Source organism: Sphingomonas sp. CFBP 13706 (assembly GCF_014842355.1).
Taxonomy (GTDB): Bacteria; Pseudomonadota; Alphaproteobacteria; order Sphingomonadales; family Sphingomonadaceae; genus Sphingomonas; species Sphingomonas aerolata.
On sequence record NZ_JACYVM010000006.1, the window covers coordinates 113,122 to 228,464 of the forward strand.

The 115,343-nt window shown below is 66.7% G+C and carries 99 protein-coding genes, 2 tRNA genes and 3 pseudogenes (2 of these 104 only partly in view); 37 read left to right on the forward strand and 67 right to left on the reverse strand.

Translation table 11 applies throughout. The features are described from left to right. From IFS44_RS13005 to IFS44_RS13035, 7 genes are all read right to left on the reverse strand, one after another. Positions 1 to 2,525: the 5' portion of a glycoside hydrolase family 3 C-terminal domain-containing protein gene (locus IFS44_RS13005; protein ID WP_244650289.1), read on the reverse strand. Its footprint begins 148 nt before the window's first position; only the first 2,525 of its 2,673 coding nucleotides appear in the window; the start codon lies at positions 2,523 to 2,525; its stop codon lies beyond the left edge, outside the window. A gap of 41 nt (positions 2,526 to 2,566) precedes the next feature. Further along, entirely contained in the window at positions 2,567 to 4,510 is a 1,944-nt protein-coding gene (locus IFS44_RS13010; protein WP_192098735.1) for a sialate O-acetylesterase, read from the reverse strand. Between the two features lie 23 nt (positions 4,511 to 4,533). Beyond that, complete coding sequence (locus IFS44_RS13015) at positions 4,534 to 4,866, reverse strand: hypothetical protein (protein WP_107931635.1); 333 nt, start codon at positions 4,864 to 4,866, stop codon at positions 4,534 to 4,536. Positions 4,867 to 5,522: 656 nt separating this feature from the next. Next, positions 5,523 to 6,182 carry a hypothetical protein gene (locus tag IFS44_RS13020; RefSeq protein WP_192098736.1) on the reverse strand — a complete coding sequence of 220 codons (660 nt, stop codon included), beginning with the start codon at positions 6,180 to 6,182 and terminating at the stop codon, positions 5,523 to 5,525. A gap of 346 nt (positions 6,183 to 6,528) precedes the next feature. Then, positions 6,529 to 7,083 carry a hypothetical protein gene (locus IFS44_RS13025; RefSeq protein WP_192098737.1) on the reverse strand — a complete coding sequence of 185 codons (555 nt, stop codon included), beginning with the start codon at positions 7,081 to 7,083 and terminating at the stop codon, positions 6,529 to 6,531. Continuing rightward, complete coding sequence (locus IFS44_RS13030; RefSeq protein WP_192098738.1) at positions 7,080 to 7,910, reverse strand: hypothetical protein; 831 nt, start codon at positions 7,908 to 7,910, stop codon at positions 7,080 to 7,082. Before IFS44_RS13030 ends, IFS44_RS13025 begins: the two co-directional genes overlap by 4 nt. 54 nt (positions 7,911 to 7,964) lie before the next feature. Continuing rightward, positions 7,965 to 9,311 (reverse strand): hypothetical protein, encoded by a 1,347-nt coding sequence (locus IFS44_RS13035; RefSeq protein WP_206757838.1) that lies wholly within the window; start codon positions 9,309 to 9,311, stop codon positions 7,965 to 7,967. A 188-nt stretch (positions 9,312 to 9,499) separates the two neighbouring features. Here IFS44_RS13035 and IFS44_RS13040 point away from each other — a divergent pair, with 188 nt between their 5' ends. The 3 genes from IFS44_RS13040 (at position 9,500) to IFS44_RS13050 (ending at position 10,847) form a co-directional block, all read left to right on the forward strand. Continuing rightward, positions 9,500 to 9,781: a hypothetical protein gene (locus IFS44_RS13040; RefSeq protein WP_192098740.1), complete on the forward strand. Its 282-nt coding sequence runs from the start codon at positions 9,500 to 9,502 to the stop codon at positions 9,779 to 9,781. Between the two features lie 320 nt (positions 9,782 to 10,101). Beyond that, the gene (locus tag IFS44_RS13045) at positions 10,102 to 10,335 is read left to right on the forward strand and encodes a hypothetical protein (protein ID WP_192098741.1); all 234 of its coding nucleotides are present in this window, start codon (positions 10,102 to 10,104) and stop codon (positions 10,333 to 10,335) included. A 29-nt stretch (positions 10,336 to 10,364) separates the two neighbouring features. Beyond that, positions 10,365 to 10,847, forward strand: coding sequence for a hypothetical protein (locus IFS44_RS13050; protein WP_206757839.1), 483 nt, complete (start codon positions 10,365 to 10,367; stop codon positions 10,845 to 10,847). Between the two features lie 162 nt (positions 10,848 to 11,009). Here IFS44_RS13050 and IFS44_RS13055 read toward each other — a convergent pair whose 3' ends face one another. After that, positions 11,010 to 12,863 carry a hypothetical protein gene (locus IFS44_RS13055; RefSeq protein ID WP_192098743.1) on the reverse strand — a complete coding sequence of 618 codons (1,854 nt, stop codon included), beginning with the start codon at positions 12,861 to 12,863 and terminating at the stop codon, positions 11,010 to 11,012. Positions 12,864 to 13,188: 325 nt separating this feature from the next. Beyond that, positions 13,189 to 13,674, reverse strand: a complete 486-nt coding sequence (locus tag IFS44_RS13060) for a hypothetical protein (protein WP_206757840.1) — start codon at positions 13,672 to 13,674, stop codon at positions 13,189 to 13,191. Between the two features lie 552 nt (positions 13,675 to 14,226). Between IFS44_RS13060 and IFS44_RS13065 the strand changes: the two genes are divergently transcribed. The 5 genes from IFS44_RS13065 to IFS44_RS13085 all read left to right on the forward strand — a co-directional run bounded on the left by IFS44_RS13065 (position 14,227) and on the right by IFS44_RS13085 (position 21,111). Continuing rightward, positions 14,227 to 15,882: a hypothetical protein gene (locus tag IFS44_RS13065; RefSeq protein WP_192098745.1), complete on the forward strand. Its 1,656-nt coding sequence runs from the start codon at positions 14,227 to 14,229 to the stop codon at positions 15,880 to 15,882. A gap of 370 nt (positions 15,883 to 16,252) precedes the next feature. Beyond that, positions 16,253 to 17,161 carry an ATP-binding protein gene (locus IFS44_RS13070; RefSeq protein ID WP_206757841.1) on the forward strand — a complete coding sequence of 303 codons (909 nt, stop codon included), beginning with the start codon at positions 16,253 to 16,255 and terminating at the stop codon, positions 17,159 to 17,161. Then, the gene (locus IFS44_RS13075; protein ID WP_192098747.1) at positions 17,154 to 19,745 is read left to right on the forward strand and encodes a DEAD/DEAH box helicase; all 2,592 of its coding nucleotides are present in this window, start codon (positions 17,154 to 17,156) and stop codon (positions 19,743 to 19,745) included. Before IFS44_RS13070 ends, IFS44_RS13075 begins: the two co-directional genes overlap by 8 nt. A gap of 213 nt (positions 19,746 to 19,958) precedes the next feature. Next, entirely contained in the window at positions 19,959 to 20,360 is a 402-nt protein-coding gene (locus tag IFS44_RS13080) for a hypothetical protein (protein WP_192098748.1), read from the forward strand. Further along, entirely contained in the window at positions 20,347 to 21,111 is a 765-nt protein-coding gene (locus tag IFS44_RS13085) for a hypothetical protein (protein ID WP_192098749.1), read from the forward strand. The genes IFS44_RS13080 and IFS44_RS13085 overlap by 14 nt, the downstream gene beginning before the upstream one ends. On the opposite strand, the gene IFS44_RS13090 is transcribed toward IFS44_RS13085, so the two are convergent. The 4 genes from IFS44_RS13090 to IFS44_RS13105 form a co-directional block, all read right to left on the reverse strand. Beyond that, positions 21,102 to 21,680 carry a hypothetical protein gene (locus IFS44_RS13090; RefSeq protein WP_192098750.1) on the reverse strand — a complete coding sequence of 193 codons (579 nt, stop codon included), beginning with the start codon at positions 21,678 to 21,680 and terminating at the stop codon, positions 21,102 to 21,104. The genes IFS44_RS13085 and IFS44_RS13090 overlap by 10 nt on opposite strands. A gap of 107 nt (positions 21,681 to 21,787) precedes the next feature. Continuing rightward, complete coding sequence (locus tag IFS44_RS13095; RefSeq protein ID WP_192098751.1) at positions 21,788 to 22,609, reverse strand: hypothetical protein; 822 nt, start codon at positions 22,607 to 22,609, stop codon at positions 21,788 to 21,790. Positions 22,610 to 22,614: 5 nt separating this feature from the next. After that, positions 22,615 to 23,340, reverse strand: coding sequence for a hypothetical protein (locus IFS44_RS13100; protein ID WP_192098752.1), 726 nt, complete (start codon positions 23,338 to 23,340; stop codon positions 22,615 to 22,617). 587 nt (positions 23,341 to 23,927) lie between these two features. Continuing rightward, positions 23,928 to 24,164, reverse strand: coding sequence for a hypothetical protein (locus tag IFS44_RS13105; RefSeq protein ID WP_192098753.1), 237 nt, complete (start codon positions 24,162 to 24,164; stop codon positions 23,928 to 23,930). A gap of 164 nt (positions 24,165 to 24,328) precedes the next feature. Between IFS44_RS13105 and IFS44_RS13110 the strand changes: the two genes are divergently transcribed. Next, the gene (locus IFS44_RS13110) at positions 24,329 to 24,820 is read left to right on the forward strand and encodes an NADAR family protein (protein WP_192098754.1); all 492 of its coding nucleotides are present in this window, start codon (positions 24,329 to 24,331) and stop codon (positions 24,818 to 24,820) included. A 51-nt stretch (positions 24,821 to 24,871) separates the two neighbouring features. Here IFS44_RS13110 and IFS44_RS13115 read toward each other — a convergent pair whose 3' ends face one another. The 12 genes from IFS44_RS13115 to IFS44_RS13170 form a co-directional block, all read right to left on the reverse strand. Beyond that, a complete protein-coding gene (locus IFS44_RS13115; protein WP_244650300.1) occupies positions 24,872 to 25,795 on the reverse strand; it encodes a PfkB family carbohydrate kinase in 924 nt (307 codons plus the stop codon). 15 nt (positions 25,796 to 25,810) lie between these two features. Continuing rightward, complete coding sequence (locus IFS44_RS13120; protein ID WP_192098756.1) at positions 25,811 to 27,745, reverse strand: HAD hydrolase family protein; 1,935 nt, start codon at positions 27,743 to 27,745, stop codon at positions 25,811 to 25,813. Next, positions 27,742 to 28,890 (reverse strand): hypothetical protein, encoded by a 1,149-nt coding sequence (locus IFS44_RS13125; protein ID WP_192098757.1) that lies wholly within the window; start codon positions 28,888 to 28,890, stop codon positions 27,742 to 27,744. The genes IFS44_RS13120 and IFS44_RS13125 overlap by 4 nt, the downstream gene beginning before the upstream one ends. Positions 28,891 to 28,936: 46 nt before the next feature. Continuing rightward, entirely contained in the window at positions 28,937 to 30,841 is a 1,905-nt protein-coding gene (locus IFS44_RS13130; RefSeq protein WP_192098758.1) for a hypothetical protein, read from the reverse strand. 3 nt (positions 30,842 to 30,844) lie between these two features. Beyond that, entirely contained in the window at positions 30,845 to 31,966 is a 1,122-nt protein-coding gene (locus IFS44_RS13135) for a phosphoribosyltransferase-like protein (protein WP_192098759.1), read from the reverse strand. A 304-nt stretch (positions 31,967 to 32,270) separates the two neighbouring features. Then, positions 32,271 to 34,076: a hypothetical protein gene (locus IFS44_RS13140; RefSeq protein ID WP_192098760.1), complete on the reverse strand. Its 1,806-nt coding sequence runs from the start codon at positions 34,074 to 34,076 to the stop codon at positions 32,271 to 32,273. Between the two features lie 59 nt (positions 34,077 to 34,135). After that, the gene (locus IFS44_RS13145; RefSeq protein ID WP_192098761.1) at positions 34,136 to 35,095 is read right to left on the reverse strand and encodes an ATP-binding protein; all 960 of its coding nucleotides are present in this window, start codon (positions 35,093 to 35,095) and stop codon (positions 34,136 to 34,138) included. Then, positions 35,095 to 37,281, reverse strand: coding sequence for an integrase (locus IFS44_RS13150; protein WP_192098762.1), 2,187 nt, complete (start codon positions 37,279 to 37,281; stop codon positions 35,095 to 35,097). The genes IFS44_RS13145 and IFS44_RS13150 overlap by 1 nt, the downstream gene beginning before the upstream one ends. 344 nt (positions 37,282 to 37,625) lie before the next feature. Next, positions 37,626 to 38,153 (reverse strand): hypothetical protein, encoded by a 528-nt coding sequence (locus IFS44_RS13155; protein ID WP_192098763.1) that lies wholly within the window; start codon positions 38,151 to 38,153, stop codon positions 37,626 to 37,628. A 264-nt stretch (positions 38,154 to 38,417) separates the two neighbouring features. Continuing rightward, complete coding sequence (locus IFS44_RS13160; protein WP_192098764.1) at positions 38,418 to 39,251, reverse strand: hypothetical protein; 834 nt, start codon at positions 39,249 to 39,251, stop codon at positions 38,418 to 38,420. A gap of 284 nt (positions 39,252 to 39,535) precedes the next feature. Next, positions 39,536 to 39,862, reverse strand: a complete 327-nt coding sequence (locus IFS44_RS13165) for a hypothetical protein (RefSeq protein ID WP_192098765.1) — start codon at positions 39,860 to 39,862, stop codon at positions 39,536 to 39,538. Between the two features lie 319 nt (positions 39,863 to 40,181). Next, positions 40,182 to 40,739: a hypothetical protein gene (locus IFS44_RS13170; protein WP_192098766.1), complete on the reverse strand. Its 558-nt coding sequence runs from the start codon at positions 40,737 to 40,739 to the stop codon at positions 40,182 to 40,184. Positions 40,740 to 41,268: 529 nt separating this feature from the next. Between IFS44_RS13170 and IFS44_RS13175 the strand changes: the two genes are divergently transcribed. Further along, on the forward strand, positions 41,269 to 42,324 hold the full coding sequence (locus tag IFS44_RS13175; RefSeq protein WP_192098767.1) for a hypothetical protein: 1,056 nt from the start codon (positions 41,269 to 41,271) through the stop codon (positions 42,322 to 42,324). Positions 42,325 to 42,331: 7 nt separating this feature from the next. Here the strand turns inward: IFS44_RS13175 and IFS44_RS13180 are convergent, their stop codons facing one another. Further along, positions 42,332 to 43,339 (reverse strand): hypothetical protein, encoded by a 1,008-nt coding sequence (locus IFS44_RS13180; protein ID WP_192098768.1) that lies wholly within the window; start codon positions 43,337 to 43,339, stop codon positions 42,332 to 42,334. A 996-nt stretch (positions 43,340 to 44,335) separates the two neighbouring features. Here IFS44_RS13180 and IFS44_RS13185 point away from each other — a divergent pair. The 4 genes from IFS44_RS13185 (at position 44,336) to IFS44_RS13200 (ending at position 48,666) form a co-directional block, all read left to right on the forward strand. Next, the gene (locus IFS44_RS13185) at positions 44,336 to 45,016 is read left to right on the forward strand and encodes a vWA domain-containing protein (RefSeq protein WP_192098769.1); all 681 of its coding nucleotides are present in this window, start codon (positions 44,336 to 44,338) and stop codon (positions 45,014 to 45,016) included. Position 45,017: 1 nt separating this feature from the next. Further along, positions 45,018 to 45,773: a protein phosphatase 2C domain-containing protein gene (locus IFS44_RS13190; RefSeq protein WP_192098770.1), complete on the forward strand. Its 756-nt coding sequence runs from the start codon at positions 45,018 to 45,020 to the stop codon at positions 45,771 to 45,773. Between the two features lie 32 nt (positions 45,774 to 45,805). Next, positions 45,806 to 47,932 (forward strand): topoisomerase DNA-binding C4 zinc finger domain-containing protein, encoded by a 2,127-nt coding sequence (locus IFS44_RS13195; RefSeq protein ID WP_192098771.1) that lies wholly within the window; start codon positions 45,806 to 45,808, stop codon positions 47,930 to 47,932. A 167-nt stretch (positions 47,933 to 48,099) separates the two neighbouring features. Further along, positions 48,100 to 48,666, forward strand: a complete 567-nt coding sequence (locus tag IFS44_RS13200) for a hypothetical protein (RefSeq protein WP_192098772.1) — start codon at positions 48,100 to 48,102, stop codon at positions 48,664 to 48,666. A 149-nt stretch (positions 48,667 to 48,815) separates the two neighbouring features. Here the strand turns inward: IFS44_RS13200 and IFS44_RS13205 are convergent, their stop codons facing one another. Further along, positions 48,816 to 49,151, reverse strand: coding sequence for a hypothetical protein (locus IFS44_RS13205; RefSeq protein ID WP_192098773.1), 336 nt, complete (start codon positions 49,149 to 49,151; stop codon positions 48,816 to 48,818). Continuing rightward, positions 49,148 to 49,399, reverse strand: a complete 252-nt coding sequence (locus IFS44_RS13210; RefSeq protein WP_192098774.1) for a hypothetical protein — start codon at positions 49,397 to 49,399, stop codon at positions 49,148 to 49,150. The genes IFS44_RS13205 and IFS44_RS13210 overlap by 4 nt, the downstream gene beginning before the upstream one ends. A gap of 343 nt (positions 49,400 to 49,742) precedes the next feature. Between IFS44_RS13210 and IFS44_RS13215 the strand changes: the two genes are divergently transcribed. Continuing rightward, positions 49,743 to 50,201, forward strand: coding sequence for a hypothetical protein (locus IFS44_RS13215; RefSeq protein ID WP_192098775.1), 459 nt, complete (start codon positions 49,743 to 49,745; stop codon positions 50,199 to 50,201). A gap of 422 nt (positions 50,202 to 50,623) precedes the next feature. Beyond that, positions 50,624 to 56,593, forward strand: coding sequence for a hypothetical protein (locus IFS44_RS13220; RefSeq protein ID WP_192098776.1), 5,970 nt, complete (start codon positions 50,624 to 50,626; stop codon positions 56,591 to 56,593). A 611-nt stretch (positions 56,594 to 57,204) separates the two neighbouring features. Here the strand turns inward: IFS44_RS13220 and IFS44_RS13225 are convergent. The 3 genes from IFS44_RS13225 to IFS44_RS13235 form a co-directional block, all read right to left on the reverse strand. Then, entirely contained in the window at positions 57,205 to 57,882 is a 678-nt protein-coding gene (locus IFS44_RS13225; RefSeq protein ID WP_192098777.1) for a hypothetical protein, read from the reverse strand. Between the two features lie 70 nt (positions 57,883 to 57,952). Then, complete coding sequence (locus tag IFS44_RS13230; protein ID WP_192098778.1) at positions 57,953 to 58,852, reverse strand: DNA polymerase III subunit epsilon; 900 nt, start codon at positions 58,850 to 58,852, stop codon at positions 57,953 to 57,955. Continuing rightward, complete coding sequence (locus IFS44_RS13235; RefSeq protein ID WP_192098779.1) at positions 58,849 to 59,604, reverse strand: hypothetical protein; 756 nt, start codon at positions 59,602 to 59,604, stop codon at positions 58,849 to 58,851. Before IFS44_RS13235 ends, IFS44_RS13230 begins: the two co-directional genes overlap by 4 nt. Positions 59,605 to 59,704: 100 nt before the next feature. Between IFS44_RS13235 and IFS44_RS13240 the strand changes: the two genes are divergently transcribed. Beyond that, positions 59,705 to 60,094, forward strand: coding sequence for an ArsR/SmtB family transcription factor (locus IFS44_RS13240; RefSeq protein ID WP_192098780.1), 390 nt, complete (start codon positions 59,705 to 59,707; stop codon positions 60,092 to 60,094). Positions 60,095 to 60,185: 91 nt separating this feature from the next. On the opposite strand, the gene IFS44_RS13245 is transcribed toward IFS44_RS13240, so the two are convergent. Together IFS44_RS13245 and IFS44_RS13250 are read right to left on the reverse strand one after the other, a co-directional pair. After that, entirely contained in the window at positions 60,186 to 60,575 is a 390-nt protein-coding gene (locus IFS44_RS13245; RefSeq protein ID WP_192098781.1) for a PPC domain-containing DNA-binding protein, read from the reverse strand. A 55-nt stretch (positions 60,576 to 60,630) separates the two neighbouring features. Beyond that, positions 60,631 to 61,398 carry an SDR family NAD(P)-dependent oxidoreductase gene (locus tag IFS44_RS13250; RefSeq protein ID WP_192098840.1) on the reverse strand — a complete coding sequence of 256 codons (768 nt, stop codon included), beginning with the start codon at positions 61,396 to 61,398 and terminating at the stop codon, positions 60,631 to 60,633. Between the two features lie 106 nt (positions 61,399 to 61,504). Between IFS44_RS13250 and IFS44_RS13255 the strand changes: the two genes are divergently transcribed. Continuing rightward, positions 61,505 to 61,690: a hypothetical protein gene (locus IFS44_RS13255; protein WP_192098782.1), complete on the forward strand. Its 186-nt coding sequence runs from the start codon at positions 61,505 to 61,507 to the stop codon at positions 61,688 to 61,690. 4 nt (positions 61,691 to 61,694) lie between these two features. Here IFS44_RS13255 and IFS44_RS13260 read toward each other — a convergent pair whose 3' ends face one another. The 3 genes from IFS44_RS13260 to IFS44_RS13270 form a co-directional block, all read right to left on the reverse strand. After that, positions 61,695 to 62,039 carry a hypothetical protein gene (locus tag IFS44_RS13260; protein ID WP_192098783.1) on the reverse strand — a complete coding sequence of 115 codons (345 nt, stop codon included), beginning with the start codon at positions 62,037 to 62,039 and terminating at the stop codon, positions 61,695 to 61,697. Between the two features lie 41 nt (positions 62,040 to 62,080). Further along, positions 62,081 to 62,203 carry a DUF4113 domain-containing protein gene (locus IFS44_RS22910; RefSeq protein ID WP_192098784.1) on the reverse strand — a complete coding sequence of 41 codons (123 nt, stop codon included), beginning with the start codon at positions 62,201 to 62,203 and terminating at the stop codon, positions 62,081 to 62,083. A 201-nt stretch (positions 62,204 to 62,404) separates the two neighbouring features. Continuing rightward, the gene (locus IFS44_RS13270; protein ID WP_192098785.1) at positions 62,405 to 63,508 is read right to left on the reverse strand and encodes an HNH endonuclease; all 1,104 of its coding nucleotides are present in this window, start codon (positions 63,506 to 63,508) and stop codon (positions 62,405 to 62,407) included. A gap of 202 nt (positions 63,509 to 63,710) precedes the next feature. Between IFS44_RS13270 and IFS44_RS13275 the strand changes: the two genes are divergently transcribed. From IFS44_RS13275 to IFS44_RS13285, 3 genes are all read left to right on the forward strand, one after another. Then, entirely contained in the window at positions 63,711 to 64,247 is a 537-nt protein-coding gene (locus tag IFS44_RS13275) for a response regulator transcription factor (RefSeq protein WP_192098786.1), read from the forward strand. A 122-nt stretch (positions 64,248 to 64,369) separates the two neighbouring features. Next, positions 64,370 to 64,630, forward strand: coding sequence for a hypothetical protein (locus tag IFS44_RS13280; RefSeq protein ID WP_206757842.1), 261 nt, complete (start codon positions 64,370 to 64,372; stop codon positions 64,628 to 64,630). Between the two features lie 483 nt (positions 64,631 to 65,113). Further along, a complete protein-coding gene (locus IFS44_RS13285) occupies positions 65,114 to 65,497 on the forward strand; it encodes a hypothetical protein (RefSeq protein WP_192098788.1) in 384 nt (127 codons plus the stop codon). A gap of 596 nt (positions 65,498 to 66,093) precedes the next feature. Here IFS44_RS13285 and IFS44_RS13290 read toward each other — a convergent pair. From IFS44_RS13290 to IFS44_RS13370, 17 genes are all read right to left on the reverse strand, one after another. Continuing rightward, positions 66,094 to 66,169, reverse strand: a tRNA-Phe gene (locus IFS44_RS13290). Positions 66,170 to 66,222: 53 nt separating this feature from the next. Next, a complete protein-coding gene (locus tag IFS44_RS13295; RefSeq protein ID WP_192098789.1) occupies positions 66,223 to 66,396 on the reverse strand; it encodes a DNA gyrase inhibitor YacG in 174 nt (57 codons plus the stop codon). After that, a complete protein-coding gene (locus IFS44_RS13300) occupies positions 66,396 to 67,352 on the reverse strand; it encodes a ribonuclease (protein ID WP_192098790.1) in 957 nt (318 codons plus the stop codon). Before IFS44_RS13300 ends, IFS44_RS13295 begins: the two co-directional genes overlap by 1 nt. After that, positions 67,345 to 67,914 (reverse strand): Maf family protein, encoded by a 570-nt coding sequence (locus tag IFS44_RS13305; RefSeq protein ID WP_166747194.1) that lies wholly within the window; start codon positions 67,912 to 67,914, stop codon positions 67,345 to 67,347. Before IFS44_RS13305 ends, IFS44_RS13300 begins: the two co-directional genes overlap by 8 nt. A 45-nt stretch (positions 67,915 to 67,959) precedes the next feature. Continuing rightward, positions 67,960 to 68,178, reverse strand: coding sequence for a translation initiation factor IF-1 (infA, locus tag IFS44_RS13310; protein ID WP_031441079.1), 219 nt, complete (start codon positions 68,176 to 68,178; stop codon positions 67,960 to 67,962). Between the two features lie 156 nt (positions 68,179 to 68,334). Next, on the reverse strand, positions 68,335 to 69,792 hold the full coding sequence (locus IFS44_RS13315; RefSeq protein ID WP_192098791.1) for a DNA-methyltransferase: 1,458 nt from the start codon (positions 69,790 to 69,792) through the stop codon (positions 68,335 to 68,337). A gap of 175 nt (positions 69,793 to 69,967) precedes the next feature. Next, a complete protein-coding gene (locus tag IFS44_RS13320) occupies positions 69,968 to 72,124 on the reverse strand; it encodes a sodium-translocating pyrophosphatase (RefSeq protein WP_192098792.1) in 2,157 nt (718 codons plus the stop codon). A gap of 96 nt (positions 72,125 to 72,220) precedes the next feature. Beyond that, complete coding sequence (gene thiL, locus IFS44_RS13325) at positions 72,221 to 73,108, reverse strand: thiamine-phosphate kinase (RefSeq protein ID WP_166747070.1); 888 nt, start codon at positions 73,106 to 73,108, stop codon at positions 72,221 to 72,223. Between the two features lie 108 nt (positions 73,109 to 73,216). After that, positions 73,217 to 73,672: a transcription antitermination factor NusB gene (gene nusB / locus IFS44_RS13330; RefSeq protein ID WP_031396492.1), complete on the reverse strand. Its 456-nt coding sequence runs from the start codon at positions 73,670 to 73,672 to the stop codon at positions 73,217 to 73,219. A 212-nt stretch (positions 73,673 to 73,884) separates the two neighbouring features. Continuing rightward, positions 73,885 to 75,180 carry a histidinol dehydrogenase gene (gene hisD, locus IFS44_RS13335; RefSeq protein WP_192098793.1) on the reverse strand — a complete coding sequence of 432 codons (1,296 nt, stop codon included), beginning with the start codon at positions 75,178 to 75,180 and terminating at the stop codon, positions 73,885 to 73,887. After that, positions 75,177 to 75,842 (reverse strand): ATP phosphoribosyltransferase, encoded by a 666-nt coding sequence (hisG, locus tag IFS44_RS13340; RefSeq protein WP_166747068.1) that lies wholly within the window; start codon positions 75,840 to 75,842, stop codon positions 75,177 to 75,179. Before hisG ends, hisD begins: the two co-directional genes overlap by 4 nt. Positions 75,843 to 75,940: 98 nt before the next feature. Continuing rightward, complete coding sequence (locus IFS44_RS13345) at positions 75,941 to 76,420, reverse strand: RcnB family protein (protein WP_192098794.1); 480 nt, start codon at positions 76,418 to 76,420, stop codon at positions 75,941 to 75,943. Positions 76,421 to 76,568: 148 nt separating this feature from the next. Next, a complete protein-coding gene (locus IFS44_RS13350) occupies positions 76,569 to 77,444 on the reverse strand; it encodes an alpha/beta fold hydrolase (protein WP_192098795.1) in 876 nt (291 codons plus the stop codon). Positions 77,445 to 77,591: 147 nt separating this feature from the next. Continuing rightward, positions 77,592 to 78,491: a pirin family protein gene (locus IFS44_RS13355; protein WP_192098796.1), complete on the reverse strand. Its 900-nt coding sequence runs from the start codon at positions 78,489 to 78,491 to the stop codon at positions 77,592 to 77,594. Beyond that, the gene (locus IFS44_RS13360; protein ID WP_244650304.1) at positions 78,481 to 78,867 is read right to left on the reverse strand and encodes an NUDIX hydrolase; all 387 of its coding nucleotides are present in this window, start codon (positions 78,865 to 78,867) and stop codon (positions 78,481 to 78,483) included. The genes IFS44_RS13355 and IFS44_RS13360 overlap by 11 nt, the downstream gene beginning before the upstream one ends. Before the next feature lie 202 nt (positions 78,868 to 79,069). Then, on the reverse strand, positions 79,070 to 79,777 hold the full coding sequence (locus IFS44_RS13365; RefSeq protein WP_192098798.1) for a glutathione S-transferase: 708 nt from the start codon (positions 79,775 to 79,777) through the stop codon (positions 79,070 to 79,072). Continuing rightward, positions 79,777 to 80,064, reverse strand: a complete 288-nt coding sequence (locus IFS44_RS13370; protein ID WP_031396501.1) for a BolA family protein — start codon at positions 80,062 to 80,064, stop codon at positions 79,777 to 79,779. Before IFS44_RS13370 ends, IFS44_RS13365 begins: the two co-directional genes overlap by 1 nt. A 122-nt stretch (positions 80,065 to 80,186) precedes the next feature. Between IFS44_RS13370 and IFS44_RS13375 the strand changes: the two genes are divergently transcribed. After that, positions 80,187 to 80,711, forward strand: coding sequence for a J domain-containing protein (locus tag IFS44_RS13375; protein WP_081877806.1), 525 nt, complete (start codon positions 80,187 to 80,189; stop codon positions 80,709 to 80,711). A 127-nt stretch (positions 80,712 to 80,838) separates the two neighbouring features. On the opposite strand, the pseudogene IFS44_RS22915 reads toward IFS44_RS13375, so the two are convergent. From IFS44_RS22915 to IFS44_RS13420, 9 genes and pseudogenes are all read right to left on the reverse strand, one after another. Next, positions 80,839 to 81,243: pseudogene (locus tag IFS44_RS22915) on the reverse strand (DUF922 domain-containing protein); the annotation flags it as partial. Further along, on the reverse strand, positions 81,236 to 81,919 hold the full coding sequence (locus tag IFS44_RS22270) for a Fe2+-dependent dioxygenase (protein WP_192098800.1): 684 nt from the start codon (positions 81,917 to 81,919) through the stop codon (positions 81,236 to 81,238). The pseudogene IFS44_RS22915 and the gene IFS44_RS22270, both read right to left, overlap by 8 nt. Further along, complete coding sequence (locus tag IFS44_RS22275) at positions 81,913 to 82,659, reverse strand: SEL1-like repeat protein (RefSeq protein WP_192098801.1); 747 nt, start codon at positions 82,657 to 82,659, stop codon at positions 81,913 to 81,915. Before IFS44_RS22275 ends, IFS44_RS22270 begins: the two co-directional genes overlap by 7 nt. Before the next feature lie 8 nt (positions 82,660 to 82,667). Beyond that, entirely contained in the window at positions 82,668 to 85,175 is a 2,508-nt protein-coding gene (locus IFS44_RS13395; protein ID WP_192098802.1) for a TonB-dependent receptor, read from the reverse strand. 74 nt (positions 85,176 to 85,249) lie between these two features. Next, on the reverse strand, positions 85,250 to 85,492 hold the full coding sequence (locus tag IFS44_RS13400; protein ID WP_192098803.1) for a ribbon-helix-helix domain-containing protein: 243 nt from the start codon (positions 85,490 to 85,492) through the stop codon (positions 85,250 to 85,252). A 22-nt stretch (positions 85,493 to 85,514) separates the two neighbouring features. Beyond that, positions 85,515 to 87,338 (reverse strand): cobaltochelatase subunit CobT, encoded by a 1,824-nt coding sequence (gene cobT / locus IFS44_RS13405; RefSeq protein WP_192098804.1) that lies wholly within the window; start codon positions 87,336 to 87,338, stop codon positions 85,515 to 85,517. Between the two features lie 4 nt (positions 87,339 to 87,342). Further along, entirely contained in the window at positions 87,343 to 88,347 is a 1,005-nt protein-coding gene (cobS, locus tag IFS44_RS13410) for a cobaltochelatase subunit CobS (RefSeq protein WP_031393922.1), read from the reverse strand. A gap of 153 nt (positions 88,348 to 88,500) precedes the next feature. Continuing rightward, complete coding sequence (locus tag IFS44_RS13415) at positions 88,501 to 93,165, reverse strand: NAD-glutamate dehydrogenase domain-containing protein (RefSeq protein ID WP_192098805.1); 4,665 nt, start codon at positions 93,163 to 93,165, stop codon at positions 88,501 to 88,503. A 292-nt stretch (positions 93,166 to 93,457) separates the two neighbouring features. Next, positions 93,458 to 94,264: pseudogene (locus IFS44_RS13420) on the reverse strand (PAS domain-containing protein); the annotation flags it as partial. Positions 94,265 to 94,406: 142 nt separating this feature from the next. Between IFS44_RS13420 and IFS44_RS13425 the strand changes: the two are divergent. The 5 genes from IFS44_RS13425 to IFS44_RS13445 all read left to right on the forward strand — a co-directional run bounded on the left by IFS44_RS13425 (position 94,407) and on the right by IFS44_RS13445 (position 99,746). Beyond that, a tRNA-Thr gene (locus tag IFS44_RS13425) sits at positions 94,407 to 94,482 on the forward strand. 641 nt (positions 94,483 to 95,123) lie between these two features. Then, positions 95,124 to 95,702: a hypothetical protein gene (locus IFS44_RS13430; RefSeq protein WP_192098806.1), complete on the forward strand. Its 579-nt coding sequence runs from the start codon at positions 95,124 to 95,126 to the stop codon at positions 95,700 to 95,702. Continuing rightward, positions 95,699 to 96,043 carry a hypothetical protein gene (locus IFS44_RS13435; protein ID WP_192098807.1) on the forward strand — a complete coding sequence of 115 codons (345 nt, stop codon included), beginning with the start codon at positions 95,699 to 95,701 and terminating at the stop codon, positions 96,041 to 96,043. Before IFS44_RS13430 ends, IFS44_RS13435 begins: the two co-directional genes overlap by 4 nt. Positions 96,044 to 96,464: 421 nt before the next feature. After that, a complete protein-coding gene (locus tag IFS44_RS13440; RefSeq protein WP_342366423.1) occupies positions 96,465 to 98,558 on the forward strand; it encodes a TonB-dependent siderophore receptor in 2,094 nt (697 codons plus the stop codon). A gap of 9 nt (positions 98,559 to 98,567) precedes the next feature. Then, complete coding sequence (locus tag IFS44_RS13445) at positions 98,568 to 99,746, forward strand: heparan-alpha-glucosaminide N-acetyltransferase domain-containing protein (RefSeq protein ID WP_192098842.1); 1,179 nt, start codon at positions 98,568 to 98,570, stop codon at positions 99,744 to 99,746. A 63-nt stretch (positions 99,747 to 99,809) separates the two neighbouring features. Here the strand turns inward: IFS44_RS13445 and IFS44_RS13450 are convergent, their stop codons facing one another. Both IFS44_RS13450 and IFS44_RS13455 read right to left on the reverse strand, forming a co-directional pair. Then, positions 99,810 to 100,151, reverse strand: a complete 342-nt coding sequence (locus IFS44_RS13450; RefSeq protein ID WP_031395616.1) for a PilZ domain-containing protein — start codon at positions 100,149 to 100,151, stop codon at positions 99,810 to 99,812. A gap of 54 nt (positions 100,152 to 100,205) precedes the next feature. Then, positions 100,206 to 102,059: pseudogene (locus IFS44_RS13455) on the reverse strand (methyl-accepting chemotaxis protein). Positions 102,060 to 102,268: 209 nt separating this feature from the next. On the opposite strand from IFS44_RS13455, the gene IFS44_RS13460 reads away from it, so the two are divergent. After that, the gene (locus IFS44_RS13460) at positions 102,269 to 103,381 is read left to right on the forward strand and encodes a carbohydrate porin (RefSeq protein ID WP_342366424.1); all 1,113 of its coding nucleotides are present in this window, start codon (positions 102,269 to 102,271) and stop codon (positions 103,379 to 103,381) included. Between the two features lie 88 nt (positions 103,382 to 103,469). Here the strand turns inward: IFS44_RS13460 and IFS44_RS13465 are convergent, their stop codons facing one another. Together IFS44_RS13465 and IFS44_RS13470 are read right to left on the reverse strand one after the other, a co-directional pair. Then, on the reverse strand, positions 103,470 to 105,359 hold the full coding sequence (locus IFS44_RS13465; protein WP_192098808.1) for an EAL domain-containing protein: 1,890 nt from the start codon (positions 105,357 to 105,359) through the stop codon (positions 103,470 to 103,472). Then, entirely contained in the window at positions 105,356 to 106,486 is a 1,131-nt protein-coding gene (locus tag IFS44_RS13470; protein ID WP_192098809.1) for an FIST signal transduction protein, read from the reverse strand. The genes IFS44_RS13465 and IFS44_RS13470 overlap by 4 nt, the downstream gene beginning before the upstream one ends. A gap of 211 nt (positions 106,487 to 106,697) precedes the next feature. Here IFS44_RS13470 and IFS44_RS13475 point away from each other — a divergent pair, with 211 nt between their 5' ends. The 3 genes from IFS44_RS13475 to IFS44_RS13485 are packed head-to-tail and all read left to right on the forward strand — an operon-like array spanning position 106,698 to position 107,697. Then, the gene (locus IFS44_RS13475; protein ID WP_192098810.1) at positions 106,698 to 106,934 is read left to right on the forward strand and encodes a hypothetical protein; all 237 of its coding nucleotides are present in this window, start codon (positions 106,698 to 106,700) and stop codon (positions 106,932 to 106,934) included. Beyond that, a complete protein-coding gene (locus IFS44_RS13480) occupies positions 106,934 to 107,188 on the forward strand; it encodes a hypothetical protein (protein WP_056679266.1) in 255 nt (84 codons plus the stop codon). The genes IFS44_RS13475 and IFS44_RS13480 overlap by 1 nt, the downstream gene beginning before the upstream one ends. 32 nt (positions 107,189 to 107,220) lie before the next feature. Then, positions 107,221 to 107,697: a hypothetical protein gene (locus tag IFS44_RS13485; RefSeq protein WP_192098811.1), complete on the forward strand. Its 477-nt coding sequence runs from the start codon at positions 107,221 to 107,223 to the stop codon at positions 107,695 to 107,697. Between the two features lie 390 nt (positions 107,698 to 108,087). On the opposite strand, the gene IFS44_RS13490 is transcribed toward IFS44_RS13485, so the two are convergent. After that, positions 108,088 to 108,567 (reverse strand): SRPBCC domain-containing protein, encoded by a 480-nt coding sequence (locus IFS44_RS13490; RefSeq protein ID WP_192098812.1) that lies wholly within the window; start codon positions 108,565 to 108,567, stop codon positions 108,088 to 108,090. A gap of 297 nt (positions 108,568 to 108,864) precedes the next feature. On the opposite strand from IFS44_RS13490, the gene IFS44_RS13495 reads away from it, so the two are divergent. The 6 genes from IFS44_RS13495 to IFS44_RS13520 form a co-directional block, all read left to right on the forward strand. After that, positions 108,865 to 109,743 carry a TorF family putative porin gene (locus IFS44_RS13495; RefSeq protein WP_107931755.1) on the forward strand — a complete coding sequence of 293 codons (879 nt, stop codon included), beginning with the start codon at positions 108,865 to 108,867 and terminating at the stop codon, positions 109,741 to 109,743. A gap of 106 nt (positions 109,744 to 109,849) precedes the next feature. Further along, entirely contained in the window at positions 109,850 to 109,939 is a 90-nt protein-coding gene (gene kdpF / locus IFS44_RS13500; protein ID WP_022685962.1) for a K(+)-transporting ATPase subunit F, read from the forward strand. Between the two features lie 14 nt (positions 109,940 to 109,953). After that, positions 109,954 to 111,657, forward strand: a complete 1,704-nt coding sequence (gene kdpA / locus IFS44_RS13505) for a potassium-transporting ATPase subunit KdpA (RefSeq protein WP_192098813.1) — start codon at positions 109,954 to 109,956, stop codon at positions 111,655 to 111,657. 12 nt (positions 111,658 to 111,669) lie between these two features. Then, complete coding sequence (gene kdpB, locus IFS44_RS13510) at positions 111,670 to 113,706, forward strand: potassium-transporting ATPase subunit KdpB (protein WP_192098814.1); 2,037 nt, start codon at positions 111,670 to 111,672, stop codon at positions 113,704 to 113,706. Between the two features lie 12 nt (positions 113,707 to 113,718). Then, the gene (kdpC, locus tag IFS44_RS13515) at positions 113,719 to 114,309 is read left to right on the forward strand and encodes a potassium-transporting ATPase subunit KdpC (protein ID WP_192098815.1); all 591 of its coding nucleotides are present in this window, start codon (positions 113,719 to 113,721) and stop codon (positions 114,307 to 114,309) included. Further along, positions 114,309 to 115,343 carry the start of a sensor histidine kinase gene (locus IFS44_RS13520; RefSeq protein WP_192098816.1) on the forward strand. Its footprint extends 1,641 nt past the window's final position, so only the first 1,035 of its 2,676 coding nucleotides appear in the window; the start codon lies at positions 114,309 to 114,311; its stop codon lies beyond the right edge, outside the window. The genes kdpC and IFS44_RS13520 overlap by 1 nt, the downstream gene beginning before the upstream one ends.

Below are 115,343 nucleotides of genomic sequence, written 5' to 3' on the forward strand. Positions count from 1 at the left end.
CGCGGCGACAGGTCGAAGCTGAGCATGCGGGTTTCTCCGGGGGTGAGGTCGACGCGGCGAAATCCGCGTAGCGCGATCCGCGGCGTGCCGGGCCGGTCGGGAAAATCGAGGTAGAGCTGCGCGACTTCGGCGCCCGCGCGCTTGCCGATATTGCGGAGCCGCGCGGTGACGCGGACGCCGGTCTCCGCCCCGCCCGGCGCGGGTTCGACCCGGACCGAGTCATAGGCGAAGCGCGTGTAGCTGAGCCCCGCCCCGAACGGATAGACGGGCGTTCCGGTGAAATAGCGATAGGTGCGTCCGGCCATCGCATAGTCGCCGAACGGCGGCAGATCGGCGACGCTGCGGTAGAAAGTCAGCGGCAGCCGGCCCGACGGATTGGTCCGGCCGGTCAGGATATTGGCCGCGGCGAGCCCGCCCTGTTCGCCCGGGTACCAGGCCTCTAGGATGGCGGCGGCGTGATCCTTGGCCCAGGCGAGGTTGATCGGGCTGCCGTTCATCGCGACCAGCACGATCGGCTTGCCTGCGGCGCGCGCCTGTTCGAGCATCGCGATCTGGTCGGCGGGAAGGTCGAGCGTGGTCTTGTCGCCGCCGGCAAAGCCCGGGACGCTGACGCCGGTTTCCTCGGCTTCGAGATCGGAGGTGAGGCCGACGACCGCGACGACGATGTCGGCCGCCGCGGCGGCGCGTTTCAGCGCGGCGGCGGGATCGTCCGATACGCGTTTCCAGACGAGATCGCCGCCGCCGCCGTCGACCTCGATGCGGTAGCGTCGCCCGGCGGTGAGCGTGAGCGTCTTCATCCCGGGCAGATCGTTCCAGCGCGCCTTGCGACGGTCCGACACGACCACCCCGTCGACCGCCAGCACGCCGCCCGCCCCCGACAGGCCGAGGCGATAGGTGCCGGTTTCGGGGGGAATGAGAAATCCGGTGCGGATCGTCCGGTGCACGTCCGCGACCCCGGCCAGCGCGAGCTGACGGTCGCCGACATCGGGCTCGATCCGGGTCACGACGGGGGTGTCCCGATACCGCACCGCCGCGACGATCGCGTCGCGCGTGCCGGGGGCAAAAGCGGTCGGCAGCGGGGCGACCGGGTTGTAATAGCGTGCGAGCACGCCCGGCTTGCCATCGGGGGTCTGCAGCGCGGTGGTCGGAACGCGGTCGCCGTCGGTCACCGATTCACCGAACGGGACCAGCGTGATTCTGTCAGTGCCCAGCGTCGTGCGCAGACCCTCGACGATCGAGACGGGGGGGCCCGACAAGGGCGATGCGTAGTTGCCGCGCAACACGCGCGTGGCGTCGCCCAGCGGCCCGATCACCGCGACCTTCGTCCCGGCGCGCAGCGGCAGGACGCCGTTATTCTTCAGCAACACCATCGACCGTTCGGCGGCGGTCAGCGCGAGCCGGCGATGCTCGGCGGCACCGACCGCGTCGACCGACACCGCCGCGGGCGCGCCGGCCAGACCGGGCAGATCGCCGGTGCGGTAGCGCGCCGCGAACAGGCGGACGAGGCTGCGATCGATATCGGCCTGGGTGACGAGGTCGCGCTGCAACGCGGTGCGATAGCGGGCGTCGAGCCCCGCCGTGTCGCTGAGCGTATCCCCGCTGCATTCATTGTCGACTCCCGAGCGCAGTGCCGCGGCGACCGCGGCCGCGCCATCGGGGGCATATTTGTGGTTGTCGGCAATGTCCTTCACCGCGTCGCAATCGGACACGACATAGCCCGAAAACCCCCAGGCGCCGCGTAGATGCGTCTTGAGCAGCGGGTCACTGGCACAGGCGGGCTGGCCGTTGATGCGGTTATACGCGCACATGACCGACCCCGCCTGTCCGTCGACGATTGCTGCGCGGAACGCCGGCAGGAACGTATCCTCAAGGTCGTGCGCGGAGACATAGACATTGGCCTGGTGCCGCGTGGCTTCCGGCCCGCTGTGGACGGCGAAATGCTTCGGCGTGGCGATGACCTGCGGGTGCTCGGGATCGGGGCCCTGCAGGCCACGGACGAAGGCGACGCCCATCGCCGCGGTCAGGACGGGATCCTCGCCATAGGTTTCCTGGCCGCGTCCCCAGCGCGGATCGCGGAAGATGTTGATGTTGGGGGACCAGCTGTCGAGCCCGGTGCCGATATGCCCGACCCGCCCGGTTTCGCGCGCCAGCGTGTGAAGCCCGCGGACCTCCGTGCTGATCGCGCCGGCCACCGCCTGGACGAGCGGCGCATCGAAGCTGGCGGCCAGACCGATCGGCTCGGGGAAATTGGTCGTCGCGATCGGCCCCATCGCGCCGTGGAGCGATTCGGTCCACCAGTTATAGGCCGGAATGTCGAGCCGCGGGATGGCGGGCGCTACGTTGAGCAGTTGCGGCAGCTTCTCGTCCGCGCGCAGCTGCGAGACGAGCGCGGTGGCCATGACCGTGGCCTGGTCGGGCGCGGCCGGGCTGGTCTGCGCAGCGATGGGGGCCGCGACGAGCGCCATCGCAAGCGCGAGCGACGGGCCAATCGCCGCGCGCCGGGTGGGCATCATACTCTCGCGCATCATCGTCTCCCCCATGCTCGCCGGACGTCGCCGCCGGCGCGTCACGATAGCGGCGTTTCGAACGGGCCGACGGGCAGCCCTGCATCATCGACCAGATTGATCGCGGGCGCGTCCGACCAGGCATAGCGGACCCGCGTGACGGGCTGGCCGTCGCCGGGCAGCGTCACCTGCGTGCCGACGACCGTGCCGGATGCGTAGCGACAGCTTGCGGCGGCGGCACCGCACAGCTCGAACCCGATCGCCTCGCGTGCGCTCTTTGCGTGCAGCGCGCCGGTCACGCCGGAAAAGTCGAGCGCGACGCCACCACCGGCGGCACGCTGCGCACGGGCGAGGGCCGGGCCCGAGGGTGCGATCCGTTCGCCATAGACCGTCGCCCGCATGACCTGGGCAAGGCGTTGCCCCACCGCATGTTTTTCACCCGGATGGATGTCGAGTGCATCGCCGATGTCGAGCGTGACCGCGACGCCGGCGTGGCGATCCGCGGCGGCGACGCGACGTTGCGCATCGCGCACGGTGGCCCAGCCGCTCTCGCCCGGCGCAAAGGACGGTGCGCCGTAGCCGGCGAGCTGGGCGATGGCGAAGCCGGCCTGCGGGCTGCCGAGACGCGTGCGCCAGTCGGCGATCAGCGCGGTGAGACGCTGATCATAGCCCGGAATGCCGGTGTCGGACTCGCCCTGATACCAGGCGATCCCGGCGACGCGCGTCCGGCCAAGCGGTGCGATCATCGCATTGTAGAGCGTCCCGGCGCCGTTGATGTCGTCCCACGGCACCCGGGGGGCGGAACCCGCGATCCGCCGCGCCTTCGCATAGCGCCAGCCGTCGCCGAGCGGCACGCTGCTGCCGTCCGCAAAGGTGATCCGCATCGTGTCCGCAGGACCGGTCATCCCGCCATAGGCATAGACGTCGTCGTCATTGACGGTGACGACGTTGCGCCCGGCCTTCAGCGTGCCGACGGGCAGCGCATAGACGCGCGACTGGGCGGCGAGGCTGCTGCCGCCGACACCGATTCCGTTGACCCAGGTCCGGTCGGCATCGTCGATCGTCCCCAGCACGAGCGTGGCGGGACCGCGCGCCTGTTCGGCGGTGATCTCGACGCTGCGCTGATACCACAGCATGCCGTTGTAGCTGGCGAGGTCGGCGATGCCCCAGGTCTCGAAATTGGTCATCGCGGGCACCGCCTGCCAGTCGAGCGCGGCGCCGGGTTGCCACGGCTCGCGGCCGACCGCGTCGCCCGATCCGGTCCGCCACCATGTCTCCCACAGCGTCATCGCACGCCGGTTCGCCGCCCCGGGATCGCGGGCATAGAGCGCCAGCAGATCCGCTTGGTCGCCGAGCCCCGCCTGCCGCAGCGCGGGATCGCTCATCCACGCGCTGATCCGCGACCCGCCCCAGCTCGCATGGATCGCACCGATCGGCACGGCCGCGCTCCGCCGGAGCGCCTGCGCCATGTAGAAGCAGGCCGCGGAGAAGGCGGGCTGGCTCTTGGGGCCGGCGACGGTCCAGCGCACCGCATCGTCGAGCCGCGCGGCCGGCGTCGCCGCGGCGCGCTTCGGGATGGTCAGCAGGCGCAGGCCGGCGTCGACGGGTGCATGCGCGTCGGGGATCAGGTCCTGCGCCTCGCTGACCGCCAGTTCCATGTTGCTCTGGCCCGAGCAGAGATAGACATCGCCGATCAGTACATCGTGCAGCACCGCCGCGCCGCTCTGCGCCGCGATCGTCAGATCATAGGGACCGCCGGCGTCGAGCGCGGGCAGCTCCGCAACGAAGCGGCCTGCTCGGTCCGCCTTTGCCGTGACCGAACGCCCCGCGAGCGTAATCATCACCGTCTCCCCCGCCGCGGCGTCGCCGGACAGCGCGATCGGCTGACCCCGCTGGATCACCGCGTGATCGGTCAGCACGCCGTCGAGGCGCGGGGCGGCCAGCGCGGCGGACGCGCTGCTGGCGAGAAGGACGGCGAAGGCGAGACGCACGGGCAGGCGTTGCATGATTCGATGGGTCCTCTGGCAGGTCAGACGGGCTGGAGCCCGGAGCGAACGAAACGGTGGATACGATCGCGGTGGTGAGGCGGGCTGGCCACCAGACGGTGTGTCGGGGCGTCGTTTTCGATGGAGCCGGGCATCACCGCCGTGCGTGCGCGGAGGCTGACGACTATGTCGTTACCAGCCCCGTCTATTGCGGGCAGGGGTAGCGTGTTGCTCTGAATGGCAATGTCTTGCGCGAAGGCGGGCAGCGCGCAGGTAAGCGCGGCAACGCTGATCACGTGCGCGACTGCAGGGCCACGGCGGGCGAGCGTCGGGTTTTGGGCCGCAACGGTGGAAGCAGCAGACGTCGTCGAGCCCATCCTGACCTCCCCTCATGGGTCGCATTGCCTCATCGTGCGTGAGGCATGGGCGACCGAATTGCATGTCTCCGACTTCAGAAGGAGATGTGCAATTTAGCATTTGCGATAGCGCTCACACTAACCCGGATGTCGGGCTTTGCAAGTATTTGTCGGAGTGAATCCAAAACAGCTCTCAAATGCCAGAGCGCCATGCGATGTGGAGCACAATTGACAAGACTATGGGCTGGATGGCCGCCCGGGCGAGGCTGGACCATGAACGGCATGATGCGGCGGCTGAACGCGCTTGGACGCCTGCCGCAGAGTACGGTTCGACGTTGCTATATCTGTTGGCGTATTCTTGAACTGCCCGTCCCTCTAAGGCGTTCGCACAAAATGTAAGCTAACCCATGTAAGCGAAAATGCCCTTTTGCGATCGGGACCGCAACCGCCTTTGCAAACGATCGATCGATGTAGACCGCGAGGTTGAAGCACTGGAGCAGCATGATGAAGGTTGAACGGCATCCGCCTCCGTACCTCAAGCCCGGTGGCCGATGTTCAACGACATGCCCTGCGCCAAAATAGTGAGAGGTCTCTTGGGCACTGGTGTCGGGCGAAGGAAGAGGACAGCGCCGCCCTCTGCGCCTTCGCATCCAACATCGAAGCCATGCGGGTCCAGACTATCGCGGCCAACCTCCGCACCATCTCGTGATTTCATCCTCGCTCGCCCATGGGGGCGGTACTGGCGGTACTCCGATGGACATGGACCAATCGGAACACCGTCGCGCCGATTCAGCTACGAGCGGCCGAGCAGCGGCGCGCTGGTCCTCGTCCATGTCGTTCCAGAGAAGATGGGCGATGACGATGCGGTTCCCAGGAGCGAGCTTCTCCCAAGGCGGCGGGACGGGCATCCACAAGCTCTCATCGACCGATCGATCGGAGACCTGCAAGCGCGCACCGGACGCCACTCGGCACGCGAAGGGCACAATCAACGTAAAGCGCCGCTGTCCTTTCGCCGTGTAGCTGGACACGATCGGTCCGACAGGCGCGAAGACCGGATCCTGCAGTTGTTCCCTGGTCAAGCCGGCCTCCCGGTGGACGCGGTCGAACAAGGAGGCGCGCAGAAGATACTCCGGCGCAGTGCTCTGGCCATCGGACGACCCGCGCGTGCGCGTCATTCCTCCCGGCAGCGCGTGCAGACCTTCGAATTCATAGGCGCTCTGCTTCCCTGGCGCCTTTCGCACCACTGCAAAGACGTCCGCGCGGCGAGCGAAGAGCACGGCTCCCAGCCTCCACGACGTCGATTTCGACAAGGAGAGGAAGCCGTCCGGCTGCACCATGCAGCGTCCGATCATGGCGGACAGAGCTGTATCTCCGCGCATCTCGAAAATGCCTTTCCATGGCCGCCCGGCGGCGCCGTCGAGGACCGGTCCAACGGTATCCCGTCGGCATCCCGGTCCTGACGGTACTGGGCAGCGCTCGTCGTGCGGGTCTCGTCGGGAGAAGAGCTCAAACCGGGCGTCTGCTGCATCGATCGCTAGACGAGCTCCGCAGCCGCGGCTGCCTGCGGTACATGAGGCGCTCGACCGAAGTCGCCTTCCTAGGACGGAGGCTCCGTTCTCGATCACCTGATCAGGGAGTCTTCCGGACACGATTCCTCGTTCGGCTTCATGCGGACGGTTCGTACTATGCGCTCTCCTCGTCTTCGTCGGGTTCCTCCAGCAGGTCCTCCATCTGATCGGCTGCGCTGGAGAGGTGCTTTGAGGCCAGCCTCAGCATGCGAGCGGCGTAGCGGGTCCGCTCATCCACCGGAGAGACGCCCGCCTTCGACTGAGTGGCGAGCAGTCGCACGGCATCACGCGTGTCGTACGAGAGATCCTGTAGGAGGAATGCGAGATTGTCCAATGAGAGCATCGTCGAACTGAGCAGGGGACCCTTGTCCTCGGCCTTAGGTTCGACGCCGGCGGACATGAGGTGGCCGTAGGTCTGCCAGTCGACCAGTGGCACCAGGACATCGCGACCGTCGGACAGCTCACCGAAGGTCAGCACGAGACGGACGCTGGACGCGCGGATCATGGTGAGTCCGCCATGAAGATCCCCGTACAGGGATACGGTCTTATCCTCCTCATCATCCGGTCCCTCCTCGACGGAGCCCGTCCTGGTGGCGGGCTTGTCGGACCCGATCGTCGTGCGGCTGGAAGGTTTGACGATCTTGGCCCGGCCTCGAGCTGGCGTCTTCACTGGACGAGCTCCCTTATCCGTAGGGGCGGCGACCTTCGGGATCCGAACGCGCTGGGCCCTCGCATGATCTTCGGCGGCCTGTAGGTCGGCTCGTGGTCTACGGGCCCGGTGACGTCGCGGTCTCCCGCACCATCGCCGCCGAAGTACTTCACCACGGTCAGGGGCTCGAAGTGTGCCCTTTTCCCTCGATCGAGATCAGGCATCGGTGGATGCGGCATCTCCACCCTTGCACGCTCCCGCTCCTTCGGATCGGGGGCGGTCACCAACGCCAGACCGTGTTGGGTCGCGCGGAACGATGCCACTTTGCCGAGAGGTAGACGCTCGACGAGGCTGTTCGCCGTCATCAGCGTGAGCACCCTCGACAGATTCGCATCCTCCAGACCGACGGCCTTCTTTATCTGCTCGCGCTCCACGTGTTCGCCGACCCGCTCGGTGAGGAAGCGCAGTATCTCGAGTACGTGCGCCCGCTTTCCGAGCTCCGTCGGGATCGATGCGGCCGCGGCGTCGATGGAAAGCCGTACCATGTCGGCGAGCGCACGAAGCCGCTCGGCCGCGGCGGCGGGCTCCAATCGTGAACGCGCACGGGTACGCGGGGTCGCAGCCGGTGCGGCTCCGGCGAGTTTGCCCGCTGCGTCTAACAGCAGTCGGTGCCAGGAGCGAAGGTCGTCGTCGAGGCGCCGTTCCACCATCGCGCGCCACGTCCAGCGGCAGAGCGCCGAGTATGCCTCGCGAAAGCCGACCTGACTATCCAAGGCGGTCCAGACCACGTCTCGAGCGGCGGCGGCATCCACCTGGTCGTATGCCAGTGCCTCCATAGTCTCTTCCATGTCTTTTCCCCTCATCAAGGATGATACACCTGCCACAATTCGATTTACAACACTTTACGCTTTCGGGGTGCTGAACCGATCCGGCTTCTGCTCACACTGAAATGTAGTAAAGCCGCTACTCCCGGCCAAGGCCTTCAGTTCCGTCTCACGCGGTTCCGCAAGACCTCGCAGTAGATACCCGACCGCATCCGTCCCCTTAAGCGGGTAGGTCTGCTGGGCAACGATCGCCCTGGAGCCGAAGCCGACCTTCATGTCGTCGGCGGCGTCTCGGTGCGCGGTCATCGTATTGGGCCTTCCCATCGAAGGGACGAGCACGAGGTCGACGTCGAGCTTGGTCACCGGCGTCGGTATGGAGTTGGCCTTGTCGCAGAAGTCCTTGCAAATCGCGAAGGCGATGAGCTCCTGATCCGTCACGAGTACATGGATGCGTCCGTAGGGTTCGATGGCCTCGGACCGGCCTTCGAAGACGAAGACCCTGCTCTTGCCGAACGGCTCCAGATCGCCGCCGCGACCATCGAGGACGGGCGACATGTTCCGGTAGGTGCCGTCCTCACTCACGTGCCAAGACCCAGCGACCACGATCGGCGCCAGCGCAGTGCGGAGGGGAGAATCGCTCAGCTTCCGGCGCAGTTGATCGACCCTGTCGGGTGGGATCGTCAGTTCGGGCCAGATGAGAACGTCGCAGTCCGCCTCCTTGGCTTGCGCGCAATGACGATCCAGCGCCGGTGCCATGCCTCCGTCGCAATCGACCGAGGTGACGATGAAGCGATCCTCGCCCATCTTGTCGTAGCCCAGCGTGAAGCCCTCGAAGATTCCGCATCCTATCGTGCGTCGGATGTCTGCACCGAGAGGTTCCGACACATCGGGATGCAGATCGACGACGATGTCGACGTCGTCGACGCGTCTCGGAATCACCCGATGCCTGAGCAGACCGCGCCGCTCGAACGCCTGCCGCCTTCGTGGGCCGCCTTCACGCATGACGGGTCGGGGCGTCGGAATCACGTAGTGCTCGCCATCTGAGGTGAGCCAGCATTCCGGAGCATCGTCGGCGATGTGCTCGTCGCCCTCGAGAAGGAGCTCGTCGAGCGCGCGCAGCATGACGCCGCAACGCATGAGAGCCTCCTCCGCCGGCGTGGCGACCGAGCACTTCTCCCTGGCACCCATATGACACATGATGTGGCGGGCGCGACGCTCGAGCTCGGCTTCGTCGAAGTCGTCGAACTTCTGAAGCAGATTGCCCGGGGTGGTTTGCATCAGGACGTAGAGATCCCGGAGGAGCGTCCTGCGAGATGCCCTCTGCTTCCACCCTTTCCAGCTTGTCGCCGCCTCGAAGGCCTCTACCGTCGCCAACCACTCGGATCGTGCTTTCTCGGCGGCCGTCATTCGATCATCGTCTTCCATCCACAGAGTTCGCGCGCCATCTGACGCCGAACCGTATCGGGAGCAAGTCGAAGGAGAGCGTGCGGCATGGATCGTCACCAAGCGACGAGCAGGACCAATCTGGTTGTTGTTCGGGTTGCGGGAAAGCGCGAAAGCTGAAAGTTGGTTGATGCAGTGTTAACCTGGAAGAGCCAGAAGGATCAGCCGTAATGCCGTCGTATCAAGTCGCGCACCTTCGTGAACAGGGGCAGGACATGCTGTTGTTCCCGCTGGACGACCGTTTCGGGCAGATGTCGTCGAATGATCAGAACGATCTGCTTCAGGAACTGGAGATGCGGGCGAACGAAGCTGGACTGGCCGGTGGCGCAGCGGTGTTCTGGCGTCATGGCCGACACGAACATTTCATGGGTCCACAGCCGTGGCACCCGTTTCTGCGAAGCGTGGGGATGGACTTCGTCCAGCGCAACTTGAACCAGGAGATATCCTGGTAAAGCCAAGGGCATGGCAATTGGACCAGCGCATCTTGGAGCAGCGTCGGGGATGCTGGCCGCAATCGGATGCTCCGGCGTACATCCGGCGGTGCACCTGGCGTAGAGTGCTGGCGCGGGCATCGAGTTGCCTTTCGGCGCATGTCACGGAACGAATACCGCCTTCGATGACGCCGGACTCGGTAACTATCGCTATCACGAGGGCTTGGTCGGCCACGAGCAGCTGCAAATATTCAAGGCCTACCGACCAGTTCATCGTGGTTCGTGATACGGGTCGCACGAGCATCACATCTCCATTCAACAGAAACTGCTAGGAATAAGACATGGCGAGCATCTCGCATTCTCTGATGATCAAATACGGCCTGCCCTCAGGCCCGTCTCAAACGCAGTCGGACCAATGGGTTCAACTGGTCGATGCCCTGGTCCGTCAGGGGTTCAGCGCCGAGGACGCCGGCCGAAGAGCGGCCAGTCAGATATTCACCGGCTTTGAAACACGCGTCTACGCCTCGGAAGCAGATACCATCATGTCCCTTCTCGGACGAGCTAAGGATAAGTAGTGGCGGTAGTGAGCCCCGCGACTCTGACGATGGTCAAGGACTTCGCTCCGATCATCACCTTCGTACTCGGGTTCCTGACGTCCCGGCTCTTCATGACCCGCAAGGAGCGGGCTGACGTGTCGCAGAAATGGTTCGAAAACTCGCGCAGCCTCATGGAGCGGCAGGAGGAGACGTTTCAAAAGTACATCGCTGCGATCACATCGTACGTGAATTGTGAGAAGGCGGGCGAGGTCGATCATTTCATATCGATCGCTACGACCGGGGAAACGTACTTCTATCAGCTCCGTATCGCGAGCGACGCCATCATGTCTGGGCATGTGACGCCATCAGCCCGCGACAATACCCTGGTGCCGAAGATCAGGGAAGCTACCGAGAAGACGTTGCCGGAACACTATGACGTCCTCACTAGTATCGCGACGAAGAAGGCGTTCAGGTACGACGGAGCTCTGGAGCGCCGAAACTACGCCAGCTTGTATTCGGTAGTCGAGAAATACGGTCATCTTGCTCATTGAGATAGGTTTGTCAGGCCGAAGATGCGTTACGGAATCCGATGTTCGGGCGTCAGAGCCAAGCGCTACCAGGTGGGGTGATCGGCCCGGGTCTGCCATGGTCGACGCAGCTGTTGATCACCGAAGTACAGGGTGCAAGTTTGATACAGTCAGTGGGGCGCGGCTTCACGGGACGGCAGGGCGTCGAGCGAGCGGCGCGGTCCTCGGCAACCATGATGAGAGTCGGTCGAGGGCTTCCTCGGTGTGGATCAGCGCTGCGGCGGCATCTTCGAGGCGCAGGAACTGGCCATGTGCAGGCGGATTTCGATACCGGGCGGTTGCCGAACCGATCATATCCGCGAGCCCGTTCATGGCGTCGTCTCGTTTGCCGCTCTGGCTGAGCAGCGTCGCGAAATGCGTCCGCATTGCTCCTCGTGCTGTGGATTCAGGGGAGCCGTCGATCGCAGGGGCCGCGAGTTCGGAGAGCAGGTTCGTCAACTCCCCGAGCATCATCCCCTTGCCTTCGGGGTTCGCTAGCTTGCCGAGCACGTTCTTCAAGGCTCCCTTCGTAACGGTTCCCTTGAGGGCGCTGGCATCGATGCCTGCCGCGAGCGGTCGTACGAGACGGGCATTGAATTCGACTTCGATGGCCCGGAACAGGCCGAGGGATATCAGCCCGCAGTCGCGCCAGACATCGTTCGCTTCCCGCGCTTCGTCCAGGCTGGCGGCCGCCGCGAGGAACGATAGTCGTCCCATGACAGTAAGCCGGTTTGCGATCGCCAGGCGATTGGCCGCGAGACTGCTCGGCGCTATCCGATCGGGTCCGAGCAGCTTCTCGAACCTGCGAGCTGACCTGTCCCCGATCAGCACGGCTGCCGTATGGACGGTAGCGACGCTGTCGACGTCACGATGCCAAGGGAGCCCTGGGCCATGGGGAAAGCGCTTGGCGAGTGAGATGACTTCCCGCGATTCGTTCGCCGCCGACAGGAGTTCCAGTGCCGTTCGGAACGCTCGAAGGTCGCCGCCTGCGATCAACGGGTAGAGACGGGCGGCGACATCGGGTGCTCGTCCGCGTCCACCGAGCTGATGCTCGACCATCCAAGCCGCCTTTCCGTGGTGGAACACGGGATCTGACGAGATCTGGTCCTGAGAGGGCATCTCGCCGGTCGCCTCGGCCGCATCGATCATTTCACGATCGCGTGCAATCTGCCGCCCCATCATCTGAGCATGCCGCATCGCCCATTCGCCGTAGGCCGGATCAGAACCGGTCATGAAGTTCACCTTCGGGAACCGCGACGTGAAGAATGAAAGTTCGCCGTCGTGAAGCGTCGGATGAAGCAGTTCGAGAAGGTGGAGCCAACCGCAGGTGGTCAGTCCGTCACCGATCTCCGCAAGAAGCGGTTCGAGTGTCGCCGCATCTCCATTCAAAGCCGCGGCCTTGGCGGCTAGCCACGCAGCCCTCGGTCGATCGATCGCGTCGTGGGGAACCTGTGCGGCACTACTGATCGTCCGGTCGAGTTTGCCTGCGGCGTAGGCCGCGAACGCACGGAGAAAGGCCCTCTCACCAGGATCATGGTCTGCTTCATCCAGGCTGCCGAGAAGAAACTGGGCGTCCTCATAAGCACCACGCTCTATGGCCGAAAGCAGGCGTACGCGCAGCGCGGCGGCGCTGACGTTCTCGGCGTCTAGCGTCGGATCGTCCGGCAGCGTGTCGTGCAGTAGCGCGTCGACGACCTGTTGACCGCGACCGCCATCGAGAAACAGACTGCGGAGTAGCTTGTAGCGTCGGAAGTCCATGGGGCTCGTCCGCCCCGACTTCATCCTTTCGTGATATCTGGTCAGCAGCATCATCGCTGCACTGCTGAAGGCCGCGCGCTTCGCATGCGGCGTTCGCATTATGGCCTCGCGCTCGCTTTTCAGCCTGCCGCCCATGAAGGCCTGAAAGGAGGCATAGTCAGGGATTTCGCGAGCCTTGGCGGCACGAGTGAGCGCGACCTCTATGCGACCGATCGATGAACTGAGGCTGGTTGAGTTCGTCATGCTATCCCTTCGTGGGGCGCGGTGTCGGTTCGACGCGCGTCGTCTCGGGCCCACGCCTCAATACCGTCATGGTAGCCGTTCGCAGTATCGGGAGTTTCTTAGAAACCATCTAGCGAACGTGCCCCTCAAGTTCGAAATGGGCCGTGATCCCGATCAAGCGCGCAGATGAAGCAAGGACGCGCAGTCTCATGCACAGGCAAGCGAAGCGAGCGGCGACGGCGGGACAGTTTCGGGGGTTGGCTGCAGATTTGGGTTCTGGGAACCCTCGGCCTGGCTCGCTGTCCGTTAGGCGGGGCCAGGAACCGCTCGGACGGTCGCCGTCCGGTCAACCGAGCTCAAAGAGAACAACGGGACGGCCCTCATGATCGCGTTGGATGAGCTGCCATTTGGTGAACAGTCCTGTGGTTCCGTCAGAGGCATTGACGCTGGTGCCGACGTCAAAGGCCACACGGCTCCCCAGCCGACCGGATGGCACCGCCGATACATAAACCTTGCCGCCCGTGATGCTGATCGCGCCCCTTGCGAAGCGCGGGGCGTCGACGAACGTCCCGGCCTCCAGATCGACCAACACTTCGACCGGTCCGAGGCTCACGCCCGTCCAAGCGATGTCGTCGTCGCTCAGAACGAACGCTTCGAATATCCATTTGGGATCGCTCGCCTTCAGGATGATCGCGAACTTCACCCCGTCGCGTTCGACGACCCAGAACTCCGTCGCATTGGTCTCTACCTCCAAGGACCGGAAATATCCCAGAGGAGCGCTGGGGCCGAGCCGTGCCGGCACCAGCTTCGCTGCGTCATGTAGGTTTGGCATGCAACGAAGGCTATGGAGCATCGCCGCAAGAGTCTAGCCGGGACCTCCAGATGCGGATCGAATGGCTGGAGCCGAGCCAACGGCAATGGCGGCAATGAGGCTGGCCGCGCGGCCGAACAACGGCGTGATGGCCCTCGAACTGAGCCATGGGATCATAGGTCGCCATGATCTTGTCCTTCGAAACGTGTTCTGAGGCCCGATCGATCAGGGCGCGGCTTCCCGAAACCGTTCGGTCAGGATCGTGGAGAACGTCGTTCGCCGACTGGAGAAGCACGTGCCGTGCGGCGAGCCGCGTTCGGGTACAGACGGCCGATGCCCTACCTGCTCCCTTGAAGTCGTGCATACGGCCGCCGCGTCGAGAGTTCGGCTGTCAGGGGCGTGCCGAGTGGGCCGCGGAATTGCCTGCTCCCGGTACGTCGGCGTTGAGGCGCAGGATCTCGGCTCGAAGCCTGAAGTCCGACCGACCGGAATCCGGAGCACGACCGCCGTCTGGTACACAACCGAGTGTGCACCTAATGGTAGGAACTGGAAAAGCGGTTCACGGGACGGACGATGAGCGACGATGCGACTGTGGTTTTCTGGGGGGCGGGCGCAACCGCGAGCCTGAGGATGCGCATGACCGGGCAACAGGGGAAGTTCATCGTCGACCTCACCGGCGCGGGGGCGCCGGGACGAAGATCCCTGCGTTCCAGGGTCAAGCGAGCCGTCGGTCCGGGCGTCGACGGCCGCTACCGCCGACTTCTGCGGGACCTGCTGACGATCCTGGGAGATGACGCGAAATCGGCCGATGGCATTCATGTCGTCAGCGACGAGCAGATCGCCGCGATGAGGAGGAGCTGTGCGAAGGGCGCATCGGTGGAGCATCTGAGCGAGCGCATCGTCGCACTCCGCCTCACCTATGACTGGCCCGCCTTGCAGGCGGTCATGCGCATCTGTCCGGGGATCCGGTCAGACGACTTCAAGATCAACGACCTCTTCAACATCCTCGACATGCATGCGCCCTCTGGCCACGGCTTTCGGGATCAGAACGGTGATTTCCTCGACGGCCGCCGGCTCGTGGGCGCAAAAGCGGCGTTGAAGATGCTTCTGCATACGGTGTTGTACGTCGACTACCAGACGTGCATCGCCGATCCGAACGCTCTCGAGCCGTACCGCCTGTTCGCCGACTGGCTGGGACGACGGATGCAGCAAGACGGCTCGGCATTCTCCAAGGATTTCGACCGCACCGAGTTCATCCGTTCCGACATCAGCTTCGTGAGCCTGAACTACGACCCTATCGCCCTATGGGCCCAGTTCGTCGCCAACAGGGACCTCAACCGTGGATCGCGCGCGACCATGGCCGGCCGGGGCCCGCTGCAACTGTATCACGACATGGGGCACTTCATTCCGTCTCGCCGGATCGAGCCGAACAAACGACCGGCATTGTGGTATCCGATGAACGAAGCCTCCGCTCAGCGGCTCAACGAGACCGGGCCAGCAGGCGGGTCGAGGATCCGGCTGACGAAGTTCCTGTTCCCCCACGGCTGTCTTTGCTGGAGGGAATGCCCCGACTGCGGCAAACTGTCCGCCTATCACGGCGACGAATGGGATCTGTGGTCGGAAAGCCTGATTCCGGCGCCGCCGCTCAAGGGGTTCGATCGGCGAAAGGAGTATCCCAATCTCGGGAAGCTGCACCCCGTCGACAAGAAGCATCGGAAGACCGAGAGGCGGTTGTGGAAGGATGGCGTCGTCGACGCCCGCGCCTGCCTGCATTGCGGGACGATCACGACGACGCAGCACTCCCAGACGGTCATGCAGAGCTCGTTCAAGCAGACGCCCCCGTCGTTCATCGACGAGATACAGCGCGATCTGCGGGCGCTGGTGATGGGGGCCAACCACATAGTGCTGATGGGATACTCGCTCCCGCCCGACGACGTCAGCTACCGATCGTTCTTCGCCGCCCGGCAGCAGCGCGCCGACGGGACGAAGCCCGTGAAGTGCACCATCGTCGACCACAAGCCGGGGCGGGAGGGACCTCTCGGTCCCAGCGATCTGATCCCTGATGACTTCAAGCCCGGCAGCGCCGTGAGAAGCGCGCAGGAGATCTTCGGACGCGAGAACGTCCGCTTCTTCGGCGCCGGCGTGCCGGCCGTGTTCTGCGACGCTGCCGGACACGTGTCGGACGCTCAGCTCGAAACGCTCTTCAACTGGAGCGACCCATCGAAGTAGCGGTGGCCGGCCTGGTCGATGCGTGGACGTGGGTGCGCCAGGGACACGACGTCCGGCTGGCGTTCGAATTCATTCCGTTGCTCTCCTCACGCGGAGGCCGAACGTGCTTTCGTAGCCATGCTCATCCGATCCGGACGTTTCTCGCGTTGCAATGGGCGCACGGCCGGGCATTTTGTGGAGCGACCGGATCGTAGCGAACGGTCGCCCCAACGCCCATCGGGACGTTGCAGGCGCGCTCCACCGGTACGGGACGAAGTAGTTGAACGACATGCCTGGGGTAACGAGGGTCATGGTCCCGGACGGGTCGGACTGGGACGGGGTCCTGAGGTTCTCGGCGGGATTGACGAGGCTGCCGGTCACGGGATCGTTCGTGTTCGACTTCGCGAACGTCCGGTTCACGGGCCCGGGGTGGATGATCGTCGTCGGGAACGCCCTCAACGGATTCCGCGACATGCGGCCCGGGCTCAAGCGTCGGGTGGAGAACCACAAGGGGGTCGCCATGCGATACGCTGCGGCTGCCGGGTTCTTCCGGTACTTCGGCGTGGACTGGGGCCATGAGCCCGGCGCGCTGGACTCGACCGACGCATTCGTACCGCTCACGACGCAGCCGGTCGACGACCTGAGGATGCGGGCGGCGGAGGGGATGATGCATCACGGCGACGTGATCCAGGCGGACGCGGAGCGGCTGGTCACCGTCCTGACGCGTCTCGACGACGGGGACGTGTTCGAAACGCTCGCCTATTCCATCCGCGAGATCGTCCGCAACGTGGTCGAGCACAGCGAAGCCGACAGCTACGCCTTCGCCGCCCAGTGGTGGCCTACGATCGGGCGCGCCGAACTCGTCGTGAGCGATGCCGGCATGGGTCTGGCACGTTCGCTGCGACGCAATCCCGGGATCGAGGTCGAGGACGACGAGGCGGCGCTGCTGATGGCGACGCGGCCGGGCGTGACCTCACGCGGCCGCTCGGGTCGCGCCGGCGACGTGTGGCGGAACACCGGATACGGTCTCTACATGACGAAGGGCATCTGCGACGCTGCGGGTTCGTTCACCCTCATCAGCGGCGGTTCCGCGATGGTGGGGGATCGTCAGGGCGACCGGATGGTAGACTGCAGCGCCGTCGGAACGACCGTCGTCATGACCCTCGACACCGGTGCCCTGGGGGATCTCTCGGACAGGCTGGCCGAGCTCCGCGATCGGGCGGGGAAGCCCTCCGGTGCTCCGTCGGTAGCATCACTCTCGAAACGCGTCACACCCGGGAAGAAGGTATCGAATGGCTGATCGGATCACGGTCCTGGAGAAGTTCCAGGGTCTCGTCGAGGACGGGGGGCTCGACGTCGTCGAGCGCATCGACGTGGCTCCGCGTCAGGAACGCCGACTGCCTCTGGCGGCGCACTACCTCGAAGGCCGTCTGGGTGCCTGGGTCGCGCGGAAGCTTCCCGACGGCAGCGCATGGCGGCACCAGAGCATCGCGCTCGAACGCATCGATGCGGGAAGCAACGTCGTGGTCGCGACCGGCACGGCGTCCGGCAAGTCGCTCATCTTCCAGTTCGCGGTGATGCGGGAGATGCTCGAAGGGACCGGCTGCGCGATCGTGGTCTATCCGCTCAAGGCGCTGCTGGCCGATCAGCTGCAGCGATGGAAGGTCCTCGCCGGCGAACTCGGCCTGCCCGAGGGGACCGTTCAGGAACTGCACGGCGACGTGCCGATGGAACGAAGGTCGGAAGCGCTGCGCACGGCGCGCGTCCTGGTGGCGACGCCCGACCTCCTGCAGGCCTGGTTCATGCGGCAGGTCGGATCACCAGCGACGAGGGAGTTCCTCACGCGACTGCGGTTCCTGGTGATCGACGAGGCGCACGTCTACGAGTCGGTGTTCGGCAGCAACGTGGCCTACCTGTTCCGTCGTCTGCTGGTGGCCCGTCAACGGGTCTGCCGGGCGACGGGGAGCGACACGAGACTGCAGCTCATCGCGGCGACCGCGACGATCTTCGGACCACGCGATCACATGCAATGCCTGACGGGATGCGATTTCGACGAGATCGGCGACGTGGACGACGGCTCGCCGAGCCACGGCAGGACGCTGCTGCACGTCGCAGGCCCGGAAGGCGCTTCGGCGGAGGGCTCCCTGGTCGACGTCATCGGCCGCATCCACGCGGAAGCCGGAACCGGCAGCTTCATCGCCTTCCACGACAGTCGGCAGGGCGTGGAGCGGGTGTGCTCGGCGGTCGCCGACGACGCGGTGCTGCCGTATCGGAGCGGCTACGAGACCGCGGATCGCACGCGCATCGAGAGGGAGCTGCGGGCGGGAAGCCTGCGCGGCGTGGTCTCCACCTCCGCGCTGGAGCTCGGCATCGACGTCGCAGGGTTCACGGTCGGCATGAACCTCGGCGTTCCCCAGTCGAAGAAGGCCTTCCGTCAGCGGCTCGGCCGCGTCGGCAGGGCTTCGCCGGGCGTGTTCGCCGTGATGGCGCCGCCTCAGGCGTTCACGAGGTTCGGTTCGAGCTTCGCTGAGTACTACGCTGGCTCGGTGGAGCCGTCGTATCTCTATCTCGACAATCGGTTCATCCAGTTCGCTCACGCGCGCTGCCTGATGGACGAATCGGAGCAGCTGGGATCCAACGGAGGATCTGTCCCCGCAGGCGTCGATTGGCCCGCATCCTTCGCTCTGGTCTACGAGCATTCGAAGCCGGGGGCGCGCCGTCCTCGGGAGTTCGACTACATCGCCCAGCTGGGAGCGGATTCGCCGCATCTCAACTATCCGCTCCGCCAGGTCGGCGAGGCGAACTACAAGCTGAAGATCGGTGCTCGGGACGACGTGGAGCAGATCGGCGGCATCGCTCTCAATCAGGCGATCCGCGAGGCCTACCCCGGAGCTCTGTATCTGCATCTCAAGCGTCCCATGAAGGTGCGCGAATGGCGATCGAGCGCCTTCGATCGGTCCATCCGTCTGGAGGACGCCGTCAAGGCGGCGCCGACGCGACCGATACTGCACACCACGGTGAACGTGGGGGCGGGCATCGACGACGTGGTGAACAGCCGCATCATGAGCGGGGCGGGCGGGTTGCTGGCGGAGGTGGCGCTGCAGGTCAACGAGTCCGTGCTGGGGTTCAAGGCGGGAGGCGCCGCACGGATGTATCGGGACATGCGGACGTCCGATCCCCGGATGACGAAGAAGCAGCGGGAGTTCGGAACCACAGGCGTCGTGATCCGCATCAACGAGCCGTGGTTCAGCGGAGGCTCCGGTTCCTCGCCGATCGTGCGCGCCGCCGTGGGCGAAGCGCTCAAGCAGCTCCTGATCCGCGAGAAGAGCGTCGCTCCCAACGACATCGACTACGCCTCGACGAACATCGCCTTCTACGAGAAGGGCGTCCCACGCCGAGTGACCGATACAGTGGTCCTCTACGACAGCATCTATGGTGGCCTCAGACTGACCGAACCGCTCTTCACGGACTTCGACGAGTTCCTCGAGCGGCTGGAGCGCGCAGCGGATCGGGCGGGTGCCGGCGCCTTCGTCGGCGAGGACGTGGTGTCCGGACTCTCGGCCTGGTACCGCTCCCTCGCCGAAGGCCTGGCCGACCAGGACGGCGGCCTCGTGGCTCCCGACGGCGATCTGGTCGTGTATGCCTCCGACAGCATCGTGAGCGTCCGGGTGAACGGCGTGTACGTCGAGCGGGCCATACTCGAGCCCAAGCTGTTCGAGATCGGGAGCACGACGATGCTGATGTACCGATACGATACCGGAGGCGAGGGCGAAGGCTGGGTGCCGCACGATCAGATCGAACCCACGGGCCAGGACTGGCGACGCGTGTTCTGGAACCCGAAGACCGGCGTCGTGACCGATCCTGAAGAGGACGGCGTGTTTTGAGCGCCGCATCGGCGCAGCGCGCGTTCGCTCCGGAGGAAGCCGGGTCGGCGACGTTCGCGGGGCGGCTGGATCATCGTCCGCGGATCGTGCTTCCGTACGGCTCGTGGGCATCATGCGGGAGGACGTCGATTGGCACAGCTTGATGAGAGGGTGCAGCTTCTGATCTCCGCGCTTCAGAGGGGCGGAGCGACGGGCATGGCTTCGGAGATACTCATGAGCATAGAAGAGGCCGAGTCTCCGGACGATACGGCGGACCTTGTCGGGGACGATGACGACGAGGGCGAGCCTGTGGCGCCGATGCCGGTCGAGGACGAGGACGCGCGTGGTCGTCGCCAACTTCGCATCGCGAACCTCGTGGTCGAGGGACTGCTGGATCGGGAGATCGATCTCGTTCCCGCCATCCGGGATGAGCTCTCCGCTCTGAGTATCAGCGCCAAGCGCAGCGAGAGCGTGTTCCGCGTCGAGGACGTCGTCGTCGCTTCCAGCGCGCGGTCGGCTCGTCCGCAGCACGGGCTGGCGAGCCAGGAACGGCTCGTCGCATTGAAGAACCTGCTGGCTGCCTGGAAGGCCGCTTGGGGACCTGCGTTCGAAGGGACCTGGCGTGACGTTCGCTGAATGCCTCGAAGCGGTCGAGAAGGCGGCGGAGGCGCTGTCGATCGTCGCCCCCGACGTGACGTCCGGCAAGGGCAAGGCGTTCGAGGCCTGGGCCATGCTGGCGATCGCCCGGCATCTGAGCGACATGGGGGCGACGATAGCCGCGGTGGGATGCGACGATCAGCCCGTGACGACGTTCGTGGTCCGCGGAGGTCCCGGGCACATGCCTGCCGCTTCCGACGACCCGGCGACGGCCCCTTCTCACATCGTCGTCGAACGCACGGAGATAGGACCGCAGGGTCAGGAGGTTCAGATTCGCAGCGAGATTCATCTGAGCCTGCGGCACCGGTCCGACAGTGGAGCGACGCATGAACTCGATCTTTCGGTGCTGCCGGGCCGTGACGCGTTCGCATGTCGCTGGCGTGGTGGTGGTGCGTTCGTCGGCGGTGTCCTCGTTGCGGTCGAACTGAAGGCGTACGACGGAAGAGAGAGCCTGAATCTGATGTTTGCTCGAGCCCTTCTGGGAACGATGCTCGACCTGCAGCCTTGGCGCGTGATCCATGACGTCGAGCTCCACATGAGCGGGAACTACAGTCGGATGCTCGTGCCGCTCTCCCGGCCGGCCACGATGTATCTCGTGACGACGACGTCGCTCTACGACAATTCGCGTAGATTGCTCCGTCGGCACGACGGCGTCGGCATCGAGCGGGTCTTGCCGAAGACGGGTGCTCATCGGCTCGAGCCCATCGCCAGGGAGATCTTCTACTTGTAGCGGTCCGGAACTCGGATCTGGCCGCCGACCGCCACGAAGATCCGGCTGTTCACCAGCACCCCGAGTTCGAACGTCGCTTCGAGCATGAGTGCCTCTGCGGGCCCCAGTTGCGAAAACGGTAGCCGGCAGTCCTTGGGACACATGGGATCGTATGCGTCACGAAGGTCATGGGGGATGCGCGGGGCGCTGGTGCCGCCGCCGTTCTGCGACAGCACCCACGTCGTATGCGCGGTCCGGTCGGCTGAGGTTCGGCCTGCGGGAGCTCCCAGCAGGCCTTCCACCTCCTCCAGCGTCGTTTCGCCCGGGATCCGCCTCAACGGCAGGATCGGCGTAGCGGAACCCATCTGCGAGAGCGGCACGCGTACCAACGCATCACCCGAACACAGCAGTTCGAACACCGCGTACGACCTCAGGTGGACCGGGACTCCGGTCCCTGCGGTGGCCTCTACGATCCCGCCCAGCGTTGCGGATCCCCCCTCGATCTCCTTCAGCAGGGCCTCGCGCACGCGTCGATCCCTTGCCGTGATGCCTTCGATGCGCCTCTGCCTAGCTTCGATGTCGTCCGTCATTTTTCGTCTCGCCTTCGATATCGGCGATGCCGATCCAGACACCACGATCGGGCGCATGCCCGATCGTCTCGACGTGATGCCCGCTTCCGCGACGTGCCGATCGCCGGTCAACCCGGTGGAGCGAGTCCGGTCGGCTGGACTGGGACGTGTCCACTGTCGTCGCCGACCGCCCCTGCCAGGATCCCCAAGAGCTTGTTGGTGAGCTTCTCCGACCCGTAGTCGCCTGCGAGATCGGCCCAGGCCTGCCAGCGGTCGAGGCGCGTGCAGAGCCAATCGTAGAAGTCGTCCCGCTGACCCTCCGTCTCGAACGACAGGCTCCAGACCGTCCGCAGCACCGGCATCGGCCCGCCCGCCCGCTTCGTCAGCACGATGCTCCACCTACCCGCTTCCTTGCGACGCAGGAACGCGGCGTCCCAGCGGATCGCCTCCCGCTCCAACCTTTCGAACCTCGCTTCGCGTCCCTCCGGTCCGAGGCCGAGTTCGCCGAGCATCGCGATGGTCGCCGCACAGGGACGGTCGCGGCGGACGTCGTAGGGTCGCGTCGCGGTCAGCAGGTGCAGGACGGCCCAGCCCTCCTCCGTCAGCTCCGCGATGCCGTGTCCGTTGTCCTGGGGCACCGCCAATCCGCTCGACCCGAGCCAGACGTCGAACATGCGTTGGAAGAGCACGTTGCCGCCGAAGAGGTCGTTGAGCTGTTCCCGATGGCCGGGGACGCGACGGACGGTGGCGGCGAGGACGGCGTGGATCAGTTCGAGCAGTTCCGGCGGCGGTCCGCCGTTGCGGTCGCCCATGCCGAGGCGACCGTTCCACAGCGCGGAACGCGGCGACGGCCACGATTGCCCGGTCGCGTCGTCGACGTACGCGAAATGGCCCCCGTGGGCTTCGATGCGGAGCCAGTTGCCCCATGGCAGTTCGGGATCGATGCTCATGGCGGTCACATCCTGTTCCGGTAGGGATCGTTGACGGTCGAGACCGGACCGGGGTCCGCATCGCGGGGGTCGCGGCCCTGCGCGATCGCCATCAGCTGAACGGCCAGACGGAGGCATTCGCGGTACACGAACGCCTCCGTCCGATAGACGGGATCGGCCACCCCGGCGAGCAGGGCCTGGTCCTTGTGGCGCTTGTAGTCCGCTTCCGGTTTGACGTCCCCGAGATGGTTGCAGGAGAAGCCGAACCACCAGGCGTCGTCGTGTCCCCTGGCGACGTCGTTCTCGTAAACGTTCTGCCCCGACGACCGCGCGCCCCGTGACGACCCCTCTCGGCCGGAGGGATGGCAGATCGACACCGGCTCGGGTTCCCTGGCTTGGCAGGCTGCAGCGTAGTCGAGCCCTCCGTGGACGCCGACCAGATGGTCGCCCAGCGTCTCCGTGCCGCGGCCGAACAGCGGGTGGCTGGGTGGAACGGACACGTATCCGCACAGGTGCTTGCCAACCGGCGATCGGCGGATGATGCAGCCGTAGCCGGTGGCCATGTCCGTCCAGCTGATCTTGTCGGCCTCGGCACTCCACGGCCCGATCTGGGTCGGGTGGACGGCTGGAACGCGGAAGACGGCGTCGACCCTGACGACGTCGCTGCTTCCGACCAGGGCGTGGTGCGTCTCGCGCGTGGCGCGGGCGGTGGTCGCCAGGGCCTTCCCGGGCTTCGTGGTCTTCTTCGGCATCTGCGAACTCCTTGCTGGGCTTCCATTCACGATGGGGCGGGTTTCGGTCTTCGTAGGCGCGCGTCGTTCGGGCTGGCCGTCGACCGTCGCTCGTGGTCCCGTGGTCCGCCGCGAGCGGCACGGGCCCAGCCGTCGTACCGGGCGTGGACCGACCGCGGTCATGCGCCCTGCCGGGGCATGAACTAATGACGTCGTCGACCCTCCGTTCGGTTTACGGTCGCCGGGAAATGTGGACGCGCATGCCGGAGCGCCAACGATACTGAGGATCAGTTTCCGAAACGCGAGGATCACTTCGGAGTGATCCTCGAGACCGTTGCTGCGGATCGAGGCACATCGTAGGGGCGAAAGCGGATGGATGCAGGCTCCGGGTGGCGCACGAGCAGCCATGCCAAGCGAGGCGGACATTGCCGGGAACCGCGCCGGGAGACCGCATCGGAGTGGGCGCCGGACTTGACGATGCTGAAGCTATTGCGGCACGTATTTTCCATCCCATGGGAAGCCGATGATCGCAGCGTGCGATCATCGGCTTCGGCCAGCGCACCTTCGTCCGGTCGGCAGGCAGGTCACGACGCGTTCGACGTATCTCTCTACGACTTCGCTTGGGGGCGGAGTTCCGCGATCGTGTCGAGCATGGCGGCGATCCTCTCGGCGCCCTGCGGACTATCGTCCCATAGCCGGCGCACGCTGGCCTCCAGCTTCGACCAAGCCGCATCCTTCCGCCGCGAGGGTGTCGCGACGGTCTCGATCTTCAGTCCCAGAACCTTGCAGATCTGCACGACGTTGTGGCTCACCGTCTTGAACTGGCCTCGCACGATCCTGCTCACCTGACCCGCATCCACCTTCGACAATCGGCCTATCTCCGCGTTCGTCAGGCGCTTGCGCCCACGTGCAGCTGCGATCCGTAAGCGAAGAGTCGCGAGATGATCCGGCGTTGCCTTCATGCAAAAACGCATGTACCAATCAATGTGAATTTGCAAGGAACTGCGACATGGATGACGAAATCCGCTTTTACCGTGCGAGCGAGCGTCCGTGGGGCGCGTTCAGCAACCTGTTCCGTCGTGAGATGGAGTTCGAAGGGGAGCGCTTCGTCACCAGCGAGCACGCCTATCAGGCGGGAAAGGCGCGTAAACCGGAGGTGCGCCAGTGGCTGATGTCCGCGCCGTCACCGTCGCTCCTCGCGATGGCCGCCCATGGCCTGTACTATTGGGACGTCGCTCCGGGGTGGTCGACGAACAAGTTCGGGCGGATGCGGGCGGTGCTTCGCGCGAAGTTCGACCAGCATCAGGACCTGCGCGCGCTCCTGCTTTCGACGGGCACCGCGCGGCTGGTCGAGAGCGCGACGGTCGACAGCGACGTCAATCGGCTATGGGGCGAGGTGAACGGCGTGGGGCGCAACATGCTCGGAGTCATGCTCATGGAGTTACGGGCCCAGTACCAGTGCGAGGATGCCGGCGGGGGCGTGCTTGTCGCTGCCGAGTAGCGTCGGCCCGTCGCCGATCGATCCCGGAGGCGCCCTCCTTCATCAGGCGGATCAGGGTAGGGAGAGGATGCGGCGCGCATGCATGGCGCCCTTCTCCTGGAAAAGGCCTCTGGCTCCGGCATAGCCGCAGTTCTCGGCTGCAAGTCGCTGGCCGGCGACGACGCCGCGCACCAATCCGCCGAGAGTCATCTCGGGGCCCGGCGTGCCGCGGCTGGAAAGAAGCCAGTCGATCAGGCCTACGCTAACCATGTCGCCGGAGCCGCACGTGTCCATGACGCGATCGGTGGCTATGGCGTCGCACCACCGGACGTCTGTACCCTGACGCATCTCCAGCCCGGCTTCACCATGCGTCACGATCGAAATCGCGCCACTCGCCGCGGTTCGGGCGTCGAGATCACCGCCGAGCCGATCGGAAGAGTACTTTAGGATCGTCGCCGCCCTAAGTGCGCGTTCGAACAGCTCCTCGTCGTCGATGTCGGACGGTTCGAAGTAGACGACCGCTCCCGAGGAGCGTGCGGACTCCATGGCGGTCACGATTCCTACCGAAACGCGGTCCGAATAGAACACCGCGCAGGTACCGATCGCGCCGTCGGCATTGGCCGCCTCGTCGACTCCGATGGAGCGGTATCTAGGGAACTCGGCGTCGGTATCCAGGCACGTGAAGCGAAAGCGGTGTTCGCCGGTGGTCGTATCCAGTTCCTGAGCAAGAACCGGCGATGCGAGATCGGCGTGAAGAGAGATGAAGCTGACGTCGGCTCCCGCCGACTGGAACTCGTCCACGAGCTTCCGCCCAACGTCGTCGCATCCGAGGACCAGAACCGGCGCGACGGCGCGGTCGAGCATCGCAAGGGACACCAGGACGTTGCCGCAGGACCCGCCCAGAGCCTCGGCGGAGAAGCCGCCATCCGCATAGATCCTGTCGAGGACGGTGAAACCTGTCCCGACGACCTCCGGAGCACCGTGTTTCGTTCGCATGTTCACCTTATGTGCTCATTGATCGGCGGCGTCGAGGCAGAAATCCTCGACGTGAAGCCGCATCCTGCCATCAAGCGACGGCCTTATTGCACGCAACACCTCTACCAGCGCCTCAGGGCCGGTGATCTCGCGCCCGAACATGGAATGGGATCCTTCGGAACGGCCGCAGACTTCTCCGACGCTGATGCCCGCCGACCTGGAGAGGATTTCGCAGTCGTTCCCTCCTCGCGCTCCGCTGTCCCCGATGGTCAGTATCTGCTTGTCGTTCGGCGTTCGCGCCTGCAGTGCCGTGACCACGGCCATCTTGCTTGCAGATCGCGCTATGACGTCGATCGAGTGCCCGGATCTCGCCATGCGAAGCTCGCCACGCTGCAGTTCCGGCAGTTCTGCTATGAGGGCGGCGAGGTCATCGGCTTCTGCGGGTCGCGCGACCGTGATGGTTATCTGGACGGCACCGACCTTCATCCGGCCATCAACCGATGCGCGCGCATTCGTGCGCAGCCATCCGCCGACCCGCACGATCGCGTCGTTCGGTACCGGAGGCTCGTCGACCAGGTCCACGGATAGAGGGGCGAGGTGTCCACCGTTGTAGTAGCCTACGATGACGCTGTCGTGGATCTCCCGTGGCAGGGCTCGCCGAAGTTCCTCGCCGGCGGATCCGCCTCTGCCGGTGGCGATCGCGATCGAGACGCCGGCGGAGTGGATGCGTACGAGTTGTTCTATCACGACCTGCATCGGAGGATCGTACCGGGCGTCCGTGGAGACGATGGTTCCGTCGTAGTCCAGCACCACGCCCCCGATAGGTTTCGCCGACAAGGCGTCCCGGTGGGCGGCCGCGTCCGCCACGGGATCCGCTTCGGTGAATGCGGGGTCGTCTCGGACGGCGCATGCGTCGCGTTTCTGGCGTACGCACGGTGCCAGTGTCCGCGCCAGTTCGAGAAGCGACGTATCGGCGTAGAGGGTCCGTCCGAATTCGCCGATGCCCGGCTTTCCGGGATCGATGCCCACTGACGCACCGATCGCTTCGATCATTCCGAGACCGCTGATGGCTCCTACGGCGTTACGGTATCTGCCGCAGTCACCGAGATCGACTACGGTTCTTCTTACGTCGGCAGGCACCAACGCGTCGATCCGCTCCCACGTGTTCCGTGTCTCGATGCCGCAGAGCGCGATCAACCGAACGCGTTCCGGCCGGTGATGCAGCCATGCGTGGCGTCCATGCGCGAGATTCCGGAGGTCCGTCCGCTGGACCGCACACAGAGAAGCCTCCCACGCGGACGTTTCAATCAGCACGGCCAGGGTCGCCGCTCGCGGATCGGCTGCGAGCAGGATGGTGTCAGCGCCGCTCAGGTCGGAGAAGGACGCGAGGTGAGCTGCACGTGCGTCGGGTGACAACGACCGATCGACTGCCCCCATCCACGCATCGGCGAGAGATCGACCGATCGGATCGATCGAAGCGAGGTCCGACGCCATCAGGAGGGCGCCGATGGTCGAGACGAGCGAGTGGGTGGCGAGGAAGCCGTCCTTGTGGTCGGCGACCGGGACGACGTGGACGCTTCCGTTCGCCTTCAAAGCGGACAATGCGGCACCTGCGGAGTTGCGGGTCACGATGACGACCTTCTCCGCTCCGCGCGCATTGGCAGCGAGAACGGCTGCTACCGTGTCGGGATTGTCGGCGCCGGCGCTAAGGATCCATACGCTTGCCAGACCTAGGTCGCCGTTACCGAGAACGAGTTCCATCGGAGTCGCGATCACCGTGCATTCGCCGAACAGCGTCTCACGGCAGCGCGCCAGAAAATGGGCGGCGACCACGGATCCGCCGGATGCCACGACGATCGTCCTTCGTCCCCGCGTTCCCCGTATCGCGGCGGCCAAGGGGCCGAGATCCTGATCCGCCAGCATCGCGACCGACCGTGGCAGGGCGTCCAGCTTCTCCGAGAAGCGCGTCATGATCGATCCACCGGCATGTCGCGATCATCATCGATCCCGAGGATCGTGTCGAGCACGTGTGAACCCGCCGTGTCCTGCGGATCGGTCGTCTGGACCTTTTCCGTCGGGGCGTTCGGATAGCCGCCGTACGCCGGTCCCGAAAGCAGTAGATGGACGATTTGAGGTGCCGCGTCAGTATGAGCCTCGGGCGCGTATTCGTATCGGACCGTTTCGAGGTACTGCACGGTGAGATCGTACTCGATCGCGGTCATCAGAGCTCCGGCCGCCATGACCTTGCTGCCGATCGGCGAAAGGAAGATTTGAGGTTCGAAGATGCCCGCCACGGTATTGTTGAACCTGCGGGTCAGGGTCGAGAGCGTTCGGTAGGTGTCGAGTGGATTGCGCTCCGACACGTAGACCAGGTCTCGCGGATCGACGAACCATTCGTTGACCATGCGGGACTGGTGTTCCGCCAGCAGCGCGTCCGCCCGCCTCGGATCCTTCGCGGGAAATGGTACCATCGGACAGATCTTGTAGCATTCTCCGACGTAGCTGTTGATCGCGTCCAGAGCCGCTCCGCGTCCCTTCGCTAATTGTGGGACCCACATCTTCGCGACCGGCCTGACGCTGGACATCTGAGCGGACCCGGCGAAACCCCGCACCGCGATCGGTCTGTCGCCGGGCTCGCTCGAGATGCGATCGTCGAGGTCGGGATCCGACGCTATCATGAGGTGGAACGATCGTGTCGTGCTGCGCTCGCAGGCTTCGAGCAGTATCCGCGCGGCTGGGAAGCCCACGCCGATCGACAGCGCGCTCATGTCGAGAACAACGTCGGTGACGTCGTTATCGATCGTGAACTCCGACAGCGCCTTCGCTATGCGCAGACCACCGATCGGTGCCTCGTCGTCGCCGAAGATGGGGACGGCGAGGACCCTGCTCTGCGGCATGATGGCCTGAAGCCGCGCCTCGTTCGCATCGGCCGCCGCGACGAGACCGGCATCGGGGCGTCCGCGCTCCTCCCTTATGAAAACTCCCTCGACCCGATCCCCGAGCGTGGTCGCGAGCAGCTGTGCCACGTGCCGCGAGCGAGGATCGAATCCGGCGGCGGCAACGAAGAGGCATCGGCGCGTACCACCCGAGAAGTACTCGGCGACGAAACGGTCCACGCCTTCGTCGAAGTGGGCGATGCAGTTGTCCCAGTGAGGCCGCACGTCAGGCGCTCAGCGTGGCGAGTTGGTCGACCCGTCGCTCCAGGAAGCCGCCGCGCTTCAGGGTGAGGCCGTGGGCGAGGCAGACGATGCCGCTGAGCTCGATCAGGCACCAGTTACGGCTGCCTTGGCCGTAATCGCGCTGAACGACGATCGCACCATGAGCGACGGCGAACTTGAGGATCGAAGCGGTATCGTCCTGAGTCTCGAGCAGGGCCCTGATCTCCCCTTCGGGAATGCCGAACGCGTTGGCACCGGCGTCGAGCCGTGCGTTGGGCAGCAGGGACACCGCACGGCAATCTCGTGCCATCGCATCCACGAGCGCGCGGACGCGACGCGCGTAGGCGAACGACCAGCCGTCCATGATCTCACGTGCCTTTTCGCGCAGCGCCTCCTGTTGGATCTCCGCCGGAAGCGCCGCCTGCTTGCCCCGTATCGCGCGGGTCTCCATGCGTGCCACAAGCGTCCCGGCGAGCTGGAGGAACAGCTCCGCGTTCTCGTTGCTCGCATCGCACAGGTTCTCCAGGCCGTAGTGCAGGGGGCGTCCGTAATCCTCATTGAGATGCAGCCTAGCGGCTTCTGCCACCCCCGGCCCCGCCTTCAGCGGCGTGGATGGTTCGGGATCGAACTCCTCGAACAGCGAGGGGGCGACGCTGGCGACGCGGTTGGCGTAGCGATGCATGAGGATTCGCGACATCGCCACCGCCACCTCACGCTGGCGATCGTACCCGGGGCTCGCATCGATGTACTGGGCGACCAACGCGTCGATGGACGCCCGCCTGCTCGTGGTTATACCGAGTCTCTTCTGATCGCGTTCGGCGGCGGAGAGGAGGTCGCGGTATTTGGCGTCGCTGATCGCCGGCGGCTGCGTCGGGACCAATGCCGAGAACTGCGTTGCATTCCGCGTCTTCAGAGCCTGCACGAGCGGCAGATATCTGTTCGCCATGTCCGCGGCCATCGTGCGGAACTGCCGTCGCTCGAGCGTGCGATCCTCCCGTCCCTGCATGAACACGTTGATGAAGTCCCGGTCCGGCTTCAGATTGTGGGTCTCGAGATTCTCCGGCGACTGGAGCACCGTTCCCGGGCTGAGAGCGTCCAGTCTCATCATCATCCAGCGCCCGAACTTGATCTCCCGGCGGGCCAGAGCGACGAATATCTGTTCGAACTGCATCGGATGCAGGGCGTGGACATCGTCCAGCATCGCTAGCGGGGAGAGCTGGAGGGGTTCTCCGTCCCAATCGATCTCGATCGCCCTGATGGCTTCGAAGGGCTGATACGGTGCGGTGGCTTCCGAAGGAAGATCCTCCAGCCGCGGAGCCACGAGTCCTGCTCCGATCGATGAGATCGCCCGCTGTACGCGCAGCGCACGGTCCTGCATCCCGACGGCGGTCACGCCTCCGTAGTCCTCGATCCGGGTCTCGGCGCCCTCGCGCGGGACGAAGCGTATCCCGTCGAGATCCCTTCTGCCGCCGGCGGTGAGGTTGCGGATGAGGCCGAGGATCGTGCGCGCCTGCAGAAGCCACAGCACGAGCTTCGTCTTGACGCCGTCGTCATACGGCAGTTCCCAGAAGTCGCGGTACTCGGATTCCATGGGCAGGCGGACGGCCGCCACGCTGGGACGACCGTCCCGCAGGAAACCCGCCTGATCGAGTGCGGAGGCGAGATCGCGATTGGTCGGGCTCGTCTGATCGCGCATTATGGCCTCGACGAGCCTGAATTCGGCGAGGGTCGCGAGCATCGTCTTGCCGCTGCCGGGAGCACCGACGATGCGGACCGGCACGTCGAAGAGGTCGTCTCGGCGCGGATGCTTCGCCAGGAAGGTGGTCAGCGGCGAAGGGCTCACTATCGCGAGGAACGATGCGTCGTCGCGTATGTATTCGGTCGCACGCCGAAGAAAGGGATTGGCCATCGTTCAGCCGTGTCTGTCGCGTCGACGGAAGAGCGGCACCATCCGATGCCCGAGCGTACCCTCGGTCTCGGCCCATAGCAGCGGGATGCTGTTGTTCGGAGTGTTGTGCTCCAGGACGATGGGCAGTGCGCAATCGGCGTAGCCGAGCTTCATGCTCGTCTGTCCCGCTTCGTCACAATGCTTCTTGAGCCGTTGGTAGAGTTGGTCGTCATAATACTTACCGCACATCTCGATCAGATTCTCGTCGCGCACGGCATCGAGCGGAAGCGTCTCCGGAAGCAGGACGCCCTGCGTGATGGAGATGTCACCGAACGAGCGCTCCGTCCAGTTCCTCCTTGCGTCATCCACCCTTTCCTCGAGCGCCCGACGCGCCTTGTAGGTCGACAGGTAGTGGTGGATGTGGAGAGAGTAGCCGCGCGCCAACGGGAATGCCCCGTCCATCTCGCGCCGCGCTTCCTCCACCAGCGCGTTGAATTTCGTCAGCTTGCCCTTCCACTTGCCTCCGACTTCGCGGATGAATGTGGTGCCCGACGCCGTGAAGTCGTCGATGAGGTACACGTGTTCGAACCTTGCGTCCGCGTCCTTCTCGGCATCGCAGAGCTCCTTGCCCAGGTCCTGCCACTTCTCGATGCCGATGTTCATCATCGGTGCGATCTGTTCGGTGCTGAGCTTGGTCGCGTTCGCACGTCGAAGAATGTCGATGCGGCTTCCGTCGCTCAGGCCTATGAAGAGGCAACGACGGAGAATGCGCTTGAATGCCGTAGCGCCTTCGGTGGATCCCCAGACTTCGTGTGCTGCGATGCCGGCGGCCTGCGCCGCCAGTCGACGAAGGTGCGGTGTGACCGTTTCGGGCACGAACGCCTCGATGGTGCGCTGCATCTCGGCCGCCGAAATGTACACCAGGCGCTGCCGAACGAAATCGTAGGCGGTGTGACGGTCTTCTGGATCGAACTGCTTCAACCAGGTCGCAAGATTCTCGATGAAGCGGGACCCTGCGCGGAAGTCCGAGTATCCGTCGTACTTCGCGGACGCCATCAGGCGCAGCCATGCGTATTCCTCGGTGGCGGTGCCGTCCTCTCCCCAGCCCATGATGTCGGCGATGAGGCGCAGTCCCAGTGTGTTCATTCTTTTCCGAGCGCCCAGCTGTTTTCGGGTCTGCCCGCTGAGGGCATGTCAACCTCTAGTCGTCATACCGTGGAGCTGACAACCAAGCGTCCGATCGATCCGGTCCGATCCGGTGGCATCTCCTCGCTCGCGGAACCGCCGGTCCGCCGTCGTCGATCCGCCGGCGGCGAAGTGCCGTTCGGTTCGGGCGTAGGCTGCCTCGTCGCTCCGGGCGGCTCGCCATGGCTGCGCGGGACCAGTATGATGTCGGTGCGGTGCGGTGACGTATGGGCACGCCGGATGGCGGGACGCTCGCCGTTACCCGTCAGGTCACCGAACTGAACGCCCGGTCGTAGTCCGTCCGGAGCCAACCTGCAGGTGACGGCTTTGGTCCCAGGACCGCTTCCACCATCCGGTACGCGCGTGCCGGCGAGAGTGCCGTGTTCGCCGCGATCTCCGCCGTCGAGATCCATTCGCGGGCCAGACTGACGACTTGTGCGATAGGGATGAGCAGAGAGCGGCGTCCGGCCGCCGCGGTGATGAGCCCTGCGTCGAGCAGACGCGGTCCCTCGGTCTGTTTGAGATTCAGTACCGCCATCGCGTCCAACTGCGACATCGCGGTCGAGAGATGAGCGTCATCGCTCACCCCATCGCCGTTCTCGACCGCAGAGAAGCGCGCGACGTCGGACTGACGAACCAGCATCCGGTCCGCCAGAGAGCCTTCCGCCGGTGACAGCCAGCATGGAAGCGCGCCTGCGATGACCGCAGCCAGGACACGGCGCCACGGCTTCAGACCGCCACCGATCGATCGCATCGCCGGCTGGAGGCCGACGGCATCGGCAGGCGGCGGCGTCGCGCGACATGCCCGTTCCACGCTCGTGACGTAGTCCTCGAGCGAAGCCTTCACGGCCCTGGGTTGTCCATGCAGGGTAAGTGCGAAGGGATGGCGTTCACGCTCGATCGCCCCGCTCCCGATGATGCGCTCGCAGGCGTAGAGCGGTGCACCTATGCTCTTCACGACGACACCGATCGGCACCGAATCGCGCCGCGCGGCCGCGGCGGCGACGATCTCGGCCTCGACGTACTGGACGCGTCGATATCCCCCCTCGTGAACGGCCTCCTCGGTGAACACGCCGTTCTGCGACGCCGCGGCCAGCTCCGCATGGGTCACGCATAGCCGTCGCGCTGATTCGCTGCCGAGTATCATCGCCCGATCGATGCCCGAGAAGACGCGACCGACTTCGACGAAGACCTCGGGGATCGCATCGCGCAGCATCGCCTCGACGGCGTCACCGCCGGAACGGGGCGTCGCCGCACGCAGAAGCGACGCCTTGAGGCTGCGTCGGGCCGCAGCCGTACGTCCGTCGTCCGCTGCGATGGCGCTCCGTACCGCCTCCCTCAGGGCACCGGGCCAAGCCTGCAGCAGTTCCGCACCCGTAGCGACGGATCGTGCCCTTGCATCGCCGGGCATGTCGCAGACGCCGCCGCGTCCGACGCGGCCGCCCGCATCCAGCGCCGTTCCGAGGCGGAAGGCGAAGTCCAGGATCGCGACCGGATGCAGAGCGGCGAATTCCGGGGCCATCGCGGCGAGCCGGCGGGACCGCTCCTCCGGAACCGGCGACCCCAGTTCTGCGAACATGCGATAGCCGGACGCGAGTTCCGTCGTCAGGAACTCCGAGCCGACGGGGAGTACCTCGCAGTCGGGATCGTCGCAGTGGCCGATGCCCCACGCGGACCGCCAACCCAGAGGGCGAAGGCACCGTGGGCAGGCGTCGATCAACCGTTCCAGCGTCTCCGGGCAGTAGTCGAGCATGAGGTTCATCCAAGCGGCCCGATGGTGGGGAGCCGATGCCAGCGCCGAGGGCGCGACCCGCCGTCGGCGTGTCTCCAGGTGCGCGCGGACGAGGGCGCCGCTCCCCCAGCGCACGATACCGTTCCGCTCTGGTCCGATGTACGGCGTCGCGGCCGCCCGGACGTCGTCGGGGCGGCACCCCAGCCGTGCCGCGAGCGCCTCCTCGTACCCGGACGGCGTCATTCCGATCGTCCCCGGGCGGACGCGGGAGAGGCCGGCGGCCGTCAGCGTGGGCGTCACGTTGCCCAGGACGTTGAGTCGGGCCGAGGTGGCGATCATGCCCGGCAGGCTGGACCCCGGCACGGGATGAACCGGCCGGACCAGGGGCGAGGGCGGCTTCACCACCGGTCGGGCTCGGGAAAGGGGTTCTTACCGACCCACCGCGCGGGGATCGCCAGATGCCTGACGGCATGCGACAGATCGTACGGCTCGATCCGCTCCGCGCCCCTGGCGCAGGCGTGTTCGAGGGCTGCACCCACTATCCTGCAGAACCGGCCCGTGTATCCGCCCGCCGCCTTTCCAAGCTGCCGGAGCACCTGCGACTCGCCGAGGCCGGAAGGGGACACGAGGCCCGACGCCGTGATCGCGACGTCGAGCGCATCGGCGAACGTCTTGAGCGCTTTGCGGTCGGCGAGGAGCCTGGGGTTCACGGGCATCAGTTCGAGGGGTACGCCAAGGCGCCCCCTGAGCTGTTCGTTCACCTCGAAGATGTTCTTCGCCTTCTCGTTGCCGGAGAACAGGATCGGGACGATCCCAGTATCGAGCATCGACTTCAGCGCGTCCGCCACCTCGTAGTTGTCGTTGGTGAGCTTTCCGAGAAGCTGGATCTCGTCGATCGCCAGGAGGTTCGTCCCCACCGCGGGGAGCAGCTCGGCGCAGCGTTGGCGGAGGATCTCGACGCTGTACCGACCGAGCGCCTCGGGATCACCGAGTTTGACCAGGATCCTCTGGTACAGCATCTTGACCGTTATCCGCTCCGTCAGCTCGAGGTGGATCACCCGTCGCGGATTGCACGGCGTCACGGCGTTCAGCCGCCTGGCCATCTCGGCGATGGTCCTGCTCTTGCCGGCCTGCGACGGCTCCGACAGCGCTCGGCCGGGCAACGGTACGCCGCTCATCCCGGAGCACGCGTTCGTGAAGGCGTTCACCTTGCTGATGAGCGCCTCCTGCTTCGCGGTCGGAACGTAGAGGTCGAGCATGAGACGGACGGCGTGCGCCGTCCGTTCGCCGTTCGTCTCGTAGTCCGGCCGGGCCGAGCCGGTGAGAGGCGAGACCGGGGTGAGGTCGGTGCGGGCCATCATTCGTCTCCCTGGAAGTCTGCATCGTCCCAATCGGCCCCATCGGCATCGTCGGATACCGCCGGGCCCTTGGCCTGGCCGATCGTCTTGGGGTCGAAGCCGACGCCGGGGCGCCGATCCGTTCGATCGGGGCGCGCGACGTGCGCGTCGGCGGTGCCCTGGGGCGCCACCTCGACGCCTTCGGGCAGGATGATCGGTCCGCCGTTCAGCTTCTGTACCTGCGGCGCCAAGGCCAGCGAGGTCATGGCTGACTTGCGGCGGAAGGCGGCGGTGGGCAGCATCTCCTCGATCTGCCGCCGCGTCTCGGACTTTGAGGCCAGCTTCGCACGTTCGCTGCCGAAGTCCTCGCGACGGCGCTTGGCGGCGAGCGTGTACTGCTGATGCTCCCAGAACGACAGGCCGGCGGTGTAGGCGGGCTGGGTCGATCGCAACGGCACCCAGACGCCGTCCTCCTCGTCGTACACCTCCAACTTGTCGATGTCCCCGTCGTTGCGGCGGGCCGTCATCTCGAACCCGTTGCTCTTTCCCGATGCCCCGAGCCGACCCTTGTTGTTGTCCAGGATCCTGTCGATGGCACTGGCGTCGCGGTAGCGTATCCCGTCCTTCTCCACACCGTTACGCGTGATCTCGACACGGAAGGATCGGGCGAGGGCGGCCCGTACGGGACTCGTATCCTCGAACGCGGGCGTCGCCCTCGTCGCCACGCGACTGGCCAGGACCTCGATCGGCGACCTGCCCTGCAGGCCCTTGGACGGACTGACGTTGTGCTGCGCGATGACCTGAGAGACGATGGCGCGCAGCTGATGCATGGTCAGCTCCGCTGCGGCCGAGGCCTCGGCGAACCCGAACTCGGTGGCACGGCGCGGATCCATCAACGTGCCCGGCAGCTGCGCCAGGCTTTCCTTCAGGGTCCGGAAGAACCTCTCCAAGGCCGCCTTCGCGCTCGGCATCTCGACCGGTGCCGGGATGACGGTCGTTCCGGCCGCGTTGTAGCCGGCGATCGTCTCCGGCCCGATCAACGCCTTTTCGTTGTCGGGCAGCACAGCCGCGAAGCGGCCGAACACGAGCTTCAGAGCAGGGTAGAGCTGCACCATCCGCTCGGGGAACTTGTCGGTCTCCATGCAGTGGAGGAACGCCTGCGCGGTCGCTTCCGCGCGGTTCGGACCCGGATACACGTTCCAGCCGAAGATCGCGTGGGACACCGCATCCATCAGCGCGACGATGCGCAGCTTCAGCGCGGGGATCTGCCAGTCCTCGTCGAACACGACGATCTGTTCGAGCTGGGTCGCATCCATGAGCCCGAGTTCGAGCACGTGATCGACCAGCATCGGTTCGCCGGCTCCCCGATACTTGCGGTCCGCCGCCTTGGCGCCGTGCTTGCGTGCCCAGGTCTCGTAGCATTCGAGCTTCATGATGCGCAGGCGCAGCGTCTGGCGGGACGGATCCTTGTAGGGGATGATCCGGCCGGACGGCAGGGACGCGTTCAATGCGGTGATCAGGTCGCCCATGAAGGATTCCGCCATCACCTGGCTGATCCCGGCACCGGAATAGAAGTAGAGTGCGGCCTGCGTGACGGCGGCGTCCACTTCGGGCTCCAGCTGCGAGCGGTTCCTGGGTCGTCCAGCCTGCGACACCAGCGAGCCGATCCTGTTCTCGCCTTTGGCGAGGCGGCGGATCCAGCGCCGCAGCGACGATCCGCTCGGGCGCGGATGGGCGAAGTCGCCCTTCACGTGTCCATAATGCGCGTCGAGCCAGGCTTCGCACGCGTCGTCCGTGCTCTTGACGGCGTCGATCGACGCACGCCAGCTCAACGACATCCGCCACTTCGCCTTGTCGTCCTTCAGGGATGCGATCGTCTCGTCCAGCAGCAGGAAGCGCCGCTGCCGTTCTACGGCACCTTCAGGAAGCGGTCCGATGGCCGTCAGTCGTCCCGCACCGTATTCGGTGCGCATCCACTCGGTGGTGGTGCGTCCCAGCGAGCCGTCCGGGTTGCGTACGGACAGCAGCGAGTTGGTGCGCAGGCTGCGGAGTTCGACGTTGCCGTCGTGATCGACCCTCTCCAGCCTGACACGCGTGTCGCCGTGGAGGAACTCGGCGCCCGCGCACAGGCCGTGATCCGACAGCATCCGGATCGTCTGGGCATCCGGCCTCCGACCGGTCGGTTTGGGGAGAAGCGGATTGGTCATCGTGCATTCCTTTCAGAACGGGAGGAAGCTTTGGGAGAGGCAGGGGCCAACTTCGAAGCGGTCAAAGGTCGTCTGGACGAGCAGCAAGGATCGGGCGCGACATGCCGGGCTACGGCGTGGCGTCCGGCGCGGTGGCCATGTGGCCATCGAGGAGGGGCGGCGGCTGACCGTTCAGCGCGCCGATCATGTCCCTCATGAAGGATTCAACCATGACCCGGCCGATGCCTGGCTCGAAATGGAAGTGGATCGACGCCTGCGAGCGGCGGCGTTGACTTCAGGCTCGACCTGCGACCGGTTTTTCGGCGTCCGGTCTGAGGCACCAGCAAGCCGATCACGGTCTCGCCCTACTCGAGGCGGCGCATCCACCGCCGCAGGGACGAACCGCTCGGACGCGGATGGGCGATATCGCCCTTCACGCGCCCGAAGTGCGCGGCGAGCCAGTGGTCGCATGCGCCGTCCGTCTTCTTGACGGCGTCCATCGTCGCACGCCGGCTCAACGATTTCCGCCACTTCGCCTTGCCGCTCGTCAGGTGAGCGGCCGTGGTGGTCAGTCGCATGACGCGCGCCTGCCGTTCTCCGCCTCCTTCCGGGATCGGCCCGATGGCCGTCAGTCGGCCCGCGCCGTATTCGGTGCGCATCCACTCGGTGGTGGTGCGTCCCGACGAGCCGTCCGGGTTGCGGACGGACAGCAGGGAATCGGCGCGCAGGCTGCGGAGGTCGGCGTTGCCGTCCTGATCCACCCTCTCCAGCCTGACGCGCGTGTCGCCGTGAAGGAACTCGGCACCGGCACACAGGCCGTGATCCGACAGGATCCGGATCGTCTGTGTGTCCGCGCCCCGGGGGGGGGACTTGGATAGAAGCGGATTGGGCATGGTGCAGGTCCTTTCGGGAGGGGAGGGGGCTGCGCCCCGTTGGGTGGTCGACCCGAGGGCCGGCCGGAGCCGGCGGAGCGCAGGTGACGGATCCGGGTCTCGTGGACCGGCATCACGAAGCGGCTGCGGGGCGGTGGCGTCCGACCCGATGCAGCGTGGAACCGATCTCCGGCGCCGGTCGCGGGGCCGGAGACGATGGACCGTCCGGTGGTGTCGGACCGGACGGTCGGCGAGCGGCGTCGCGACGCTCGGAAGCTTGGAGGCTCAGGCGCCTATGGAGTGGATGTCGGTCGCGCGCAGGATCGCCGGAGCGGCCGAGATGCGCATGTCGGGCGTCGCCGGTTCAGACAGGTCGTAGGCAAGATGCCTTCCGACCATCAGCGCGTTGATCGTCTGCAGCGCGGTGCTGGGCCGGGCCCCGAGGATCTCGCCGAGGCGACCGAGAGCGACGTCCCCGCCCGCCAATCGGTCGCGCGCGAGATCCACCTGCTTCTCGGACACGCTCGTCAACCGGTCCGCGAAGACGGTGGCGACGTTGTACGCGCGCCGGCGATCGGCCTGAAGCGCGTCGCCCGTGATGCGGGCGAAGCTCACGTCGATCGACGCCAGCCCCTCCTCCGCGGCGTTGCACAGCACGTGCGTGTCGGGCTCGGCGAAGTAGCCGTCGCTCGCCTTGACCTCGGCGCAGGTGATCGTGCCGTTCGTATCGACCCAGGTCGCGTCGGGACCGTACGACCGCAGGACGGTACCGCCATTCGTCCAGACGGTCTCGATGCCGTGGAACTGGTACTTGACGATCGTCGGCTCGCCTTCGAGGTACTTGGCGAGCAGGTATTCCCACGGTCCCTCCCCCTGCTGGCCCGTCCCGGTCTTCGCGCTGAGATACGAGAACGTCAGCCGCTTGCGTCCGAAGTTGACTATCGTCTTGGGCTCGATCGACCGGGCGCCGAACGCCGCCGACCGGAATTCGGCTTCGCCGATCTCCGGCGTCGCGGTGGTCCAGTACGGTTCGTGAGCGCGGCCGCCGCCGCGGCGGCACCTCGCGGGAAGGGCGTCGAACACGTCAGGAATGACGATGCGGGATGCGATGGTGCTCATGTGCTGGCTCCTTGAGGGTGCTCGTTGATCGAGCTTCGTTCGCCTGATGGGGCGGTCGTGCAGGGCTGAGGCCGCGATCGGGCCGAGCGTTCGTGGAAGGTGCGCTCGCGGTGCCTCGTGCCGGCGGTGCCGGGCGGGCGTCGTTCGCGGTCGTCGCAGGGTGGACTTCGATGTTCGAGGTCGCGGTGTTCCGCATCGCGGATGCCGGTCGTGGTCGGTACCGGTGCCCGCCCCCCTCGCCGATCGAGCGGGCGAGGGCCGCGGTCCGGCGCCACGGCGGTTCGTCAGGTCTGGTCGAAGTCGTAGTCCGCCCAGACGTCGCTGCTTGCGGTGTCGAGGGCGACGATGACATCGCCAAAGGGGATCGTGTTGCCCCTGATGCGCTCCTCGATCGAGGCACGGTTCGCGATCAGGACCGGGCCGAGCACCCTGTCCTTGCCGAAGCCCAGGACGCCCGTCGCGAACATGTCTTCGACGCCGGCGCGTGCGGCGGCTGCCTGCTCGTCGATCCAGCTCTCGAAGTCCGAACGCTCCTGTGCGTCCATCCTCCGAGCTTCGGGGGTGATCGATGCGAAGGCATCGAGCGAGAAGGCTTCGACTTGATCGGACATGAGATGCTCCTTGGGGGGGGAGGGGTTCCAGCAGGCCGGTGGCGTGGCGGAACCCCTCAGTCGGGCACGGTGGACGTGGGTGGCAGGATCTACCGGCCGTGGACGAGTGGGGTGACCGCTTGCGTTCCTGGCCCGGACTGAACGGCGATCGCTTGCTGCGATCTCGCCGTGTCGTCCCGTATGGCTGGTCGCGGAGCGGATCCGCCCGGGGGATTGGCCGACTGCCGGAGCCGCTATCTGGGCGGCCGGTCGCTGCGGAACGTGCCGCTGGGGCGGACCGATGGTCCGCTCCTGGCGAGCAGGTGGAGCGTGTGGTTGGTCATGCGACTCCTTTCGTGCGGCGAAGGCGGCGCCAGCGCCGAAGCGTGTGGACGGAATCGTGCGGCCCGTAGGTCGCGGCCAGGGACGGACTCCAGTTGACGTGGAGCCAGATCGCCATCGCCTTTGCGCCGTTGGGTACGCCGGCGCGATCAAGAAGATCGCACTGCACGTTGCCCTTCTCGGTCGGCGTGTCCGCGACCGGCGGAACGGGGTCGGACGCAACGGTCCGGGTCGGGACCGGCTCGACGCGACCCGAACGCACCAGATCCTCCCAGACGGCGACCCGGGGCATCCTGAGATCCCCCGGCGTACTCTCCTCTTGGAGGTAGATGGACCCGTTGGCGACGTGTGCCAGGAGCAGTCGACCGTCGACGTGCGCAAGCGCCCTGTAGCGCTCGCCGTCGATCTTCACGACGCGGCCCACGGTCGGCAGCGCAAGCGCGGCGTCCGTCGCGACCGGGCAGGATGCGCCGGTCGATGGGGAGGCCTCGCCGACGCGACCAATGGACCCGGTCGGACGATGAGCGTCATGGCTGTTGCTGTCTTCGTTCATCATCACGACCGCAACTTAGGAAGGGTCAAGGCCAGACTCAACCCCCTTCACGGTGATAGACGCAAGAAAAATGAGAAGCGCGAAATCGGACGTGGATTGGCCCGGAGGAACTGACGGACCGGGTTCGATGCTGTCGAATCACGATGTTAGCGGCCAGTGCAAACGGTAATGCATCGGCGGCGCCACCGGCTATTCGGCTGGGCGCGTCATGGCGTCGGTGGGGACGATGCTCGTCATCACTGCCACACTCGATGCATTATCAAGCAAAGACCCAGCTCCCCTGCCGGTGTGCGGGTCGACAATCAGGGTAAGTCATGATGGGCCATCGATCGCCCGGTGGTGCTGTCGGATCTGGTTTAGCCCTGACGGGTGCTTGAGAACGACACGCCATCGACTGGAGACCCGTCGGCCGGTGGACCCGGCCCGACGGTCCGCGCTATAACTGCCTCGGTCGTTGTTCGTCGTCACGACGCCAGGCTATGCATGGCGAACGCCGGCCCCGAACCCCTGCCTGATGACAGAGTGAGCGAATATGGAAGAGCAGGATTTGCAACCCGCCGAAGTGGATGCGCTGCTGGAATCGGTCTGGCCCCGAGGCGTACCTGCGGAGGAACGCGCCATCCTTACGTCTCTCCCTTCGGACCGTCGACGGAAGATCATCAAGAGGTTAAATGCGATGCATCAGGCCTCCTCGCCCGATGCCGATCTCCCGGCGATCATCCAGGCGGGGGGGATGGGTCGGAGCACGTTCTTCGCGCTGCAGAAGCGTTGGAACCACGAGCGCAGCGTCAAGGCGCTGTTGCCCTTCGCTACCAGGCCCCCGCGGCGCAAGCCTCTGCCGTCGATGGGAACGCCGCAACCGGGGAACGGCGACGATCGATCCGATGCCGCCTCCGCGGTCCTATCGCTGCCGGCCATGCGACTTCGCGAGCGCGAACGGATGCGTGCGGAAGCGGCGCAACCCGCCGTCCTGCTACAACGGTTCGGGCACGAGTTCGTACTGGACGTGTCCGCAGTCGACATGATCGTCCAGGACGAACGTGGCCCGCGCTGGCGGATCTGCGCCTTCCTGATCGAACGTGCCAGCGGTCTGATCCTGTCGGCGGGCGCAGCCGGCTCGAACGAGGCCCCGCCGATGAGAACCGTTGCGAGGGAGGGGCACCGGACGGCCGCCGAACTGCGGATCGCGGTACGGGATCCCTCGCTGACGGTGGTGATGCCCGAACCACATGGGCACGAGGCCGTCCCATGGCTTCAGTCCCACAAGAGGCTCGGCGATGTCCTCGGCAGGGACAGGGTCCTGTTCGAAGGCCCGCGCAGGTTCGGTACGGCGTTGCTCGAGTCGGTGGGCGAGAAGGTGGGTGCGCTCGGACTGAGACCACGGGCTACGCCGCGGACGGTGCCTACACGCAAGCAGACGTCCGAGACGCCCGCCCCGTCCTCCGATGACATGGAGATCCTGCTCGAAGTGCAGGTGGCCCGACACAACGAGCCGATCGTCCGGCGACTTCGTTCTCTCGGGCTGATCGGGGGAAAGGGCGATCCGCAGCCGCTGCTCGAGCTGCTCGATGCGGCCTACCCTCCATGAACGGCGGTCACCCGCCGGCCAGAGTCCGTAGCTCTTGGCGTAGCGCGTCGCGCGACGTCTTGGGGATCCGCGAAAGGGCTGCGTCGTCCTGCGGTCCGATCAGCTTCGCTCGGACGTAGTCCTGCGCCTCTTCCAGATCGACCACGTCGCCGATCCCGCACCTCGTCTCGGGTGGCCTGTGCGTCGTTCGTGCCATGAAGCCGATGCCGTTCACGTCCTTTCCCAACAGAGCGACGGTGCGCCGTCCGCCCGGCAGTCGGGGAAGGTCGCTTCCCGTCCTCTGGACGCCGTGGCGCTCGAGGGCCGCGATCAGGTCTTGCCAATCGGCCGCTTCGTCGATGTCCATTTCGATCGGCAGCCGCGCCGACGCCGGGAAGACGTCCTGGTCCGCGGCAACGCGTCCAAGGGCGTCGATCATCGCGAGGCACGTGGAGCGCGCGTTCCCCATCGACGTCGAAAGAGCGGCGCCGACGACCATGCGCCGCTCGAGATCGAGAACGAGCGTCGCGATGGGTGCGACGGACGTTCCCTTCCAGTCCACGGCCATCCTGACGGCGCAGTGATCGATGACGAGACCGACGCCCGCCGGTCGTCCCGCGAGGCGTTGACGGCGAGCCGCCGCCGCCGCCGCCCGTACGGTGGGACGGCTGGGGAAAGCGATGCCCATCGCCTCGGCGTGGCCGTAGATGCGTTTGAGGACGTGCTCGAGAACGGCATCGTCAGGCATGCCGGCCTCGGTCCCGCGCACCAGGGCCAACTGCGCGTCGTCGAGCCCCTTGGCATGCCGGTATCCCGAACGGCGACGCGTCGCCTTCGCCATCTCCTGCGGCTGCTTCCTTTCGGACCAGATCCGGACCAGGCGGTAGAAATGACTGATCTTGAGGCCGAGCTGGGCGGCGTGGGCTGCCGCGGATCGACGGCCGGGCGACTTGAGGAAGCTCTCGATGACCTGTATCCTTCGAGCGACTTCGGGCCGACGTTCGGGCTCAACCATGCTGAAATCGGGCGACGGCATAACAATTACCTCCAAAAGACTGGGATCGCGCCGCGGTCCTCTCCCCATGCGATGGATCGTCCCGATCGGAGCCCACTCCCGCCGCGGACCGAAAGCCGACGCCACGAGAGACTCGGCGATCGAGACCTTCCTGCCAGCGGTCCTAGGTTCCGCCCGTAGAGCAAGGCGGGCGCAGGCCGCCGCAGCAGAGCGGTCCTCGGCGATCGCGTCCCGGAGCAGCAGCCTAACGGCGACGCAGCGCTCGAGATCGGTCGTTTCCTCCAATCCGTCGGTGCACGGATCATGTGCGCGCCGAATGCACCGGTTTCGTACGACCCACCGTGTCTGCAAGCGTAGCCCAGTGTGTCGCGCGGGGCGTACCGAAGCCCGCCGCTACGATACGTGATGTGCTGCCGTCGGCCGGATGTGTGAACGATGCGGTTGATCTAGGGCGCCGAACCGCCGAAGTAAGCCGAAGCGGAGGATCACATCTTCCATCGAAGGTTCACTGCCGCCGGTCATGCAGCAGGCGCGGCATGGGCGTCAGGACGGGTCGGGATGGTTCAGCGTCCCCAAGTGGAACGACGAGCGGCGAGGCGGCACGTGGGCCGCGCGATGTTTACATCGATGTCAGGGGGATGTCGCGGATCCGGTCGACGACCGGCCCCGCCGGGGGGCGTGATCCACGCGCCACGCGTTATTCGTCCGACGCCATCTCCCCGTTCCACTCCCTGTGCATCGCTATCGTGGCCACGAGCATCGGACGCATCCGCCAGCCGATGCCGTTCCTGACGAGGGCCTGCGAACCGGGAACAGGCCTTTCGCAAGTTGTGACCGCCATGATCTCGCGACCTGCCCGCCGCCACGAGACTGCCGGAGCGAGTTCGATTTGTTAACGCGGCTGGTGGAAAAGGCAGGCTCGCCCCGACACCGGGCTGCGGAAGCGTCTTTCGCCGGGCAAATGATCTGCTAGCCTGTCGTCGTGACGAACTCGTAACGTGCTTTTCAGGGGTTAGGATGACCGATTTCGATCAGATGCCGTTCGGTGCGGCCGAGTTCGCGGAGAATACGGAACCGCGGTGTCCGTGCCTGCTGCTGCTCGACACCTCCACCTCCATGAACGGTCGGCCGATCGAGGAGCTGAATGCCGGACTCCAGTCGTTCCGCGACGAGCTGAACGCCGATCCTCTCGCCGCCAAGCGCGTCGAGGTCGGGGTCGTGACCTTCGGACCGGTGGAGAGGATCGTGGACTTCACGACCGCCTCGACTTTCTATCCGCCGCACCTGTCGGTGTCGGGTCTGACCCCCATGGGCGAGGCGATCGAACGCGGCATCGAGATGCTGCGCGAGCGCAAGAGCACCTACCGCGAGAACGGGGTGTCGTTCTACCGCCCGTGGATATTTCTCATAACCGACGGCGCTCCGACCGATTCCTGGGAGAAGGCGGCTGAGCTGGTACGGCACGGCGAGGAGCGCAAGGAGTTCATGTTCTATGCGGCGGGCGTCGACGGTGCCGACATGAGCAGGCTCTCGCAGATCGCCGTCCGACAGCCGCTTCGACTGAAGGGCCTGGCCTTCCGCGAACTGTTCGCTTGGCTCTCGAACTCCCTCGGCGCGGTGTCCCGGTCCAATCCGGGGGATCCGGGGGTGGCACTGGCCAACCCCACGGCGCCGAACGGCTGGGCGATGGCCGACTGACGTGCCGTCCTGGACCTGGGCCGCGGCCTCGCGGCGTGGAACCTCGCATGAGCGGCTCGGAGAGAAGCGTCAGGACGCGTTCCGTACGCTGTTCGTCGCAGCGTCCGATACGGTGGTTCTCGTCGCCTGCGACGGGGCGGGAAGCGCGGCGCGTGGAGGGGCGGGGTCGGCGATCGCCGCCCGCGTCCTTTCCCGGTGCGCGCGCGATGTGCTGGCGGAGGGTCGCTGGCCGAGCGACGACGACGTCTGGGACTGGATCGATCTCGCTCGCGACCGCATAGCCGCGGCCGCCCGGCGGCGGGAGCTCGTACCGAGGGACTTCGCCACGACGGTCGTCATGATGATCTCGAACGGATCGGATACGCTCGTGGTGCACGTCGGGGACGGTGCCGCCGTCGTGCGGGACGCCGCCACGGGCGCCTGGCGGGCCGTAAGCTGGCCCGCCCAGGGCGAGTACGCGTCGACGACGTTCTTCCTGACCGACGACGGCGGTCCTCAGGTCCGCATCGCGCGCGAGGCCGTCGCGGTGGATCGCCTCGCGGCGTTCACCGACGGCATCGAACGCCTCGCGCTCGACTTCGCCGCGGAGCGGGCTCACGCCCCCTTCTTCTCGGGAATGAGCAAACCCGTCGCCGCGGCCGAAGTCTCCGGATGGAACCTGCCTCTGTCGACGAAGCTGGGCGACTACCTGTCTTCTCCGGCGGTCAACGCCCGGACCGACGACGACAAGACGCTGATACTCGCCTGCCTGCGATGACCCCGTCGCTGCTGCATTCGGATGGAAGGCCCATGCGGGTCGGCAAGATGATCGGCAGAGGCGGCGAGGGCGAGGTGTACGCGCTCGCGGACGATCCCGATCGGGCGGTCAAGATCTACGGTACGCCCGATGCCGAGCGCGAAGCGAAGGTCCGGGCGATGGTCGCCAAGCGGCTTTCGGCCGGATCCGATCTCGTGGCGTTCCCGGAAGCCGTGGTCACCACCGACAAGGGGCGCTTCGCCGGATTCGTCATGCGGCTGGTGAAGGGGCACACCTCGCTTCACGAGCTGTACTCCCCGGGCTCGCGCAAGATCCATTTTCCCAAGGCGGACTACCGGTTCACCGTACGGGCGGCGCTCAACATCGCGAAGGGCGTCGCAAAGGTCCACGACCTCGGCGCGGTCATCGGGGACATAAACCATTCCGGCATCCTGATCTCCGACAAGGCCGTGGCGGCGCTGATCGACGCGGACAGCTTCCAGTTCGGATCGGATCATCTCTGTCGCGTCGGGGTTCCGGAATACACGCCGCCCGAACTGCAGGGCCGCAGCCTGGGCGGCATCGTCCGTACGACCGATCACGACGCCTTCGGCCTCGCCGTCGTCCTGTTCCAGCTCCTGTTCATGGGCCGGCATCCCTACGTCGGGCGATACTCCGGCGGGGACATGCCGATCGAGCGCGCCATCGCCGAGCGGCGCTTCGCCTACTCCACGCTCCGCGACGTCGGCATGTCGCCGCCGCCCGGCACCGCGCGCCTCGAGGATTTTCCCGCACCCATCCGCGCTGGGTTCGAGGCCGCGTTCGCGGCAGGATCGGCGCCGCGCCCCACGGCTGCGCAATGGGTCGCGATGCTGAAGGAGTTCGAAGGCGGACTGAACCGCTGCGGCACGAACGAGGTGCACTACCATCCGGGTGTGCCGGGCTCCTGCGTCTGGTGCAGGATGGAGCGGCAGATAGGCATCCTGCTGTTCCTCCCCTCGTTCACGCTCGGCGGACGAGGCGACGTCGCCGATCCGGGTGCGGCCGGGTTCAATCTCGGTCAGGTCTGGGCGGCCATCGAGGCGGTGCGCCTGCCGGATCCGGCCACGGTCGAACCGCAGCTGCCGTCGATCGCCGCCGATCCGAGCGACGACGTCGCGGGCTTCCGCCGCGAACTCTGGAAGGGCCGGGGCGTCGGCGTGGTGCTGCTCCTGGCGGCCATAGCCGTCCTGATCGGAAAGCCGGTGCTCTGGATCGTCTATGTGCCCATGGGCTGGTTCGGGCTGGTGGCGGCTTTCCAGAAGAGCCGGCCACCTTCGCGGTTCGCCGACAGGTACGTCAGAGCCGAGACCGCGTTCCAAGGCGCCCTTTCGGACTGGCGTCGAAGGATCGGGTTCGAGGAGGCCCGGCAACTCAGATCGTCGCTCGACGATGCGAAGGCCGACCTGATCGGGCTGCCGCAGGACGTGGCACGGCACACGGCCGAGTACGAGGCGAACCGACGGGATGCGCAGCTGCACGACTTCCTCGAGACCTTCCCGATAAGGCGGGCGGCGATCCGGGGGGTGGGGCCGGCGAAGCTGGCGGGGCTGGCGTCCTACGGCATCGACACCGCAGCGGACGTGGTCGCGGCGCGGATCGAAGCGGTGCCGGGGTTCGGCCCGGTCACGGCGAGACCCCTGTTGGAATGGCGACGCAATCTGACCGCCCGGTTCGCGTACCGGGCCCAGCATTCGCCGCGTGAGACCGACGATCTGCGTCGGATCAGACAGAGCGCCGCGGACCGGGCGGCGGCGCACCGGGTCAAGCTGCTGCGGGGCGCAGGCGATCTGAGATCGGTGGCGGCGAACGTGGCGACGCTCAAGAACGTCGTCGATCCCGTCGTCGCGCGCATGCATCGGGAGAGGGAGCAGGCTCTCGCCGATCTCCGGGCGCTGGGGGTACCCGTGCCGAACGTGGCACTTCCGAGTCCGTCCCCGCCGCGACCGGTGCCGGCTCCTCCCTCTCACGCCGCACCCCAGGCGCGAGCGGGCAGTCCGAAGCCGCCGCCGTCGTCGTCGCCGTGTCCCGCATGCGGAGGACGCATGCTGGTCCGAACGGCACGCAAGGGACGCAATCCCGGAAGGCAGTTCCTGGGCTGTGCCGCCTACCCACGATGCCAGGGAACGAGGACGATCTGATCTCCGCCCGCCGGTCGGTCCTTCCCGGCTTCCGAGGTAAATTCGTGCCGTCAGGCTCGCAGGCGGCTTTCGCCGAACCGCCATAACGCCGCGTGTTGCATGAGGCATCGGCCCCACTACGTTCGGTACCGGCGGCCAGAGGCTGCATCGGATGCGAGAGGGCTGGAATGGGATCGGAATCGTACCGGTCGGAACTCGTCCGACTGCAGAAGGACGGGGCGACCCTGAGCAAGGAGCTGGCCCGTCATCAGGGCGACGCGGCCAAGGCGATCGCCGCCGCGAACGCCAAGCGCCGGTCCGCCGCCGGCAGTAGGTCAGCCTCGACGATCGCGACGAACATTCGCGGTGCGGAGGCGGAGGACAGGAAGGCGGTCGACGCTGCGAAGAAGGCCGCCGCCGCTCAGGACAAGCTGGTCGGCAACGCTTCTCGTCAGCGCGACAAGCAGCGTTCTTTGGACGCCGCGCTCAAATCCGAGCTCGCATCGAGGGACCGAGCCGCCGACGCACGGATGCGCAAGGAGAAGGAGCATGCGCGCGAGGTGTCCCGTCTGTCGGCGACCACGGTCCATCACGTCTACGTGAAGCCGCCGGAACGTCGTGTTCGGAGTCGGTCGAAGCGCTCATCGTGCATCCCGCGTCCGTGTGTGTTCAGCCGGGCTCGGCGCGCTTGGTTTCTCGCGTCGAATGAGACCGGACGGCGGTTCAGCGCGTCGAGCGACCTGCGTCGATCGTAAGCACGGCGGTATGCCGACCGTTCCCGGGAGGGCTGCTGCGGCGATGGCCTGCGGCCCGGCGCAGCGGACGCTCCCGTCGGCCCTGGCCGTCAGGAGTATGACGTCTGACGTCGGTCGCGAAGCTGAGATCGCCGGTGGAGCGACCGAATTCAGCCGAGAGGATAGCCGTCGAACCCGGTGGTGCGGGCTTCGAGAACGCGCTGCATTCCGGAGATCGCCCGCTTCGCGCCCGAATAGTCCGGGTACAGCCTCCCGTTCAGCGCGCTGTAGACCTCGGTGACGCTATCGCGCAGACGGCGGATGGCGTCGTGATCGGCCTTCGCGGCGCGGGCGTCCCCGTCCAGCGACGATTGGGTCCGCTGCACGATCTCCCACCAGGACCGGCGTTCCGATTCGGTGGCCGCATCGTTCATCGTCGCGTTCAGCTCCGCGAGCCCCAGCAGAGTGGGATCGGCGTGACGTGCCGGACGTGCTTCCTCGGTCATGCGGGCGGATCGATGTCGTCGAGCGAGCGCAGGCGTGGCGGCAGAAGCGGCACGCCTCTCGATGCGACCGTCCGGCCGAGGGCGTGGTCGACCAGCGCACGCACGGCCTCGGACCGGTCGAAGCGCGCACCGTCCTCCTCGATCCATTCGTCGATGGCAGCGAGCTGATCCGGCGCGACGTGCACCGTGATCGAAGTTCGTCCGCGGACCGACGGGCTGGGCGGGTATGTCGGGTCTTCTGTCAGCATGCGTCGGAGGATGTCAGGGATCGCCGACCGACGCAACGCAACGGACCCATCCGATTCCGCTCCGGTTCGATCACCGGCACCACGTAGCCGACATCCGGATTCAGTCGCGATGCGGTCATGCGCCACCCCGCTTCCTACACGTTGCGCCGGTCGCACGTTCTCGGCGAGTTCGGCCGTCAAGCGAGACGGCCGCGGCCGAGCGCCGTTGTCCCGGCGGGCTCGTACCCCTTGCGCCAGATACCGTTTCTAAACGACTGCATGGCATGCCGTCCGGGTGAACGCCTTCTCGCCTTTGGTCCCGTCCGATCTCCCGGCCCAGCCGTTTCAAGAGGCGACGGCCAGAGTGAACGAATGGCGCGGTGCCTGCATCGACGCCTTCGTCCGGGCCGAAGCCGCGACGACGGAATGCCTCGCGGTGCTGGCGGAGGTCGAGGGCAGGGGCATCCTGGTGCGGTTGCCGCATCTGGTCGGTCAGAGACTCGACGCGTTGCAGGCGATGATCGGCGTCGGGTGTCCGTTCGAGGGGGAAGGCCGCCCAGCGGCCACGGCCCTCGAACGGTTCCGCGAGCACGACGAGTTCCGCAGTACTCTTTGTCACGGAGTGGGGAACGTCACGCTCGACCGACGAGGATGCTGGACCGTCGTTCTCCGCGTTGCGGTTCTGCGAACCCGACGGCTTGCGCGGTCCGTGCAGCTGTTCACCGAGAACGAGGCCGAGCTCCGGCGTTCGATCGTGGCAGCGGCCTCCCGGGATCTACGCTCCCGATTGGGACAGGTCCGGGCTTCGATCCTGCGAGCATGATCGAGCGGGTCGACCGACCCTCAGGATCTACGGGGACCACCACCGCGATGTCCGCATCCGATGACGCCGCGTGGCCGCGGCTACCTGTTCTCAAAACGAACCGCATCGGAGCCCAGTAGGGCGGACGGACACGGAGAAACGGGAATGATCACTTTGGGAATGGGTGCTTTCGATCTCGAAATCCGCAACCTGGGCGTACGACTTCGTACGGCGTCCGAAACTCTTCAGGCCAGCTCCCGGAACCTCTGTCGAGCGGTGTCCGGGCAAATCACGGCCGTCCGTTCCGGTTGAGCTCGACGGGAGCCGCGAGCACGATTCGCACGGTGTCTAGGCGGCGGGAACATGCTCCGCTATCGCGTGCCATGGCTTCCGAACCGCCACCGCCGAGCACTGACAGCACGCTTCCGCCGCGATTCCACGAAATGGGCGAGTATCGTTTTCAACGGTTCGTCACCGACCTGTTCGGTTATGAGCCACATATCGCGACGAGTTCCGAATATGGCGTTCGCGGGCAGGCGGACCACGGCGTCGACGTGATCGCCCGCGGCACCGGCGGCGATGGGCAGGAGGCGGGATCCTGCAAATGCTATGAAAGAACCTCGCCGTCGCAGATCCGCGACTGGTCGGACGAGTTCCTCGAGCATTGGGATGGCCATTGGAAGGGCGAGGGGATCCGCCGTTTCGTCCTTGCGACCACCGCGCTCAACGCGGCGAGCCGGACCGTCCAGGATCAGGTCACGCTCGAGCGCAAGCGTTTCGCGGCGCTGGGCATGACCTATGAGATGTGGGGACCGACGACCCTGGTCGCCAAGGTCCGTCCGCATCGCGCCGTCGCGACCACCTATCTCGGCGCCTATTGGGCGGAACAGCTTTGCGGTCCGATCACCGAACCGGGTCTATCCACCGCTTCCAGCTCTGGCCTGGTCTCGGCGGCGCTGATCGCCCAGGTCACAGTGCTTCAGCAGCGCTTCTCGGCGCAGGCGCTTCAGGCCGCCGAGCGCGCGCAGGAGGATCTCCGCGCCGGCCGCGCCGAGGCGGTCCGGGCCCTGATCGAGGAGCAGCGCCGGCCCGACAATTGGGACCAGCTCGATGTCAGCGCACAGGCGCGGCTGCTGCGTCTCGCCGCGTCACTCGCGCTGCATGACGACGATCTCGCCGAGGCCGAGCGGCTTGCCGGCGAAGCGGACGGGCTCGCTCTCGCGGACGAGCCGCGCCTTGCCGCGCATATCGAGCTCGAGCGGAGCGGTCCCTCGGCGGCGCTGGGGGTGCTCGGCGAGGTGACCTCGGTGGACGGCCTACAGCTGCGGGTGGCGCTGCACGTGATGTCCGGCGATCTCCAGGGCGCCCGGCGGGATCTCGATGTCCTGCGGGAGACCGCGCCCGACGATCCCGAGACGGTACGGATGGAGGCGCTCGTCGCGCTCGCCTCGGGCGATCCCCAGACGGCGCTGACCCATATGCGGCACGCTGAGGCGTTGGCCCCCGAGCGCAATGCCGTCCGGCAGCTCGGCGCCATGGCGCGCTACGCCTGCGCGCTGTCGCCCGCTATCAGACCCGACTGGTATCTGTCCCCGAACGCGTTCGACGGTGCGTTCGTGCGGGAGGATCTCGCTTCCCAGACCCTACTCGATGAGGCGCTTGGGCTGCTCGACCGGCTCGTCGCTTCCGAACCCGCAACGCTGCATCACCGTGTCTGGCGCCTGGCGGTGCTGTCTTCCTTGCGCGCGCGCCGCGATCGTGCCCGCGAAGAGGCCGCCGACCTGCTGACCCGTTCGGACTACGATCCGACCGTCGTCGCATGGTGCCTGTTCCGCGCGATTGACATCGACCTCGCCGAGAGCGAGCACATCCTGCTTGAGCGCTTTGCTGCCGGTGCCGACCAAACCACGGTCCGTGTCGTGGGCCTGCTGCTCTCCAAGCGCGAGGATACCGCCGAGGCGGTCGGGATCCTCAGCGCCGGGCTCGACCACCAGGAGTGTGACAGCCGCAACGAAGCCGCCGCCTGGATCGCGCGGCTGTCCGGATCGACGGAGCCAAGGGGGGGCGATGGACTCGTGGATCCCGTGCAGTCGGCCTTCGACCAGGTCCGCGCCGACGGCGACTGGGCGCCGGTCGCCGAGCGTCTCGCGGCGTTGCTCTCCATGACGCCGCCTGATCCCGGCGCTCTCGCCATCGCCGAAGGCATCGCGGCTTCGGGCAGGATGAATGTCCTCGCTCCCCATGCCGACGCGATCCTCGGTTTTCGAACCGCGGCTGCGGTGCGCATCGCCGCGCATGCGGTCTATGGCGCCGGCGATCCTGCCCGGGCACTGGCGATCCTCGACGTTGAGGCGGGTGCGTTCGGAGAGGCGCTTCCACCCGACATGCGCCGGCTGCGCGCCGACGCGCTGGCGCGTACCGGCAACGTCTCGGCCGCGCTCCGTGAAGCGGATGCCGTGGCGAGCTCGGGTTCGGCCCGCGACCGGTTGTTCCGGGCGGAACTGATGTCGTCCACCGGCAATGTCCGTGGCGCGGTGCCGGCGGTGCGCGAGGCGTTCGAAGCTGGCATCCTCCGCGGCAACAAGGCGCTGCAATGGTCCCGGATGATGCGCGTCGAGGACCCCGCGCTCGCGCGGCGCCTCCTGGAACGAGCGGTCGCGACCAATCTCGACGACGATCTCGTCGCCGCGGCCATGCACGACGCGCTCGGGCTCCAGCTTGGCGCCGAGGCCGATGTGCTGATGGACCGAGTCCATGCCCGGGCGCTGAGCGACGCGACCGACGTCCGCATCTTCACCATCGACGATCTGCCCGGGCTGATCGCCGAACAGCAGGCCGCGGCCGCCGAAACCGAAGGCATGTACCTCGACGGTGCGTTGCCGGTGCATCTCTACCTTGCGCACGACCCCGTCGGTTTCGCGCTGCTGCATCTTGGCCCCAACCGCGGAACCGATGGCGGGTTGCGCCCCTGGCCGCTTCGTCACGGTGCGCGACCGGCCTTCGTAGAAGTCGATCTGCCCTGGTCGGCGTGGAGGCTCCATATGGACATCTCGGCGCTGCTCGTCGCCGCCCGGCTCGAGCTGCTCGACGCCATCGATTCGCACCCCAACGGCGTCGCGATTCCGGCCGATGTGCCGCTACTCCTCCTGTCGATGGAAACCGGATGCCGCGAACGGGCCGATGCGACGGTCGCCGAACGCATCCTCTCGACGGGGTTCACGCCCATCGGGCTGGACGACGTGGTGGCGGTCGGGGTCGTCGCCCGCAACCGCGATGGCGCGCCGGATGATGCCCAGGACGCGGACACGCTCTCGCTCGCTGCTCTGGTCGAATCGATGGTCTTGCGTCACGCGCTCGATGCGGACATCGCGCACCGGATCGTGGAGGACCTCCCTGCCCGCTCGGGCGCTACCGTGCCGGCGGATGGCGAGCCGCTGCTTCTCGACACGGAATCCGTTCAGCGTCTCGCCGCCAATGATGCCCTGTCGCTGGTCGCGGAGCGGTTCGCGCTCCGCTGCGATGGCGCGCTTCTCGACCAGGCGCTGTCGGCCCGCGGCGAAGCGTCGGCGGCGCGCGATGCCGCCGAGGCGCTCGCTGCACTGCGGTCCCGCGTCGCGGCCGGGCTGGAGTCCGGGTCCTGGCGTCTCATGCCGCGCGTCCGGCCGGCGGCAGGCGACGCGCAGGGGGAGGAGGCCGCCAACGAAACCCCGCTGACCCGGTGTCTGGCGGACTCGATCACCGCCCCCGGATCGGAAGGCGCGATGGCCTGGATCGACGACCGGCTGGTGACGGGCTTCGCCCGCACCGGCGCGATGCCGGTCGTCGGCGTCTGCGACGTGATGGAGGCGTTGCGTCGCGAAGGTCGCATCACCGCGGCGCGTCAGGGCGCGGCGCTCGCCAGGCTACGCGCCGCCGGCGCATTGTTCCTCGTACCCACCGCCGAGGAGCTGTTCGCCGCCCTCCGCCCCGCACCCACTCGGGGCCAGCGGATCGTTGAGACCCCGGCGCTCGAGACGATGCGACAAACCCTGGCGTTCATGGCGCTTCACGAGCGTCACCTCGCCGTAGGCGGACGCGCCGCGCCAGAGCGTCCCGACGAGATCGTGCCGATGCAGACCGCGGTGCGGCTGCTCGCGAACTGCCTCAAGGAGGTCTGGCTGGATGACGGACTCGGGTTCGATCAGCGGATCGCCCTCTCCGACTGGCTCTGGCTGAACGCGCGGCGCACGCATATCGGTCGGATTCTTCCGGGTGAAGAGCCGCGTGTCGATCAGGCATTCTTCGAGACGATCCAGATCGCACATTGCCTCGACCAGGGCGTCGACATCGGCTTGATCAACGATCGGCGTCGGGAGGCGCGGCTCGGCTACCTGCGCTGGTTCTGGCTTCGCGCGGTCGATCCGCTCCTGTCGGCCGATCCAGGCTTCGAAATCCGCCTCGCCGAATATCTGGCCGGCTTCTACGCCGATATGTACCGGACCCAGTGCGAGGCCGACCGGAGTCCAGGCGACCGCCGAATCCTTCACATGCTGCTTGCCGTCCGCGTGCAGCGTCTCCCCGAACCGCTTCAGCGCCGACTCTATCGGGACTCGCGGATGAGCGCGTTCGGGACGACGCAGGAGAACGTCACCATAGCCGGCGCGGTTTTCGAGGGTGCCGCCTTCTGGCGCGCCGTCCGCCAAACCCTGAAGTACGGCAAGGCGCGTTTGCGCTTCCGACGCAAGCCGAGCGGTCGCCAGCGGTTCGTCCGCCTGCGCCGCGAGGGTGACGCAGTCCTGATGACCGGGGCGATTCGGGCCCGTATCGGCGATGCCGCGCTGCCGATCGCTGCGCTCGACGGCGCGGCGCGCGTCGGCGCGATCGATCGCATCGTCCACGATCTGCGGCTCGAGCCCGAACATGCGGGCGTGGTCGCGGCGGCAGCGGCAGCGGCGCCGACCATAACCGCCGCCGTCCGCATCGTGCGCGACGCGAGCATGGCTTCGGCCGCGCACCTCTACGCCGAGGCCGCCGCTAGGCTCGGGCGCGGCGAACGCGTGCGGCTCGACATGCTCGCTCCGGCGCCATTCGACGCGGTGTTGGCGGCGATGGGCATCACCGACGCGACACTTCCCTTTGAAGACGCGCTCGATGCGGCCCGGCGTGCCCGTGGTATCGAGGATGTGCGTGCCGGCCTCATCGAAACCGCCGGCGTTCCAGTCCTTCGGCCGGCGCCCGTAGCCGCTCTCCTCGATGCAGCGGTCATCGAGCGCGCGCGGACGCCGATGGCGATCATCCATGTGGCGGCTGCGGCGCGAGCGCGCGGCAGGCCCTCGGTTGAGATAGCGGGGCTGACGGAAGCCTTCCTCGCCGCCGTCGAGCGCTACGGCCGGCTGTTCATGGCGCTGTTGCGCTGGACGCATCGCTATTTCGTCCGCGATGCCGTCTGGCGCTCCGCGCCACCGTCGTTCCAGCTCGCGGCCATTTGGAGCCATGCCGATCGCGTGCTCGACATCGCTATCGTCGGAGGGCTCAAGCCCGATCCGCTTCGTCGCTCGATCGAGGGGTTCGAGCCGCAGCTCGCTGGTATCGACCTGCTCGGTTTCCAGCCGGGACCGCCCGATGTGGCGTGGCCGGAATGGATGTCCGGGGCGGCCCTGATTCATCATGGCCTCGCCGCCATTTTCGGCGAGGAGGATCCGCGTCCGTCGCTGGGTGACACGCTCTACGAGCGGATCCTCGAAGCGCAACTGGCGGATCTCGCGGGGTTCGTAGCGCCCGAGCCGCGGCTGCTGCTGCGCCGGGACGATTGGCCGAACGCGATGGACGCGTTCCTGGCGCGCTCCCCTTCGGGCCTCGAAGGCGGTCCGCTTGATCGCATCAGGACCCGTGACCTCCTCATCGAAGGCGCGCTCGGTTCCATCGAGATCGATCCCGACAACATGGGTGCGTGGCTCCAGCTCGGCGGCTTCGCTGCCGGCGGGCTCGACCCGCCGGCCTATTCGCGTCTGCTCGCTGCGGCCTCGGCCGACCCCGCGCGGCTCGTGCGGATGACCGCGGCCGGTGTCCAGTCGACGCTGTGGCGGAGCATCCTGCATCCGATCGCCTGGCGGGACGTGGGCGCAGCCTCGCGTCTGGCGCAGGAGCTGGCGCTGGCCTGCCGTCGCCTCGATGAGTACCGCCCGTCCGAGGATATTCTTCCGATGCAGCCGGGGACGGCGGTCGAGGAATTGATCGAACTTGCGGCGGTGATCGCGGCCTGCGCCGACGGGGACCGTTCCCAGACGTTTTCTGATCTGGTCGACGGATTCGCGCGGGGCTGGCCCGTGCTCCGTGAAAGCCTGCATCAGGCGGTGGGCAATCTCACTGCGCGAACGCCGTCGGACCGCGTCCATCGGCTGTGGTTGCTTCACAATCGCTTGGGCTCACGTTAGCCACAGTCCTTGAGCTGTGGCGGTTTCGATCTTCCTGGTGGGCGGCAGCTGTTCGGCCCGGACCAAGCCGAAGGGCAGCCAGATCGCAGCGCACCCAGTGTTGGGCGTTCGGGAGAGAACGGCGATCCTGGAACCGCGGTCTTCTACCCTGCGTCACGGCTCGGAGCGATCAAGGAGGATGGGTTGGGGCCGTTCATCTCGCGCGTTCGTCCGGATCGGAACATTTTGAGAGTTGGAGGTGGCTTCGAAGTCGGGTCCTGTGTCGCTATTCCAGCGATCGGGGAGCCTCGACCGGACGAGCGAGCATCAGTTTCCCCGCGCCGAGCGTTGGGCGGTATTCGGTGCATGCGGCGATACCCGCTACCTCTGCAGCAGGCTACGGACGTCAACCTGGGGCGACGTGCATGTCACCCCCGTAGCCGTGGGTTCGTCCGTCGGTGCGGCGGCGATGTTCCGTGGAGAGGTCCCGGTGTTCGGCGCCGGCCGCCGCCTGAGGCCGTCCCCGCAGGACGTCCGACCGACCGGCTATCCAGCGAGACGTCGTGGCGCGGGCCCCGATCGTGGCTGCTGCTCCAGCGGATCGTTCAGTCGCGCGGAGCTGAACGCGAGGCCTACCCCGGACGTCGGCCGCCGTCCCACAGGCGGAGCGGACGGGGGCCGCCTAGAGCCTGACCGGCCTCCCTGACGCGGTGTTCGTCGTGGAGCATCGATTTCACGATTAGGCGCCTGAGGGCACCGGGACCCTTGTCGTCCCAGAGCATCCGCCATCCGCGGAAGCGGTGCGTCTGCCACCGGATCCAGTCCCAGAGCCTGTCGCGTTCGACGGCCTTCTCGAACGCGATCACGAGAAACGGCTCCCTGTCGCTGCCCCGGCCCAGCGTCACGCACGGGCGCGCGTCCACTTCGGTCGAAAAAGCCGCCACCGTACGTGCCTCCCTGGCGAGCCGATCCGCCTGTGCCTGCAGCTCCGCCGCCAGACGGACGTCCTCGTCCTGCTCGCCCTCCATCATGAGGGTGAGCATCTCCGGCCCCACGATCGGAGCGAGCCTCGCCCAGACCGCCCAACGCTCCGGGCGGGTCAGCATCCACTCGTAGCGTTCGCGCGCATCCTCGGCGAACGCCGTCTCGAGGATCCAGACCGGCAGACCCGGCTCCACCTCACCGTGCCTTTCCGCGTGGTTCCGAACGAGGACCAGTCCCACGAAATCGCTCGTCGCGTCGTCGTGCAGCACCGGAACGAATGGTGCCGGACGCTTCGGCAGATCGTTCGGATCGGGTTCGTTCGTCATGTTCGATGACCTCCTCTCGTCGTTCGTCATGCGGTCGATCACCCGGACGGCGACGACGCATTCGATCCGTTCAACCGGGCGCCGAATGGCGCTCGCACCAGGTCACGGACCGGAATCGGGGCTTCGACGTCCCCCCGTAGACGTGCACGACGATCCATTCGTACTCGTCGTCGAAGGCCGTCGCGGACACCTCCTTCCACCAGTGCCGTGCGTCCGCGTTCCAGCGGTATCCGCGACCCTCGAGAAGGTTCGTGGTCCCGATGGGTGCGGCCACGACGTCTATCGCCCAGCTTGGGTTCGCCGTGGTCTCGACGGCCGTCCCCAGAACGGTCCCACCGAACGGAAGCGGGTGATCCAGAAGGTGCAGAAGCGCGGTGACCTCCGTCGATGCGCGGTGGGCATCGTAGAACATGCCCGTCTGCACGAGCAGATGCGGCAGACCGCCGTCCTCGAACCCGTTCTCCCGCCAGCCGACTTCGCACATGGCGCAGACCCAGGGCCGTCCGGCGGCGAGCGGCAGCCGCTTCTCGACGAACGGGCGAACGGACGATGCGTCGTATGCGACGACGAAGTCCGCGTCGGCGATGAGGGACCCGGCGACGGGATCCATGATGGTGCGCCCGACGACGTCCGGTTCGGCGAGCCCCGTCAGGCGGGTCACCCCCGGCGGGATCGGACGACCCGGGTCCTCGAGCCAGTGATGCGGCCGGCCGGTCATCACGATCCGTCCCTCGGCGTCGGCCCAGAAGCGCTGGAGCGCGAGTTCGATGATCGCATCGTCGACGGGGTCGCCGCCCGTCGTCTCGACGTGGACGGCGCACCCCGCCAGCATGCCCGGACGGACGCCCGGGGCGAGGGTCCTCCGCATCGGCGGCATGCGCCGCAGGACGCGGAAGTCGTGGTCCCGGTCGACGAGCGACGCCATCGCGTCCATCGCCGCCGGCGACCCCAGGGCGACGACGTCGCTCACGACGCGAACCGCTGCTCGATGTACACCGACAGCCCGGCGGCGAGCGGCGAGCCGGGGTCCGCGGCCACCTGGGCCAGCATGTCGGCGACGGCGGGCGAGACGAGTGCTTCGGCCATCGGCGTATTGGGATCGAACCCTTCGGAGATCTCGATCGCGTCCGCGATCGCGGAGCCGTGGCGGGCACGCAGCCTCGTCTCGGCCTCGGCCCGATCGGCCGCGACGACGGCGTCGAACGCCTGGATCATGCCGCCCGCACGCTGGTCGACCAGGAACGAGGTCCAGAGCCGCGGCCTTTCGCCCTGCGGCCTCCCGCGCCGATCGACGTCGTCGCCGTCGCCGTCATACGCGGCGGCCGAGCGACCGGAGGGGACCGGGTCATCCGCGTCGTCGTCGTCGGCCATCAGCGCATCGAGCGTCATGGGGTCCGCATCGAGACCGATGGACAGTCCGTGGAGGAGGACCGCCCGGAGGCATTCCTCGCGCGACAGGCACGCATCGATCGCCGAACGACCGTCGAAGAGGGCGCGTGGCGCGATCATCCAGGCCACCGGATCGTGGCCGACCGCTTCGCGCTCGAACCTCGATGCGGTGTCGGCCGCCACGAGAGCCAGGCGGATCAGCCCGCGCCTGGTCGTCACGACGACCTCGTCGTCGGGCTCGTCGAGGTCCAGGGGATCGATCAGGAACGGCGGCAGCGTCGGCTTCGACATGGTCGCCGTGGCGCGAGAGATTGCGTTGATCTGCATCTTCATACTCCAACCGCCGGGGCCTGCTGGTATCCGATTGCGTCCGGTGGGCGGTCCTGACCGAACGGCCCCTAGATAGCAGACCCGAATAATAATTCAAGAATAATTGAATCAATTAAAACTGAATCAAACTAAATTGAATCACATTGTCTCTGGGATCGAAGCCGCCTACATCATTCGCATGGACGAAACTGAAGCCCTGACCGTCATGAGTGCGTTGGCCCATTCGACCCGGATGAGGGTCTTCGTGATGCTGATGCGGGCGGGCGAGCCCGGAATGGGATCGAGCGACATCGCGGATGCCGTAGGCGTGCCGCGCAACCTGATGAGCTCACACCTGGCGGTGCTGAGCAAGGCGGGAGCGATCGCCTCGAAGAAGAACGGACGCTCCGTCACCTACACGGCCGTCGCGAGGGTAGTGATCGCCTTGGGTGATCATCTGCGCGGGCTCGTTGGAGTCGAGACGCATCCCGCCACGCAGCCTGACCACGACTGAACGTCCTCCGGTGCAGGAAGGAGCAGCCGTCCCAGGCGAGCGGGGATCGGCGGTCGCTCGCGGGACTTGCCGGTAGTCCGATGCATCCGTGTCAGGGCAGCAGCAGCACCTTCGCGCCGATGCTCGGGTCGATGCGACGCTGCAGGCGATCGGCGTGCACGGTGACCGTGATCTCGAACGAGCCGCGACCGACGGTCAGCGCCAGAACGTGACCTCCGACGACGCGGAACTCGCGATCGCCGCCACTGGCGTGTGCATGGATGGATGGTCGTCCGTCCATCCATGCCAGCGTTCCGGAGAAGCCGACGATCTCCAGGTCCTCGAACTTGCGCGGATCATAGTCGCCACGTTCGAAGTCGAAGAAGCCGAAACGCGCCGACGCCACGAAACCGAAGCCGCTGATGCTCGCGGAAGGTATGCCTTCCTCCCGCATGAGCGTCTCCAGCCGAGCGAGCACGTCGTCGCCCTGCCGCAGCACCATGAGGAAACCCGTGGGAGTCGTGATGTGACGTACGTGCTCGCTCATGTTGCTGTTCCTACAGGATGGTCGGGGTGATGCCGCCGTCGACGCGAAGTGCCGCACCGTTGGTGGCCGAGGACAGCGGACTGGCCACGTAGGCCACCAGCGCCGCGATCTCCTCGGGCTCGATCATCCGCTGGATGAGCGACGTGGGCCGGTCCTTGGCGAAGAAGGCGCGTTCGAGTTCGTCAGCCGGGGCGTTCGGATCGTCGGCCACGCTCTTGAGGAAGTCGACGATGCCCTCCGAACGCGTGGTACCGGGCATAACCGTGTTTACCGTCACGCGCGTGCCCTTGGTGAGGCCCGCCAGGCCGCGCGAGATGGCCAGCTGCGCCGTCTTCGTCATGCCGTAGTGGATCATGTCGGGAGGGACCATCACGGCGGACTCGCTTGCGATGAATATCACCCGGCCCCAGTCGCGGGCGAGCATGCCCGGGAAGTATGCCCGCGCGAGCCGCGCGCCCGACAGCACGTTCACCTCGAAGAAGCGGCGCCAGTCGTCGTCGGTTATCTCCCCGAACGGCTTGGCCTCGTAGATGCCGAGATTGTTCACCAGGATGTCGACGTCCGGGACCGCTGCCACCAGGGCCTCGGCTCCTTCGGCGGTCGCCGGGTCGGCCAGCACGCCGCGTGCGCCGATGTCCGCGGCGACGGCGTCCAGCTTCGCCTGGTTGCGTCCGCAGACGACCACGTCCGCGCCTTCCGAAGCCAGACGCCGTGCGATCTCCAGTCCTATGCCGGCCGTCGAGCCGGTGACGAGAGCCGGGTCGCCGCGGCGGTGGATGTCATTGCCGCATCGTCCCCGGACTGATGCCGTTGATGCGGTTCGTTACCGGTGGCTCGCATCCACGACGTCGTCCGTGCGTTTAAGAACGGCGAAGGAGATCGACATGGCGGACCGAGAAAAGATCACGGACGGCGCTAACGAGCGTGCCATTGATGAGCCGATGGCCGGCACCGCGCCAGGCATACCGGATGAGGCGTTGCTGCCCGGCGAGGAGTTGCCGGAAGAGCCGAGCGACGAGGAGGTCGCGCGCATGGCGGCGAAGCTGGGCGCGTCAGTGCCGATCCAGTGACAGGTCAGGTCTGCGACAGTCCAGGTTTCTGCGGGTCGATCCGGATGGCTTCACCGGCAGATTCGTAGCGTAGGGTCCACCGCGGATATCCGCCCGGTGCGATCTCGGTATCCGGCAGCCCGACCGGATCGGTCCCCGTCTCCACCCAGCCGGCACCGTGGCACCGGTCGCAAGCGGTGCGCTTGCAGCGGAAGCTGACCAGATCGATCTCGGTGTTCCACTGACCTCTGCCGTGACAGACCGGGCACATGGCATCCAGACTACCCTTGCGAGGCTGGAGTGGAACGATGTCGAACGCATGCGGACTGTCGGGGCCGTCGCAATGGACGATGTTGCTGGCGTGGGGCATGCGTCCTACTCGCGGCGCTGCCGGCCAAATGCAATACGGTCTCACTGCCTCAAGGCTCGGACCGTTGGCACCTGTGCTATGTCCGTCGTCCATGCTGGCGACCGCATCTTGAACCGAATCTTCCACTCGCGTTTGAACCCCTGCGATGCGCCACCGCCGTCCAAATGCCGAATCGTCTGTTGGTCCGTCGTCGACCGGGCCGGACGCCACGTGAGGAACGCGACGTCTAAACGGCAGTCCGGCCGCCATCGGATCAGGACGGCATTGCGGAGTCGATCGGAACGCCATGAGGGGACGATCAGCCGCCCGCATACTCAAGGCGCGGTCGGTCTACCTGGCGGGCCTTACCCCCCCCCCATCGCTGCCTACCGGCCGAAGCCGAACCGCTGCCTATGAACCGCCATGTACGGCACCTCGTCGGCGGTGAGTGCTCTCCGCAGCGGGGACGGAACGCGCAGCACGTCGCGGTCCGCTGCCGTCAATCGCTCGGACAGGAGCATTCGGCCGTCGTCCGCGAAGGACGCGAGGCCTCGGTCGAACAGAGCGTCGATGTCAGCCGACAGCAGGAGTCCGTTGGCGGCGTCTAGGCGCTCGCGATCGTTACTGGGACGCCAGGCCTTCACATGGGAAGCGCGAAGGACCTCTCGAACTGCGCACCCCGTCACGGCGCACCTGCCGTCCCATCTTCGCTCGAGATCGGTCCTGTACCGTCCTTGGCCAAGTCTGGCGTCCACAAGGCGCGTACGGGTCGTCGTGGTGAGATCCTTCCGTCGCGAGAGTGCCTTGAGGTCCTGAGTACGCTCCCCCCCATCAGCGTCGGTCACGAGAGCTCGTATGCGATGCCACGCGGGGAGCCGGCCGCTTTCGGGCACGCAGTCAATGAAGGCCGCGGCTTCCTTCGCGGTGAGTTCTGTATGTCTGCCGAACATCGTCAGCAGCTTTTTCGTCCCGCGAAGTTCGCGGGCGTCGAGCGTCACAGGGTCGTCGAGCCAGAGGAACGTCTCGGCGGAGCATCGCCAGTTAGGGATCCAATGAAGATCGTTCGACCAATCGGCCATGAAGGCCGCTTGGTCGTCCCGGTACCGCGTCCGAACGAGATCGACGGACCATGCGTCCGCCGAGAGGCCGTCCAACTGCAGCCTGTCGACCAGACCGAGGCGCTCGGCTCTCGATTCATCGCGGCCGAGATAGCGAGCGCCTCCTACGATTCCCACGAGTTGCTGAAGACCGTCGTGCGACGCGTACAGGAGGACGACGCAGTCCGAATCGGGTGTGAGGTCGCCGATGCCCTCGGTATGGAAGGCCCGCCATTGAGCACCGGCATGCACGAAGCCCAGCGCATCCGAGTTGTTCCACTCCTCGTGGCCATAGCCGGTATCGGACGGATAGCCGCTGGTGGCGCGGTACCCGCCGGGGCGGCGGTATCCCAAGGCATTCCAGAGTATCGGCTTCAGTATGTACCGCGTCATGCGAAGCGCTCCCTTTTTCCGTTCGCCGAAGCCCGATTGCAGTCTCGCGGCACGGGGCAGACCCGAACCACTCATGGCCCGCTACCATCTCCGCTACCGCCGCGAGCAAACTTGTCTACGCGGTACGTCCTGATGACGAAGGGCTTGAGTCCGTTTCGGACGAAGTTTCGAAGTCATCTGTTCCCGGTCGAGGGCTGTCGCCATGACCCTTCGCACGCTACTTGCATCCACAATGGATCAAAACACACTCGACTCCCTGACCGCTCGTGAACGGGACGCACTTCTGCTGATGGCGCAGGGCTATCGGGTCGCCGAGATCGGCCCTCGCATGACCGTTTCCGTTTCCACGGTCGAGACCCACCTGAAGTCGGCTAGACGCAAGCTCGGCGTTAGTTCCAGCCTTCTGGCGGCGCGGGCGGTTTATGGGGACGATGCGCCTCCCCGAATTCTGGGTACCGGCCTTTCGGGGATGGCGACGCCGGTCGAGTCGGCCGACGAACCCCCACCGGTTCCGATCGTGGAACCGGTCGGTGAGAAGGCGCCGCCCCCGACGAACACCGTCCGCTTGGATCAGCCATCGGACGTACTGGGGCGGCTGTTCGGCAGGGAGGGAAACCGTAACGGCCTGACCAAGGTCGAGCGGCTGATCGCCTGGATGCTGCTTTCGGCGCTGGTCGGGATAGGGGCTTTTGCTAGTCTCGCCATCCCATACCTCGTCGAAGCCCTGCATCACCGTTGACCGAAACACGTTGATGCCCCGCGCGTGCCGGGGCGTGGGGAGAATACATGTCCAGGATACGTCAAAGGGCCGCGGACGAACTCGCGGTCGCGTTCATGCCGCTTGAACGGGACGCGGACCGCGTGGCTGCGAATGCATCGCGGTGCGTCGCCATCGCGATGGAAGTCGCGGCGAAGGTCCGCCTCGATCCTACGCGTTCCAACGCCGCCATCGATCTGATGCTGAAGGCGGCGGTCGCGTCGGCCGACGCCCGGCGCCTAGTGCGAGAAGCCCATGAAGCGTTGGCGGGCCTACGCGACGAAGTTGGGCTCGTGACGTCGTACGGCGATTGCGACGAGGGCCAGAAGGTGTTCGGCATCCCGCTGCTTTCCGCTGTCTCCTGAGATGGGTTGACCGGGCGCGCTTCGGCGGGTCCGGTCGTTTTATGGGATTCCGCAACCTCTTCGTAGCGCTGCTTGCAGCAACGGTTCTTTATGCCTTCAAGACGGGCGGAAGACCTGAGAAGTATGCTGCCTGCATGTTCGTCGCCGCTGGTTCCCTGACCCTCGCGGTGCATTCGCCGTGGCCGGTCCGATACGTCGGGCTGGAGACGTCGGTGCTCCTCGTGGACGTCGGCTTGTTGATGTGTCTCCTGAGCATCGCCTTGCTTGCAGATCGGTTCTGGCCCTTGGTCATGGCGAGCCTGCAGACGATGACGGTAGCCGCACACGTCGCGAAGGCACTGGACCTGCGACTTGGGGCAGGGGCCTACCAACAGGCTCTGGTCATCTGGAGCTACGCGACGCTTCCGCTGCTCGTCCTCGCCGTCTGGCGACATGGCCAACGTAGGGCGCAGGGGAAGGGGGAGCGGGACTGGAGTGATTTCCGTGACCGCCGAGAAGATAGAGATAGATTCGTCGATCGAGGAGGATGACCGCGCCCGATATCGGGACGTCGCCGTCCGACTTTACAAGGAGCGCAGAGCGCGGGATGCGCATCTGCCTTCGGCAAAGGACTTCCTGAATGAACCGGTCTGGGACATGCTTCTCGATCTGTTCATAGCCGGGGAGGAAGGGCGGCTGGTCAGCGTCAGCAGCGCTAGTATCGGAGCCTGCGCGCCGTCGACCACGGGGCTGCGCCGGATCGCACAGTTGATAGCGAAGGGGCTCGTATGCCGGACGTCCGACCCGTTTGATGGTAGGAGAGGAATGCTGGGACTGACGGAAGACGCCAGAGCGGCCATGCGTGGGTATCTCGATGTGATCGTTTGAGGCCGAAGTCTGCTGGTCAGGCCACCAACGGCAGGCCTGTTCCGTCAGATCTTGTCGACCACTCCATGGAATCGCCGGTCACCATCATTGACCAATGGGCGGGGACCCTACAGTTGACTCCAAGGGCGTGGCGCAGGCCGATGCGATTCGAGGTGTTGCCCAACACTGTTGATGGCAGCGGGTCTCACGGTCAGTGTCGAGCGTAGAGGTTCGTCATCGATGGCGCGGCGAACGGGATCTTTCTTCCGCCTCACTCCGTTAGGCTACTGCTCGATTCATGTGAGAATTTGCCTCTCGCAACATATGACCAAGCATCGCCCGTCGCAAACGCCACGTGATCGATCAGACGCCGTTACTTAAGAGGGCCGCTCAGGCGGGGCCGATGTGGCCATTGAAGGCAGGTATCAACCACGGCGGAGAGCCGGAAGTGCTACCGGTGTACGAGTAACCGATTCCCGTTACGCCATCCCAGCAGCCTCGCAAGACGGATAAAACTGCGCGAAAGGAGCAGCTACCTGCGAGCGGATACCTATAAAGGCAGGATAAGCTTGCCCCAGGGGCGCGGTCAAGTAGCGCCAACAATATCAGAAGAAAAATGGTGCCCGGAGACGGGGTCGAACCGCCGACACTGCGATTTTCAGTCGCATGCTCTACCAACTGAGCTATCCGGGCATCGTCCGATCGGGATCGGATGAAGGGCCGATCGTGCGATCGGAAGGGCGCGTTTAGTCGGGCTCTTCACCGCTGTCTAGCCCCGTTTGCGATATTGCGCGGCGGGGGATGCGATAGCCTTCGCCGAGCCATTGCAGCAGGTCGCGGTCGCGGTGCCGGCTCGAGCAAAAGGGGGCGTAGTCGGGGACGGCGGGCTGGCCGCAGATCGGGCATTTCACGGCGGGCATCAGCGGCTCTCCAGATCGTGGACGACGCCCGTACGACGGGCGAGCGTCGCCAGCCAGTCGGGGTGCGCCATGAGGCGGGCATGGACCGCGGCGGGCAGCGCATGGCGCCGCGGGGCGGTCGGCGGGGTGCGTTCGAGCGTGCGCAACGCCGCGCGGGCGGCGGCGCCGACCGGATCGGCGCGCAGGATCTCGGGGATCGAGGCGCGGGCGCGCGGGCGGATGATCTGCAGAAAGCCGAAGCCGTTGACCGCGGTGCGCTCGAACGGGGGCGGCAGCGTCGCGTCGATCGCCGCGGCGACGGCGTTGCGCTGCGCCTTGCCGGCGATGGTGGGGAAGTCGGCGCCGATCGAGCCGCCGATCCCGTGGCGGCGGATCGCGCGCGCGACGGCGTGCGCGGCGGCGACCGCCAGCGGGTCGAGCGGCGGCGCGCCGTCGACATCGAACAGCGTCATCGCCGGCGTCGGGGACAGCCGCAGCGCGCCGAGCGGAAAGACGATCTCGCCGCTCATCGCCTCGTCGAGCAGTTCGGACCAGCCCGCGGCTTCGAGTGCATCGGGCTCGTGCGCGCGCGGGGCGTGGATCGGCAGGCCGGTCGCGACGAGACGGTCGTACAGCGTCGGCGCGGCGCAGGGCGGGCGATCGGTGGCGTTCGCCTTGGCGAGCTTGGCGCGGCCGGCCTCGGGCAGTGCCTCGCGGACGATCTCGACGGTCAGGCTGGCGCCCTGCGTGATGCCGGGCGGGAGGTGGCTGACCAGCGCCTCGCCGCCGTCGAGCGCGACGCGGCCGCGCCCGCCGCCCAGCGCCTCGACGAGGCGCGCGCGCGCGACATGGCCGACGCGCAGCGCCACGTCGTCGCGCTCGATCAGTGCCTCGACGATCTGGTCATTCTCGACCAGCGCGGCGCGGTATTCGCCGATGCCAGCTTCGTAGAGCCAGACGGGACCGGGTTCAGGCAAGCGCGAGGCCGGCGGTCTTCAGCAGCGCGCGGGTTTCGAAGAGGGGGAGTCCCACGACCCCCGAATGGCTGCCCGAGAGAAACCGCACGAACGCCTCCGCGCGGCCCTGGATCGCATAGCCGCCCGCCTTGCCGAGCCCTTCGCCGCACGCGATGTAGTCGTCGATCTCGGCGCTCGAGAGCGGCTTGAACGCGACGATCGTGTCGGCGAGGCGGGTGCGGACGGTACCGGCGGCGTCGATCACGCAGACCGCGGACAGGCAGTGATGACGCCGCCCGGACAATTTGCCGAGCAGGTCGCGCTGAATGTCGGCCGTGTCGGCGGGCGGCAGGATGCGGCGGCCGAGCGCGATGGTGGTGTCCCCGGCGATGACGATCTCACCCGCCGCGCGATCGACCGCGCACGCCTTCTCGACCGCGAGACGCAGCGCATAGGCGCGCGGCACTTCGGCCCGGTGCGGGCTTTCATCGATATCGGGGGACGCCACGCGCGACGGCACGACGCCGAGCCGCGCAAGCAGGTCGCGGCGGCGGGGCGAGGAGGAGGCTAGGACGAGCACAATTGCCTCGATCTTGCTGCACGACCGCGGACGACCCGCGGCCAGCGCTTATTTGAAGCGGTAGGTGATGCGACCCTTGGTCAGATCATACGGGGTGAGCTCACACAGCACCTCGTCGCCGACCAGCACGCGGATGCGGTTCTTCCGCATCTTGCCGGCGGTGTGACCGAGAATCTCGTGGTCGTTTTCGAGCTGTACCCGGAACATCGCGTTGGGGAGGAGTTCCACCACGCGGCCGCGCATCTCGAGCAGTTCTTCCTTGGCCAAATATAATCTCTGAATTGGGGGAATTTCGGGACGAGCGCCCTTACCGCAGCTTGGCGAAAAAGGAAAGCACGCCCGAAAGGCGCGCATGGCCCTTATGCCCATACGCGCCCGTCAGACCTGTATGTCGGTGTTCGCTGCGTCCGAAACAAGGGCGCGTCACAGCAGCCCGGGCTGTGTGCCCGTGGCTTCGCGCGCGGCGCGGCGGAAGGCGGCGCGGTCGACATTGGGGATCCGCGGCCGCTTGCCCTGGAACAGGTCGGCGAGCGTGAGGATCTGAAGCCGCGGGAACGTCTCGCCGACGCCGGCGCGGTAGATGCCGACCGCAGCGGCGCGGCGCTCCATCTCGCGCGTGGGCGTGGCGTTCATGATCAGCACGCCGATCGGCGCCTTTTCGCGCGCGATCGTCGCGGCGAGCGTCTCGACCATCGTCACATCGGGATTGAGCCCGCCCTTGACCGAGACGATCGCGCGGTGCGTGACCATCTTTCCTGCGGCGACATCGTGATCGTTGAAATAGATGAGCCCGTCGATCCCGCCATCCGCCCCCTTCTTGCGTCCGCCAGAGGGAAGCGCGTCGACCATAGACACGGCCCACCACTGAAACTGATACTTGTCGCGCAGAGCGAGATCGCGTGCCGAGGCAAGGTCCTTGGGCGTCCCCTCAACGGTAAAGGTGGCGGCAGGGAAGGCGTCGTTCATCCGCTTCTCGATCAAGGATATGGCGAGGTGCGTGACATCGATCCCGATCCACTGCCGCCCGAGCTTCTGCGCCGCATGGACTGCGGTGCCACAGCCGCAGAACGGGTCAAGCACGACGTCGCCCTCGTTTGAGGAGGCAGCAATAATGCGCTCGAGCAAGGCAACCGGCTTTTGGGTCGGGTACCCCAAGCGCTCGTGCGATTGCAAATTCAAGAGCGGGATCTGCCAGACATCATTTTCTCGCACACCGCGGTCATCAATCGTGGTGACATAGGTGTCGTCGCCCTTGATACGCGTATGGTAGTTCTGTTTTCGCCTCAGCGATTTCTCGGTGTAGGGAGTGTAGGCGGTGTTGAACGTATAGTCATTTGATCTCGTGTAGAAAAAGATCGTATCGTGAAGCTGCTGGAAGCGCCGTGCGCCTCCAGTCCAGCGCCGATAGTGCCAGATGATTTCATTGCGGAAGCACTTTCCTCCGAACGTCGCGTCGAGCAACAGTTTCAGATAGTGGCTCGCGGTCGGGTCGCAGTGGAGATAGAGGCTGCCGGTCGATTTCAGGACGCGGCGCAGTTCGAGCAGCCGGACCGCCATCATCGCCAGATAGGCCATCATGTCATTGTCGCCGAGAAACCCGCGCATCGCGTTGAGCAGGTCGAACGCCTTGGTGTTGCCGCTGCGCGCGACCTGGTCGAAGGCATCCTCTGCGCTGTCGTTCCAGTGCCAGCTGTCCTCGAACGCCTCGATCTGCGCGTTCGAGGCGCGGCCGTCGGGTTCCTTGAACAGGATGCCGTAGGTCGCGTTCGAATTGAACGGCGGGTCGAGATAGATCAGGTCGACGCTCTCGTCGGCGATCTCCTTGCGGAGGACGGCGAGATTGTCGCCATAGAAGAGGTGGTTCTCGGGGCGGTTGCGCATCGGGGCAGGATGCGGAGGCGCAAGCCGGTCCGTCCAAGCCAGATGCATCCGGGGACGGTCTATCGGGTCCGTTACGGCGGTATCGGCGGGGGGATGTTACCGAGGGGGCAGCGCGTGCCGCCCCCTCCGTCAGGCTGCACCTGCTACCTCCCCCTTGCGGGGGAGGATCGTCGCGTCAGCCCACCCCGCCGCCGGCCAGCGCGGCGAGCAGCAGCAGCGCGACGATGTTGGTGATCTTGATCATCGGGTTCACCGCGGGGCCGGCGGTGTCCTTGTAGGGATCGCCGACGGTGTCGCCGGTCACCGCGGCCTTGTGCGCCTCGGATCCCTTGCCGCCGTGATTGCCGTCCTCGATATATTTCTTGGCATTGTCCCAGGCGCCGCCGCCGCTGGTCATCGAGATCGCGACGAACAGCCCCGAGACGATCACGCCGAGCAGCATCGCGCCGAGCGCGGCGAAGCCCGAGGCCTGGCCGGCGACCGCGGTGATGATGAAATAGACCGCGATCGGCGACAGCACCGGCAGCAGCGAGGGCACGATCATCTCGCGGATCGCCGCCTTCGTCACGAGATCGACGGTGCGCGCATAATTGGGGCGGCTGGTGCCAAGCATGATGCCGGGATTGTCGCGGAATTGTGCGCGGACTTCCTCGACGACCGCACCCGCCGCGCGACCCACCGCGGTCATCCCGAACGCGCCGAACAGATAGGGGAGCAGCGCGCCGAGCAGCAGCCCGACGATGACGTACGGGTTGCTGAGGCTGAAATCGACCGTGACCTGAGGGAAATAGGTCGCGAGGTCGGTGGTATAGGCGCCGAACAAAACGAGCGCGGCGAGCCCGGCCGAGCCGATCGCATAGCCCTTGGTCACCGCCTTGGTGGTGTTGCCGACCGCGTCGAGCGCATCGGTCTTTTGCCGGACGTCGTCGGGCAGACCCGCCATCTCGGCGATCCCGCCGGCATTGTCGGTGACCGGGCCGTACGCGTCGAGCGCGACGACCATGCCCGCCTGGGCGAGCATCGCGGTGGCGGCAAAGGCGATGCCGATGATCCCGGCGAGCTGGTAGGCAACGATCACCGCGACGACGATGACGAGGGTGGGGAGCGCGGTCGATTCGAGGCTGATCGCAAGCCCCTGGATGACGTTGGTGCCGTGGCCGGTCTCGGATGCCCTGGCGATCGACTGGACCGGGCGGTGGTTGGTGCCGGTATAATATTCGGTGATCCACACGATCAGCCCGGTGACGACCAGCCCGATCATCATCGACCAGAACAGGTCCATGCCGGTGAAGCTCTGCGTCAGCGACGGCGCGGCCTGGGTGGTCAGGTCGTCGGTCGCGGGATCGAGATAGCCTGCGCCGCCGATCACGCGGTGGAGGTCGCCAAGCACATATTGCGTGGCGAGGTAGATGGCAGGGATCGACAGGATCGTCGAGGTGAAGAAGCCCTTGTAGAGCGCGCCCATGATGCTGCCGCCGCCGAGCCGGACCATGTAGGTGCCGATGATCGAGGTGACGATGCACACGCCGCCGACGAGCAGCGGGAGAGTCATCAGCCGCATCAGCTCGGCGCCGCTCGCCTGGATCAGCAGCGCGATCGAGATCATCGTGACGCCCAGGGTGACGACGTACGTCTCGAACAGGTCGGCGGCCATGCCCGCGCAGTCGCCGACATTGTCGCCGACATTATCGGCGATAACCGCGGGGTTGCGGGGGTCGTCTTCGGGAATGCCCGCCTCGACCTTGCCGACCAGATCCGCGCCGACGTCGGCCGCCTTGGTGAAGATGCCGCCGCCGAGCCGCGCGAAGATCGAGATCAGCGAGGCCCCGAAGGCGAGCGCGGTCAGTGCCTCGACGATGATCCGGTCGTTGGGCGCGTGACCCGCCGGGCCGGTCAGGTACCAGAAGAAGGCGCTGATCGCGAGCAGCCCGAGCCCTGCGACGAGCATGCCGGTGACCGCGCCCGATCGGAACGCCATGGTCAATCCGGCCTGGAGCGAGGTGCGCGCGGCCTCTGCGGTGCGGACGTTCGCACGGACCGAGATGTTCATGCCGACATAGCCCGCGACCCCCGACAGCACCGCGCCGATGACGAAGCCGATCGTCGAGATCATGCCGAGCGTGGCGAGCAGGATGACGGCGACGATGACGCCGACGATCGCGATCGTGGTGTACTGGCGGCCGAGATAGGCCTTTGCGCCCTCCTGGATGGCGGCGGCGATGTCCTGCATCTTCGCGTTGCCGGGGGAGGCGGCGAGCACCTGCCGACTGGTGACGAAGCCATATAGGACGGCGATGACGCCGCAGATCATGGCCAGATAGACGGTCGTCATACGGCACTATCCCTTTTTTCAGTTCCTCCCCGGTCTCGGCTTTGCCGAGTCCCGTCCAAGGAACCTATCAGTGCAGGGGTATTGCGCAAGCGACCGTCAGGCGCGGTGCTCATACCCTAGACTTGGCGGCAGCGGGACGGGCGTGCCGGCATCGTGAAGGACCAGCCCCGATCCCGTGAAGAAGGCGCCTATTCGGGTGGCATCGGTGGCGAAATCTTCGGGCGCGGCGAACAGCAGCTGATAGTCGTCGCCTGCGGTCGCTGCCGCGACCCGATCGCCCGAAACCATGCGATAGGCGTCGGAGAGGGGGATGGCGGCAAGATCGATCGCGACGGCGAGGCCGCTGGCGTGCGCCATGCGCGCGGCGTCGATGAGCAGCCCGTCGGACACGTCCATCATCGCATGGACGTGGCGGGCGAGGCGGCGGCCGTCGGCGAGGCGGGGCTGCGGGCGGCGATACGCGGCGAGGAGTTCGGCCGGGCCATTCCTGCCGAGCGCGATCGCCAGTCCTGCGCCGGCATCGCCGATCGTGCCGGTGACGTAGAGCGCGTCCCCCGGCTTCGCGCCGGCGCGGGTGGGGGCGGCGGCGTCGCTGCCGAACGCGGTGACGGTGAGGATGCGGGGTGCTCCCGGGGGGAGGGTGACCGTGTCGCCGCCGATCAGCCGCGTGTCATGGGCCGTAAGGATGTCGGCGAGGCCTTCGAGGAACGCGCGGTCCCATGCGTCGTCGCCGAGCGGGTAGTTGAGCAGGATGCCCTCGGGGACCGCCCCCTTGGCGGCGAGATCGGACAGGTTGGTCGCGACGAGCTTCCACGCGACGTCCTGTGGAGGGTCGGTGGGGAGGAAATGCACGCCCTCGACCAGCGTGTCGGTGGTGACGACGAGGGGCCCTGCGTCGAGCAGCGCGGTGTCGTCGTTCAGGCCGCGCGCCGCGGGGTGGAGCGGGAGGCGGCGCAGCGCGGCAATGAACTCGGCTTCGGTCATGTCCTACTGTACCAGAGCGTCGTCATCCTGACGAAAGTCAGGATCCAGAGCCACGAACGTGGTTCGCCGTTACTCTGGGTCCTGGGTCGAGCCCAGGATGACGAGAGTTTACGCCCGGACCTCTTTCGCGATGCCGTCGAGCAGGCCGTTCACGAAGCCCGATTCGCGCTTGTCGTAAAAGGCGTGCGCGACGTCGACATATTCGCTGATCACCGCGGCGACGGGCACGTCCTTGCGCGCCAGCAGCTCGTAGGTGCCGACGCGGATGATCGCCTTCATCGGCTTGTCGAGGCGGGCGAGCGTCCAGCCCTTGGCGAGCTTGCCCTCGATCAGCAAATCGATCTCACCGCTGCGGGCATTCGCACCGGTCACGAGGTCGTCGAAGAAATCGACGTCCGCCTCGGCATATTCGACGTCTTCGATCGTCGCGCCGAGCCGGTGCTGATGGAATTCGTTGAGCAGGACGGGCATCGCGGTACCCTCCATCTCATGCTGGTAGGTCGCCTGGACGGCGGCGAGTCGCGCGGCGGCGCGTGCCTTGGTGCGGGGAGCGGTTCTGGACATAAGCGGTTGCCTGTACGCGCGGGGGGGCTGCGTGTCAGCCCTTCGCGTTTCGGGCGTGTCTAAGCGAAGAAGATTGGTTCGCGCGGAGGCGCGGAGGCGCGGAGGTGTCGACCTTGCCGCGCAGCGGCCCTCCAATCACCTGCTGGTGATGATCGGAGCGGCTGCGCCGTATACAACATCTCCGCGCCTCCGCGCCTCCGCGCGAACAAAAATCAGTGGTTGAGGCGAAGCCGCAGCGCCACCGATTTTGCGTGGGCCGGCAAACCCTCGGCGTTGGCGAGTGCGACGGTGGCGGGGCCGAGTTCACGCAGCGCGGCTTCGTCGAGCGCGAGGAAGCTGGTGCGCTTCATGAAGTCGAGCACCGACAGCCCGCTGGCGAACCGCGCGCGGCGGCCGGTCGGCAGGACGTGGTTCGGACCCGCGACGTAGTCGCCGATCGCCTCGGGGGTGTAGCGGCCGAGGAACACCGAGCCCGCATGGCGGACGCGGTCGAAAAAGCCCTGCGGGTCGGGGATGGCGAGCTGGAGATGCTCGGCGGCGAGCCGGTCGACCAGCGGGATCGCGTCCGCCAGCGTGTCGACGACGATGATCGCGCCGTTCGCATCCCAGGCGACGCGCGCGACCGCCTCGGTGGCGAGCGCGCTGAGCTGGCGATCGACCGCGTCGGCGACCTTGTCGGCAAACGCCGCGTCGTCGGTGAACAGGATCGACTGGGTGGTCGTATCGTGCTCGGCCTGGCTGAGCAGGTCGGCGGCGGTCCATTCGGGGTCGTTCAGCGCATCCGCGACGACGACGATTTCGGAGGGCCCTGCGACCATGTCGATGCCGACGACGCCGTAGACCTGGCGCTTGGCCTCGGCGACCCAGGCGTTGCCGGGGCCGGTGATAACGTCGACGGGCGCGATGCGGCCGGCGCCATAGGCGAGCGCGGCGACGGCCTGCGCGCCACCGACGCGCCAGACCTCGTCGACGCCCGCGAGATGCGCGGCGGCGAGAACGAGCGGGTTGATCTGGCCATCCGGCGTCGGCGTGACCATGGCGAGACGACCGACGCCTGCGACCTTGGCGGGGATCGCGTTCATCAACAGCGACGAGGGATAGGCCGCGCGGCCGCCGGGGACATAGATGCCCGCCGCATCGACCGGGAGCCAGCGTGCGCCGAGCCGGACACCCGCCGAATCGACCGAGTCGCTGTCGAGCGGGCGCTGCTTCTCGTGATACGCCCGGATGCGCGCGGCAGCGAGTTCGAGCGCGGTACGCAGCTCGGGCTCGAGCGCGTCGAACGCGGCCTTGCAGTCGGCGGCGTCGATCTGCCAGCCGGTCGCTTCGAGGTCGTGGCGGTCGTGCTTCTGCGTCAGGTCGCGCAGCGCGGTCTCGCCGTTGCGGCGGACGGACGCGATGATCGCGGCGACGTCCTGCGTGACGCCTGCGTCCGATTCGCGGCGGTCCTCGACGAGCGCGGTGAAGCGGTCGGCGAAGTCGGCGTCGGTGGTGGAAAGGCGGATCATGCGGCCTGCTCCTGCTCGACGGCGCGGCGGAACGCCTCGACCAGCGGCACCACCCGTGCGCGCGTCTTCATCGCGGCGCGGTTGACGACCAGACGGCTGGTGACGTCCATGATCCGCTCGACCTCGACCAGGCCGTTTTCCTTGAGCGTGCGGCCCGACGAGACGAGGTCGACGATGCGCGGCGCGAGGCCGAGCGTCGGGGCGAGCTCCATCGCGCCGTTCAGCTTCACGCATTCGGCCTGGACGCCGCGGGCGGCGAAATGCGCGGCGGTGACGTGCGGATATTTGGTCGCGACGCGGACATGGCTCCAGCCGCGCGGATCGTCCTTCGCCGCCATTGCGGTGGGCTCGGCGACCGACAGGCGGCAATAACCGATGCCGAGATCGACCGGGGCATAGAGTTCGGAATAGCCGAATTCCGCGATCACGTCCGAGCCGACGATGCCGAGCTGCGCCGCGCCGTGCGCGACGAAGGTGGCGACATCGAACGCGCGGACGCGGATCAGCGAGATGTCGGGGTCGTTGGTCGCGAAGCGGAGCGCGCGGCTGTCTTCGTCCGAAAACGCCGCTTCGGGATGGATGCCGGCGCGGGCGAGCAGCGGCAAAGCCTCGGCGAGGATACGTCCCTTCGGGACGGCGATGATGATCTGGGAGTCTGGCACGCGCCGGGCTTTACGATCGGGCTGGGGAGGGTGCAACCGGATCGCCCCGATCGCCACAACAATACGGCCCGGGATCGCTCCCGGGCCGTCGTGGCGGCTTAGTAGAAGAAGCCGTTGTTGACCTGTGCGACGCGACCGTTGCGCGTGTCGACCAGGACGACGTCGCGGCCATAGCGGACCCAGCGCTGATAGCCGAAGCCCGGGCGCGGCAGGCGATAGGTCTGGTAGTCGTTGATCCAGTAGTTGCGGCCATAATATTGCGGCGCGAACCGGTGGCCGACATTGATCGGGCGATAACGATAGCCGCGCGGGCCGACATAGGCGGGGCGGCGATAGACGTTCGCGTGGCTGCGGCGATAGTCGCGCCAGTCCTCGCGGCGCTCCTGACGGTCTTCGCGCAGCTCGCGGCGGGCTTCGCGGACGTCGCCGCGGTCGCCGTAGCGGCGCGCCTGCTGAAGTTCGCGCTGGCTCTGACGCACTTCGCGGTCGCTGCGGCGCACTTCGCCATAGCTCTGCGCGGTGGCGAACGTGGGAACCAAGGTGGCGGCGGCTACGGCCGCGAGGATCAACTTACGCATGACTGCTCTCCTGTCTTCGACGCCGTATCAAACGGCATGACAGGAGATTTGCTCCCCGGCCGCTGAACGGTTTCAGAATGTGCTGGTCAGGATTCAGACAGGTGGCGGTCAGGCGTCCTCCACTGCCGTCATCCTGACAAAGGGGGAGTCAAATCCCCCAGCGGCGCATTGCGGCGATCACCGCGTCGGGTTTTTCCCAGGAGACGAAATGGCCCGCGTCGACCTTTTCGATCGTCAGCTCGGGGACATAGTCGGCGAGGTCGAGCTGGCTCGGCAGCAGCGCGGTGTCGCGCATGCCCCAGATCACCAGGACCGGCATCTTCATCGGCGGGAAGGGCGCGTCGAGAAAGGCGGGGCGGGGCGGGGTCTCGTCCATCGCGGGGACGACGATCGCGCTGGCGCGGTACCAGTTGAGCATCGCGGTCATCGCGCCGGGCTGTGACCATTCGTCGAGATAGGCGGCCTTGTCCTTGCCCGCGATCGCCTGCGTCACGTGATGCGCGAAGGTCGAGCCGAGGAATTTCTCGAGGCCCGTGCCGGTGAGGCCCTGGTCGATACTCGTGTCGCGGAAGCGGCGGATATACTGGCTCGCCTTGCGCTGTTCGGGGTCGTCGAAGATCGTTCGCTGGAAGACGAGCGGGTGGGGCGCGTTGACGATCACCAGCCGTTCGATCCGGTCGGGATGCTGGAGCGCGGCCATCCAGGCGACCGCGCCGCCCCAGTCATGCCCGACCAGCGTGAAGCGGTCGATCTTGAGCTGATCGGCGAGCGCGAGCAGATCGGCGACGATCTTGTCGGGGGTGTAATTGGCGACGCCCTCGGGCTTCGACGAGCGCGCATAGCCGCGCTGGTCGGGGGCGATGACATAATGGTCGCGCGCGAGGTCGGGGGCGATGTGGCGCCAGGTGCGGTGCGATTCGGGAAAGCCGTGGAGGAGGATGACGGGCGGATGCGCCGGATCGCCGCTGATCGCGACGTCGAGGTCGACGCCGGTGGATAGTCGGAGGCTCTTCAGCTCGGTCATGTCTCTCTCCCGCGTGGTGCCCCGGATCTGGCCGGGGGTCGATATGGTCTGCACTGATAGGGGGAGTGTGCGGTACCGCGCAGGGCGGGACAAGGGCCGGATCCATTTTGCGATCCTCCCCCTGGCGGGGGAGGATCTATCTGCGGGTCAGGGGTAGCTGACCGTCTTGGGTATCGCCGGGATCTCGATCCGTTCCTTCTCGTCGCCGGGGACCTTCGGAAAATTGCCCGCATTCCAGTCGCGTTTCGCCTGTTCGATCCGGTCGCGGTTCGAGCTGACGAAGTTCCACCACACGTGGCGCGGCGTTATGAACGCGTCGCCGCCGCACAGCATCGCCCGCCCGCCGCTCGCCGATCGCAGCGTTGCCGCGATCCCGGGGCGCAGCACGTAGAGCACCTGCGGCTCGAGCTTCACGCCCTCCAACGTCGCCTCGCCCATGGCGAGATAGACCGCGCGCTCCTCCGCGGCCGCGTCGATCGGCACGCTCGCGCCGGGATCGAGCGCGATGTCGGCGTAGATCGTGCCCGAATAGGTCGTGGTCGGCGCGCTCTGGCCCCAGAGACTCCCCATGATGATCCGCGAGCGCGCGCCGTGCGCCTCGATCACCGGCAGCTGCGCCTTGGTGACGTGTTCGAAGGCGGGATCGATCTCCTCGACCGCCTCGGGCAGCGCCAGCCAGGTCTGGATACCCGACAGGTTGGGCCCGCCGGCGCGCTCGTCACCGGGCGAGCGTTCGGAATGGACGATGCCGTGACCCGCGGTCATCAGATTGACCGCGCCGGGCTCGATCCGTGCCTTCGTGCCGAGCGAATCGCGGTGGTCGATCGCGCCGTCGAACAGATAGGTGACGGTCGACAGGTTGATGTGCGGGTGCGGGCGCACGTCGATGCCCGTACCGACCTCGAGATGCGCGGGGCCCATCTGGTCGAAGAACAGGAACGGGCCGACCATCGTCCGGTCCTTGTTCGGCAAGGTGCGGTGGACCTTGAAGCCGCCCAGATCATGCGTCGAGGGCAGGATGGTCTGGAGGACGAAATCATCCAGCATGGCGTGTCTCCGTGGCGTCGAGGAGTTCGACGAGGTCCGCTGGATAGAGGACTTCGTCATGGGCCGCGATGTCGTTTCGGGAAAACCAGCGGTGACCGACGAGCAGCTTGCGCTCCTGATCGGTGAGCCCGCCCGCCGCGACGTCGCACGTATCGACGTCGACGCGGAAATAGCGTTCGTCGGCGGTCACCTCGACGCCTTCGAAGGTGCGGAAGTCGACGACGCGGCGTGCGACCTCGGGGCCGCAATCCATATCGAGCCCGACCTCTTCCCAAAGCTCGCGGCGGGCGGCGGCGGCATAGCTCTCGCCCGGATCGACCGCGCCGCCCGGCGTGCACCAGAGCGGCGGGCGATCGTCGGGGGTGAAGCGGAACATCAGCACGCGGTCCTGCGCGTCGACGAGCAAGATGCGCGCGGCGGGGCGGGGGGTTCTCACAGCCCGATGCACCTCCCCGGCGAAGGCCGGGGTCCAGTTGGAAAGGTCGATATGGCGAAGGGCTGCCCATCGTTATGCCTGTCCCCCAACTGGACCCCGGCCTTCGGCGGGGAGGTGTTGGATGTCGGGAAGCGACCAAGGCTCATGCGGCGTCGAGTTCGGGATAGTGGCGGAAGATGCCGTCGGTGTTGAACGCGATCCGCCGGTCGCTGTTCAGATAGGCCCTGATCGCGGGAATCTCGGCGACCTGGTCGCGGATGCGGGCCAGGTTGGGATAATCGGGTTCGAGCGTGCGCATCCGCTGCGGAAACATGTAACGAAGCCCCTCGACGATCTGGAACAGCGAGGTGTCGGCATAGGTCCAGCGATGGTCGATCAGCCATTCGCCCGGATTGGCCTGTGCCGCATCCTCGAAGTGACCGAGGAATTTGGGGAGCCTTTCCTCGCGGAACTGCTTCGCGGCGCGCGCGGCCTCGGGCTTCTGGTCGGCGTAATAGTCCATCATCGCGACCGGGTGGTGGACGTTGTGGACCTCCGCGACGAGATCGGCGAACGTCAGCTGGAGCTGGTTGAGCCACAGCCGATCGGCCATGTTCGACGGCGCGAGGTCGTGGCGTTCGCCCAGATACATCAGGATGTTGGCGACCTGTGCGATCACCAGACCATTGAGTTCGAGATAGGGCGGGGCGAAGGGCGTGCGGCCGGTGCGGTCGTTCAGATCGGCCATCAGCGCCTCGGCGCCGCGATCGTGCGCCGCATCCGTATAGGGAATCTCGCCGCCCTCGAGCGCGAGCCGGACGAATTCGCCGCGGCCTTGGAGGCCGGGCCAGTACCAGAGCGTATAGGCCATCATGCCTCTCCAGGCGCACGCGCCTTGATCGCAAGCGCATGGATCTGCGTGCTGAGCAGTTCGGCGAGCGCGTGGTTCACCAGGCGTTGCCGGGCGACGCGGTTAAGCCCTTGGAACGCCGGTGCTTCCACCTCGACACGAAAATGCGTCTCGCCGGTGCCGTCGTCCCCCATATGTCCGGCATGCAGTGCGCTCTCGTTGACGACGGTCAGATGGGTCGGGGCGAGCGCGGCGGTGAGGCGCGCGGTGATCTGGTCCTGTACGGAGCCGGTGGCGAGGTCTGTCATCCGACCTATATAGCCCGTTTTGGATAGACGGGGAGCCGGTGACGCAAGACGCGAGAAAAGAGCGCAAGGACCGGCCCAGCCCCCGTTTCCACGGGCGCGTGGAGGGCAGCGGACGTGTGTGCATGTGGCCGGGCTGCGCCGAACCCGGCGAATTCCGTGCGCCACCGCTCGAGGGGCCGAGCGATGGCGGGCCGCCGCAGTTCCGCTGGTTCTGCCTCGAGCATGTCCGCGCATTCAACGCAGGCTATAATTATTTCGACGGGATGACCGCGGACGAGATCCACCATGCGCAGCGGCCGATGGCGGGATGGGAACGCGAGACGCGGGCCTTTGCGCATGGCGGCGGCGACACGCCGCCCAAATGGGCGGACTTTGCCGACCCGATCGATGCGATCGGCGCGCGGTTCGGCGAGCGGATGGCGGCTGCGCGCAAGGATGGTCGCGTGCTGTCCGATGGCGAGCGGCGGTCGCTGCGCGTGCTGGGGCTGGGGACCGACACCGATCGCACCGCGCTGCGCAAACGCTATAGCGAACTGGTGCGGCGCTATCATCCCGACCGCAATGGCGGGGACCGGGCGCATGAATCGGAGTTGCAGAAGGTCATCGCCGCCTATCAGCATCTGAAGGGTGCCGCGGCGTTCGCCTGACGGGTCAGGAGGCGGGGAAGCTTGCCCCCTCCTTGGTGCCATGCGCCGTCTCGCGGTCATAGGCGACATGATAGGCGTCGAGCCCGGCCAGTGCTGCCCGTGCGGCAGCGTCCGCGGTCCGGCAGGNCGCCTCGTGCCGGGCGAGCGCCGCGACGTAGCGGTCCCAATCCGCGCGCTCGGCGGCGGTCAGCCGGGCGGTCGCGGCGAGTTGCGGCATGCGCACCGTTGCCTTGTAGCGGATCGTCGCCGCCGCAAGATCGCAGCCGCCGTGTCTGGTTCGCGGCCAGGACCAGCGCAGGTCCCAGCTGCTCAGCGCATCGACCCGGCGGCCGTCATGCGCATCGGTCGGCCGGGCGGCGTCGATTGCGCGGCGGACCGCCATCGCATCGCCGCCATCGACCGGGTAATAATCGATCGTCACGTCCGGTATTCCGGCAAACGCGGCGTTAGCCTGCGCGCTCGACTGGCCGGTGATCGCCGCGATCGCGAGCAGCGCGACGAGGGGCCGGATCGGCAGGGCGTGGTCACGCATCGGCCCAGCGACGGAGCAGATTGTGATAGACGCCGGTCAGCCTGATCGTCGCCGGGTCGCCCACCCCTTGCGCCGCGGCAACCGCCTGCACGCCCTGATCGAGATCAAACAGGATCCGGCGCGCGCCGTCGTCGCGGACCATCGACTGAAGCCAGAAGAACGAGGCGGTCCGCACGCCGCGCGTCACCGGCGTCACCCGGTGCAGGCTGGAGGCGGGATAGACGACCATGTGCCCGGCGGGCAGCTTGACCGATTGCGGCCCGAACTGATCCTCGATCACCAGCTCGCCGCCGTCATAGTCGGCGGGGTCCTCGAGAAAGAGGGTCGCCGACAGGTCGCTGCGGATCCGGAAATCGCTGCCGCGGCGGATACGGATCGCGGTGTCGACGTGCAGCCCGAAATCCTGCCCGCCGGCATAGCGGTTGAACAGCGGCGGGAAGACCTTCAGCGGCAGCGCGGCGGCGATGAACAGCGCCGACTGCCCCAGCGCGTCGAGGATCATGCCACCGGCGTCCTTCGCCGCGGCGGACTCCTCGGGCAATTGTTCGTTGCGCTTGGCGAGCGCGCTTTGCGTGCCCGAGGTCGCGTTGCCGTCGACCCACTCGGCCGTGTCGATCAACGTACGGACCCGCGCGACGCCGGCGGAATCGAGCACGTCCGGAATCGCGATCAGCACTGCGCGCCCTCCCGCAACGCCGCGACGCCGCGCGTGCGGAACGCCGCGATGTCGCTGGCCGCGAGAAACGCCTGCGCCTTCGTCACAAACGCGGCGTTGCCCCGCGCGCCGGCCTGTTCGAGCCAGCCGAGCGCGGCGTCGATCTCGCCCGCCGCACCGAGCATCCGCGCATGGTTGAAACAGCCGCGGAAATCGCCGCCCTCTGCCGCGCGGGCATAGCAGGCCGCGGCACGCGCGAGGTCGCGGGGGCAGGCCCAGCCATCCTCGGCGAAGCTGCCGACGAAGTTGATCGCCTTCGCGCTGGCAAGCCCTGTGTTCATCGCGGCAACCTTCCCCAGCAGGGCGAGCGCGGCCGGCCTGTCCTCGGGCACGCCGTCGCCCAGCGCCAGCAGCGTCGCGTAATTGTACATCGCCCAGTCGAGCCCACGCGCAGCCGCGACCCGGTAGCATTCGGCCGCGCGCGCCTTGTCGACCGGCGTCCCCCAGCCGATATCGTAGCAGCGCCCGACCATGTTCAGTGCCATCACGTGATGCTGCGCCGCCGCCCTGATGAACCAGGCCAGGGCGGCAGCCGGATCGGCCGCGACGCCGGTCCCGTCGAGCAGCATCTGCCCGTACACCGCCTGTGCCTCCGCCACGCCGGCGTCTGCCGCCTCGCGCACGAACGCCGCGCGCTCCTCCGGACTGCCGGAGAGGCGCGCGGCGATGGCGTCGGGCGAAAGTGTGTCTAGCGCCGTCACTCTGGCCCTCAGAACCGCAGGTTGACCGTGCCGAACACCGTACGGCCCGCGGCGAGCGTGGCATAGTGGCTGGCATAGGTCTGCGAGAAATAGGTGTTGTTGGTCAGGTTCTGCGCGTTGACGCTGAGGTCGATCATGTCGGTCAGCTTGTAGCTGGCCCGCGCATCGAACCGCCAGTAACCGGGCGTGCTGCGGGTGAGGACCTTTGTCGCGGGGGTTACCGTGACGACGCCCGCCGCAGTCTGTCGCGCGGCGCGATTGTCGGCATAGCCGCCGATCTGTTCGTCCATGTACAGCGCGGTGCCGCCGATCTGCAGCCGCTTCGTCACGTCGATATTGGTCGTCGCGGTGAAGCTGTTCTTCGCGGTCTGCGGCACCTGCTTGCCGGTGTTTACCGACACGACGCCGATGGTGCGGGCGGGCTGGATGACGGTCGTCACGCCGTTCGCTGTCGTGGAGATCGCCGGCGCGGTCAGCGTCGTGAAGCCGCCGTCGATGATCTTCGGATCGAGATGCGTGAACCCGCCGAACACCGTCCAGCCGGGCAGGATCGTCCCGCTGACGTTGAACTCGAACCCGCGGATCCGTGTCTCGCCGATGAACGATGCGGTGTTCGTGTCGTCGAGCACGCGCGCGTTGGAAATCTCCGTCTGGAACACCGCCGCGCCGAGCTGCAGCTTCTCGGCGAACAGGCTCGCCTTGGCGCCGACCTCGTATGACTTGGTCTTTTGCGGCTTCAACAGCCCGAGCACTGCGACGGTGATCGCGTTATCCTCGCGGCCTTCGCCGAGCAGGCTGTTCGGCGGCGTCGCGGCGGTCGCGTAGCTCGCATAGAGGCTGGTCTCGGGCGTCGGCTTGAAGACGAGCCCTGCTTGCCAGTTGAAGAGGTTGTCGACGCGCGTGAGCTTCGTCTGCGTTGCGCCCGGCAGCGTAATCGTCGATTCGAACCGGTCGTAACGCGCACCCAGGTTCAGGATCAGTGCCGGGATCAGCGTGATCGAATCGAACGCGTAGACCGCCTTGGTATTGGCGTCGTTCTGCGTTTCGGTGGACAGCGCGCCCCGTGCGATCGGAGTCTGCGTCGTCGACGTGTCGCTCGCGTAATTGACCCAGGGCGCATAGGGATCCGGATCGAACAGGCTGACGCAATAGGAGCGCGCGATCGTTGCCGTGTTGCAGCGTGGCGAGATCGTCGAGCCGTTCGCCGACACGAACGTGCCGCGCCGCGTCTTTTCCCACGAAAGCTCGGTGCCGAGCGAGAAGCTGTGCTCGATGCCGCCGGTATTGAATTTGCCGTACAGGTCGGTCTGGTCGACGATGCTCTCGCTATAGCCGTAGCGCGTGTTGCCGCGCGTCCAGACATAGCCGCCATTGGTCACGTTCGCGCCCGTATTGGTCGCGGTGGTGCCATAGACATTGCCCTGGCTGTCGTCGGGGAGGGTGAAGATGAAGCTTTGCGTGCTGTGCGTGTAGCGCGCGGTGTTGCGCAGCGTGATGCCGCCGAAATCATGCTCGACGCGGATCGTCGCCTGGTTGGTGTCGGCGTCGCGGAAGTCGCGCGCCGCCAGCCCGTAGAAGTTTTTCCGGGAGACAAAGCCGGTCTGGCCGCCCGCGGTCGTCACGGTACCGAGCGCGGGCCGTGTCGTGACGCTGCCGGTGCCGGGGTGATTGTTGATCGTGTAGAGATAGGGGATGCCGCTGTCGGGCAGTTCGCTGCTTTCCATGTGATAGAAGCTCGCGGTCAGCCGGGTCGGCGTGCCGAGCCCGATCGCGACAGAGGGCGCGATGCCCCAGCGCTTCTGCCAGATCGCATCGCGGCCCGCGACGTCCTGGTCGTGCCACATGCCCTGGATCCGGAACGCCGCGGTGTCGGAGATCTTGAGGTTCACGTCGCCGGTGACGCGCTTATAGTCCGCCTCGCCATAGCTGCCGCTGAGTGATCCGAACGTGTCGAGCACGGGCAGACGCGACAGGATGTTGATCGTGCCGCCCGCCGAGCCGCGGCCGCCGAGCGTCGAATCGGACCCGCGGACGATCTGGACTGACTCCACCGCGAACACCTCGCGCGTCTGCGAGGCGAGGTCGCGGACACCGTCGACGAAGATGCTGCCCTGGCTGTCGAACCCGCGGATGAAGGGGCGGTCGCCGATCGGATTGCCACCCTCCGCGGCGCCGAAGGTGATGCCGGGCACGGTGCGCAGCGCATCCGCGAGGCTGTTCGATCCGGTCTGTTCGATCACCTCCTTGGGCAGGACGATGATCGAGCGCGGGGTATCGACCAGCGGCGCGACCTGTTTCGGGCCGGCGTCGCGTTCGCGGTGGCCGTTGACCAGGATCTCGTCGCGGTGCTGCACGTCGGCCGTGTCCGTCGGGGTGGCCTTGGGCGTTGCCGTCGTCCGGTCGGCATCGGCGGCGAACGCCGGCGCGGTCGTGAAGGCACCGATGCAGGACAGGGCCAGGAAGGCGGGCATCGTGGCAGGACGCGGCGCGACGCCCCGCGGCGAAACAGTCGACATAGTGAAAACCCTTTTGCTCTTGGAGTATCGCTATTGAGAGTCGTTCGCACTGTCAATGCTAATGCGACTGGTTCTCAAGTCGACTTGTCGAACAACCAGCTGCGCAAGGCACTGGCAAGGTTCGGGGGCACGTCCGCGACGATGCGCAGCGCGTCGATCTCGGCGACCAGCGCCGACAAGGGCAGGCCGAGCCGGACCGCCTCGCGCTCGAGCGCCTGCCAGAAGATCGGTTCGAGGCTGATCGACGTCTGGTGACCGGCGATCGTGATCGACCGCTTCACGGGGCCTGCAAACCCGCCGCGCGGGGGGGCGATCACGTGCGCGGTGGCCGAATGGCCGTCACTCGGTGTCGAAAAGCGATGCGAGCTGCTCGATGATCGTCCCGCCGAGCTGTTCGACGTCCATGATCGTCACCGCGCGCGCATAATAGCGCGTCACGTCGTGGCCGATGCCGATCGCGACGAGCTCGACCGGTGACCTGGTCTCGATCCAGCCAATCACCTGACGCAGATGGCGTTCGAGATAGGATCCCGAATTCACGCTGAGCGTCGAATCGTCGACCGGTGCGCCATCGCTGATCACCATCAGGATGCGGCGTTCCTCGGGCCGCGCGACGAGCCGGGCATGCGCCCACATCAGCGCCTCGCCGTCGATATTTTCTTTCAGCAACCCCTCGCGCATCATCAGCCCGAGCGAGTTACGTGCGCGCCGCCATGGCTCGTCGGCGCGCTTGTAGACGATGTGGCGGATGTCGTTGAGACGGCCGGGCTGGGGCGGACGACCAGCCGCGAGCCAGGTCTCACGCGACTGGCCACCCTTCCACGCGCGCGTGGTGAAGCCGAGGATCTCGGTCTTCACGCCGCAGCGTTCGAGCGTGCGCGCAAGGATGTCCGCGCTGATCGCCGCGATCGAGATCGGGCGTCCGCGCATCGACCCCGAATTGTCGATCAGCAACGTGACGACGGTGTCGCGGAAATCGGTCTCGCGCTCGGCCTTGTAGCTGAGCGACAGCGTCGGGTTGACGATGACGCGCGCAAGCCGCGCCGCGTCGAGGATACCCTCCTCCTGGTCGAAATCCCACGAGCGCGACTGCTGCGCCATCAGCCGGCGCTGCAGGCGGTTGGCGAGCTTCGAGACCGCGGACTGGAGATGGACGAGCTGCTGGTCGAGATAGCCGCGCAGTCGCGCCAGTTCCTCGGCATCGCACAGCTCGGTCGCGGCGATCACCTCGTCGAACTGCGTCGTCCATGGCTTGTAGTCGAACGCAGTGCCCATGTCCGCCATCGGGCGGTTGGGACGGACGGGCTGCATGCCCTCCTCACCGTCATCGCCGGGCTCGCCGTCGATGTCGTCCATCGACTCGTCGCTCTGCTCCTGGCCGTCGCTTTCCTCGTTCTGCTGCTCGGACTGTTCGCCGCGTGCCTCGACTTCGCCCTGGCCGTCCTCGCCCTGGTCGTCGCCTTCGTCGCCCTCGTCCTGCTGCTGCTCGTCGGTGCCCTCGTCCTCGGAACCGCCCTCTTCGCTCTCCTCGGGGACCTGGTCCGCCTGGACGAGCTCGAGCTCGGCGAGCATCTTGCGGGCGAGGCCCTGGAACGTCTTCTGGTCGTCGATCGCGTACGCCAGCGCGTCGAGATCGGTCTTCTGCTCGATCCACTCCCGCACCAGCGCGAGGCCGGGGGCGGCGATCGCGGGCGATTCCTGCCCGGTCAGCCGCTCGCGCACCATCAGCCCGAGCGCGGTCGACAGCGGCACCTCGTCCCGGTTGCGCGCGCGCGTGATCGGGTCGGCGCGCAGCCGGACGTCGAGCGCCATGGCGAGATTGTCGCTGATCCCGGCATAGCCGCGCGACCCCAGCGCCTCGACACGCGCGGTCTCGACCGCGTCGAACACCGCCCGCGCGACCGCCTCGACCGGCGCGGCGCGGTTGTGCAGCGCGATGTCGTGATGTTTCAGCTGAAGCGCGAATCCATCGGCGAACCCGCGCGCTTCCGCGACCTGTTCGGGCGGCAGCGCGCGCGCGGGCATCGGCACCTTGATGTGCTTGCCCGACTGCGCCGGCGCGTCCGCGGTGAAGGCGAGCTCGACCTCGGGCTCCTCCGCGATCGCACGCGCGGTGCCGGCGAGAACCGCCTTGAACCGGTCGAGGGGCGTTTCGTTCGCCAAGGCCTCAGGCCTTGCCCATCACGCTCTCGGGCAGGTCCTTGCCGAACACGCGCTGATAATATTCCGCGACCAGCGACCGCTCTGCCTCGTCGCACTTGTTGAGGAACGACAGGCGGAACGCGAAGCCGACGTCACCGAAGATCAGCGCGTTCTGCGCCCAGGTGATGACGGTACGCGGGCTCATCACGGTCGAGATGTCGCCGTTGACGAAGCCCTTGCGGGTCATGTCGGCGACGCGAACCATGTTCTCGACGACCTTCTTGCCGTCTGGCTTGTCATATTCGCCCGACTTGGCGAGCACGATCTGCGCCTCGACCTTGGCGGGGAGGTAGTTGAGCGTGACGACGATGTTCCAGCGGTCCATCTGACCCTGGTTGATCTGCTGCGTGCCGTGATACAGCCCGCTGGTGTCGCCAAGGCCGACCGTGTTGGCGGTCGCGAACAGGCGGAACCAGGGGTTCGGGCGGATCACGCGGTTCTGGTCGAGCAGCGTCAACTTGCCCTCGGTCTCGAGCACGCGCTGGATCACGAACATCACGTCGGGGCGCCCTGCGTCATATTCGTCGAACACGAGCGCGGTCGGGGTCTGCAGCGCCCAGGGGAGCAGGCCTTCGCGGAACTCGGTGATCTGCTGGCCGTCCTTCAGAACGATCGCGTCGCGGCCGATCAGGTCGATGCGGCTGATATGCGCGTCGAGGTTGATGCGGATGCACGGCCATTTCAGGCGTGCCGCGACCTGTTCGATATGCGTCGACTTGCCGGTGCCGTGATAGCCCTGGACCATCACGCGGCGGTTGTGCGCAAAGCCCGCGAGGACCGCGAGCGTGGTGTCCGCGTCGAAGACATAGGCGGGGTCGAGATCGGGGACGCGCTCGTCCGCCTCGGAGAAGGCGGGCACCTCCATGTCGGAATCGATCCCGAACATCTCGCGCACCTTCACCATGCGGTCGGGGGCGTCGAGGATCGTCGTCTCGCGGCTGTCGGGCTGGGTATTGGGGATATCGGTCATGCTGGCCTCGTGTTCCCGGTAGCTCTAGGCCAAGCGCGGGTGAATACTCAACCGCGACGTACGCGATTGTCGGGAAGACATCATCGAACCGCCGGACGCGCGATGGGTTCCCGCCCCGCCAGCAATGTGGCGGGGCAGGGCTTCGGTTTGCGCCTATCGGCCGAGCAGCACGCGCGCCTGGCTGGCGATCTGCGCGAGCATCGCGGCGTTCGGGACGGCGGCGTGGCGTGCACGGTCGATCACCGCCTTGAACTGCGCGACGCGGGTGGCATTGCTCGCCAGCCATGTGTCGACCGCGCCTTGCGGATCCTTGGCCCCGCACCGTGCGAGGAACTCCAGCCGCAACTGCTGGAAATCGCGCGCCAGTCCGGCGATCAACAGGCGTTCCCAGGGATCCGACGGCGTGATCCGCGCGGCATTCGCCTGTGCCCAGTCGAGCCCGAGCGCTTGTCCCAGATGCGTGAAGGCGCGGGTCAGCACCGCCTCGTCGAGCGCGAGGCGCTCGCCGAGGTCGGCAAGCCCGACCGCACCGTCGAGCTCGAACAGCCGGACCACCTTGATCGCGAGGTCGTGCGGGGCACCCGCGGTTTCGAGCTGCGCGGCGATGCGGTCGCTCTGCGCGCTCGCCTCCTCGAGCAGCAGCGCCTTGGTCTGGCCATCGAGATGCGTGATCCCCTTGGCGAGCCGGGCGAGCACGGCACCGGGCATCGTGCCGGGCGCGGACACGCGCAGCAGATCCGCGATCTGCGAGCGCGTGGCGACCGCCACTTCGTCGAACAGCGCGATGCGTGCGGCCTCGGGCATCGGTCGTGATTCGATGTCCGCCCAGAGCGAGGGCAGGTCGAACAGCCGTTCGGCGACGACGAACATCGCCGCGATATCGCCCATCGCCGCGCCTTCCTCCTCGGCCAGCTCGAACGGGTGGAGCACGCCGAGCCGGTTGACGATGCGGTTGGCGAGCTTGGTCGCGACGATCTGGCCGCGCAGCCGGTGGTCGTCGATCGCCTGCGCGAAATGCTCGCGCATCGCGGCCGGGAAGGCGGCGTGAAGATCGGGCTTGAGCGCAGGGTCGTCGCCGAGCCCGGCGTGCTCGATCGAATCCTGCAGCGCGAGCTTCGCGGTGGCGAGCAGCACCGCGAGTTCCGGACGCGTCAGGCCATGGCCGTCGAGCCCGCGGCGGAGCAGGTCGTCATTGGCCGCCAGCCCCTCGACCGCGCGATCGAGCCGTCCGCTACCCTCGAAGATCTCGATGACGCGGACATAGCTCGGCATCGATCCCGGGCCGCCAGCGCCGCCGGTCGCGCCGCCAAGGCCGCCGGGGCCCGCCAGCGCGCCTGCGCCCTCGGCGATCGACAGTGCGAGCGTCTGGAGCCGGTTGTCCTCGAGCACGAGATGCGCGACGTCGTCGGTCATGCTGGCGAGCAGCGCGTTGCGGTCCTCATAGCCCAGGCGCCCCTCGATCATCTCGCGGTTGAGCGCGATCTTGATGTTGACCTCGTTATCCGAGCAGTCGACGCCCGCCGAATTGTCGATGAAGTCGGTGTTGATCCGCCCGCCGCGCTCGGAAAACGCGATGCGCGCGGCCTGCGTGACGCCGAGATTGGCACCTTCGCCGATCGCGGTGACGCGCAGATCCTCGGCATTGACACGCAGCCGGTCGTTGGCGGGATCGCCGACCTGGACGTTGTTCTCCGATGCCGCCTTCACATAGGTGCCGATGCCGCCGAACCAGAGCAGGTCGGCGGGCGCCTTGAGGATCGCGGAGATCAGCGCGCCGGGCTCGATCTCGTCGACCGCGATGCCAAGCACGGCCTGCGCCTCGGGCGAAAGGCGGATGACCTTGGCGGTGCGCGGATAGACGCCGCCGCCTTCGGAGATCAGCGCGGTGTCGTAATCCGCCCAGCTCGAGCGGGGGAGGGCGAACATGCGCGCGCGCTCGTCCCAGCTTGCGGCGGGATCGGGGTTCGGATCGATGAAGATGTGGCGATGGTCGAACGCCGCGACGATCTTGAGCGACTTCGACAGCAGCATGCCGTTGCCGAACACGTCGCCCGACATGTCGCCGCAGCCGACGACGGTGATCGGATCGCTCTGCACGTCGATGCCGCGTTCGGCAAAGTGACGCTGGACCGAGACCCAGGCGCCCTTGGCGGTGATGCCCATCGCCTTGTGATCATAGCCGACCGAGCCGCCGCTCGCGAACGCGTCGCCCAGCCAGAAGTCACGCTCGAGCGCGAGCGCGTTGGCGACGTCGCTGAACGTCGCGGTACCCTTGTCCGCGGCGACAACGAAATAGGGATCCTCGCCGTCGAGGATCGCGACGCCCGCCGGATGGACGACCTTGCCCTCGACGATGTTGTCGGTGATCGACAGCAAGGTGCGGATGAAGATGCGATAGCTCTCGGTCCCTTCCGCCAGCCACGCGTCGCGGTTGGACGGGGCGGGGAGCTGTTTGGGATAAAAGCCGCCCTTTGCACCGGTCGGCACGATCACCGCGTTCTTCACGCGCTGCGCCTTCATGAGCCCGAGAATCTCGGTGCGGAAATCGTCGCGACGGTCGGACCAGCGCAGCCCGCCGCGCGCGACCGGGCCGGCGCGCAGATGGATACCCTCGATCCGCGGGCTGTACACCCAGATCTCGCGCCATGGCACGGGCGCGGGGAGGCCGGGGATCAGGTGGCTGTCGAGCTTGAACGCAAGCGCCTCGGCCGCGGCGGGCGTGAAGGCGTTGGTGCGCAGCGTCGCGCCGACCAGGCTATGATAGGCGCGCAGGATGCGGTCGTCGTCGATCGCGGTCACAGCATCGAGTCCCGCTTCGATCGTCGCATCGGCGTCGGCGGGATGCCCGGCATCGGCCGGATCATGCGCGGCGGCGAAGCGCGCGATCAGCGCGGTCGCGACTCTCGGCGCGCGGCGCAGCGCGTCGACCACCGTCGTCAGGCCGTAGGGCAGTCCCGCCTGGCGCAGATAGCGGAACCAGGCGCGGAACAGCACGACCGCCTGCGGGCTCATGCCGACCTCGACGATCAGCCGGTTGAACGCATCGTTCTCGGCCGCGCCTTCGAGCACCGCGGCGATCGCGCGCTCGAGCGTCGCGGCGTCGGCCTGCGCGACCGCATCGTTCGCCTCGAGCACGAAGTCGTGCACGAAGGGATCGCTGTCCTCCTGCAGCCGGGTCGGCAATTCGCCGATCACGCGGAAGCCGAAATTCTCGAGCACCGGCACGGCATCGGACAGCGGCAGCGCGCCGCCCAGCTTGTAGATCTTGAGCTGGCGGTCTTCGCCGGGCGCGCTGGAGATCAGGCGCACGCCGCGCGCGCCCGACCCGTCGAGCGCGGCAAGCCGCTGGATGTCCTCGGCGGCTTCGGCGGGGCTGCTGAGGTTGCGGTAGTTTTGCGGGAAGGCGGCGGCCCAGCGCAGCGCGAGGCGGGCGGCGCGCGGCGACGGCAATGTCTCGACCAGCGCGGCCTCGACGTCGGACACCCAGCCGCGGACCATCCGCTGCAGCCTGAGCGCGAGCGGCGCGACGTCGGGCACGCGGCCTTCGCCGCGCAGGTCGAGCGTGTAGCGCAGCATCGCGGTCTCGCCGTCCTCGAGCGCGATCGACCAGTTCAGCACGGTGGCATTCGCGGCCTCGGCGAGCATCTCGCCGATCGCGGTGCGGCGGCCGGTCGTGACGTCGTCGCGCGGCAGCCAGACGAAGCCGAACAGATGGCGGCCGAGCGGCGATGCGACCAGCACCAGCGCGGGACGCGGCCGGTCGGCCAGGCTCATCGCGGTCAGCGCGAGTTCCTCGAGCGCGTCGGGCGCGAACGCGATCACCAGATCATGGGGCAGGGCGGTGAATGCGTGGGTCAGCGCCTTGCCCGCATGGCCGCGGGGATCGAAGCCAAACTTCGCCTTCATCGCGGCAAGTCGCGTGCGCAGGATCGGCACGTCGCGCGGCATCGTCGCCAGCGCCGCACTGGTCCACAGACCGCTGTAGATCGACAGCCCCGCGATCGTCTCGCCCTCGATCACCGGCACGACGACCAGGTCGAGCGGCACGGCGCGGTGGACGGTCGAGATCAGGTTCGACTTCAGCAGCAGCGGGGCGAGATTGCCCGCCTCGAACCACTGGATCGCGAGCGCGCGCGAGGCCTCCGCGAGGATCGGCACGGCATGCGGATTGCGCGCGATGCCGAGCGCGGCGCCGCCGCTGCCGTCGCGGTGCCAGACCTGATGCCCGAGCAACGTCAGATGGCCGTCGAGGAACCAGCGCAGCAGCGCCGCGCCTTCCGCATCGGGACCGTCGCTGTGGAGCAGCGCGATATCGGTCGCCATCGCGCCCTGCATCGCGCGCCAGTCCTTCACCGCCGCGCGCACATCGGCGAGCACGCCGGTCAGTTCCTCGATCAGCCCGCGCCGATCGCGGGCGTCAGCGCGCTCCATCTCGAGATAGATCATCGATTCGGCGGGGCCGGTGTCGCCGATCGCCTGGAGCACGCCGTCGGGGCTGCGCGTCGTGTGAACGACCGGATGGATGATGCGATCGATCGCGATGTCCTGCGCGGCGATCGCGGCGGAAATCGAATCGACCAGGAACGGCATGTCGTCGTTGACTATCGCCAGCCGCATGCGGCGGCGCGTGTCGTCGGCGCTGATCGGTTCGAGCGCGATGGCGGGCGCGCCATCGTCCCGCCGAAGCGCCGTGGCGACGACGAAAGCCGCGGCGTGCGCCGCCTCCGTCGTGCCAAAGTCCTTGAGTTCGCCCGGAAGCGCGCGTTCGGTCAACCGGGCGGCGAGCGCGTCGGTCAGCGTCGTGGAAAGATCAGCCATGACCGCGCCTATGCGCCGGGTAGGATACGACCTCAAGGCTTGTGGCAGGTGCGAACACCGCTGTTGCGGTGCAGCATTCGGAGGCGCGTCGGCGCGGCGCGAACACGGTTTTCGCCTACCCGATCGCAGCCATCGCCTGCGCGGTGAGGGCCGCGTCGTCGGTGATCGTGCCGATGATGTCGAGCCCGCCATCCACCCCCGCGCGGGCGACGAGCAGGACGATCGCGCCGGGCTCCGCATCGGTCCGGAGCACGACATGCGCCAGCGTGTCGGGTGTCGGGCCATCGGCCGGGCCGGTCGCCGGCATCGGGTCGGCAAATTCGGCACTCGGCCCGTCGGCCCAGATCGGCGCGCCCGGCGAGGTGGCGGGGGCGTGCCCGGTCGAGGCCAGCGACGCACCGAGCCCCGGCATCATCGGCGCGTGGCGGGCATAGGCGGTGAGCCCGGACGCGGGCACCGGTGCCGCACGAACCGCCGCCTCGAGCTCGGCGGCGAGCGTCGCCTGCATCCGGTCGTCGGCGAGCTCCTTCCAGTTGATCACGCCATACAGGAAATCGATGCCCGCGTCGCTCGACGAGAACGGCATGAGGATGCCGCGGTACAGCGTCGTGCGCCCGCGGCTGTTGACGAATTCGGCCTCGAACCCGATCGGCGCGCGATTCGCGATGATCTGCAGGTAATGGTCGGTCAGCCGCGACAGCAGCGACCGGCTCGGCACGTCGGCGATCGACGTGATCGGCCCGACCAGCCCGCATTCCTCGCGCAGCTTGGCGCCGAGATAGGCGATTCGCGGATCGTCGATCGTCACAACCGCCGCGGCATCCCGATCCGCGCCCGTGCCCGGATCGGTGCGGAAGTCGAGCAGCACGCTGTGCGGGCCGAAATCGGCGATCGAGCCGGGATCGAGGTCCGCGATCGTCGGATAGGGGCGACCCCTCAGCAGCGACACCCAGTGGTTATAGGCGCGGACGTGCATCCGGCGTTCGTCCCCGCCCAGATCGAACATCACGTCGTTGACGCCCGCGTCGGTCGCCCCGCCGGGAAGTCCCGTCGCGGCCTCGTCGATCTCGCCGTATTCGCCGTCCGGCTCGCGTCGCATGCCCATACCGAAAACTTCCCCGTTCACTTACGGCTGCTTGTGCACGCTGCTTGGTAAACGGCACGTAAATGCGGGTTAGTGCTTGTCACGGCAAATTTCCCCTGTTAAGCACCGCCCCTCGACCGGAGATATCCGTCATCGGGCCGCTTTAGCTCAGCTGGTAGAGCATCGCATTCGTAATGCGGGGGTCACAGGTTCGAGTCCTGTAAGCGGCACCATACTACAGAAGCGCGGTCGAGCAGGGCGAATTTGAAGATTTGCGCGCGTTGCGCTTGACTTGTAGGATAATGTTGCTCAGATGTTCTCACCGCAGCAATAGGCGGGCGATGGCATGGTCCAGGCATCAGGCACCAGTAAGCGGACCGGTTTTCACGGTGGCTACGGACGGGCATGGTGCCATCGGCGCTAGGTCCTGACGGTCTCGAACTCAAATTCAATCCATGGCAGATCCGGCGGACGGCCGGTTTACATTTGCAGGCGCGGGGCGTCATGATGGATCGACCCAAACCGATACGACGAGCGCCAGAAACGATCGTGCGCGTTCTGGGAGCGGTCGCGCTCCAAGCCCAGGGAATAATCATACATCGCGGACCGCAAAACCGCCAAAGGCTGAAACGCCCCGCGCCCGATCGCTCACGGGCGACGACCCGAAATCGGTAGAACGCAGGTCGGCCAAGGTGCAGTCCACGCGGATCCCGGGAGCGCGGCCCGGTGGTCAGCCGAACCCCGTCGCCGAATTCGTTGATGGCGTCGGTCAGGGACTTATGATGTTGGGGAAGGAACCGTGGCGGGAGTCCATGCTGCGCTAACAACAAATCCGGTAACGACTGTTCGCAACGCCGGCCGTGGCATCGCGGCCATGATCGACACCGCAATCACTGCTGAGGATACCCCGGCCCATATCCAGGCCTCCCGCGCGGCAAGCGCCGTTGCCAACGCCTCGGCGCGGGACATCGGTCGCGCCGCAGGAAAGGTTGCTGGGAACGTCGCGCTGGCGGTAGCGCCGGGGGCGGCGCTCTCCAAGGCTGCCGCATTGCGCCGACTCGCTATCGCGAGGCCGCGTATAACCTTTGACCCGCCGCAAATCGGCTGGGTCAAGGAGACGACCAAGTCAAAAAAGCCTTGGAAACCCTATAACGATTCGGCGCCCGGCGCGCGCGCCGGTCAGGCGCTAACGTTGATGCGGACGATGCCCAACGGTTCTCAGCGGCCGGTGAAGTCTGACGGCATTCAGGGCGATTATATGGTCGACCGAAAATGGGCTGTCGTAAACAGGCCTCGTTCGCGCGCCCAGATTTTGCGGCAGTCGGAGGTATTAGCACAACACCGTCTGATCGGGACGTGGGAGGTCCCTACGCCTGTCGAGAAAACCAAAGCACTGAAACTGCTCAAGCAGATGAGCATCACGAACATCCATGTAAAGGTTGTGAAGCCATGATCGCTATGCAGGTTGCAGAAACTATCGCGGAGTATGCCGTGTTCCTCGAACTGACCGACGACGAGGAACTTAACCCTGACACCGCCGTGAAGATGATGGAAGCCTTAGCTAGCCATCTTCAGGAGATGGACAAGGGATTTCTCCGTGAGCTCGTGAATGCGTTTCCGATCATAGCGGAAGCATATAGTGGCGAGGCGCAAGAGGTGGTGCGCAACATATCTTATAGCTACTATCTTGAAGAAGCTCTTGCAGTTGACGACCCGGTCAAGATGGCTACATTGGAAGCGTTGCGCGACGCGAGGGGCTGCGCGGCCGTCGCTGTGACCCATGAAACCTTCTAAATCCCACTTCGTAGCGCCGCGGTTGCGCGTGAGCGTCGTGAGGCTGTGGGGCAATAGGTACGAGCGCCACTCGCGGCCCTTCGGCAGTCCGAGCTTCGTAAGCATGGTGTCCTAGGCCCGGTCGACATCCTGCACCGCTCGCCCGTGGTAGTTGACCAGCCAGCCGCGACCGGCGCGGTCCCTCAATTTGATTTACGTGAGGTCGCGTATTCGGCCCATAGCCAGCGATCGAGCGTCAGGAGGACGGGCGGCAAAGCTCGATGCTTCTTGTTTTGCGTCCTACCCTGAAGGTTCAGGTCGATCGTTCGTACACCTGGCCACCACTGCGGTCGGCCGCGTTGCCATCGCGGAGTAGTGACGTTAGGAGACAACATATCATCGCATATGAGGAAGTCTCTTGGCACGCTGGACGATGCGGACTGTGACACGATTATCGGGCGGGGATGTGCCGCTTCGGCTGCGGCACACGCTTGGCGCGATCGGGATGATGGCAGGGTCGCCAGCGCTTGCGCAGGCCGTCGAGGAGCCAGCGGAGCGGAACGAGATCGTCGTGCTGGGGACCCGGACATCGCGGGACGCGACGCTTTCTTCCGATCGCGCGACCGAAGTCATGTCGCAATCGAGCCGGTCGCTCGAACAGGACATCCTGCGGGCGGCGGGCACCTACCGGTTGAGCGACGCGCTGGAGTTGGTGAGCGGCAGCAGCCAGCAGAATAATCGCGGGGGCTTTGCCGACAATTTTGCGATCCGCGGCTTCCTGAGCACAGCGGATGGCGGCGGCGAATATTATACCGATGGCTTCATCGCCAATCGCGGCAGCGCCCCCGCGCGGGACCCCGCGACGATCGAGCGCATCGAGATCCTCAAGGGTCCTGCCGGCGCCGTCTTCGGCGATATCGATCCCGCCGGGCGGGTCAATATGGTCAGCAAGACGCCGCGTTTTGCATCACAGGCGTCGGCTTCGCTGCACTATGGATCGTTCGACACGCGTCGCATCGAACTGGACGCGACGGGGCCGCTGACCGGGACGCTCGCCGCACGGATCGTGGTCGCGACCGAAGACAGCGACGGGTACCGCGATTTCGTGACGGTGAAGCGCCGCGTCGTGTCCCCGTCGCTGACCTTCCGGCCGAGCGACGCCGTACAGCTGACCTACCTCGCGCAGCATATCGTCTATGACGCGCCGTTCGACCGCGGCGTGGCGGCGGTCGATGGCGATCCGCTCGCGCTGCCGGCGTCGCGGTTTCTCGGCGAACCCTCGAACGGGCCAACGCGCGCGCGTGACACCCGACACCAGCTGACCGGCGAAGCGCGGCTGGGCGGGACATGGTCGCTCGTCGGCGGCGTCGCCTATCGGACCGGCACGTTGCGGGGCTTTTCGGCGGATCCGTCGCGCCTCGTCGACGGACACACGCTGTGGCGACAGCGTCGCGAACGGGGTTACGAAGTCGAGGATCTGTCCGCGCGTCTCGAAGTGCGCGGCGAAGTGCAGGCGCTCGGGCTTCATCGTCCGAGCCTGGGCATCAAGGGCTACACGCTCGACTATCTCGAACTGCTGAACCGGCGAAATCCGACCGCAGACAATCCCTATGCGATCGACGTCTTCAACCCCGTCTATGGCGAGACGCAGGCCTTGCCGCTCCTGCCCAGTATCGATCAGCGCGAAACGCGGCGCGTGGTGTCGCTCTACGCGCAGGACGCCTGGGCGGTGACCGATCGGCTCGATCTCGTCGGGGGCATCCGCCTCGACGCCTATCGGCAGCAGCTCGCGCGCAATCTCGTCAAGGCGACGACCGTGTCCAGGGGGCGCCCCGTCAATTTCCGGCTCGGCGCGCGCTATGCCGTCAGCGACGCGCTCTCGGTCCACACCAACTGGGGTGAGTCGTTCCAGCTGAATTCCGGCAGTGGCGCGGGGGGTGTCGCGTTCGCCCCCGAACAAGGGCATGGCTACGAGATCGGCGCGGCGGGCCGCTGGCGCGGTGTCGATGTCGGCCTGACCTGGTTCGATATCAAAAAGAGCAACGTCCTCACGACGGATCCGAACGACGCCAATTTCCTGGCGCCGGTGGGATCGCTGACAAGCCGCGGCGTCGAATTCGATGCGTCGCTGCGGCTTGCCGAGCGGTGGCAGGCGGTGGTGAACTATGCCTGGACCCGGGCGCGCACCGACGATCGGTCGTTCGCCACGCCGCTGGCGCTGAACGTCCCCGATCATTCGGCGACGGCCTTTATTGTGCACCGCTTCGATCCCGGCACCGGCCGGGACTGGCAAATCAGCGGCGGTGTCGCCTATGTCGGCAAGCGGTCCGGCGCGACCGACGCCAGCGGGCTCATGTTGCCCGATTATGTGAAGGTGAAGGCGTCCGCCGACATTCCATTATCGGGTGCGCTGACGGTCCGCGCCGAGGTCGATAACCTGTTCGGCGAGCGCTACGCGCAAAGCTCGTACAATTCGGTCTGGATCTATCCAGGCGCGCCACGCACCGTGCGCGCGTCGCTGCGAGCGGAATTCTGAATGGCGATAATGACGGACGAGACGCGCGCTACCGCACCCGATCGCGATATCCCGCACAGGCGACTGGAGAGCATCGATGCGGTGCGCGGGATCGTGATGATCCTGATGCTGCTCGACCATCTGCGCGAGACATGGCTTGTCCTCGTTCCCATGCCCGATCCGGTGGATGCGAACACGGTCATGCCGGCACTCGCGATCGCGCGCTTCGCCGCCAGCTTCTGCGCGCCGATCTTCGTCGCGCTGACCGGCCTTTCCGCCTATCTCTTCGGCGTCAGTCACACGCCGCGCGAGACCGCCGCCTTCCTGGCAAAGCGCGGCGTGCTGCTGATGGCGATCGACGTGCTGTACCTTTCACCACTTTATTGGGGGGTGGTGCCGCAGCCGACCTTCTGGCTGCAGGTGATCTGGTGCCTCGGCCTGTGCATGATCCTGCTCGCCGGGCTGATACGGCTCCCCCGGCTGGCACGGATCGCCCTGGGACTCGTGCTGGTGTGTGTCCACAATCTGCTCGATCCCGTTCGGCTGCACCAGGGGGACACGCTGTTTCCGGTCTGGGCGTTGCTGCACCAGCGTGACGTGATCGCCCTGCCGTTCGGGTTCCTTGCCAGGACGACCTATCCGATCCTTCCATGGCTGGGGGTCATGCTGCTCGGTCACGCGATCGGGCCGTGGTTTGACCGCATGGTCGAATCCGCGCAGCGCAGGCGATATCTGACGCGCCTCGGCATCGGGATGATCGTCGGCTTCATCACGCTGCGCGCGTTCAACCTCTATGGCGACGCGCCCTGGCATGTGGTCGACAACAGCCCGCTGCGGACGGCGATCAGCTTCCTGTCGATGACGAAATATCCGCCGTCGCTCCTGTTCCTGCTGCCGACCCTGGGCGGCGGAGCGCTGCTGCTGGCGCACTGCGAGCGACGGGCGAGCTCACGGCTTGTCTCCGGTCTGGCCGTCTTCGGTGCCGCACCGATGTTCTTCTATCTGTTTCATCTCACCATGCTGCGCATCCTCTATCACGCAGCGCTGGCGTGGTGGGGGCCGACCGATGGTGCGGTCTTCATGGTCGATGGCTATGCCTGGGTGCTCATATGGTACGTCGCCCTGATCATGCCGTTTGCGCTTCCGACGATGTGGTTCGCACGGTTGAAGCAGCGTCGTCGGGATATTGCGTGGCTGCGGTTTTTCTGATGGCAGGTCCGCATCGGTGCGGTGACGACGCGATCACGCGGCCCCCGCCGGGCATGCCGCAGCTCAGGCGGCGTGTCTGACGGCCATCGCGACGATATGTTCGATCACCTGTTCGGGAATCGGGTTGGCGACCTCCAGCCCGAATCCCCCGAGATAGGACCACGCCACCCAACCGGGATATTGGGCGAGCCCGGGTATGTCGAGCGAGAGAAACCGACCGATCGTGACGCCATATTCGGACTGGATATTGAAACCCCGGGACGAGACATTCTGAACGATCGCCGCGTGTGTGTCGCCGAAGCCGGTGACGATCGTCACGGGGAGGCTGATCGCACGCCGCGTGCAATTGCGTCGATCGAGCAGATCGTGGCTGATGTCGCTGGCGAGGCGGCGGTAGGTCTTCATGCGCCACATCTAGGCCAACAACCCTAATGCCGCGTTAAGCACGCGTCGCTCGCGTCAAAAGGCGGCAAACCCGTAATCCGCGTCCTCGTCGATACCAACCGGGGCGGCGGGCCTGGTGGTCGCCGATCGAGACGAGCGCAGGCGCGTGTCCCCCTGTAAGTCCGGTTGCCCGATCATCTGCCGAAATGCCCCGGCGCCACGCTGCGCGCCCTCGATGCGGAATTTCGCCGCCTGGTCCGACAGCGCTGCGACTTCGGCGGTCAGGTTGCGCGCCGCCGCGGAGGTCTGTTCGACCATCGCCGCATTCTGCTGCGTTGCCTGGTCCATCGCACCGACCGCCATGCTGACCTCGGTAATCGCGCTCGACTGAGCACGATTGTCGTCCGCGATCCCGGCGAGCAGCGTGTGCACGCCGCGCACATCCGTCGAGATCGCCGACAGCGCACCATCGACCCGCTGCACGCGTTCCACCGCGGTGCCGATATCGGCCTGCGTCGCGGTCAGCTGGTCGCGCGCGCGTCCGGCTTCCTCCTCGGCTCGCATGGCGAGCGTTTACACGAGGTCGGCGACGACCGCAAACCCACGGCCCGCCTCGCCGGCACGCCCTGCCTCGACCGCGGCGTTCATCGCCAGCACGCGCGTCTGGAACGCGATCTTGTCGAGTCCTTCGATAACGCTGTCGATCCCGGTCGCGCTTTCGCTGACCCGGGTCATCGCCTAGACCGCCTCGTCCGCGATCCTGCGCCCGTCCGCCACGGTGGTGATCGCGCCGTCCGCCCGTTCGACGGTCTGGCCCGCGGCGACCGCGGTAGCCTTGAGGCGCTGATCCATCTGCGCGATCGCGGCGGCGGTCTGCTCGAGGCTGGCCGCGTTGCTTTCGGTGCGCCGGGCGAGATCCTCGCTCGCCTGCGCGATCTCCTGTGATCCGGTCCGGATCATCATCGCCCCTTGCGCGACCGATCCGATCAGCCCGCGCAGGCTGGCGAGCGCGCTGTTGAAGTTGCTCTTGAGCCCGGTGAACGGCGCATGCAGATCGGCGACCACCTCGGCAGTCAGATCGCCCTGCGCCAGCGCGGTAAGGCCGGTGCCCAGGCTGTCGACGATCAGCGCGGCCTGTGTCTGTTTCGCAGCCTCGGCCGCCTGAAGCTGGTTGCGGAACGCCAGCATCGCCTTCGCCATGTCGCCCAGTTCATCGCCACGATCCGCGCCCGTCACCTCGGCCACAAGATTGCCCTCGCCGAGCGCACGCATCGTGCCGGCAAGGACCACGATCGGCTCGACGACCCGGCGCTGTGCGAGCACGACGAAGGCGAGCGTCCCGGCGATGCCGACCGCCAGCGTGATGACGAGCAGGATCATCGCGATCGTGCCGACCTGCTCCGCTCTCTCGGCAGACCGTGTCGAATTCGTCTCGATCGCATCCGACGCCGCGCCCATCGACACTTCGAGCACGCGGAACTGATCGAAGAACCGGGGCAGCATCGCACGCGCGGCGACCGGATCGCGGCCGACGCGATCGATGACCTGCGTCGCGACGCGGACATAGGCCTCCATCGGCGCGGCCAGCCTGGACGTTACCGCGGCGACTTCGGCATCGCCGGTGTACGCCGAATCCGCTGCGATCCCCTCGCGCAGGGCGACGAGATGCTCGCGGAAATCCTTCTGGATATCATCCGGCTTGATCGCGCTGCCGGGCTCCGCCGCCTGGAATGTGGCGAGCACGTCGCTGCGGATCGCGTCGTGCATCATGTCCGCGCCCTGGTGATTGGAAAGCAGCGTCGTCGCATCGGTGAGACGGTGCAGCGCGGCGCTCTGCATCCACGCCGCGCCGATGCCGGTCGCACCGCAGAGCAGCATCAGTCCAAACAGAACCATGCCCGCCATCCGGATCATACGGGTCAGCGACATCGCGTCGCGCGACCGGGACTTCGTCATCATCATGTTTTGCTGGCCTGTTCCGTACTGGGACACGTTTCGACTTCTATAATAGGCGGGAATGCAGTGCTCGGAGGCGGCGCGTGGATATTATGACGGTGCCTAGACTGGTCGGACCCGCCCTATTACTGTCCGCGGCCTGGACGTTACCTGTCTGGGGGCAGTCCAGCCCGCCAGAAGTCGTGCAAGACCCCCCGTCACGTGCCGTCGCGATCACGGGGCGCTATGTCGTCGATCTCATGGGCAACGTCGCTGGCGGCGACGCGCGGGGGGCGCGGGTGCTCGACAATCTCGAGATCACGGCCGATGGCGACCTCGACCGGCTGGCCGGCTGGCGCGGCGCGCGCGCGCATCTCCATGTGCTGAGCAATCAGGGGGGATCAATCAATGCGCTGGCGGGGACGGTGCAGGGCGTCGACAATATCGAGGTCGCTGACGGCCGCGTGAAGCTGTACGAGGCGTGGGTCGAACAGGATATTGCGGGTGGACGCGCCGCGCTGTTGGTCGGGCTGTCCGATCTGAACGTCGACTTCTACCAGAATGATTCCGCGGGCATGCTGGTCGCGCCGGCGTTCGGCATCGGCTCGGAGCTGGCGGCGACGGGGCCCAACGGGCCTTCGATCTTCCCCTCGACCGCGCTGACGATGCGACTGAAGACGTCGATCGGCACATCCGGCTATTTCCACGCTGCCGTCGTGAATGCGCGGGCAGGGGTGTTGGGCGATACGACGGGGATCGACCTCGGAATGCACGATGGCGCGCTTCTGATCGCGGAGGCCGGCACCCGCGCCAACGGCAAGCTGGCGTTCGGTGCGTGGCGATACACCCGGCAGCAGGACGACATGCGGGCGTGCGACGGCAACGGCGATCCGGTCAAACGGACGGCGATCGGTGCCTATGTGCTGGTCGATCAGCGGCTGGTCGGTGACGACGGCCGGGGCATTGATCTGTTCCTGCGCGCGGGCATATCGGACGGGAAGACGACGCCGTTTCGCGGCGGCTTTCAAACCGGTCTGCTTGCACGCGGCCTCGTTCCCGGACGGCCCGACGGGCAATTCTCGATCGGCGTCGCGCAGGGCCTGTTATCGCAGGCTCTCCGTCAGACGGTGCGCGATGCCGGCGATCGCGCCGATGCCGCGGAGACGGGGATCGAGATCACTTATCAGGATCGGGCGGCGCCCTTCCTCGCGGTCCAGCCCGACGTGCAATATGTTCGCCGCGCCTATGCCGGCGCAGGCCGCCGGTCGGCGTTCGTGGTCGGCCTGCGGCTGATCGCCGAGTTTTCACGTCGCTGACGGTCAGCCTCATCGCGGCTCCTGCGGGTCCCCGGGGACTGGCGTTGCCGTGAGCAACGGCCAGCCGCGTCCGATCCACGCATCCGGCTCAGGCGGCCTGTGACTGAAGCGCGTGCATGCGAGAGACGAAGGGGAGCGTTTCGACGAACGGCACGGGGCGGCTGAAATAATAGCCCTGCGCGCTGTCGCACTTCTCAGCGACCAGGATATTCAGCTGATCGAGCGTCTCGACCCCCTCGGCGGTCGACAGGATCCCGAGGCTCCCGCAGAGCCCCGTCACCGCACGCACGATCGCCAGGCTGTCGCTGTTGGTGCCGAGATCGCGGACGAACGACTGATCGATCTTGACCCGGTCGAACGGGAAATTGCGGATATGGCTCAGCGACGAATAGCCGGTGCCGAAATCGTCGAGCGAGATGAGCACGCCCAGTTGCTTGATGTCACGCAACTGTTTCAGGACGCTTGCCGTGTCGTCGAGCATCGCGCTTTCGGTGATCTCCAGTTCCAAGCGACGCGGATCGAGGCCGCTGACACGCAGCGCGTGTGCGACGACCGCCGGCAGCGTCCCCGACTTGAACTGCAACGCCGAGAGATTGACCGCAATCTTGACGCTGTCCGGCCAGCATGCCGCATCCCGACAGGCGCGCGTCAGGACGAATTCGCCGACCGCGCCGATCAGCCCGATCTCCTCGCACACGCTGATGAATTCGTTCGGGGGGATGATGCCGCGCTCGGGATGATACCAGCGTGCGAGTGCCTCAAAGCCGACCACCGCATGCGTGCCGATCGCGACCTGCGGCTGGTAGTGAACCTCGAACTCTTCCGACTTCAGTGCACGGCGCAGTTCGATCTCGAGCTCGCGCCGGCGGGTTGCGAAGACGTGCATGTCGGGTGTGTAGAAACAATAATTGCCGCGCCCGCCCGCCTTGGCGCTGTAAAACGCGAGATCGGCATTGCGGAGCATCACGTTGGGGTCGAGCGCGTCGACCTCGACCATGGCGACGCCGATGCTCGCGCCGATCTGGATATGGTGACCACCAATCTCGAAGGGTTGCGTCAGTGCCTCGATGATGCGGCGGCACAGTTGCTCGATCGCATGGTCCGACGTGACATGCTGGACGAGGACCGAGAATTCGTCGCCGCCCAGCCGGGTCACGACGTCATGATGACGGACCAGCGTGACGAGACGCGATGCCACCGCGACGAGCAGCGCGTCGCCGACCGGATGGCCGAGCGTGTCGTTGACGAGCTTGAACCGGTCGAGGTCGAGACACAGCATCGCGCAACGATCGCCGCTGCGGGCGTTGCGCATCATCTCGTCGAGCCGTTCGCGCAGCATGGTACGATTGGGAAGATCGGTCAGGGCATCGTGCCGCGCCAGATGCGCGAGGCGGGCGGACGCGTTGCGCGCTTCGGTGACGTCGGCAACGGTGTCGAGAAATCCGCCATCGACCAGACGGGTGCGCTCGATCGTGATGGTCCGTCCATCCGGCCAGCGCTGTTCGATCCTCGCGCCATAGGCGGAGGCCGCGCCGTCATATTCCTCGACGAGTCGGCGATGCTCGTCGGCCGTGCTGACCGACAGGCAGGGACTGTTGCTCAGCAGCTGGTCGAGCGTCAGGCCGGGAACGGCATGGTCGAGCCCGTATATGTCGAGGAACCGCTGATTGGTCAGCACCAGCCGCCGGGACGCATCGAACAGCGCGAGCCCCTGGTTCATGTTGTCGAGCGCGGCCTTGAACCGCAGGTTCTGAAGCGCGCTTTCCGCCAGCGCGACCTCCAGTTCCTGCGCCATCAGGCGGTTCGCGCGGTCCGACCGCCGCCGATCGACATCGGTTTCGGCATAGGTCGCCGACACCAGCGCGAGCAGGCGATCGATGTCGATCCCGCCGTCGGGCCGTCGCGCGCGTTCCGCTTGGCGTGCCGCGATCCGGTGGAGCACCGGCGGCTCGGTAGTGATCGGGGGCAGGGGCTTCACGCACATTCCCCGATCAGCGTGATCGTCATCGTCTGATTGTGGAGGCACGGCACCGCGGTCTGGTTTTGCGGGGCGATCTCGCCATAGGAATAGAAGCCCGCCAGCGCGATGTCCGGGCCTAGCGCGGCGGCGACCGCGGCGATTTCCTCCTCGGTGCGCTGGCCCATCAGCAGCCGCCGCCCGACACAGCTGATCGCGAGGCACGCTGAGGGTGACGTCCCCCACGCGACGGTCTGGTCGAGCGCATGGTGCACCGCGGTCGACGCGCCGTTGATCAGCTCGTCGAACATCCCGCGCATCAGCCGTGCCTTCCACCCCTGCGGCATGTCGCCGGCAAAGGTCAGCGTCCCGGCGTCACGGTCGATGGCGAGCAATGTGCGCACGACGCGAACATCGGGGTGGGCGGGATCCCAGATCTCGAGCGGATAGAGCAGCCCCGATGCGGGCAGATCCACCGCCTCCTCACCGAGATAGCGCTCGTACAGTGCGAGCGCCGGCTCGCCGTCGAGTCCGCGCAGTGTCGATCCCGCCGCATCGTTGATCGTGCGTACGGGGCCGAACGGCTGCCAGCCGCCCGCGCTGCCATGCGCGAACCGGACATGGTCGCCGTAGAAGCCGATGGCGGCGACGACGTCTGCGTGGTGTTCGCCGCGTGCCAGGATCCGCGTGTCCGCAAACCGCGCGCCATCGCCTGCCAGCCCGCCGCTCAGCGCGACGCGATCGTCGATCACCGTGCGCAGACCGGCGACGAGGGCGCTGCCATTGACGTTCAGGCCGTTCGACAGGACGAATATGCCTGACAGCCCGTCAGCCGCGAGCTCCTTGCCAAGCGCGGCGCCTGCCGCGAACGACAGGTCGGACGACGGCAGCGGCTGGACCGCGAGGCGCAGCTCGGTCCGGTCGAATCCCATGCCGAGGATGACGACCCCGTCGTCGTCGAGCCGATCACCTTCGACCATCGTCCCCGAACTGCAGCCAACGATCATCGCGGTGTCGTAGCGGTGCGCGAGCCGGTCGATGAGCGTGCGATCGGCAAGGCGGTCGGTCGGTCCGAACACGATCACCAGATCGGGGGCCGCTGGGAACATCGCCGATTCGCTGTTCGCGTTGATTTGCTTCGACCACATGAGCGCCGTCCCGGAAATGGCAGTGAACGCTGCTTGTGCCGGTGGACTGGTTTCTGGCCTGTTGCCGGCGACCTAAGGGAAACCCCTTAGTCAGCGCGTCGATTCCTCCACCCCGAAGCGGACGGATCGCAGCTGAACGACCCAAGCCCATTGAGAACGAAACAGGAACAATATAGGAGTGCCGTCATCGAGTCGGCAGGAGGATCAGGTGATGGACAGCGACGATGACGGGGTTGAAACGACCCGTGAGACATTCGGCAGGTGGCTGCTGAAACAGCGCGATCGCGGCGACTGGATCGATCCAGTCGCGGATGCAGCACGCGCCGATCGTCAGTTTCCGAAGAACGGCGACCCGGAAGCCGTACGCAAGCGCCTGCGCGAGATGTCGGCGGATGGCGATGCGTTCGCGGCGATTGACGATGCCGAAATGGACTGGATGGTGCAGTAATGGGCGCGCGACTTCGCCTGGCGCTGGTGCCGGCAGATCCACGTCAGGCGTTGCGCCAGCTGGCCGATGAGCGCGGGGAGAGTCTTTCCGCTTTGTCACGCATGATCGACCGGTCGCCCGGCTATCTGGCGCGCTTCATCAGCGAGGGGCGTCCGGCGGCCCTGACCCACGACAATCACCAGCGGCTCTGCACGTATCTCGGCGCGGGGGAGTTCGGGCTCGGGATTCGCGACATCTGGGTTCCACGCACGTGACGCGGCGCTGTATCGGGCGCCGTGCGTGACCAATGTCCGATCCTGTAAAACCGCCCACGCGTGCGCGGCTGATCTACACCGCGCTGTGCGTGCTCGACCAGACGATCGACGATTGCTGTCCGCACCCGGTGAAGCCAAATCCGGGGCTGCGGTTGGCGCTGGCCTTGCTGCATTTCTGGGGTGAGGGCGACCGGTCGCCGTTCGACCAGTTCTGGCGCGTCGTCACCGCGGCACCCAATGCGATCACGCGGACGCCGGACACGCGGGCGACCTATGCCCGGACCTATCTCAGCGCGATCTGTCGACAGGTCGGGATGCCGCTCAGCGTCGATATGCTGATCGGGCTGCGCAAGGCGCGCGGCCTGCCGATCTATGAACGGCCGCCCGCCGCTTGCCTGCGCCCGGTGATGGCAGAGCAGCCACAGGACGATGGCGGCGGCCTTATAAAGGCCGCTGGACGCTCGCCCGATCGCGATGCTGCCGTTGGAAAAGGAGGGCAGGGCGCGTGACGGGGCGCCGTCTGTCTCGATCCGGGATTCGCGGATGACATGAGGCTTGTCCGCCGCGGCCATATTTGAGACGCTCGTCGCAGAGCTTACTGCTCCAAGACGGTAAGAGCTCGGCATCCCGCCCGCGACATCGACGGTGTCACACGGAGCGGGCGGGATGCTTCACACATTATCAACTAGTTGATCCTAATCAAGCACTCGAGGCTCTCGCCTCCAGTGACGAGTACCCTCAGCGCCCCGCCATGATCTTTCACACGGACATGCGGGGCGCTTTTCTCGTCTTTGGCCAAGGCACGGGATCCATGCCGTAGCGGACAGCTGGGCGGGTCTGGCAAACGCGCCATGGCTCCGGCGAGCATATACTCCCAGAGCAGCGGTTCCCGACCCGCGCTATCGATCCTGGCCGGCGAGCAATGCGCCGAGTTGTCCCAGCTGCTCCGGCAAGCCTGCCGCCGAGCCCTGCAGTGCCTCGTCGAGCGCTTCCCGGGATGGATAGAATTCGCGAAACGTCAGCAGCGTCTGCGCATCGCGGTCCTCGAAGGTCACTGTCGTGATCGCGCCCTCTTCGCCTTCGTCATTGGTCCAGACGATGCGGTCGTTCGGTACCACCTCGATATACCGGCCGTAGAAGGTCATGATATTGGAGCCGCCGGCGCTGAACCCCAGCCGGTATGTGCCGCCGGTGCGGACGTCGAGGTCGCAAGAGACCAGCGAAATGCCGGCGGCGGACTTCGGTACCCACCATCGCTGGAAGAGATCGGCCTGGCTCCACGCCTCATAGACGGTGCTGCGCGGCGCATCGAATGTCCGCGTTACGACGAGTTCGCGATCGCCGCAGCGCTCGACCGCATTGCTACCCTGGCTGTCCATCGTTTTCCTCCTGCTTCAGGTCACGGATCACATTCTCCAATGCGGCAAAGCGGGCCTCGCAAAGCTGCTGGTGTGCCTCGATCCACATCGCCCCCGCGGCGAGGCCGCGCACGCCATCGCCAATTTGGCGCCGGTTTATCACCGGGCATATCGGCCCACAGCGTAAAAAATGCGCCAGCTATATGCGCGCTATATGCCATTTCCCGGAATCGATCTCGAATTGCTACGATCGATGCGCCTAATCGCACATCCCTGAAGGCATCGTCGTGTGACGAGCGCCGTTCAAGGGGTGCATCAATGAAGTTCCGTCATGCGGCCATGGTCGTCGCGATCCTCGCTCTTCCCGTCACCGCGCAGGCGCAATCGACACCCGGCGACAAGGCCGAGGCCGCTGCAGACACCGCTCCCCCGGCAACGCTGACGGTCAGCGGTTCGGCGACGATCGCCTCCGACTATCGGTTTCGTGGCGTGTCGCAGTCCGACCGGGAAATGGCCGTCCAGGGCGGCATCACGGTGTCGCACGCAAGCGGTCTCTATGCCGGCGTCTGGGGATCGAACCTTGCCGGCTGGGGGACGTTCGGCGGTGCCAATATGGAGCTCGACCTGATCGGGGGCTACAAGGCGAAGCTTGCCGATAACGCGACGCTCGACGCCGGGCTGACCTGGTACATGTATCCGGGCGGCGCGGACAACACCGACTTTGCCGAGCCCTATGCCAAGCTGACCGGCACCGCCGGTCCCGCAACGCTGACCGCGGGCGTCGCCTATGCGCCCAAACAGCAGGCGATCGGCAAATGGTATGCGACCGGCGCGGATGCGGTAGCGGGCGTCTATACGAGCCCGGGCGACAAGGACGACAATCTGTACCTGTGGGGCGACGGTGCGCTGGCCATCGCCGGCACACCGATCACCGCCAAGGCGCATGTCGGGCACAGCTGGGGGCAGGATGGACTGGGGCCGAACGCGACCGCGGTCGCGCCGACCGGCGAATATTGGGACTGGTCGCTCGGCGCGGACGCGACCTGGCACAGCCTGACCTTCAACGTCAGTTACATCGACACGGACATTTCGGGTGCCGAGGCGACCTATCTGCGCCCCAGTTTCAGCAAGGGACAGGACGGCAGCGGCAACATCGCCGGCGGCACGATCGTCGCGTCGCTGACCGCGGCCTTTTGAGGAGACGTGGAGATGGACGACCTGATCTGGATCCTCGTCATGGTCGGGCTGGTGGCGGCGACGCTCGCTTATGCCCGGCTCTGCGACAACGCATGAGGACGCACGCATGACGCTCGACCTCTGGCTCGCGGCGCTGACCGCGCTTGGCCTTCTTATCTACCTGGTGGCGGTCCTGATCCGCCCCGAACGCTTCTGAAGGAGGCGGACACCATGACATTCCAGGGCTGGATCCTGATCCTCGGCTTCGTCGCCATCCTGCTCGCGCTGACCAAACCGGTCGGCGCGTGGCTTTTTGCCCTTTACGAGGGGCGGCGCACACCGCTCCACATCGTGCTCGGTCCGGTCGAACGCGGCTTCTACACGCTCGCCGGCATCGACCCGAATGCCGAGCAGGGTTGGCGGCGCTACGCGCTGCACATGCTATTCTTCAACGTTGCGTTGATGGCGTTCACCTATGCCGTGCTGCGCCTGCAGGGCGTGCTGCCGGGCAATCCGCAGGGGCTGGCGGGGCTGTCGCCGAATCTCGCGTTCAACACCGCGATCAGCTTCACCACCAACACCAACTGGCAGAGCTATGGCGGGGAATCGACGATGTCGAACCTCAGCCAGATGCTGGGGCTGACAATCCACAACTTCCTGTCCGCGGCCACCGGGATCGCGCTGGCGTTCGCGCTGTTCCGCGGCTTCGCGCGGCGCGAGTCCAAGGCGATCGGCAATTTCTGGGCGGATATGACGCGGGTCACGCTCTATATCCTGCTGCCGATCTCGATCGTCTACGCGCTGTTCCTGATCGCCAGCGGCGTGCCGCAGACGATGGCGGGCGTGATCGACGTCCAGACGCTGGAGGGCGCGAAACAGGCGCTGCTGCTCGGCCCGGTCGCGAGCCAGGAGGCGATCAAGATGCTCGGCACCAATGGCGGCGGCTTCTTCAACGCGAACTCGGCGCATCCGTTCGAGAACCCGACCGCGCTGACCAACCTCATCCAGATGCTGTCGATCTTCCTGATCGGCTTCGGGCTGACCTGGACGTTCGGCAAGGCGGTGGGCAACACCAAGCAGGGCTGGGCGATCCTGTCGGCGATGGTGATCCTGTTCCTTGCGGGCGTCACCGTCACTTATTGGCAGGAAGCCGCGGGCAACCCGGTGCTCCAGCATCTCGGCGTTGCGGGCGGCAATATGGAGGGCAAGGAGGTCCGCTTCGGGATCGCCGCTTCCGCCTTGTTCTCGGTCGTCACGACTGCGGCGTCGTGCGGTGCGGTCAACGCGATGCATGACAGCTTCACCGCGCTCGGCGGGATGATCCCGCTGTTCAACATGCAGTTGGGCGAGGTCGTCATCGGCGGCGTCGGCGCAGGGATTTACGGCTTCCTGCTGTTCGCGATCCTCGCGGTGTTCGTCGCTGGGCTGATGGTCGGGCGCACACCCGAATATGTCGGCAAGAAGATCGAAAGCCGCGAGGTGAAGCTGGCGGTGCTGGCGATCGCGGTGCTGCCGTTGATGATCCTCGGTCTGACCGCGCTGTCGTCGGTGCTTCAACAAGGGCTGGCGGGGCCGCTCAACAAGGGGCCGCATGGCTTCAGCGAGATCCTCTACGCCTTCACCAGCGCGGTCGCCAACAACGGCTCTGCCTTTGCGGGCCTGACCGCCAACACGCCTTATTATAACGGGCTGCTGGGCGTCGCGATGTGGGTCGGGCGGTTCTTCATCATCGTGCCGATGCTCGCCATCGCCGGGAGCCTGGCCGCGAAGAAGTACACACCCGAAAGCGCGGGCTCGTTCCCGACGACGGGCGGGCTCTGGGTGGGGCTGCTGGTCGGCATCATCCTGATCCTGGGTGGTCTCACCTTCCTGCCGGGCCTCGCGCTCGGTCCCATCGCTGATCATCTTGCGATGATCAGCGGCAAACTGTCCTGATCGGGGGCCACCATGGCAAAGACCCAGACAAAAAGCCTGTTCACGGCCGACCTCGTCGTGCCCGCGATCAAGGCCTCGTTCCTCAAGCTCAACCCCAGAGAGCTGATCCGCAATCCGGTGATGTTCGTCACCGCCGTGGTCGCGGCGTTGATGACCGTCCTGCTCGTGGTCGGGCAAGATAGCCTGTCGATCGGCTTCAAGCTCCAGCTCGTCATCTGGCTGTGGCTGACCGTGTTGTTCGGCACGTTTGCCGAAGCGCTTGCCGAGGGGCGCGGCAAGGCGCAGGCGGCGTCGTTGCGCGCGACCAAGGCCGAACTGACCGCCAAGCGGCTGAAAGGCGACGGGCGCGAGTTCGACTCGGTGCCCGCCAGCCAGCTCAAGGTCGGCGACATCGTGCTGGTCGAGACCAACGACCTCATCCCGTCGGACGGCGATGTCGTTTCGGGGGTCGCCTCGGTCAACGAGGCGGCGATCACCGGCGAGAGCGCGCCGGTGATCCGCGAGGCGGGCGGCGACCGCTCGGCGGTGACGGCGGGCACGCGCGTCATTTCCGACGAGATCCGCGTCAAGGTGACGGTCGAACCCGGCAAGGGTTTCCTCGACCGGATGATCGCGCTGGTCGAAGGCGCCGAGCGGCAGAAGACCCCCAACGAGATCGCGCTGACGCTGCTGCTCGTCGGGCTGACGATCATCTTCCTGATCGCGGTCGGCACCGTCCCGGGCTTCGCGTCCTATGCCGGCGGGTCGATCCCGGTGGCGATGCTGGCGGCGTTGCTGATCACGCTGATCCCGACGACGATCGCGGCGTTGCTGTCGGCGATCGGCATTGCGGGGATGGACCGGCTGGTGCGCTTCAACGTGCTCGCCAAGTCGGGACGCGCGGTCGAGGCGGCAGGCGACATCGACGTCCTATTGCTCGACAAGACCGGTACGATCACGATCGGCGACCGGCAGGCGAGCGAGTTCCGCGCGGTGTCGGGCACCAGCGCGCAGCAACTCGCCGAAGCCGCGCTGATCGCCAGCCTTGCCGATGAGACGCCGGAAGGCCGATCGATTGTGCTGCTCGCGCGCCAGACGTTCAACGTCGCGACTACCACGCTTCCCGCAGGGGCCGAGATCATCCCGTTCACCGCGCAGACCCGCATCTCGGGGGTGAAGATGGCCGACATCTTGATCCAGAAGGGCGCGGTGGATTCGATCCTGCGCGCCAATGCCGGATCGGGCGAAACCGCGGCGGCGACCGAACTGCGCCGGATCACCGACGAGATCGCCCGCGCGGGCGGGACACCGCTGGCGGTGGCGCAGGACGGGCGCCTGCTCGGCGCGATCTTCCTCAAGGACGTGGTCAAGGCCGGCATCCGCGAACGGTTCGGCGAGCTGCGCGCGATGGGAATCCGCACGGTGATGATCACCGGCGACAATCCGCTCACCGCGGCGGCGATCGCTGCCGAAGCGGGCGTCGACGATTTCCTCGCCCAGGCGACGCCCGAGGACAAGCTGGAACTGATCCGCAAGGAACAGACCGGCGGCCGGCTGGTCGCGATGTGCGGCGACGGCACCAACGATGCGCCCGCGCTCGCACAGGCCGATGTCGGTGTCGCGATGAACACCGGCACGCAGGCCGCGCGCGAGGCGGGCAACATGGTCGATCTCGACAGCGATCCGACCAAGCTGATCGAGGTCGTCGGCCTCGGCAAGCAGTTGCTGATGACGCGCGGGGCGCTGACGACCTTCTCGGTCGCCAACGACGTCGCGAAATATTTCGCGATCATCCCGGCGATGTTCGTCGTCCTCTATCCGGGGCTTGGCGTGCTGAACGTGATGCGGCTGGGGTCACCGGAAAGCGCGATTCTGTCGGCGATCATCTTCAACGCGGTCATCATCCCGTGCCTCGTCCCGCTGGCGCTGCGCGGCGTCGCCTACAGGCCGATGGCAGCCGGACCGCTGCTCGCACGCAACCTCGCGGTGTACGGCCTGGGTGGCCTGGTCGCACCGTTCATCGGCATCAAGCTCATCGACCTTGTGGTCGGTGGCCTCGGTCTCGCATAAGGAAAGACAGACATGGGCAAGGATTTCACCTCCGCGCTGCGGCCGGCGATCGTCATGACGATCCTGTTCGCGGTCCTTCTCGGGCTCGTCTACCCGCTTGCCATGACCGGTATCGGCCAGGCGATCTTCCCCTCTCAGGCGAACGGCAGCCTGGTGCGCGATGCCCGCGGGACCGTCATTGGCTCGACCGTGGTGGGACAGGCGTTCACGACCGATCGCTACTTCCAGACGCGGCCATCGGCGGCTGGCAAGGGCTATGACGGTCTGGCGTCGTCGGGGTCGAATCTCGGACCGGCGAGCCAGGCGCTGGTCGATCGCGTGACGCCCGACGTCGCGAAACGCCGTGCCGAGGGTGTGGCCGGTCCGGTGCCTGCCGATCTGGTCACCGCCAGTGGTTCGGGGCTCGATCCCGATCTGTCGCCCGCCGCCGCGCTGGCCCAGGCGCCACGCATCGCGCGCGTTCGAGGCGTGCCGGTCGAGCGGGTTCGCGCTTTGGTCACGGATGCAACGGATGCGTCCATCCTCGGGGAGCCGCACGTCAACGTGCTGGCGCTCAACCGCGCGCTCGACGGCCTGTCGGCCTCGGGCGCGCCCGCGCGCTGATGCCGGTATCGGGCGACGGCAGACCTGATCCCGACGCCCTCCTGCGCGCCGCCGCGCAGGAGGGCAGGGGGCGTTTCAAGGTGTTCCTCGGCGCCGCGCCCGGGGTCGGCAAGACCTTCGAGATGCTGTCCGAGGGCGCGGCGCGCCGGCGCGACGGCGTCGACGTCGTCGTCGGCGTGGTCGAGACGCACGGCCGGGCGGAAACCCAGGCGCTGACCCGCGGCCACGAGATCATCGCGAGGCGGGCGATCGCCTATGAGGGCCGCACGCTGGAGGAGATGGATCTGGATGCGATCCTCGCGCGCGCGCCGCGCCTCGTCCTCGTCGACGAGCTCGCACACACCAATGCGCCGGGCAGTCGCCACCCCAAACGCTATCAGGACGTCGAGGAACTGCTGGTTGCCGGGATCGACGTCTATTCGACCGTCAACATCCAGCACGTCGAGAGCCTGAACGACATCGTCGCCAGTTTCACCCGCGTCCGCGTGCGCGAGACGGTGCCCGACAGCGTGCTGGAAATGGCCGAGATCGAGGTCGTCGACATCCCGCCCGACGAGCTGATCGAGCGACTGCGCGCCGGCAAGGTCTATCTGCCGCACGAAGCGACGCGGGCGCTGTCGCACTTCTTCTCCAAATCCAACCTGTCCGCCTTGCGCGAACTGGCGCTCCGCCGCGCGGCACAGGCGGTCGACGCGCGGATGCTCGACGACGTTCGTGCACTCGGGCTCGGCGGCACCTGGGCGGGCAGCGACCGGATCGTCGTCGCGATCAACGAATTGCCCGGTGCCGACACGCTCGTGCGCGCCGCCAAGCGCGTGGCCGACGGTCTGCGTGGCCCCTGGACCGCGCTCTTCATCGAAACCCCGCGCGTCGCGAATTTCTCCGATGCCGAGCATCAGTGCATTGCCGCAGCGATGACGCTGGCGACGCAGCTCGGTGCAGCCGTCGCGACCGTCCCCGCGACCGATGTGGTGGCGGGTATTCAGGGCTTTCTCGCCGATGCCCGCACGACGCAGCTGGTCATGGGAAAGTCG

What these genes read in the sequence shown, in the direction of transcription:
- IFS44_RS13010 (WP_192098735.1), bottom strand. Translation starts at nt 4,510, where the DNA reads ATGCAACGCCTGCCCGTGCGTCTCGCCTTCGCCGTCCTTCTCGCCAGC.
- IFS44_RS13015 (WP_107931635.1), bottom strand. Translation starts at nt 4,866, where the DNA reads ATGGGCTCGACGACGTCTGCTGCTTCCACCGTTGCGGCCCAAAACCCG.
- IFS44_RS13020 (WP_192098736.1), bottom strand. Translation starts at nt 6,182, where the DNA reads ATGGTGCAGCCGGACGGCTTCCTCTCCTTGTCGAAATCGACGTCGTGG.
- IFS44_RS13030 (WP_192098738.1), bottom strand. Translation starts at nt 7,910, where the DNA reads ATGGAAGAGACTATGGAGGCACTGGCATACGACCAGGTGGATGCCGCC.
- IFS44_RS13035 (WP_206757838.1), bottom strand. Translation starts at nt 9,311, where the DNA reads ATGGAAGACGATGATCGAATGACGGCCGCCGAGAAAGCACGATCCGAG.
- IFS44_RS13040 (WP_192098740.1), top strand. Translation starts at nt 9,500, where the DNA reads ATGCCGTCGTATCAAGTCGCGCACCTTCGTGAACAGGGGCAGGACATG.
- IFS44_RS13045 (WP_192098741.1), top strand. Translation starts at nt 10,102, where the DNA reads ATGGCGAGCATCTCGCATTCTCTGATGATCAAATACGGCCTGCCCTCA.
- IFS44_RS13050 (WP_206757839.1), top strand. Translation starts at nt 10,365, where the DNA reads ATGGTCAAGGACTTCGCTCCGATCATCACCTTCGTACTCGGGTTCCTG.
- IFS44_RS13055 (WP_192098743.1), bottom strand. Translation starts at nt 12,863, where the DNA reads ATGACGAACTCAACCAGCCTCAGTTCATCGATCGGTCGCATAGAGGTC.
- IFS44_RS13060 (WP_206757840.1), bottom strand. Translation starts at nt 13,674, where the DNA reads ATGCCAAACCTACATGACGCAGCGAAGCTGGTGCCGGCACGGCTCGGC.
- IFS44_RS13065 (WP_192098745.1), top strand. Translation starts at nt 14,227, where the DNA reads ATGAGCGACGATGCGACTGTGGTTTTCTGGGGGGCGGGCGCAACCGCG.
- IFS44_RS13075 (WP_192098747.1), top strand. Translation starts at nt 17,154, where the DNA reads ATGGCTGATCGGATCACGGTCCTGGAGAAGTTCCAGGGTCTCGTCGAG.
- IFS44_RS13080 (WP_192098748.1), top strand. Translation starts at nt 19,959, where the DNA reads ATGAGCATAGAAGAGGCCGAGTCTCCGGACGATACGGCGGACCTTGTC.
- IFS44_RS13090 (WP_192098750.1), bottom strand. Translation starts at nt 21,680, where the DNA reads ATGACGGACGACATCGAAGCTAGGCAGAGGCGCATCGAAGGCATCACG.
- IFS44_RS13095 (WP_192098751.1), bottom strand. Translation starts at nt 22,609, where the DNA reads ATGAGCATCGATCCCGAACTGCCATGGGGCAACTGGCTCCGCATCGAA.
- IFS44_RS13100 (WP_192098752.1), bottom strand. Translation starts at nt 23,340, where the DNA reads ATGCCGAAGAAGACCACGAAGCCCGGGAAGGCCCTGGCGACCACCGCC.
- IFS44_RS13110 (WP_192098754.1), top strand. Translation starts at nt 24,329, where the DNA reads ATGGATGACGAAATCCGCTTTTACCGTGCGAGCGAGCGTCCGTGGGGC.
- IFS44_RS13115 (WP_244650300.1), bottom strand. Translation starts at nt 25,795, where the DNA reads ATGCGAACGAAACACGGTGCTCCGGAGGTCGTCGGGACAGGTTTCACC.
- IFS44_RS13120 (WP_192098756.1), bottom strand. Translation starts at nt 27,745, where the DNA reads ATGACGCGCTTCTCGGAGAAGCTGGACGCCCTGCCACGGTCGGTCGCG.
- IFS44_RS13130 (WP_192098758.1), bottom strand. Translation starts at nt 30,841, where the DNA reads ATGGCCAATCCCTTTCTTCGGCGTGCGACCGAATACATACGCGACGAC.
- IFS44_RS13135 (WP_192098759.1), bottom strand. Translation starts at nt 31,966, where the DNA reads ATGAACACACTGGGACTGCGCCTCATCGCCGACATCATGGGCTGGGGA.
- IFS44_RS13140 (WP_192098760.1), bottom strand. Translation starts at nt 34,076, where the DNA reads ATGATCGCCACCTCGGCCCGACTCAACGTCCTGGGCAACGTGACGCCC.
- IFS44_RS13145 (WP_192098761.1), bottom strand. Translation starts at nt 35,095, where the DNA reads ATGGCCCGCACCGACCTCACCCCGGTCTCGCCTCTCACCGGCTCGGCC.
- IFS44_RS13150 (WP_192098762.1), bottom strand. Translation starts at nt 37,281, where the DNA reads ATGACCAATCCGCTTCTCCCCAAACCGACCGGTCGGAGGCCGGATGCC.
- IFS44_RS13155 (WP_192098763.1), bottom strand. Translation starts at nt 38,153, where the DNA reads ATGCCCAATCCGCTTCTATCCAAGTCCCCCCCCCGGGGCGCGGACACA.
- IFS44_RS13160 (WP_192098764.1), bottom strand. Translation starts at nt 39,251, where the DNA reads ATGAGCACCATCGCATCCCGCATCGTCATTCCTGACGTGTTCGACGCC.
- IFS44_RS13165 (WP_192098765.1), bottom strand. Translation starts at nt 39,862, where the DNA reads ATGTCCGATCAAGTCGAAGCCTTCTCGCTCGATGCCTTCGCATCGATC.
- IFS44_RS13170 (WP_192098766.1), bottom strand. Translation starts at nt 40,739, where the DNA reads ATGATGAACGAAGACAGCAACAGCCATGACGCTCATCGTCCGACCGGG.
- IFS44_RS13175 (WP_192098767.1), top strand. Translation starts at nt 41,269, where the DNA reads ATGGAAGAGCAGGATTTGCAACCCGCCGAAGTGGATGCGCTGCTGGAA.
- IFS44_RS13180 (WP_192098768.1), bottom strand. Translation starts at nt 43,339, where the DNA reads ATGCCGTCGCCCGATTTCAGCATGGTTGAGCCCGAACGTCGGCCCGAA.
- IFS44_RS13185 (WP_192098769.1), top strand. Translation starts at nt 44,336, where the DNA reads ATGACCGATTTCGATCAGATGCCGTTCGGTGCGGCCGAGTTCGCGGAG.
- IFS44_RS13195 (WP_192098771.1), top strand. Translation starts at nt 45,806, where the DNA reads ATGCGGGTCGGCAAGATGATCGGCAGAGGCGGCGAGGGCGAGGTGTAC.
- IFS44_RS13200 (WP_192098772.1), top strand. Translation starts at nt 48,100, where the DNA reads ATGGGATCGGAATCGTACCGGTCGGAACTCGTCCGACTGCAGAAGGAC.
- IFS44_RS13205 (WP_192098773.1), bottom strand. Translation starts at nt 49,151, where the DNA reads ATGACCGAGGAAGCACGTCCGGCACGTCACGCCGATCCCACTCTGCTG.
- IFS44_RS13210 (WP_192098774.1), bottom strand. Translation starts at nt 49,399, where the DNA reads ATGCTGACAGAAGACCCGACATACCCGCCCAGCCCGTCGGTCCGCGGA.
- IFS44_RS13220 (WP_192098776.1), top strand. Translation starts at nt 50,624, where the DNA reads ATGGGCGAGTATCGTTTTCAACGGTTCGTCACCGACCTGTTCGGTTAT.
- IFS44_RS13225 (WP_192098777.1), bottom strand. Translation starts at nt 57,882, where the DNA reads ATGACGAACGAACCCGATCCGAACGATCTGCCGAAGCGTCCGGCACCA.
- IFS44_RS13235 (WP_192098779.1), bottom strand. Translation starts at nt 59,604, where the DNA reads ATGAAGATGCAGATCAACGCAATCTCTCGCGCCACGGCGACCATGTCG.
- IFS44_RS13245 (WP_192098781.1), bottom strand. Translation starts at nt 60,575, where the DNA reads ATGGTGCTGCGGCAGGGCGACGACGTGCTCGCTCGGCTGGAGACGCTC.
- IFS44_RS13255 (WP_192098782.1), top strand. Translation starts at nt 61,505, where the DNA reads ATGGCGGACCGAGAAAAGATCACGGACGGCGCTAACGAGCGTGCCATT.
- IFS44_RS13260 (WP_192098783.1), bottom strand. Translation starts at nt 62,039, where the DNA reads ATGCCCCACGCCAGCAACATCGTCCATTGCGACGGCCCCGACAGTCCG.
- IFS44_RS13270 (WP_192098785.1), bottom strand. Translation starts at nt 63,508, where the DNA reads ATGACGCGGTACATACTGAAGCCGATACTCTGGAATGCCTTGGGATAC.
- IFS44_RS13275 (WP_192098786.1), top strand. Translation starts at nt 63,711, where the DNA reads ATGACCCTTCGCACGCTACTTGCATCCACAATGGATCAAAACACACTC.
- IFS44_RS13295 (WP_192098789.1), bottom strand. Translation starts at nt 66,396, where the DNA reads ATGCCCGCCGTGAAATGCCCGATCTGCGGCCAGCCCGCCGTCCCCGAC.
- IFS44_RS13315 (WP_192098791.1), bottom strand. Translation starts at nt 69,792, where the DNA reads ATGCGCAACCGCCCCGAGAACCACCTCTTCTATGGCGACAATCTCGCC.
- IFS44_RS13320 (WP_192098792.1), bottom strand. Translation starts at nt 72,124, where the DNA reads ATGACGACCGTCTATCTGGCCATGATCTGCGGCGTCATCGCCGTCCTA.
- thiL (WP_166747070.1), bottom strand. Translation starts at nt 73,108, where the DNA reads ATGACCGAAGCCGAGTTCATTGCCGCGCTGCGCCGCCTCCCGCTCCAC.
- nusB (WP_031396492.1), bottom strand. Translation starts at nt 73,672, where the DNA reads ATGTCCAGAACCGCTCCCCGCACCAAGGCACGCGCCGCCGCGCGACTC.
- hisD (WP_192098793.1), bottom strand. Translation starts at nt 75,180, where the DNA reads ATGATCCGCCTTTCCACCACCGACGCCGACTTCGCCGACCGCTTCACC.
- IFS44_RS13345 (WP_192098794.1), bottom strand. Translation starts at nt 76,420, where the DNA reads ATGCGTAAGTTGATCCTCGCGGCCGTAGCCGCCGCCACCTTGGTTCCC.
- IFS44_RS13350 (WP_192098795.1), bottom strand. Translation starts at nt 77,444, where the DNA reads ATGACCGAGCTGAAGAGCCTCCGACTATCCACCGGCGTCGACCTCGAC.
- IFS44_RS13355 (WP_192098796.1), bottom strand. Translation starts at nt 78,491, where the DNA reads ATGCTGGATGATTTCGTCCTCCAGACCATCCTGCCCTCGACGCATGAT.
- IFS44_RS13360 (WP_244650304.1), bottom strand. Translation starts at nt 78,867, where the DNA reads ATGTTCCGCTTCACCCCCGACGATCGCCCGCCGCTCTGGTGCACGCCG.
- IFS44_RS13365 (WP_192098798.1), bottom strand. Translation starts at nt 79,777, where the DNA reads ATGGCCTATACGCTCTGGTACTGGCCCGGCCTCCAAGGCCGCGGCGAA.
- IFS44_RS13370 (WP_031396501.1), bottom strand. Translation starts at nt 80,064, where the DNA reads ATGACAGACCTCGCCACCGGCTCCGTACAGGACCAGATCACCGCGCGC.
- IFS44_RS13375 (WP_081877806.1), top strand. Translation starts at nt 80,187, where the DNA reads ATGTGGCCGGGCTGCGCCGAACCCGGCGAATTCCGTGCGCCACCGCTC.
- IFS44_RS13395 (WP_192098802.1), bottom strand. Translation starts at nt 85,175, where the DNA reads ATGTCGACTGTTTCGCCGCGGGGCGTCGCGCCGCGTCCTGCCACGATG.
- cobS (WP_031393922.1), bottom strand. Translation starts at nt 88,347, where the DNA reads ATGACCGATATCCCCAATACCCAGCCCGACAGCCGCGAGACGACGATC.
- IFS44_RS13415 (WP_192098805.1), bottom strand. Translation starts at nt 93,165, where the DNA reads ATGGCTGATCTTTCCACGACGCTGACCGACGCGCTCGCCGCCCGGTTG.
- IFS44_RS13430 (WP_192098806.1), top strand. Translation starts at nt 95,124, where the DNA reads ATGATCGACACCGCAATCACTGCTGAGGATACCCCGGCCCATATCCAG.
- IFS44_RS13435 (WP_192098807.1), top strand. Translation starts at nt 95,699, where the DNA reads ATGATCGCTATGCAGGTTGCAGAAACTATCGCGGAGTATGCCGTGTTC.
- IFS44_RS13445 (WP_192098842.1), top strand. Translation starts at nt 98,568, where the DNA reads ATGACGGACGAGACGCGCGCTACCGCACCCGATCGCGATATCCCGCAC.
- IFS44_RS13450 (WP_031395616.1), bottom strand. Translation starts at nt 100,151, where the DNA reads ATGAAGACCTACCGCCGCCTCGCCAGCGACATCAGCCACGATCTGCTC.
- IFS44_RS13470 (WP_192098809.1), bottom strand. Translation starts at nt 106,486, where the DNA reads ATGTGGTCGAAGCAAATCAACGCGAACAGCGAATCGGCGATGTTCCCA.
- IFS44_RS13475 (WP_192098810.1), top strand. Translation starts at nt 106,698, where the DNA reads ATGGACAGCGACGATGACGGGGTTGAAACGACCCGTGAGACATTCGGC.
- IFS44_RS13480 (WP_056679266.1), top strand. Translation starts at nt 106,934, where the DNA reads ATGGGCGCGCGACTTCGCCTGGCGCTGGTGCCGGCAGATCCACGTCAG.
- IFS44_RS13485 (WP_192098811.1), top strand. Translation starts at nt 107,221, where the DNA reads ATGTCCGATCCTGTAAAACCGCCCACGCGTGCGCGGCTGATCTACACC.
- IFS44_RS13490 (WP_192098812.1), bottom strand. Translation starts at nt 108,567, where the DNA reads ATGGACAGCCAGGGTAGCAATGCGGTCGAGCGCTGCGGCGATCGCGAA.
- IFS44_RS13495 (WP_107931755.1), top strand. Translation starts at nt 108,865, where the DNA reads ATGAAGTTCCGTCATGCGGCCATGGTCGTCGCGATCCTCGCTCTTCCC.
- kdpF (WP_022685962.1), top strand. Translation starts at nt 109,850, where the DNA reads ATGACGCTCGACCTCTGGCTCGCGGCGCTGACCGCGCTTGGCCTTCTT.
- kdpA (WP_192098813.1), top strand. Translation starts at nt 109,954, where the DNA reads ATGACATTCCAGGGCTGGATCCTGATCCTCGGCTTCGTCGCCATCCTG.
- kdpB (WP_192098814.1), top strand. Translation starts at nt 111,670, where the DNA reads ATGGCAAAGACCCAGACAAAAAGCCTGTTCACGGCCGACCTCGTCGTG.
- kdpC (WP_192098815.1), top strand. Translation starts at nt 113,719, where the DNA reads ATGGGCAAGGATTTCACCTCCGCGCTGCGGCCGGCGATCGTCATGACG.